Below are 93,465 nucleotides of genomic sequence, written 5' to 3'. Positions count from 1 at the left end.
CCATGCGCGCCGACTGGGCCGCCTGCACGGCGCCGACGGCAGCATCGACGGCCGCGACGGCGCTGTTCACGCCCATAGGCGCAGGCCGCGACGGCGCGGCGGGCGCCGGACGCACGCCGGCTTTGGGATCGAGGACGAACTGGACGTCGACGGGCGAATGCCAGAAATCGCGCGCAAGGTCGGTGATGCGGCCCGAAAACTGGCTCTTGACCCAATCCAGCTTGAAACGGTTCGGCGCGGCAATGCTCAGGGTATTCGCAGCGGCGTCGAAGGCGACCGGGGCCAACGGTTTGATCCACGTCACGTACTGCTGGGGCGTCAATTCACGCTCCAGCAGTGCGGAACAGTGTTGCCAGAATTCGTTCATCAAGTTGCTATCGTTATGGTTGCGACGCGATTCCGCCGGCGCTCTGGTCGCGGGATACGCGACGAGGCCCGAAGCTGCCAGGCGGAAAAGCCCCAGACGCTTGTGCCACAAGGGTTTGCGGGGTCAAGCGGGCCGGGGCGGCGTGCAGGATTCTTGGGAAGTAAGGCGAGATTCTAACGCCAAAACGTCGTGCAAAGTGAGTTATCCACAGGGCCTGATCAAACAAGGTTTACAAACGCCGCCTGTGGATCATTGCCCTAAACTATTGACGACTCAGAGAAAACCGGTTTAAATAGCGGGTTCCGCGAAAACCAATTTTCGAACCTCCGGCCATTGCACTTTCAGCGATGCTCGCGCGGTTATTTCTCAAACAAGTGAGAGCAACATGAAACGTACTTACCAACCTTCCGTGACGCGCCGTAAGCGCACCCATGGCTTCCGCGTTCGCATGAAGACCGCTGGCGGCCGCAAGGTCATCAACGCACGCCGCGCAAAGGGCCGCAAGCGCCTCGCCATCTAAGGCAGGCGACACGCGGTCTAGCCGAGTGCGCGCTGTGTCCGACACCCGCGACGGTGCGGGAACGGCAGACGCGCCGCATCAGAACTCTGTTCCGTTGCAGGCGTCCGCAGCCTTTCCCAAAGCCGCAAGGCTGCTAAAAACGGATGAATTTTCATCCGTTTTTCGTTTGCGCCCGTGGCGCCGTACCGCTCATTTCGTCGTGTACGCGCGGCCAACCGGCAACGAAGCGCGTCTCGGCCTCGTGATCGGCAAGAAATATGCGCCGCGCGCGGTGACGCGCAATCTGGTGAAACGCCTCGCACGCGATGCGTTTCGTTTGCGTCGCGCGGAGTTCGGCGGCTGGGACGTGCTGCTGCGGCTGCACACGAAATTCGACAGGAAGGCGATGCCCAGCGGATCGTCGCCACCGTTGAAGACGGTGTGCCGCGGTGAGATTGATGTGCTGCTGGACAAGGTGGCGCGCGAAATCGCGCGTCGCGAAACGCCGGCGGCATCGGCAGGACAGGCGGCGCAGACGCCGCCAGCCGCGTCATGAGATCCGCGCTACGTTCGGGCGCGGCCGTCTCGCGGCGCTGTTTATCGGGCGGCGAAGTCGCGCCGCACTAGTCATGCAAACGGTACTGTTCGCCTTGCTGCGTTTCTACAAGATTGCCGTGAGTCCCATGCTCGGCAATCGGTGCCGTTTTTATCCCTCCTGTTCGGATTACGCGCGCGAGGCAATCCAGTATCATGGCGCCGCGCGTGGTACTTATCTCGCAGCCAAGCGCCTGTGCCGCTGTCACCCGTTTTCGGCGGGTGGCATCGATCTTGTCCCGCCTCCAACTCCTAAGAAGCGCTGACGCGCTGTGCCATCGACACTGAGACAACGCATGGATATCAAACGCACCGTCCTATGGGTCATCTTCTTCATGTCAGCTGTCATGCTGTTCGACAACTGGCAGCGCGACCATGGACGCCCGTCGATGTTCTTCCCGAGCGCGACGCAGACCAAGACCGCGAGCCCCGCTGCGCCGGGTTCGTCGCCTGCAGGAAGCCAGCCGGCCGATTTGCCGCAGACGAACGCCGCGGCACCGGGCTCGACGACACCCGCCGCGCAACAGGCGCAGCTGGTTTCGTTCAGCACTGACGTCTATCGCGGCCAGATCGACACGCGTGGCGGCACGCTGTCGAAGCTCACGCTGGTCAAGCCGGGCGAGGGCAAGCAGCCCGATCAGGTGATCACGCTGTTCGACCATACGGCCGACCACACGTATCTCGCACGCACGGGCCTGCTCGGCGGCGATTTCCCGAACCACACCGACGTGTTCACGCCCGTTCCCGGTCAGGCGACCGACATGACGGGCAACACGCTCAAGCTGTCGTTCGAATCGCCGGACAAGGGCGGCCTGAAGGTCGTGAAGACCTACACGTTCACGCGTGGCAGCTACGTGATCGACGTCGACACGAAGATCCAGAACGTCGGCACGACGCCCGTCAAGCCGACCGCGTACATGGAACTCGTGCGTGACAGCCAGCCTGTAGAGACGCCGCGCTTCTCGCACACGTTCATCGGACCGGCTGTGTACACGGAGCAGCATCACTTCCAGAAGCTGACGTTCGGCGACATCGACAAGAACAAGCAGGACTACGCGACCTCGGCTGACAACGGCTGGATCGCGATGGTGCAGCACTATTTCGCGTCGGCGTGGATCCCGCAGCAGGGCGTCAAGCGCGACATCTACGTCGAGAAGATCGATCCGTCGCTGTATCGCGTGGGCGTCAAGCAGCCGCTGCAGACCATCAACCCGGGTCAAACCATCGACGTCTCCGCGCGTCTGTTCGCCGGTCCGGAAGAAGAGCGCATGCTCGAAGGCATCGCGCCGGGTCTGGAACTGGTGAAGGACTACGGCTGGGTGACGATCATCGCGAAGCCGCTGTTCTGGCTGCTCGAGAAGATCCACAGCTATGTCGGCAACTGGGGCTGGGCGATCGTGCTGCTGACGCTGCTGATCAAGGCAGTGTTCTTCCCGCTGTCGGCTGCGAGCTACAAGTCGATGGCGCGCATGAAGGAAATCACGCCGCGCATGCAAGCACTGCGTGAACGCTTCAAGGGCGATCCGCAGAAGATGAACGCGGCTCTGATGGAGCTGTACAAGACTGAGAAGGTGAATCCGTTCGGCGGCTGTCTGCCGGTCGTGATTCAGATTCCGGTGTTTATCTCGCTGTACTGGGTGCTGCTGTCGTCGGTAGAAATGCGCGGCGCACCGTGGATTCTCTGGATTCACGATCTGTCGCAACAAGATCCGTACTTCATCCTGCCGGTTCTGATGGCCGTCTCGATGTTCGTTCAGACGAAGCTCAACCCGACGCCGCCGGACCCCGTCCAGGCCAAGATGATGATGTTCATGCCGATCGCTTTCTCGGTCATGTTCTTCTTCTTCCCGGCCGGTCTCGTGCTGTACTACGTCGTGAACAACGTGCTGTCGATCGCACAGCAGTACTACATCACGCGCATGATGGGTCAGAAGAAAAAGGCTGCTACCTGATCGAGCGCCTGGATCGGACAGGTGATCGTCCGATCCGATCTGAACCAACAAAAAAGCCGCCCGGTTTCAGCCGGGCGGCTTTTTTTACGTCTGCAGTTTTTCTCAAGCGTTGTCGGCGTCGCCGTAGAACTGCGCGATCAGTTCCTGCACGAGGTATCGATGATGCGGGGTCAATGATTCGATCTTCGACGCCAGTTCGAGCGTTTCAGCGGAAAGCGGATATTTCTCGCCGCGCTCCAGTGGTTTCGGCACGTTACGTGTCGACCCGTTCGGCGAAGGTCCATAGTGCAGCCAATGGACATCCACTTCGAACCACATCGCCAGCGTGCGTAGTTTGTCGTCCGTAGGAATGGTGCGGCCGCTCAGCCACTTGTGCACGGTCTGCGGCGACACTGGCTGATCGCCGTGATGGCGCAGATTGAAATGCAATGCGAGATCGGTCCCGCCCTTAAGTCTTTCCGGGGCGCGTCTCATCGCGAACTTGAGTCGCTCGGCAAAAGCCGCTTTTTCTTCGACGGTTGGCATCCGCAGATTGTGCAGTCCGTCGCGTCGCAGGTAGACAACTGTACACGCTAGATTTTACGTGTCTGAGATTTGCCTATCTTGCTGCAGCAAACGATCGGAATCATTACATCGAAGGCTTCGATGTCCGCTCTGCCTTCATGTGTAGGGATCAGACTACACGAATCGTCCAAATTGCTCCAGTTACGCGGCAGAACGCCGTTAGCCCGAGCAAGATAAATCTTGGGGTAACTTTCGCCCGATGAGAAGCACGCCCGCGCTGGCATCGCAAAGCCCCGCGTTACAATGCCAGGCGTTCGGCGCACGCTTCGTGCGCGTCTCGTCCATCTCGTCTCCGCTCATTTCCGCCATGCTCGCCACAGATTCCGATCCGATCGTCGCCATTGCCACTGCGCCCGGCCGCGGCGGGATAGGCGTGGTGCGGATTTCATTCGGGCGCGCTGGTGAAGCGGCCGCGCAACCGATGATGCAGGCGCTCACCGGCCACCCATTGGCGCCTCGTCACGCGAGCTATGTGCCTTTCCTCGACGCTGAAGGAAATGCGCTCGATCGCGGTATCGCGTTGTATTTTCCGGCGCCGCATTCGTACACCGGCGAGCATGTGCTCGAGTTGCAGGGACATGGCGGCCCAATCGTGCTTCAGCTCGTGCTGCAACGCTGCATTGACGCGGGGCGCGCCTTCGGTCTGCGTCTCGCGGAACCGGGCGAATTCACGCGCAGGGCGTTCCTCAATGACAAGCTCGATCTCGCGCAAGCCGAAGCCGTCGCGGATCTGATCGAGGCCAGCACGGAGGCGGCTGCGCGATCGGCCGGCCGTTCGCTGGACGGCGCGTTCTCGCGCGATATCCACGCACTCGTCGAAGAGGTGATCACGCTGCGGATGCTGGTCGAGGCGACGCTCGACTTCCCGGAAGAAGAGATCGATTTCCTCGAAGCCGCCGACGCGCGCGGCAAGCTTGCGCGCATTCGTGAGCGTCTTGCACTCGTGCTGAGCGAGGCCCGGCAGGGCGCGCTGCTGCGCGAGGGTCTGTCGGTCGTGCTGGCAGGGCAACCGAACGTCGGTAAATCGTCGCTGCTCAATGCGCTCGCGGGCGCGGAACTCGCGATTGTCACGCCGATCGCCGGCACGACCCGCGACAAGGTCGCGCAGACGATCCAGATCGAAGGCATTCCGCTGCATGTGATCGACACAGCCGGCCTGCGTGAGACAGAGGACGAAGTCGAGAAAATCGGTATCGAGCGGACGTGGGGCGAAATCGAGCGCGCCGACGTCGTGCTGCATCTGCTCGACGCACGTTCCGGCATGACGGCCGACGACGACGCAATTGCCGGGCGTTTTCCGGCGGGCGTGCCCGTCGTGCGCGTGCTGAACAAGACCGATCTTACTGGCGTCGCGCCCGTCGTTGCCAGCTTGAACCAGAAAGGCGAGGGCGATTCTTGCGAAGTCCGGCTATCCGCCAAGACAGGCGACGGGATCAACCTGTTGCGCGGCGAACTGCTGCGCATTGCGGGCTGGCAGGCCGGCGCGGAAAGCGTTTATCTCGCGCGTGAACGCCATCTGATTGCGCTTCGGGCGGCGCAAGAACACCTGGGACTCGCGGCCGAACATGCCGATCAGAACGCGCAGGCTCTTGATCTGTTCGCTGAAGAGCTGCGTCTGGCTCAGGATCAACTGAACTCGATCACCGGTGAGTTCACGTCCGACGATCTGCTTGGTGTAATTTTCAGCAGGTTTTGTATCGGTAAGTAGAACACGCAGCCAGCCTCGTATTTCAGGCGCTATTTCAGTCGTAGACAGATCGGTTTTCGGTACACAACACTGTACACTTCGCATCTGAAGCACCCTGTGTACCGAAATCCGCCATATGCCGAAACTCGCGATACCGCTTAGCGAATCCCACATCCGCACCTTGCAGCCTCGCGCGACGCGCTACAGCGTTGCGGACGGCAAGGGTCTCATTCTTGAAGTGATGCCGACCGGAAAGAAGGTCTGGCGATTCCGCTACACACTCAACGGACAACGACAGCCGATGGTCACCATCGGCGACTATCAGCTAGTGTCGCTGCGCGTTGCCCGCGCTCGCGCGCAGAAATACGCGGAGATGGTCGCGCAAGGCTTGTCGCCCGTTTCGATCGCGAGACAGGATCGCGGCGCCGAAAAGCGTATCGACGTGTTGCGCGACGGCGCCGAGCTTTATCTGGCGTCGGCGATGGCCCGCAAGTCCGATGAGTACCGGCGCACGACGCAACGCGCACTCGACAAGGACATCCTCCCTGCCATCGGCCACAAGCCGATCGCGCAAGTCACGACGGACGACATCCAGTCGATCTGCGACGCGATCAAGCAGCGCGGCGCGCCGCAGATGGCACTGCATACGCGCAACGTCGCGAAACGCCTGTTCGCGTTCCTGATCGCGCGACAGCTCGCCACGGCCAATCCTGCCGATGCCATCGCCGCGCGTTCGGTCGCGACGCAAGACGGCCGCACGCGCGTGCTGACGGCAGACGAGATCGGCGGGTTGCTGCGTGCGATCCACACGTCGAGCATTCGACGCCCGCTGAAACTCGCGCTCAATCTGCTCGTCCTCACCATGGCAAACAAATCCGAGCTGATTGAAGCGACATGGCGCGAATTCGACCTCGACGCCGGCGTCTGGACGATTCCCGCCGCGCGCGCGGGGAATGGCCGCGAGCGCCGCGTCTATCTTTCAAAACAGGCGCTGGCAATGCTGCGTGAGCTGTTCGGTATCAGACACGGCCGCGGCTATGTGTTCCCGTCAACACGAGGCAGCGAGAATCGACCGATTGCGAAGGGCACCCTGAATCAGGCGGTTAAGACGCTAGCGCTGGAAGCCGAACATTTCGTGCTGAACGACTTCCGCCGAACAGGATTGAGTCATCTTGGCGAGCTGCGATCCGCGCAAGAATCAGAGGATGCCGGCAAGCAAGTCATCACTGCGCGCGAGATGCAGGTCTGGGCCGATTTCGTCGACGCGCAGTTTTTAGGTACACAGGTATAGGGACTTCCGTCGATTTCCCCGAATTTAAATGGAAGATGGCGAAATACTTGAGGTTTTACAGCAATCTGAGCGTGAGTGAATTTTAAGGTACACAGCGTTAGATGCATGCGCCCATAGCATCCGCAAATAAGTGGCTGAGCCTGAATAATGGAGGTTACAAGACCACAAACGTGACGCCGCGATCAACCATGCATGGCGATCCGCTCAGTGCCGTGGTCCGCACCAGCTTCTTCAGACACCTCGACAGCAGGCGTCGACCCGTTCGCACCATGTCGATCATGGTGATCGAGGCGAAGCAGCAGACCGTCGATCGCGCATAACTGCACTTTGGTGAGAGACGGAGCATCGAGCAGCGCGTGCAGACGCATGCGCCAGTACTCCGAAGAAAGAATTGGGCTGCTCATATCTCCGAGCAGCGATGGCCACATGACACGCGAAATGTGCGCGATTTCCTGATCGATCAAACGGTTCATGCTGTCCCCCGTGACGTCTCGACAAGGCCAAAGTTTGTTTACTTCTGATGATTCACTTTAGCCGCAATTTATCCAGTCGCTACCTATAAAAACAAATAGGTATCTCGCGATATCGAGCCGCAAAAACACGACATCGCATGGACTCAAGCGTACGCATGCGCGTCGCATGACAATCGGGCGAACAGACAGTTATTTGGGCGTCATTTTGATAACGGACACGACGCCCAGGAGACGGTGCCGATCCAACACGGCGTGCCGCGTGAACCAACACATCGAGGCGAGAAAGAAGCGCGGGAAAACGTCTAAGCGTCATCCTCCGGCGGCGGTTCTGGCGCGCGAGGCACCGAACCGCAAAGCGACGTCAGCGCGACGCTGATCAGAATCAGCGCGAGCATGAACAGCCAGTATTCCGTCCACGAGAAAGAGAAGGCCATCATGGCAGCCTCCCGGCGCTCACGAAGCGGTCAACCGCCTAGTGATGCAAGAGGCTGCGAATCGGATGTCGCCAGTCCATCCGCTTGTGGTGGTCGTCATCGTGCAAGGCCTGGCGATGTTCCTGCCAGAGTTCGTCGGAAAACAGAAACGCGACGATTAGAAGCGGCACGATCAGAAACGCGCCCAGAATCAGATGCTCGATCACAGTGACCTCCTGATCGATGGAACAACGACAATTTCATTGTAGGCGTGGTGGAAGATTCTGCGTGTGATCCACCGCGCACACCCGGTGCGCGGAGACTCATGCAAGTGGCGCGCCTGGTCTGTCGTGGTCCATCCAGGATGGATGGATTCAGGCTGCCGATTTCTTCCAGGCCGCAGCCAGCAGACCTGCACCGATCAACAAAGTCCCGCCCGTGCAGTTGACGCCGCGCTGCACGCGCGGACTGCGGATCGCGCGCCGCGCCGCGGTTGCCAGAATTGCGTAACCCAAGGCGTTCAGCGTGCCGAGCGCGACGAAGGTCGCTTCGAAAATCGCGATCTGCGAAAACGTGGCGACTTGCGTGTCGATGAACTGCGGCACGAAGGCCACGAAGAACACGAGGCTTTTCGGGTTGAGCGCCGTCACTGCGTAAGCGTGCGCGAAGATCCGGCTCGTGCGCCTTTCCTCTGAGGCGGGCGCGTCGCCCGTTGATGCAGGCGCGCGCCAGAGCTTGATGCCGAGGTAAATCAGATACGCTGCGCCAACCCACTTGAGCGCCGTGAAGAGGGTCGCGGACGCGGCGAGAATCACGCCCAGCCCGAGCATCGAAGCCGTCATCGACGTCAGGTCGCCTAGCGCGACGCCCGCCGTCGTGACCAGTGCATAGCGCCGGCCGTGGCCAAGCGCATAAGAAATTACAAGCAACACGGTAGGGCCGGGAATTGCAACAAGGATCGCGGAGGCGATGGCGAAGGGAAGCCACTGTGCGAGCGTCATGAAAGTCTCCAGGGGACCGGCGTCGGCGGTTCATCGCCTCGTTCCGGTGAATTCGAGCGGTTAGTTTTGGGCCGGTCGATTTATCCACGAACCTAGCGCGCGCGCAAGTGTGTCGCCGAAATTCAAAGCGGCCGCAGGACCCGGCATGCGATCAGGCATCCTTTTTACTCTGCAAACGCTTCAAATCGAGCCAGTCTTTTATGAGTCACACGAATGACTTTGTGTGCAACGCATCAACGCGATAAGTCGTTTATCGCAAAGGACTTAAAACTTATTAGGCGTAAACGCGAATCACGCCCGCAAAAGTTTATCCAGTAAGCCCGAATGCCTCGCATTGCGGTTTGGAATTCGCCTGATATCTGCCAGATTGCGTCGAGATGGATGCATCAAATCGCATCGCGACTCAGTGCGACAATCCGCCGCTGTTGCAAGCGCACACAAGATGTGCTTGCTCTTCAATACCGTTCTCCTAAATTTAAAAACGTGCTTGTTTTCCGGCAGTTAAACACATAGCTAACCAAGCAATGCCCCGCAAGGAGGTAACCATGAACAAGCGAGTCGCCATTCTCTTCGCATTCACGGGTCTGATCGCAGCAAGCGCGCAGGCGCAAGACGTCGTGATCAAGCCGCAGCAAACGGTGCAATTCAAGGCGAATGCATATGGGTGCCTGTCCAAGGACAAACTCGATGCCGTGACGCAGCACGCGCAGGCGGGTGAACAACAGCAAATGCAGGAATTCTTCTCGGGTTATCAGTGCATATCGACGCCGGAGAATTCGGATTTTCGCGTGGTCCGCGTAGTCGGACATGACGTCGAATTCGTCAATGCCGGCAATAGCGATACACAAGGCCTTTGGACTAACGACCGCTTTATCAAGCAATAAGCATTTAGCGTTGGATTGAACCCGACAGTTAATGTCGGGTGAATTCAAACAGCCGGCGACGAAGACTTCGCCGCGCATCGGTATGGCCGGGTTTTAAGCCCGGCCATTTTTCGTTTTTCCGTGCATTCCCGCGTGCGCTTCGATCTGTGAATCGACGCGCCACGACCCGCGCGCTCATTCCCTCAACTCATCAGCCCCGCCAGAGCGGCCTCATCAGGCTGTCATGCCGTCGCCGCATATTCGGTATCATCACGGTCCCACCTTGCAGCCAGGCGCGATAAGCGCGCGATGGTTCGATCGCACGAATCCGGCACATATGTTGCTGCTTTCCATTGCAAGCGAAAGCAGGAAGGTTGATGCGATAAGGGTTTCAGCACCCGGCGTCGCGGCAATCCGGCAAATGTGTATCAACGGCGAGACGCGCGACCGAGGCGTGACCGCTGCAAGGCAGGGGACGATCATGGCACGGTACGCCGATTCTCTATTCACTATCCGGTCCGCGTTTGCGGGACCAGGTTGCAGCATGGCTCTCAAATCGACAATTTATAAGGCTGAACTCCAGATCGCTGACATGGACCGCCATTACTACGCGGACCATTCGCTGACGATCGCTCTGCATCCGTCGGAAACCAACGAGCGGATGATGGTCCGCGTCGCCGCTTTCGCACTGTTCGCGCAGGAACGGCTGGAATTCTGCAAAGGCCTGTCGGACATCGACGAACCCGATCTGTGGGCGAAAGATCTGACGGGCGCAATCGACACCTGGATCGACGTGGGTCAGCCGGACGAACGCCGTATCGCAAAGGCGAGCGGGCGCGCGAACGAAGTGATCGTGATCGCTTACGGCGGCAAAACCTCGGACATCTGGTGGCAAGGCGTGCGCAGCAAGGTCGAGCGTCTGCGCAACGTGACGGTCTGGTCGCTAGGCGAAAATGTTGCACCGGCGCTCGCTGCGCTGGCCGAACGGACGATGCGCCTGCAATGCACGGTTCAGGACAACGCTGCGTATCTGGGCAGCGAAACCGCCGATGCTGTGCCTGTCGAATGGACGGTTCTCAAGGCGGCGGCGAATGCGCGCCCGGCGGCCCACGGCGGACGTTGACGCGTGGTGCCTGACGTTCTGTGTACCTAAAATTGAGCGTCAGGCGCGCGGCCCATCAGTCGGCGGACCTTTGAGTTCGACCATATTTCCCTCAGGATCGAACAGATACAGCGACGATCCATAACCATCCGCACCATAGCGCATGGCCTGCTCGCCAATGCGCACGTCGCGCGCGGTGAACCAGGTCTTCAGCGCGTCGGCGTCGAACGGTTCAATGCGCAGGCAGACGTGATCCATGTTTCGCCCCGCACCCGGCACACCGCTTTCGGGCCGGTCGATGGGTCCGCCCACCTGCAGCAGGTCGATCAGCGACCGTCCCGCCCGCATCTGCATCAGCCCGATATCGAGCCGCTCCCTCTCCACCGTACAGCCCAGCACGTCGCGATAGAAGCGCGTCATTCCGTCGAGGTTGGTCACGCGAATAACCACATGGTCGATATCGAGAATCTGGAAATTCATGGCGCGGCGTCCCTTCGTGAGGTTCGGTGATGAACCAGTTTAGAAGGAATCGAGCGTTTTGACGGAAGCAGCCAGGAGGCGAGGCGCAGACGGGGAAGACGAAGCGAAAAACCAAAAAAAAGCCCGCTCGATTGGAGCGGGCTGAATCCATATCAGGAGGAGACATGGAGGAGACAAGAACCACTATACACGCCACCTTGATGCGACGCAATAACTTTTTAAGGGAAAACCCCAACTTTTTTGAGGGGCAGATTCTCCCGATATCTGGGAAATTCAGGCCGCTTTTGCAGCCCAAATGACACAGCAAGAACCGGAGCGTAGTGTGTGGGCATGCCCGCTACAGTGGTAAGCATCAAAACCGTCCCTCGGGGCAAATGATGAACTCAGCCTTATCCCAAGCCACGCCCGCCGCTTTCATCGACGATAACGATCGCTGGACGGCCGTTTTGAAACGCGACATGTCGGCCGACGGCGCCTTCTTCTACGGCGTCCGCACGACAGGCGTGTTCTGCCGTCCGTCGTGCGCGTCCCGGTTGCCGCGCCGCGAGAACGTAGACTTCTTCGTTTCCGCCGATGAAGCGCGCGCCGCGGGCTATCGCGAATGCAAGCGCTGCCAGCCAGGCGGCCTGCCGCGAGAGCTCGAAATCGTGAACCGTGCATGCGCGGCACTCGACGCCGATCCGCAGCAGCGCCTCACGCTCGCGCAATTGAGCGACGCCGTGCACGTCAGCCCATTTCACCTGCAGCGGCTCTTCAAGCGCGTGGTCGGCGTATCGCCGCGGCAGTATCAGGCGGCCCAGCGCGGCGCGGCGTTGCGCGACGCGCTACAACGCGGTACCGATGTGACGCGTGCAACCGTCGACGCAGGTTTCGGCTCGCCGTCCCGGATGTACTGTTCGGCGGCCGCTGAACTCGGCATGGCGCCGTCCGAATACCGGCGCAAAGGGGCAGGGCTGCGCGTGCACTACGCGTGCGCGCAAACGTCGCTGGGTCTCGTGCTGGTCGCGACGACCGACAAGGGCATCTGCAAGATCGCATTCGGCGACGATGCCCCGACACTGCTCGACGATCTGCGCGGCGAATTCGCGAGCGCGGAACTGATCGGCGATCCGGAGCGGCTTGCTCCGTTCGTCGAGCAGATCGACGCTTATCTGCGTGGCCAGCGTCAGCGCTTCGATCTTCCGCTCGATATCGCCGCGACGGCGTTCCAGCAGCGTGTGTGGGAAGCGCTGCGCCGCATCCCTTACGGTGAGACGCGCAGCTATTCGCAGATCGCCGAAGCCGTCGGTTCGCCGCGCGCGGTGCGGGCCGTCGCCAACGCATGCGCATCGAACCCGGTCGCGCTCGCGATACCATGCCACCGCGTCGTGCATAAGGACGGCGCATTGACGGGCTACCGCTGGGGCACCGCGCGCAAGGCCGTGCTGCTCGACACCGAAGCGCACGGTGAAGCGCCGGAAACCGGCAAGCTCACACCATCCACCGCCGACATGGATCACGCCGCTTGAGCATCACGCCGACTGCCACACTCGAACTCCCGTTCAAAGCACCTTATGACTGGCCTCGCGTCCTGCGCTTCTTCGGCGGACGCGCGACACCCGGCGTCGAAGCCGTCGAAGACGGCGTCTGGCGTCGCGCGATAGGCTGGAATGGCGACAGCGGCACGCTCGCCGTCCGCAAGCATGCGCGCCGGCATTGCCTCGTCGCGACTGTCGAGGGCGGCGTCAGCCGTCATGCCGATGCGCTCGCTGCGCCCATCGCGCGCATGTTCGACCTGCACGCCGATCCGAAGACCATTGGCGCGAACCTCGCCGCGGATCCATGGCTTGCACCGCTCGTCGCCGCAGCGCCCGGCTTGCGCGTGCCGGGCGCGTGGTCCGGGTTCGAGCTGGTCGTGCGAGCGATCGTCGGCCAGCAGGTCAGCGTGAAAGCCGCGACGACGATCATCGGACGGATCGTGCAGCGCGCGGGCGAGCGCATCGACGGTCATCCGCACGAGAGCACCGCGTGGCGCTTCCCGACGCCCGCCGCGCTCGCCGCCGTCGATCTCGCGCAGATCGGCATGCCGGGCAAGCGTATCGCCGCGTTGCAAGGCTTCGCGCGTGCCGTGGCGGACGGTAAAGTGCCCATCGACAGCATAGGCAGCACGTCGTTCGATCTCGCGGCGTTGCGCGCGTCGCTGCTCGCGCTGCCCGGCATCGGACCATGGACGGTCGAATATGTCGCGATGCGCGCCTGGCGCGACGCCGACGCGTGGCCCGCATGGGATCTGGTGCTGATGCAGGCCATCGCGGCGCGTGATCCGGCGCTCGTGCGTCCCAACCAGCAACGCGCGCGCACCGACGCATGGCGACCGTGGCGCGCCTATGCGGCCATGCATCTGTGGAATGAAGTCGCCGATCGGGCGGGTGGGGCGCGCGGCGGCTAGCGGTCTTCCGCACACAGACGCGGGTACCGTCAATCGACTTCACAGGCCCGCGCGGCGTACAGTAAGAGGGTGCACAGCAGACGTCCCGAGCCCCGCCGCAAGCGGGCCTGGAGCGGCTCGAAGCAACGCCAAGCAGGGGTTCTGGCGAGATGTTAAAGTGCCCGCTACTGAAAATTCCGCCGAACGTTGTCGACCGCGCCTGAGCAGCACCGTGCGGCGCATGGCGGCCGACCATGTTCGACCCGCATCAATGCCAAACACGACATCCTCCCGCACGACCGACGCGCTGCTGCACCGCCTGTCCGTGCTGACATCCGGCCCGCAGCGTGATGCGCTGGCGGCCGGTTTGCGCGGCATCGAAAAGGAGAGCCTGCGCGTCATGGCCGACGGCCATCTGGCGATGACGCCGCATCCGCAATCGCTCGGCTCGGCGCTCACGCATCCGTCGCTGACTACCGACTATTCGGAAGCATTGCTCGAGCTGATCACGCCGGCGGAGCACGATGCCGCTACCACGCTGGAGCGTCTCGACACGCTGCATCGTTTCGTCTATTCGGTAATCGGCGATGAAGTGCTGTGGAACAACTCGATGCCGGGCCTGCTGCCCGAAGACGACGAGATTCCGATTGCGCACTACGGCACATCGAACATCGGCAAACTGAAGTACGTGTACCGTGTCGGCCTTGCGCTGCGCTATGGACGCACGATGCAATGCATCGCAGGCATCCACTACAACTATTCGTTGAACGAAGAAGTGTGGCGCCTGCTGCACGCCGACCAGCACTCCACGGCCAACGCCGTCGATTTCCAGTCCGACCGTTATCTCGCGCTGATCCGCAATTTCCGCCGCACGAACTGGCTCTTGATGTATCTGTTCGGCGCGTCGCCGGCACTCGACCGGCGCTTTTTGCGCGGCCGCCCGCACACGCTCGAAACTTTCGACGCCGACACGCTGTATCGCCCGTACGCAACCAGTCTGCGCATGAGCGATCTCGGCTATTCGAACACGACGGCGCAAGCCGCGCTGCATGCCGACTACGACACGCTGCCCGGCTATCTCGACGCGCTCGCCAAGGCGGTGAGCCAGCCGTATCCGCAGTACGAGGCGATCGGCACGCAACGCGACGGCGAGTGGGTGCAGATCAACACCAACGTGCTGCAGATCGAAAACGAGTTCTACTCGACGATCCGCCCGAAGCGCGTCACGTATCCGGGCGAGCGCCCGCTGCATGCGCTTGCCGCGCGCGGCGTGCAGTACGTCGAAGTGCGCTGCATGGATATCGACCCGTTCGAACCGACGGGCATTTCGCTCGAAACCGCGCGTTTTCTCGATGCCTATCTGCTCGTGTGCGCACTCGACGAAAGCGCGACGCTGCCGCCGCCCGCGTATTGCGAAGCGAACCAGAACTTCGGCCGCGTGACGATGGAAGGGCGCAAGCCCGGCCTGGAACTGATCCGCGACGGTCAGCCCGTCAAGATGCTCGACTGGGCGAACGAACTGCTTGCGAAGATCGATCACACAGCTGCCGTGCTCGATTCGATTCGTGGCGACGACAGTCATGCACGCTCAGTCGCGGCGCAGCGCGCCAAACTCGCGGACGCATCGCTGACGCCGTCGGCGCGCGTGCTGCAAATCATGCGCGACAAGCAGCAAAGTTTCCTCGACTTCGGTCTCGCGCAAAGCGTCGCGCATGCGGAGCATTTTCGCGCGCGTCCGCTCGACGCAGCACAAACGCAGGAGTTCGTCGCGCTCGCATCAAACTCGCTCAACGAGCAAACCAAGCTTGAACGCGAGGAAGTCGGCTCGTTTGACGCTTTCGTCGCTGCGTATCGCGCTTACACGTTGAACCGCTTCAGCGTATAGCGCTTGCGCAACCGCATTGCGGCATGAAAGAGGCAGCTTCGGGCTGCCTCTTTTTATTGCACGCTCAATTTCAGCGGGGCCAAAAATTGCTGATGGTTCATTGCGCTGGCTCAACGCCCGACCTGCAGCGTGCGTCATGCTCGACGTACGAAACATGCTAGAACCGTTTCGGTCCAATCCTGTATAACGCAGCGCGTCGCTGCTTGAACGCGCTCGACTGAAAAAGGGAGGATGTCCGGTGATGAACAGGAATCTGATAGCCGTGCTCTGCGTGCTGGCCGCCGGTTGCACGACGCAAGGGCAGGTCAATCCCGATGTGATGCAGATCGCCACCGCGCCGCTGACCTGCACCAGCAAGAGCCAATGCGACGCATGGTGGCAACGCGCGCGCACGTGGGTGACCAGCCATTCCCGTTACCCTGTTGCCACCGCGACCGATACGCTGATCCAGACGGCCGGCCCCGACGGCGGCAAGCGCGATCTGTCATTCGAAATCACGAAGACGTCGAACAACGACGGCACGTCGACAATCGGTTTCGCCGCGCATTGCGACAGCGGGCGAGGATGCAAACCGAACCCGTGGGAAGCGGGCGCCGACTTCAAACAGTTCGTTCGTGGAATGACGTCAGGCGCGCCGAACGCAGCCAGTCCGTCGGCATCCGGCCAGACACCGGGCGTGACAGGCCAATCGACAACTTCTCCGACAGGTGAGCCAGTCTCGCAATAACGCATCGCGAATTTTCGGACTTCTCCGATTGGTACGACCTGACAGACAGACCTATCGTCTCGTACCCTTTATTTCCGGTGAGAAGTCCTATGATCTTTCGTATGTTGACGGCGATCGCATGCGCTGTGGGTATCGCTGGTTGTACTACTTCGTCGGGCCCGGCTCATAACACCGACGTCGTCACGCTTGCCAATGGCGCGCAGGCGTATCGCGTGCAGTGTCTGGGTCTGCTCGAATCGTCGCAGGCTTGCATGAACGAAATCAGGCGCGTGTGCGGTGACCAGACGGCAGTGAGAATCGCGCTGCTCGATCGCAGCACGTCGGGCATGAAGCCGGAGAACGATCCGCGCGAAATCCTTTTCCAATGCGTCGCGCCCGTAGCGCAACAGCCTGTGCAGTCGCCGCCCGCGCCAGCCGTAGCGCCCGTTGCGACTCCCGCTCCCGTCCGCAAGGTGACGCTGCAAGGCGACGCGAACTTCGCGCTCGACAGCGCCGCGCTCACGCCCGCCGCAACCGCGAAACTCGGCGATTTCGTCGCGGCGAATCGCGACGTCCAGATCGATTCGCTGAAAATCTCGGGCTACACCGATTCGACCGGCTCGGCCACGTTGAACGAACGCCTGTCGGCCGCCCGTGCGCGTTCGGTGCAACGCTATCTGGCGGGCGCCGGTGTTCGAGCAGCAAAGTGGGATGTTCAGGGCTTCGGCAGCGTATCGCCGATCGCGCCTAATACGACGGCAATCGGCCGGGCGAAGAACCGCCGCGTTGAGATTCAGGCCGACGGACAATAAGCAGCAGTTCGTTCCCCAGCGGCGGCATTAGTGTCCCATTGATGCCGCCGCGCCTTTTTTCGGCTTCGTGATCCACACGAGGCACGCCAGCACCACGAAGGCCGCGCACGAAATGCGGAAGAAGTCGTTGGTCGCCATCATGTAGCCCTGTTGCGTGACGATCTCGTTCAGTTGCGCCGTCACCGCCTGTCCCTTGAAACCCAGCGACGTCAGCAGATCGCTATAAGACGTCGTGTTCGCCGAGTAGGTGCTCACCGACTCCGCCAACAGCGCGTGGTGATAAATCGCGTCGTTCTCCCAATACGTCGTGCTGATCGCTGTTCCGATCGCGCCTGACAGCGTGCGCAGGAAATTCGACAGGCCGGATGCGCTTGCCAGCCGTTCGTCGGAGATGCTCGACAGCGTGATCGTCGTCATCGGCACGAAGAAGCATGCAACGCCGATGCCCTGCACGAGGCGCGGCAGGATCACGTGGTTAAACGGCACATCGAGCGTGAACGTCGAGTTCCACAACGACACGATCGCGAACACGACAAACGCGAAGCTCGCAACGATCCGCAGATTCAACCGGTGCATGTTGCGGCCGATCATCGGCGACAGGACGAGCGCGAGCAGCCCGACGGGTGCCGTCGCGAGACCGGCTTTACCCGCGGTATAACCCATCACCGTTTGCAGCCAGAGCGGGAAGATCACCACGGAGCCGAAGAAGGCCATGAAGCCGAACGAGATGATCAGCGCGCCGAGCGCGAAGTTGCGATCCTTGAAGAGCGACAGATCGACGACGGGCTCTTTCTCCGTCATCTCCCACACGATCATGAAGGCAAGCGATGTCACCGCGATGATCGCGAGCGCGACGATGAACATCGAGTTGAACCAGTCTCGATCCTTGCCGAGGTCGAGCATCATCTGCAGACACGACACGCCGATCACCAGCAGTCCGAGACCGATGCCGTCGATGCGCTGTTTCGCCGTCGGCGTTTCGCGCCCGCGCAGCAGAAAATATGCGCATGCCGCCGAGAACACGCCGATGGGCAGATTGATATAGAAGATCCACGGCCAGGTGTAGTTGTCGGTGATCCAGCCGCCCATCACAGGACCGAAGATCGGCGCGACGATCACCGTCATCGCCCACAGGCCGAGCGCAAGGCCGCGTTTTTCGAGCGGATAGGAGCGCATCAGAATGGTCTGCGAAAGCGGCACCATCGGACCCGACACCAGACCCTGAATCAATCGAAACGCGATCAGCGACTCGAAATTGTGCGCGAAGCCGCAAGCCGCCGATGCCAGCGTGAAGAGCAGCACAGAAATCGTGAACAGCCGGACCTCGCCGACCCGCCGCGCGAGCCACCCCGTCAAAGGCACCGCGATCGCCGACGCTACCGAGTACGACGAAATCACCCACGTGCCTTCGCTGGTTGCCACGCCAAGACTGCCCGAGATCGTCGGCACGGCGACGTTGGCGATCGACGTGTCCAGCACTTCCATGAACGTGCCCAACGCGAGGCCGACGGTCAGCAGCGCGAGCCTGCCGCCGGCGAGCGGGGCAGGGGCTGCTGGTGAACTGGGCGTGCGGCCGCCGGATACGGGTAAATCGGCCGTCGTGTCGCCGGAAGCGGATGCCGAGGCGGTCATATGTGTCTCCATGTCACGCGGAAAAACTTGCCGTGACATGAAAATGCCCCACAACCGGGGTGTCACTTTCATGTCCCGACACTCTCTGCCCAGACAGATAAATGCATAAAGCAAAGCCGCGCCGGAGCGCGGCTACCTGGCGCTATTCGCTCGATGCTGGCGAATCGCGTTCCTCGTCGTCCGATGCCGTACGGGCACCACATCCGCCCGCCCGACTTCCGCCGTCGATGCCGTTCGCAATAAAGCGGCTCAGCAGATCGATCAGCGTCGCGAGGTCGGTGTCCGAGAAACCGCGCAACTGCTCATTGAGCACGGCCGCGCCAATCTGCGGAAGTTCGGACGCGGCGTGCTGGCCCTGCGGCGTCAATCCGAGCTTCACGATGCGCCGGTCCGTCTCGCTTCGCGACCGCGCGATCAGCCCTTTCTTTTCAAGGCGATCCAGCATTCGCGTCATCGAACCACTGTCGTAGGACATTGCGCGCGACAGTTCGAACGGCGTCGTCGCGCGACCGCACGACAGCAGCAGGATCACGCCAATCTGCTGCGTCGTCAGCCCGAGATGCTCGACCGCGCGATCCGTGCGCTCGACCAGTACGTTGCGCGCCTGAGTAAGGTAATAGCCGAGGCTCGACTCGAGATGAATCGACTCCGGCTGATAGGGACCGTCCGTCATAAACGCTCTTTTGAAAACCGCCCGTCGCCGCCAGCCCCAGCGACTAACGTGAATGTCGCGGATTTTATCTGCCCAAGCAGCGAAGTCAATCGCGCCGATTGTTGCCTAATAACTCATCCCAAAAAACAACAGAAGACCATGCTGCGATGCACAGTATCTTGAAAATTGATTGCATGGTCAATATTATGTCAGTCAACGAGTTACGCGACCCGCGTCAATCGAGACCAATGTTCTGACCGCACTTGCGTGCGCCTACTTTTGCCGGCGCACAGAGGATTCCCGCGATGCTGTACCTGAAAAACACCCTTGGCGGCTGGGGCCGCTCATTAACCGATTCTGCGCTGCAAACATTTCAAGGGGCCAACCGCTGGTGGAAAGTGGCTCTGTATGCAGTGATCTTCGTCCTGCCGGGCGGATCGATCGGGGTGCTGCTCTTCGCGTGGTTCGAACATCGGCGCTCGCGCAGCGCCAAGGCGCGTGGCGCAAAACCAGTTGCACTGCTCGCTGCGCCGCTCAAGGCCCGTTCATCGGGCAACCATCAGGCGATCGCGCCTGGCGCCACCGTCTGTCAGTCGCGTCCCGACGCCCCGCCGTGCCGGGCCGCCGCCGGCAAGCAGGCGCGCCAGACGACTTCCGATCCGCGCGTCTGAACGTCGTTTCAGAACCTGGAATGAAGGCCGCCTGCCAGGCGGCCTTTGCTTTTCCGGCCTTTGCCGCAGCGGCGTACACAGCGGCATACAAATGGCGCCGTAACAGCACGTAACCGACACCTCACCGTCGGTAACACACCTGAGGCGTCTGCGGCATTACTCTTTCGATTTCATTGCTGGTAACGCGTGCGCTACCATTCGAGCCATCGCGAACACGCGCCGGAAAGCGCCCGGGCGCGCGCTCCGCGCTTTGGCCTGGCGCACTGGCCAAACCCCGGCCGCCATCCGAATCGACAGGAATTCATTTGCATGCAGTTTGATCGAACTTCGCGCGCACGCGCTGCCGTCGCGAACGTCGCGGGGCAACGCGGTCTGAGCATCGCCGTATGCGCCGCGCTGGCCTTTGCGGTGGCCGGTTGCGCGGTCGGTCCCGACTACAAGCGGCCGACCGTCGACATCCCCGCCTCGTACAAGGAAGCCGCCGACGGCTGGAAAGTCGCGCAGCCCGCCGACCAGCAGGACCGCGGCGCGTGGTGGTCCATCTACAACGATGCGCAGCTGAACGCGCTCGAAGACAAGCTCAATACGTCGAACCAGACCGTCGCACAGTTCGCCGCCGCATACCGGCAGGCGCGCGCGCTGGTCGGCGAAGCGCGCGCGGCGTATTTCCCGGTGATCAGCGCAGGGGCGGATGCGTCGCGCTCGCGCACGCCTAGCCGCAGCTTCAGCGGTTCGGTGACAGGCGGAGGCGGGGGCACCACGTCGTCGCTCAGCAGTTCGGGCACGATCAGCAACAGCTACAGCCTGTCGCTCGACGCCACCTGGGAACCCGACCTCTGGGGCAAGGTGAGCCGCACCGTCGCGAGCCAGCAGGCCGGCCAACAGGCCGCAGCAGCCGATCTCGCGAACGCACGCCTGTCCGCGCAGGCCACGCTCGCACAAACCTACTTCAACATCCGTTCGCTCGACGCCCAGCAAAAACTGCTCGACGACACCGTCGCCGCGTACCAGCGTTCGCTCACGCTGACGCAGAACCGCTACGCGCAGGGCGTCGCGGCGCGCTCGGACGTGATCCAGGCGCAAACGCAGCTGCAATCGGCGCAGGCTTCCGCGATCGACAATGGCGTCGCGCGCGCACAGAACGAGCACGCGATTGCCGTGCTGGTCGGCGAGCCGGCTTCGACGTTCTCGCTGCCGCCCGTGCCGCTGGCTGCCGTGCCGCCTCCTGTGCCGTCGCAACTGCCGTCCGCGTTGCTCGAACGGCGCCCGGATATCGCGTCGGCTGAACGCAAGGCCGCGGCGGCCAACGAGCAGATCGGCGTCGCGATCGCAGCGTTCTTCCCGACGCTCACGCTATCCGCGAGCGGCGGCTTCGAAAGCTCGGTGTTCTCGCAGTTGCTGCAGATGCCGTCGCGTTTCTGGACGCTCGGCCCGTCGCTCGCGCAGACCATTTTCGATGCGGGCCTGCGCAAGGCACAGACGGACGCCGCGCGCGCGACGTACGATCAGGACGTCGCCACGTATCGGCAGGCAGTGCTGACGGCGTTTCAGGACGTCGAGGACAATCTGGCGTCGCTGCGCATTCTGGAGCAGGAAGTCACGGTGCAGGAGCAGGCCGTCCAGTCCGCGCAACAGGCGCTCGATATCGTCACGAACCAGTACAAGTCCGGCACGGTCGATTATCTGAACGTGCTGACCGCGCAGACGACCGCGTTCACCGCCGAGCAGAAACTCGCGAGCATCGCGGGCCAGCGGATGGTGTCGTCGGTGGGACTCGTCAAGGCGCTTGGCGGCGGCTGGGATGCATCGCAGATGAATCGCGAAACGGGCGACGTCGCAGCGCCCGCGCCGGCGTCCGCGCCCGTGGCGCCGATTGCGAAAACGTCGGCGGCAGCGGGCTGAGTTCACCACGCACGCAGCAACAAAAACGGCCGCCATGCGCAAACATGGCGGCCGTTGTGTTTTGACCTGCGCGTAAGAAGATCAGTGCGCGAAGGTCAGCGCGACCTGTCCGGGCCCTGTCGGCCGCCCGAGCAGATTCAGCAGCCCGGCGAGATTGTCGACGGAATCGGGCGTCGTGCTCGCGGTGCCCATGAACGACGTCGATGCTTCGCTGAGCGTGCCGTGGCCGTTCAGCAGCAGCGGCCCCTTTGTCGTCGACAGATCGAGCGTGCCCGCGGCGCCCTGCGCCTGAAACACCACGCGATACGACCCCAGCGGCTTCACCCGCGAGACGCGCGAACTCATGTCATTCAGCGTGACGATCAGCTGGCCAAACGCCTGACGATTGAAGCTGCGCCAGTCGGTCCAGGTGAGCCGCACGTCGCCTTGCAGATCGAGCGTATTGAACGGCGCGCCGAGACCCGCGAGCAACGACGCCGGCACGGCAATCGTGCCGCCCGACAGCGTCGCGGTACGCAAGGTTGCATCGACGGTGACGGGGTCGGGCATCGCCTGGCTTTGCAGCATCTGCATCCGCACGCGGCCGGTGAAAAGCGGCCAGAACGACGTGCGCCATTCGATGCGTCCCGGCAGCAGCGTCGCCGTTTCCGCACCGGGACCCGCCGCGAGCATCAGCGATGCCGAACCGTGCCACAACGAACCCGACGGTTCGACCAGATTGACATGCCCTTGCGTGGCCTTCGCGAACTGCGGCGTGACCCAGGCGGCGGGCGCCATCACCAGCAGCACAGCCAGATTCGCGACCAGCGCGACGACGATCCACGGCAGCGCGGCGCGCAATCGCCGCATCCAGAAACTCATGCGTAATCCTGTGGCTGCGCCGTCATTTGATCGATGCCGGCTGCAGCGCTGCCGTCAGGTCGACCTGTCCGTCCTGCTTCAACGCAGTGACGTGCGTCTCGGACACCTGCACCTTGAACTGCTTGCGCGCATCGTCGAGCCATTCGGTCCATGCGGGAAACGACGCGTTCTTCAACTGGATCTGCACCGCGTTGCCGAGCACCTGAACCTGGGTCGGCGCGAGACCGTGATCGTTGAGCGACGTCGTCAGCGCGTCCTTCAGGGCGCCGCCCGTCGGCGCCACGCCCTGCGCCGCCGCTGATAGCGTGCGCGCCTCGTTCGCCTGTGCCGTCATCTGCGACAGCTGGCGCTGCAGGCTCGGGATCGAGTCGCGCAGCCGCGCGCGGCCTTCCTGTGCGGGCGCCCACAGCACCGACCAGACGATCACCACCGCCAGCACGACACCGCCCCACGTCAGCAAGGCTTTCTCGCGCGGCGTGCGCGCTTCCCAGAATCCGGCCCAGGTGTTCAACAGTTCTGCTTTCATTGTCCGTTCCTGATCGTCCACTTGCCGGTATTGCTGTCGATCGCGCCGTTCAGGCCGTTACGGGTGAGGCGCTGCTGGAAATCCGCGTCGACCTTGACCTCGGGTTTGAACGTCACCGCGAGGCGCCGGTCCTGATAGTCGAGCGCGGCGAGACCGTTGACGGGAATCGGCCCGAGCGAGCGCGCAAGGCCGTCGGCCAGCGACAGGAAATCGTCCGGCGAAAGCTCGCCCGCGGCGACGCGCAGTTGCTGCAACTGGCGCGCCATCTGGTCGGGCGCATCGAGCACGACGGTTGTCTTCGGGAAGGTGTTCAGCAGCAACTCGGTCATCTGCGTGTTGATCGCATCGCGTTGACGCGACAGCATCAGCCATTGCACGTTCGCGCCGATGATCGCGACGACCACCGTGCCGGCCAGCAGCCACAGCGGCAGGCGCAGACGGCGCAGCGTCGCGCGATCGAGCCGCCACGGCTGCACGGCGAATTCGAACTGTGCAAGGTCGAAGCGGCATTGCAGCGCGTTGCGCGCGAGCGTTTCGAACGACAACGGCAGCGCACCCGCAATCGACACACGGCCCGGCTGCGCCGTCGACGCCATGCGCGGCTCGCTGCCGGGCAGATCGACGAGCGTATACAGCGTGACGGGCGCATGGCCCGCGAGCGCCACCACCGTCGCGCCGACGGCGGCTTCCGGCACAGCCAGCCCCTCGCCGAGCGGCCCGCGCGCAAGCGCGAGTTCGACACGCGGCGGAGCGCCATCGACGACACCTTCGCCCAGGACCGCAGCCGTCGACGGCACGACATGGCCCAACACGGCCGCCACCACGGGCGTGAGCGTCGCGAAATCCGGCTCGTCGCCCGGCGGCGCAGCATCGGCGCCGGCCGCAACGGCTTCTTCCGCATGTACCTGCGCGGTTGCGGTGGCCGCAACCGGCTGCGGCAAACAGCGCGCGACAGGCACAGCCTTCACATTGCGATGTCCCGCCGCCGCGAACGTCTCGACGATAAAACGGAACCAGCCGCGATCGACGACGGCCAGCACATGCCGGTTGCCGTCGATCGCTTGCGGATCGAGCGCGATATGGGTGGTCTGCGCATCCTGGATCAGCTGATCTTCGACCACGTTCGGCAGCGCCTGACGCAGGCGCGGACCTTTGAGCGGCGGCACGGTCGCGGCGAGCATCAGACAGTCGCGCGCGGCGAGCATCAGCACGGTCGACCCGGCGCGCGGCAGCAGGCCCGTCGCCGAGCGGCCGGCGCGCTGGACGCGCCCCGATTTGTCGAGCAGCAAAAACGGCAGCTCCGGCAGTTGCCATTCCTGCGACGGCACCGCCGGATCACGCGGCGGCAGAAGAACGATCAGCGTGCTCAAAGGCCACTCTCTCGGGAAATTGCGTTGTTCATAGTTGATCTCGTCCCCATACGATACGCGTCGTATGCGTCAGCGCGTCGCGATAGACGAGGGTGGTGCGATCGACTTCGGCACGCTCGTGCTCGACGCGTCCGTGCACGAGGAAATAGCTGGTGTTCACGTCGAGCTGGTTCGGATCGAACACGAGTTGCTGGACGCCTGCCCCGCGCAGTGCGTTCTGCACATCGCCGACATTGCGGAAGAACACCGTCTCGCGCCGCGCGACGAAGGCCTGCGCATTCGACAGATTCATTCCCGGCACCACGGCCGCGACCACTTCGGCAGGTGCGGTGTTCATGTTGACGGGCGTGTTCGTCGGCAGAACGGTGACGAACGGGCGCAGCCGCGCAACCATCTCCGGCGTGAAACCGGGCACGTCGAGCAACGAATCGACGCCCGTCATCTGCAGCGGCGCGACGGGTGCGTTGTCGTCGGTGTCGTCGATTCCTGGCTGATTGGTGTAATTGCCGCCGCCAGTTGCACCGCCTTGCATTTGCGTGGGGTCGACGGTGGCGCCGTTCCCGGACGTCTGAAAACGGGTTGCCGATTGCCGCAGTCCCGCGCGCAATTGCAGCGCCGTGGTTTTCGCGAGTTGTCCGTTGATGCCGAGCAGCTGCAGCAGACGCTGGAACGATTGAACCTGCTGGATGTTCGGCGTCAGCACACCCGGCACCGCTGTCGACACGAGATTACGCAGATTGAACTTCGCCTGCGCATCTTCGATGGAACCGGAGATGTACGTCGCCGCGCCTTCCTCCGCACGCACTTCGCCAATCTGCCCGAGAAAATCCGAAAGCCGCGTGCGCGCAATCGGCACGCCCCAGACGCCGCCGAGATACGTGATCCCCGCCGACGTATCGCCTTCCGAACGAAGAATCAGACGCGTCCAGTCGAGCGCGCCGCGCGACACCCAATGCGCCTGCGCCAGCAGCCGCTGGTTTTCGATGCGCCGGATCTGCACCTGCTCTCGCCAGATCATCCCGGACACGAGAATCGCCGACAGCGCGACCACCAGCAGCGCGCTGATGATGGCAGCGCCGCGCTCGCGTCGAGCCGGACGGTTCGCACGTTTCGGACGGGCAGGGCGAAAGCGCATGTTCAGAAACTCACTCCCCAACGAGAAAAACACGGGTGACCGGCCGCGCAAGCGAATTCGCGCCGATGCTCACCTCCAGCCCCGTCACCGACCTCGGCAGCGGCGCATTGCCGAGCTGAGGCACCTTCAGATTGTTGTCGTTCTCGGTAATCGCCGACTGCACGTCTTTCATCTGCGTCGTCCAGCCGACCTTGGGCACATACAGCCGCGCGGTAATCGCGCCGACGCCGCCCATCAACGGCACAGAATTCCAGTTCTCGTTCTCCGAGCCACCGAGCGCGCGACGCACCTCGCCGATGTTCGCAAGCGGCGGCGACGCATAGCGGATGATGCGCCCTTCGATAATCCGGTACCGCACGACGACGAGCCTCGGCGGCGAGCCCGGCGCCCGCAAATATCGAACGATCTGCAGCGCATTGCCGTTCACCGCGACGGCGGGTTCACCCGCTTCGTCGTCGGAAGCGGCGTTGCGCACGTCGATGCGCATCTGATCGAAGAACTGCGCGAATACGCGCTCGTCTTCCATCGCATTCGTGATCGTCTGCCGTCCGCGGATGATCTGGTCGAGTCCGCGCCAAGACAGCACGGCAATCACGGCCAGAATCGCAATCGCGACCAGCAGTTCGATCAGCGTGAAGCCGCCCGCTGTCTTCCTGAGCAGCGGTGAACGGCGCGCGCGCGACCGCGCAACCTCAGAGCGAGCGGTTCGTTTCATTCGCGATCACCGTCACCAACTGCGCGAGGTTGCCCGGCCTGCCGGGCGACGTCACCGAAACCTCGACGCGTCGAAACACCGGGTTCGGCGTTGCGCTCACGTTTTCCGTGCAAACCAGTTGCAGGTTGCCCTGCGAACAGTCGAAACTCTGCGAGCCAAGCTCTGGCCACGCGTGTGCCAGATGCAGCTGGGCGAGCGCGTTATCCGCGCTCCAACCCGCGAGCAGGCGGCGGTGCAAATCGGCTTCGCCCGTCGCCAGACTGCCGACCGCGCGCAGCGACGCCGCCAGCGCGACCGCGATGATCGTCAGCGCAACCAGCACTTCGATCATCGTGAAACCTCTGACGCGTTTGCGATTCACGTTATCCACAGCGCCGCGCACGCGGCGAAAAACAGGCGCGCATCGCATCAACGCACCTCGTAACGGCCATTGCCCGTGCCGATGATCGTCACGCGCCCGACAGCGGAAAAAAGCGTCACCTGCACGGGCGTATCGATACTTTCAGTGCCGAACACGATGCGGTCCGAATGCGTATCGGAGCCGGGATAATCGATTGCCACGCCCGTCACGCCGCCTTCCCAGCGACGCGGCCCAAGCAGGTCGTCGCGCAACGGACGCCAGCCGTCGTTCGTATGGATATCGAAACGAAAGCCGCCGTCTAGCGGCAACCATGAAATAGGGCGCGCGCGAACTTGAGCTTCATCGCCCGCCGATTCGAACAGCAGCGCGAGCCGCTGCGCTTCTTCGTTCAGGTCGGTGCGCGGATTGCGGGTCAGCGACAACGACGTCAGCGACACCAGCAAGCCCGCAATCACCAGCACGACCAGCATTTCGAGCAGCGTGAAACCGCGCTGGCGCTCACGCGCCCGGGCAGCTTCACGACGAACGCAGTAGTGCAATTGCATGGTGCCGGTGACGAACGTTATCGATCTGAATGCCGCTTATTGCCACGAGCCGACGTCGGCATCGTTGCCTTCGCCGCCCGCCTTGCCATCCGCGCCGTAGCTGAACACGTCGATCTCGCCGTGCACGCCCGGATTCAGATAGTTGTACGCGTTGCCCCACGGATCATTCGGCAGGCGCTCCAGATAGCCTCCGTCCTTCCAGTTGTTCGGCACCGGGTCGGTAGACGGCTTTTCGATCAGCGCACGCAGGCCTTGTTCCTGGGTCGGATAGCGGCCATTGTCGAGACGATAGAGTTTGAGCGACTGCATGATGGTGCCGATGTCCTGCTTCGCGGCGACACGACGCGCTTCGTCCGGACGGCTCATGATCTTCGGCACGATCAGCGCGGCCAGAATGCCGAGAATCGCGATCACGACCATGATTTCGATCAGCGTGAACCCGCGTTGACGACGGGTGCGCAGGCCCGCGCGCATAGCCGCGATCTCGGTGCGGCGACTGGTCCACATTTGCATAGCTTGCTACCTCGTTTGAATGAGTTGTCGATCGATCGGACGTCATGTAATGCATTGAGAATGCAGCACTCTGCACGTCCGGTCGGTCATTTTAATGTCATGCAGTTGAAGGCTTCCGAACTGCCGTTCTGTATGCCGCAAAACTCGCAATAATCCGTACAATCACAGCCATGAACGCACTCCAGATCCGCCTGATTTCGCTCGCCGTCTTCGCCGTGTTCTGCGCGACGCTCACTTACTGGGTCGTCACGCTCACGTCGCATTCCGGTGCGCCCGTGCCCGCCGCCGCCGTGCGCGCGCCCGTTTCGACGGACCAGGCGGCGACGCTGTTCGGCGGCCAGCTCACGCGCACTGCGAATCAGGACATCCATCTGTTCGGCATTCTCGCGCTCTCGCAAGGCGCCGCTGCCATCATCAGCACGGGCGGCGAACCGCCGCGCGCCGTGTCGCTGGGCAGCATGATCATGCAAGGCGCCAAGCTTTCCGAAGTGCGTCCCCGTTCGATCATCATCGACCGCAACGGCTCTCACTCCGAAGTTTTCCTTCCCGCCAACGCGCCCGGCCCGACCATCTACGTGCGCTGATTTCATTCTCTGCCGCGCCGATCTTGACGGAAAGCATCGGCCCGGCTTGCAAGTCTTTCGTGCGCTTACGCCGGCGTCATTGCACCAGGTTGTTCAACTCGATGATCGGCAGCATCACCGCGAGCACGATCACCAGCACCACGCCACCCATCGCCAGAATCAGCAGCGGCTCCAGCAGGCTCGTCAGGAACATCGTGCGCCGTTCGAGTTCGCGTGCTTCGCCTTCGGCTGCGCGATCGAGCATCGTCGTCACGTCGCCGGTTGCTTCGCCTGAACGGATCAGGTGCACGAGCACGGGCGGAAACGTCTTCGTATTGCCGAGCGCGCGTGACAGCGACGTGCCTTCGCGCACGCGCACGATCGCGTCTTCGATATTGCCGCGCATCGCCTTGTTGCTCAGCGTTTCGCTTGCAGCCTGCAAGGCGCGCAGGATCGGTACGCCCGCTGCCGTGAGAATGCCGAGCGTGCTGGCAAAACGAACCGTGTTGTAGCCGCGCACGAGCTTGCCGAAGAGCGGGGCGGTGAGCGTCCAGCGATCGAACGCGAGACGTGGTCCGGGCTGCGACAGTATTGCGCGCACTATGTAGATCACGATCACCAGCGCGATCAGCACCGCCCACCACCAGTTACGCACGAAACTGGAGAGCGCCATCATCATCACGGTGAGGATTGGCAGCTGTTGCTTCGTGCTCGCGAACACGTTGACGACCTGCGGCACGACATAACTCAACAGGAACGTGACGATGCCAAACGCGATGATCGTGACGATGGTCGGATACGTGAACGCCAGCACGATCTTCTGCTTGAGCGCGTTACGTTGCTCGATGTAATCGGCGAGGCGCGACAGCACGAGTCCGAGCTTGCCCGTATGTTCGCCTGCTGCGACGAGCGCGCGGTAAATCTCGGGAAAATCTTTCGGATGCTGCGACAGCGCATTCGCGAGCGAATGTCCGCCCAGCACTTCCGCGCGAATCGCAGCCATCAGTTCGCGAATGTAGTCGCGCTCCGATTGCTCGGTGAGAACCGAAAGCGCTTCGTCGAGCGGCAGACCGGCGATCAAAAGACTCGCGAGTTGTCGCGTGAGAATCGCCTGTTCGCGCTGCGACAACTTGCGTCCCAGCGACAGACGCTGACTGCGCTCACCGCGCGTTCGCGTCGCGGCCGGTTCGACGACGAGCGGCGTCAGACCTTGCGTGCGCAACTGCGTGCGCGCGCCGCGTGCGCTGTCCGCGTCGAGCACGCCTTTTTGCGCCTTGCCGGCAGCATCGATCGCTTCGAAACGGAATGCGGGCATTCGATCAGACCCCGCCCGTCACGCGGATTACTTCTTCGAGCGACGTCATGCCCGATGCGAGCCAGCGTTCGCCGTCCTCGCGCAACGTGCGCATGCCTTGCTCGCGACCGGCTTCGAGAATCTCGGCGTCGGCTGCATTGCGGTGGATCAGCGTGCGGATCGATTCGTCGACGTTCAGCAGCTCGTACACGCCGCGCCGTCCCGCATATCCCGAATGTCCGCATTTGTCGCAACCGACGGGATGCCAGAGCTTGCGGCCGTCTTCCTCTTCGCGCTCTTCCTTGCACACGGGGCACAAACGCCGCACCAGCCGTTGCGCGAGCACGCCGAGCAGCGACGACGCGAGCAGATACGGCTCGACGCCCATATCCGTGAGACGCGTGACGGCGGAAGCGGCGTCGTTGGTGTGCAAGGTTGCGAGCACGAGGTGGCCCGTCAGCGATGCCTGCACGGCAATCTGCGCCGTTTCCAGATCGCGGATTTCACCGATCATGATGATGTCCGGATCCTGACGCAGAATCGAACGCAGCGCGCGCGCGAAGGTCATGCCGATCCGCTCGTTGACCTGCGTCTGGCCGATGCCCGACAGGTCATATTCGATCGGATCTTCGACGGTCATGATGTTCGTCGTCGCCGTTTCGAGCCGCGACATCGACGCATACAGCGTCGTGGTCTTGCCCGAGCCCGTCGGGCCCGTGACGAGCACGATGCCGTGCGGGCGCGAGATCAGTTTGTCGAACTGCGCGAGCGTGTCGGACGCCATGCCGAGTGCTTCGAGATTCAGCCGCTGCGCATCCTTTTCCAGCAGACGCAGCACCGCGCGTTCGCCGTGACCTGTCGGCAGTGTCGACACGCGCACGTCGACAGGACGACCGCCTACGCGCAATGTAATACGGCCATCCTGCGGCAGACGCTTCTCGGCAATGTCGAGCTGCGCCATGATCTTGATCCGCGAAATCAGCGCGCCGTGCAGCGCTTTCTTCGGACGCACGACATCGCGCAACGTGCCGTCGACGCGAAAACGCACCACGGACGCATTCTCGAACGGCTCGATGTGAATATCCGACGCCTGTTCACGCGCCGCTTGCGTGAGCAGCGCGTTGATCATGCGGATGATCGGCGCGTCGTCTTCGGATTCCAGCAGGTCTTCCACTTCGGGAATGTCCTGCATCAGACGCGACAGATCGACTTCGCCTTCCACTTCACCGACCACTTGCGCCGCACTGCCGTCCTGGCGCGAATAGGCCTGATTGATTGCCTGCGAAAGTTCATCCGCTTCGAGCCGCACCACCGACACCGCGCCAAAATTGCGTGCGACTTCCGCGAGCGCGGCCTGGCTGGTGCGCTCGCTGATCCACACTTCCATCGAATCGGCGTGCTGATGCGCAACCAGAATCTGGCCGCTTTTCGCGAAGCCATACGGCACCAGTCGCGCGGCAAGCGCAGAGGGCGGCTCGCGATGCGCTCCGCCCATCGCCGCTGAATCGAGCGGCGCGCTGCCGGGCGCGTGTGGCGTGCTCACGGCTGCACCCCTTGTGTGCCCGTGGACGGTTGCGGTTGCATTTGCGGCTGCGGTTGCGGCGCGTTCGCCGGCGGCTGAACGCCGAGCGCCTGTTGACGCCGCATATTGTCGAGATCGAACAGATTCAACGGCGAGCCGCCCTGGCTCGGGCCAAGCGGCATAGGCGGCACGACCGGGTCATCCTTGTCCTTCATCAGGTTGTTGTCGGACTTGTACGCGCCCGTCACGCCCTGAATGTAGTCATAGCGATTCGACGTCACCGCTTGCGCCGTTTCGCGGTCAGCGATGATCACAGGACGCAGGAACACCAGCAGATTGGTCTTCGTACGCGTCTTGTTTTCCGAGCGGAACAGCTGACCGATCCACGGGATGTCGCCGAGCAGCGGCACCTTGCTGTTGCTGACCTGGTAGTTATCCTGCATCAGGCCGCCCAGCACGATGATCTCGCCGTTATCGGCGAGCACGGTCGACTGGATCGAGCGCTTCGTGAATTCGGGGCCGGCCGGATTCGTGTTGACGTTGGTCGTGCCCGTCACGATCGCCGAATCTTCCGTGTACAGCTGAAGCTTCAGGATGCCGCCGTCGGTGATCTGCGGCTTGATGTGCAGTGTCAGACCGATATCGATGCGGTCGAACGTGTTGAACGCCGTCGTCGCCGTGCTGCTCGTCAGGTTCGAATACGAGCCCGTCTGGATCGGCACGTTCGTCCCGACGACGATCTTCGCTTCCTGGTTGTCGAGCGTGATGAGGTTAGGCGTGGACAGCACATTCGCATCGGCCGTCTGCGACAACGCCTGCAGCAACGCGCCAAGCCCGCGCACGCCGAAGATGTTGCTCACGTAGCCGAGATTCAGACCCTGCTGGAGATTCGACGCTGCCAGCCCGGTAGCCAGGCCGCCCGTCGCGGCATTGGCGGCCGCCGCTGCCGTCAGATTGATAATACTGTTGCCATTGCCGGTTGCGAGATTGGTGCCCGCGAGCACATTGCCGCTCCCGATTTGCCACTGGATACCCAGGTTGGCGTTCGTGTTCGAGTTCAGCTCGACGATCAGCGCTTCGATATAGACCTGCGGGCGACGCACGTCGAGCTGGTCGATCACGGTGCGCAGGTTGCGATAGACAGGGTCGGACGCAGTGATGATCAGCGAGTTCGTCGCCGCGTCGGCCTGGATCATGCCGCCGGGCTGATTGTCTTCGTTGCTGTTTTCCTTCTCGCCGAGAAAGTCCGAGTTGCCGCTGTTGCCCTGGCCGCCATAGCCGCCACCGCCGGCGCCACCGCCCAGCGGATTGCCGCCCATCGACGAGGACGAGCCGCCCATTGAACCCGACGGCAGGGGCGGGCTGCCCGAGGTCCCTGTCGACGAAGGCGAGTTGTTCTGGTTGAACGAATTCGCAGCGTTGCTGCCACCCGACGAAGACGACGACGAGTCGTTACCGCCGCCACCCTTGCCGAGCATGCCGCGCAGCGTCTTCGCGAGACGCACGGCGTCGGCGTTGCGCAGCGACACGACGTGCATGTTGCCGGGCTGGGCGGTTGCCGCATCCAGTTGCTTCGCGAGCGACTTCGCCGCGGCGAGACGGCCCGCGTTCGACGCGCGCAGCAGCAGCGAGTTGGTGCGCGGGTCGGCCTGGACGGACACCTTGAGCGTCGCGTCGGTGTTGCCGATCGAGCCGGGATCGAGCATCTTCGCCATCTGTTGCGCGACGTCGATCGCATTCGCGTTCTTCAGCGGCACGACCTGCACCTGCTGGCCCGCCGCCGTATCGACACCCGCGATGATCTGCGCAATGCGGCGCACATTGTCCGCGTAGTCGGTAACGACGATCGTGTTGTTCGACGGATAGGCGGCAACCGTGTTGTTCGGCGAAATCAGCGGACGCAGCACGGGCAACAGATTGTTGGCCGATTCATTCCTCAGCTGGAACACCTGCGTGATGACCTGATCGCCGCGCGCCGCGGGCGCATTGCCGACATAGGTCGGCACGCCTTGCAGCTTCGCGTCCGCTTCAGGCACCACCTTCAGCACACCGTGATCCTGCACGAGCGAAAAGCCCTGCATCCTCAACGCGGATTGCAGCGTCTTCAGCGCCTGATCTTCCGGAACCGGGTTCTCGGAGACGAGGTTCAGCTGCCCTTTTACGCGCGGGTCAACGATGATCGTTTTACCCGTCGCCGCACCAATCGCCCTCGCCACCTGATCGATATCGGCGTTGACGAAATTGAGCGTCACCTGGGCGTGGGCGATCTGCGTAGTGATCATGCCAGCGACCAGCAACGCTGTCGCGACGCGACGCAATGCCATACGATTTCTTCTCATGGATGTGATTTCGAAGCCGACGTTGTGATCCGCCGACGGTCATGCACAGTGGACGACCGGCCGACACCCAGTCGTCCTCGGTCTGACAAGGCTCTCCGTGGCAGCCAGTGCCAAGAATGCCTTTCCTCCCTGTAACCGAAAACAACGAACAGTAACAGCTTTTCATGTCGGAAATGTCACAAAACCAGCTAGTCCCGTGAGATTCCTCTAACCTTTGCCGTCCAACGTTCGTCGAATTGCGTATTCTGTTAAGTTCTTGAAAGTTTTGCGTCCTACACCAAGGCGCAGCAGGCGACGCATTTGGCCGCAAGTTACTCGCTTATGTCGGCTGGCCAACTTTGAGGCGTCATGTCCTGCCGGTATCATACGGTCGGATCGAAGCTCAGAGTGTGATCAAAACAGCGGGTTTTCCCGAGTACTGTCCCGCCGGAAATGGGTTTCGTGTCGTCTTTACCGTTCTATTGTTTAGGAATCGAACATAGTTCGTCATCTTGACCGATGAAGCCGATCGCCGTCACTGTCGCCGTTGGGTTTGCCGCGCTGCTGGGCGCCGGGTCCGCACGCGCCGACTGCTTCGACGAAGCGGCGAATTATCAGAAGGTCAACCCGCTGATCCTGCGCGCCATTGCCTGGCAGGAATCGCATAACCGTCCCACGGCTGTCCACAAGAACGCCAACGGCTCGACCGACTACGGCGTCATGCAGATCAATTCCGTGCATCTGCCCGTGCTCGCGCAATACGGCATCTCGCAAGGCACGCTGATGGAGCCGTGCAAGAACGTGTACATCGCCGCCTGGCATCTGCGCCAGAAGATGAACAAGTACGGCAACACGTGGGCGGCTGTCGGTGCGTATCACTCGGAAACGCCAAACTTGCGCGACGAGTACGCGCGGCAGATCGTGGCGATCCTGCGTAAGTGGAATCTGATGCCCGGCAAGTAGCCGGTACCCGATAGTTGAGCACGTTGAGCACGCGCAGTCGTCCCGCTCACGTCGTCACCGCGCCAACCAAAGGCGTCGCTTCTCTCCAGTTGATGCACAATGCGGCTTCGTGCTGCCGCCGTCACGCGTCCGTTCGGGCGTTCGACGCGCGCATGCGTCATTCACTCTCAAGCTTTCCGTACCGCGATGAACCAGCCGCTTTTGCCCGTCACCGTGATCTCCGGTTTTGTGGGCGCTGGCAAGACCGCGCTCGTCGATCAGATTCTGTCGAACCGCGCCGGCCCGCGCGTTGCGGCGATCGTCACCGATCTCGCCGCCGTGCGTCTCGACATCGACAACGCTGCGCCCGCGTCTTCGTCCGCCTCGCAGATTGAACTGCCGAATGGTTGTCTTTGCGTGCAGGCAGGTGAAGATCTGCTCGAACAGCTTGCCGACCTGGCGTCGGCGAACCGCTTCGATGCCATCGTCATCGAAGCGGCCGCGACCGACGAGCCGATCAACCTCGTCGAGTCGATCCTCGAAGACGAATCGCTCGCCACACTTGTACGCGTCGATACCGCTGTGACGGTGATCGATGCAGCGGCCTTTCTGCAAGACTACGCATCGACGGCTGCGCTGTCCGAGCGCGGCATGGCCGCTTACGAAGACGATGATCGCACCGTCGTTGAAGTGCTCATCGAGCAGGTCGAGTTCTGCGATGTGTTCGTCATCAACAAGGCGGACCTCGTATCGTCCGACGACCTCGCGCATCTTCAGTCGATCCTCGCGGCGCTCAATCCGCGCGCTGCGCAGATCGTCGGCAGTTACGGCAATGTCTCTTTCGAAGAAGTGATCGGCACCGCGCGCTTCGATTACGACGCGACGTCGAATGCCGCGGGCTGGCTTGTGTTACTGCACGATCCTGCTAGCCATGAACACGAAAGCAGCGGGCAGGGCGTTGGGCATCTCGTGTATCGCGCGCGCCGGCCGTTTCATCCCGAGCGTCTATGGGCGTTGCTGCATGAGGAGTGGAAGGGCGTACTGCGCGGCAAAGGCTTCTTCTGGCTCGCGACGCGCAATGAGATCGGCGGCTCGCTCGCGCAAGCGGGCGGCGCATGCCGGCCGGCTCCGGCAGGAACGTGGTGGGCCGCGCAGGATCGCAGCGAATGGCCCGAAGGCGATGACGAACTGCTCGAAGAAATCGCCGCCGACTGGTACGGCGATGCCGACGACTTCACGATTGGCGACCGTCGTCAGGAACTGGTGTTGATTGGCGTCGACATCGATCCGGCGCAATGGCGCGCGAAGTTCGACGCATGTCTTCTGACGGATGACGAATACGCGTTGGGCGCGCAAGGCTGGCTCGAGCTGGCCGATCCGTTCCCTGCATGGGATCTCGAAGACGACGATCACGATCACGATCACGACCATCATCACGACCACGATGATGACGGCCATCATCATCACCATCATTGAACGCGATGGATACTTGAGTTGACCTGACTGACACCCGTCGTCGAAACGCAGACGAAAAAAAACCCGCCGACGGCGGGTGTCAACAACTCAGCGCTGATGCTTAGCGCTTGTTGACTGCGTCCTTGAACGCCTTGCCAGCCGTGAACTTAACGGTCTTTGCGGCCGGAATCTTGATGGTTTCGCCCGTCTTCGGGTTGCGGCCCGTACGTGCTGCGCGCTTGCCCGAACCGAAGCTGCCGAAGCCGATCAACTGGACTGCATCACCCTTCGCCACAGCCTTCTTGATAACTTCAAGCAGCGTGTCCAGCGTTTCGCCGGTTTGAGCCTTGCTGGCGCCCGTCTGACCTGCGACGGCGTCGATCAGTTCCTGTTTGTTCATTAAGGTTCCTTTCTGGTTTAGGTTGACACGAACAGCGCGAACGCGCCGATTATACGTGCGCGCGCCGCGCCGTCGAGCAGCGACGGCTCGGGAATACCCCCGACTCCCGCGGCGCGCCTGGCACCGCGCAGTGCACCGTGCTGCCGCTTCCCTCGCGGCGCTTGCTATGATAGCGCAGCGCAAACCCAATCTGGATAAGGGTTTCGAAGAATTACACGCTGCAACGCCTGATACAGCATGGAAAACAGCATTTTTGCCATGCAGAGCATCCAATAGATGCTATCCGAGTCGCCCAAAGCCCCGTCAGCGTTGGTTTTTGCCAACGTTCAACATGGCTCCGACGGGCTGACAACCCCGTCTGGAGGGGCTGTGACGGGTGTCGGCAAGGGGCGCCGGCCGCAAATTCGCGTCTCGCGTCAGCGCGTAATCGTCGCCCCCGTTCTCTTCCTTGCACAGCATTTCATCGCGCATGACCGACCCGCTCGTTCCCGCCATCCTCGCGTTTCGCGACAACGGCACGCCGTATTCGCCGCTCCATGACGACATCTATCACAGCGCTGTCGGTGGACTTGCGCAGGCGGAATATGTCTTCCTGAAAGGCAATCAACTGCCTGAGCGCTGGCAAAAACGGCGCGTGTTCACCGTGCTGGAAACGGGCTTCGGCATGGGAATCAACTTCCTCGTGACATGGGCCGCGTGGCGCGCGGATCCCGATCGTTGCGAGCGCCTGCACTTCGTATCGACCGAAAAGCATCCGTTCTCGCGCGACGATCTGGTTGCAGTAAGCGCAGTAGCCGTTGCGGACACATCGATCTCGCAGCTCGCCCAACAGCTCGCCGATGCATGGCCCACACTCGTGCCTGGCACGCACCGGCTCGAGTTCGACGAAGGGCGCGTGACGCTTACGTTGGTATTCGGCGATGCCGCTCAAATGCTGCACACGCTCTGGCTGCGCGCCGACGCTTTCTATCTGGATGGCTTCTCGCCGTCGAAAAATCCCGAGCTGTGGACGCCTGCGATCTTCAAGTCGCTCGCACGTCTTGCTGGCGATGAAGCCACCTTCTCGACTTACACAAGTGCTGGCGATGTGAAACGCGGCATGCAGCAAGCAGGATTCGAATACAAAAAGATCGACGGCTTTGGATGGAAACGCGCGATGCTCGTCGGACGTTTTGCCCCGCGCTATCGCGTGCGCCGTCACGAACCGCCGTTGCCGCTCGCTATCGATGAACGCCATGCAATCGTGATCGGAACCGGGCTCGCCGGATGCGCGGCGATCGAGCGTCTCACGGCGCGCGGCTGGCGCGTCACGTCGCTCGAACGGCATGCGGGCGTCGCGCGCGATGCATCGGGCAACCCCGCCGGGGTGTTTCATCCGATGATGTCGCGCGACGACAGCGTCGGTTCTCGCATCACGCGCGCAGGCTTTCTTTATGCATTGCGGCAATGGTCGGCGCTCGAGCAACGTGGATATCGTCCGTTGCGCGGGCCGGAAGGCCTGTTGCAAATCGCCGCCGATGACGAAGAAGCGGCCGCGATGGCGCAGGCGTTCGCATCGTTTGCGTATCCGTCGGACTACGTGACAGCCGTTTCCCGCGACGATGCGCAGCGCATTGCGAACCAGCGCGTTGCGCGAGGCGGCTGGTTCTTTCCCCATGGCGGCTGGATCGATCCTGCGTCGCTGTGCGCGGCGCAATGCGAAGCGGCGGGCGGCTTGCTGGAACGCCGCTTCAATGTGGAGGTTGCGCGTATCGAACGCATTGAAAATCAATGGATTGTGTTCGATATGCAGGGCGTTGCAATTGCCAGCGCGCCTGTCGTGATCTTTGCGAACGCACATGAAGCGGCGCGTGTCGCGGGCTTGCGCCATGCGTCGACGCGCAGCGTGCGCGGTCAATTGACTCTGCTGCCCAACGATGCGGCGAGCGCATTGCATGTGCCCGTGATCGGCGAGGGATACGCCGTACCGCTGCCCAATGGCGTGACGCTGACGGGCGCGACCTATGACATCGACGACCCTGACACCCGCATACGCAACGAAGCACACGTGGAAAACATCGAGCGACTCGCACAGATGCTGCCCGACATGCGCGACGCGCTCGATGCGCACGCGCCTTCATCGCTGACAGGACGCGTCGCGTTTCGCTGCGTGACAAGCGACCGTCTGCCGATGATCGGCGCCTTCGCCGACGAAGCGGCCGCGATCTCTGAAGCAGGCAAGTTGCGCGGCGCATGGCCGCTGGATCTGCCACGCACGCAAGGTCTGTTTGGCGCGTTTGCGTTCGGATCGCGTGGGCTGGTGTGGGCGTCGCTGGGTGCGGAGTTGATCGCTTCGCAGATCGAAGGCGAACCGTGGCCGATCGAGCGCGATCTCGCCGAAGCGCTCGACCCGGCGCGTTTTCTGTTGCGCGTGTTACGCCAGGGCACCGCGAGCTGACTCCGATCTGTGGAAAAGTTATCCACGGCAGTCTGTGGATAACCGGGAAAAATGCGGGCGAAACTCGTGTGGAATCGATGTGGACGTAAACGGGGTAACTCGACAAACGTTAACCCAGGCCCAAAAGTTATCCAGCGAACACAATCGTGCATGCACATCTGGCGCATCCGGTTATGCGTTCGGCAAGATGCTGATTTGTTTCGGTAAACACGGGTTATCCACAGAAAGTGGGTGCCTTTGTTAACTTCTACTACGTATACATACAGTAAACCTATTGATGAAAAGCCCGTGGTGCGTCAACCGCGTAGCTTTTTCCTTCGTCGCGCCGGAGGAACGTCAACGCGCGAAGACACTCAAACGCGAACCACCTGCGAAGATGCGCAGCACGCTCGATCCACGCGCACATGTATCGCTCGCAAGGCCGATCTTCTCTGAAATGCCTGCGTTTGCCGGTCGGTTTTTCCTGTTGTCACTAAGTTAGCGTACGTTTTACCGCTTTGAGCGCTTGTTCGACGCTTTTCCGTCAAGTGTAAAAAAGCTATGGCACAATCGCCGTTCTTCCGCGTCGCGTTTTGCCCCTGCAACCGACGCGCCAATGGAACGGTTGCCAGACCCAAAGAATCTGATTCAAAAGTCGACGGCGCTCTTTTCACTCACGTCGGGCCGCCTGTAGTCATGCGGCATCGGCGTGGTCGTTTCAGTTTTTCATCCGATCGTTGACAACCCGCAACGCCGGCAGACGCGAACCGATCGCGGCAACGGATGCGGCGCGCGCCTTGCGTGCCGACGGCGTCCGTCCGCGCGCGTTGCCTGACGTTGCTGCAAAGGAGAAGCCACCACGATGAAGTCGGCGTTTTCATTTTTTCCGGCCTGGCCGCTCACGCCCGATGCGATTTTCTGGGCCGGCCTCGCACTGCTCGCGGCAGGTCTGGTCGGTGAGCTGTGCTATCGCGCGTGGCACTTGCCGCGCATTACCGGCTACGCGGTGATCGGGCTGATCGCGGGCGCAGCGGGATCCGGCGTGATCGATGCGGAATCGGCGAGCACGGCGCGCCCATTGCTCGATGTCGCGCTCGGCCTGCTGCTGTTCGAACTCGGCAGCCGGCTGGATCTGCGCTGGATTCGTCGTAACACATGGCTGATCGTGTCGAGCATCGCGGAGTCCACGCTCACGTTCGTGCTGGTGCTGCTGGTGCTGCTGTTTTTGAATGTTTCGACCGTGACGGCGCTGGTGCTGGCGTCGATCGCGATGGCAACGTCGCCCGCGATGGTGATCCAGCTCAAAACCGAACTGCGCGCAGAAGGGCAGGTCACCCAGCGCCTGATGACGCTGACGGCGCTCAACAGCATGTATGCCGTGGTCATCGAAAAGCTCGCGTCGGGCTGGCTGCATCAGGAAGCGTACGGCAACCTGCTCGCGACGATCGTTCAGCCGCTGTATCTGCTGATCGGTTCGCTGATCCTTGCATATCTGCTCGCGCGCACCATCACGTTCTTTTACAAGCGTGTGAACCTGCAGGACGAGCACTCGTTCGTCGCGCTGTTCGGCCTCGTGCTGCTCGCGATCGCGATCGCGCACATCTTCAAGCTGTCGACGATCCTCGCGCTGCTCGCGGCGGGCATCATCGTGAAGAATCTGGAAGCGCGTCCGCAGCTGTGGCCTGAACATTTCGGCACGGCGGGCTGGCTGCTGACGGTGATTCTGTTCGTGCTGACGCTGACCACGTTCGAATGGCGCGATGTCGCGATGGGCGGTGTCGCCGCGATCGGTCTGATCGTTGCGCGGCTGGTCGCCAAGCTGATCGGCGTGCTCGCGTTCGCCAAGCCCAGCGGGCTGAACATGAAGCAGGGCATGGCACTCGGGCTGTCGCTGTCGCCGATGTCGGCGCTCGCGTATCTGCTCGTCGACGACACCTACGAGCTCTATCCGAATTCCGACCCGATGCTGCGCGCGGTCATCATGTGCTCGATCGTCGTGCTGCAACTGGTCGGCCCGTGGCTCGTGTACCGCTCACTTGCGCTCGTGGGCGAACGCCGCGAGTAAGCCCAACGGGCACTCCGTATTTCGCATGCAGCGCTCCAGCGTCTAGCTGCAGCGCTCGACAGTCAATCCGGCCGGCGCCGCCCGCAGCGGGCGCCCACGCCGACATGAATCAGGAAACGCCATGTCACTCGAAGCCTTCATCGATTCGAAACCGTTCACCTTCGGTGTCGAACTCGAGATGCAGATCGTCAATACCCATGACTATGATCTGACCAAAGCGGGGACAGACCTGCTCCGGCTCATCAAGGACGAAAAGATCCCGGGCAACATCACGCCCGAAATCACCGAGAGCATGATCGAGCTGTCGACGGGCATCTGCACGACGCACGAACAGGCGGTTGCCGATCTGCGCACGATCCGCGACGTGCTCGTCGCCGCGGCCGACCGGCTGAATGTGGGCCTGTGCGGCGGCGGCACGCACGCGTTCCAGCAATGGAGCGAACGCAAGATCGTCGACACGCCGCGCTTTCAATACCTTTCGGAACTCTACGGATACCTTGCCAAGCAGTTCACCGTGTTCGGCCAGCACGTGCATATCGGCTGCCCGGATGCCGACAGCGCGCTGTTTCTGCTGCATTCGATGTCGCGCTACATTCCGCACTTCATCGCGCTGTCGGCGTCGTCGCCGTTCGTGCAGGGCGTCGACACCGGTTTTCACTCGGCACGCCTGAATTCCGTGTTCGCATTTCCGCTGTCGGGCCGCGCGCCGTTCGTTCTCACGTGGGACAGCTTCGAAGAATACTTTTCGAAGATGGTGCACACGGGCGTGGTCAACAGCATGAAGGACTTCTATTGGGATATCCGTCCGAAGCCCGGCTTCGGCACCATTGAAGTGCGCGTGATGGATACGCCGCTATCCGTCGATCGCGCGGCCGCGATTGCGTGCTACATCCAGACGCTCGCGCGTCATCTTTTGCTCGACAAGCCGTTGATGCCGAAGGAAGACGACTATCTCGTCTACACGTTCAACCGGTTCGAGGCCTGCCGTTTCGGTCTGGCGGGAACCTGCATCGATCCGCAGACGGGCGAGCGCCGCACGATTTCGGAAGACATCATTCACACGCTCGAGCGCATCGCGCCGCATGCGGACGCGCTCGGCTCGGGCAAGGCGCTGGAGGAAATCGGCACGATCGCGCGCGGTCAGGTGAACGACGCAACGTGGCTGCGCAATGTGGTCGAACAGGAAAAGTCGCTGCACGAAGCAGTCCGCCAGCAGTGCCTGCAATGGCGCGCCTGAGCCACGCGGCGAAGTGACATGACGCAGTTCGAAGCTTTTTGCTCGCGACGGCAACTGCCTCGCGAATGAGCGACACGTGAAGAAACCCGCTTTTTGCGGGTTTTTTTATTTTTTCGAATGCCGGTAGCGCACCCTTAAGGTTTTCTCAAAGTTTACGTATACAAACGTAGTAGTAGTTAACAAGCATTGCGTTTGCCTGTGGACAACCGAATAATTTCCAGCAAACTCAAGGGGCTGCGTAAACGATAACTGCGCGGATCGGGCGTGCATCCCGGCCGGGAACCCGGGAGAACGTTTCTCAGGTGTGACGCTGTTGTGGCAGTTATCAAGAATCGGCGCACATGTCGTCCCCCGTCTTATCCCGTGGTTATCCACAGATTGCATTGGATAACTTAGCTGTACGATTTGCCGCTCTCGCATAGAATGTCGTTTTTCGTCGTTGCGGCCTGCCAGGGATCACGTCGATGCGTGGCCAAATGAGCAGGGTTCGCAGCACGGCACTGGGTGTTTGCAATGCCTGTGTAAGCGGCCGGTACAAGGCCTGTATCACAGGAAATTTTTGAGATAGTAGGAATCGGCGAGCCGGGTTGACCGGCTTAGCTTCCCCCCACAGACTGTCGGCGCGCCGGCATCGGAAAATCGGATGTCGACGGGCAACGGCACGCTGTCAACAACGAACGAAAGACTATGAGCGAAGGCGTATACGGAGAGCAGGCAACCGGGCGGGTGACCCACAGCCTGCTGCGACTCAGCACGGCCATGCGGAGCCAGGCATGGGAATGGGCGGAAGGCGCGGGTCTGACGCCGACCCAGGGCGAAATCCTGGTGCTGCTGATGCAGCGCAAGGGACCGATGCGTCTCGGCGAAATTGCGCGTGAAACGGCGCTGACGGCGGCCACCACCAGCGATGCCGTGAGCACGCTGGAAAGCAAGGGTCTGGTGGAAAAGCGCCGCGCGCTCGACGACGGCCGCGCGCTGGCCGTGCGTCTGACGGCTCGCGGGCGCACCGCGGCCAAGCGGGCTGCGCAATGGCCTGACTTCCTCGCGAAAGCAGTTGGCACGCTGCGCGACGAAGAGCAGTCCATTTTCTATCGCACGCTGCTGAAAACGGTGCGCCAGCTCGAAGTGCAAGGTCATATTCCGCCGCACCGGATGTGCGTGACCTGCTCGCATTTCGAGCCGAGCAAGAACCCGAAGAAGACGCCGCATCGCTGCATGCTGCTCGATCTGTCGATGTCGGATACCGATCTGCGTCTGGATTGCTCGGTGCACGAAACGGCCGACGCAGCCACGCAGAAAAAGACCTGGAAGATCTTCGCGCAGCAAGCCTGAGTCGGCTAAACTGCGGAGCCGGCCGCCGCTCGCGGGTATCACGCGAGCGCGGCGGGTGAGCTTGCGCCGTCTTGCGCTCGGGCAGACGGCGTGTCTTCCACGCGCTTTGTGGCGCGTTCAGTCAACCTGATGGTGGGATTTGCCGATGCATCACGAAGTTCTGGCCATACGCCATGTGCACTTCGAGGATCTGGGCAGTCTCGAACGGGTGCTCGGCGAACGGGGACGTCCCGTGCGCTATCTGGATGTCGGTTTCGCGCGCATCGAGGCGCCGGATCCCGTCATTCCGTCGCTGATGGTCATTCTCGGCGGCCCCATCAGCGCATACGACGACGACAACTACCCAACCATCGCGCCGCTCGTCGCGATGATCGAAAAGCGTATTGCAGCCGGTCTGCCGACACTCGGTATCTGTCTTGGCGCGCAACTGATCGCGCGTGTACTCGGCGCGCGAGTCTATCCGTCCGGACAGACGGAAATCGGCTGGACGCCGCTGACGCTCACCGAAGCGGGCAAGCAGTCGCCGCTGCACCATCTGGATGCCGCGCATACGTCGATGCTTCATTGGCACGGCGATACATTCGATCTTCCGCAAGGCGCCGTGCATCTCGCGTCGACGCCCGCCTGTCAGAACCAGGCGTTCGCGTGGGGCAAGCATGTGCTCGGCCTGCAATGTCACCCTGAAATCCGCACCGACCGTTTCGAACCCTGGCTGATCGGCAACGCCGGTGAAATCGCGGGTCACGGGATCGACGTGCGCGCACTGCGCGCCGATACCGCGAAGCACGGTCCGAAGCTGGAAATAGCGGCGACCAGCATGTTCGGCGAGTGGCTCGATCAACTGGCCGCGCGGCCCTGAACGAACGGCACGCCTGTGGATCATCGCGTTTTAACTGTCGATGCCGTGCTGACGGGCACGATTGCGCCATTCGGCGACGACCTTTTCGGCAAGACGAGCGCGATCGGCAAAACGCCTGTTGATGGCCGCGTATGGCTCGGCGAAACAGGACTCGAAGGTGATCAGCAAGCCGAACTCAAGCATCACGGCGGCCCGGAAAAGGCGCTGCATCACTATCCGTTCGATCACTACGCAACGTGGCGCAGCGAATGGCAAGCAGGCGCGCTTGGTCTCGCGACGCTCGACGGACGCGGCGCATTCGGTGAAAACATCAGCGTGTGCGGGCTGACGGAAGCAGATGTCTGTGTCGGCGATGTGTACCGGATCGGAGGCGCGATCGTACAGGTATCGCAGCCGCGTCAACCTTGCTGGAAACTGAATCTGCGTTTCGCGCGCGCCGACATGTCGCGCGCCGTGCAGAACACGCGTCGCACGGGCTGGTACTACCGTGTGCTCGAAGCGGGTGAAATCGGTGCCGGCGACACGATCGAGCGGCTCGCGCGTCCTCACGCACAGTGGAGTATCGAACGCCTGTTGCGGGTGTTCTATGTCGATCGCGACGACCGGCATGCGCTTGAACAGATGGCACAACTCGACACGCTCTCGCCATCGTGGCGCAAGACGGCGGCAAAGCGTCTCGAGAGCGGTGAAGTCGAATCGTGGTCGAAGCGCCTCGATACGCCGCACAACCCTGACTGATCCGCCATCTGGTAAAGCCCGCGCGACGGCTCTCTGCAGCATTTCAGACCCGGTGCTATTCTCGATCGCTCTTGAGTTTCGATGGGTGATCCCACCACCATGAGCGCACTTTTCACACCGCTCACGCTGCGTAGCGTGACGCTGCCAAACCGCATCGTCGTATCACCGATGTGTCAGTACTCCGCCGAACGCGGCGAAGCGACGGCATGGCACATGATCCATCTCGGCTCGCTCGCGTTGTCCGGCGCGGGCATGCTGTGCATCGAGGCAACTGCTGTCGAACCCGATGGCCGCATCACGCCCGCCGATCTCGGCCTGTGGGACGACGTCACGGAAGAAGCGCTGAAACCCGTGCTCGCTGCAATCCGCAAGCACTCTAAAGTGCATGTCGCAATGCAGCTGTCGCACGCGGGACGCAAGGCATCCAGCAACGTGCCATGGGAAGGCGGCCAGCTGATTACCGTCGCCGACGGCGGCTGGCTGCCGCATGCGCCGTCCGCGCTGCCGCACAAGGCCGGCGAAGAGCCGCCGCTCGCGCTCGACAACGCGGGTCTCAATCGCATCCGCGAAGCGTTCGCGGCAACGGCGCGGCGTGCTGCGCGCCTCGGCATCGATGCACTCGAAGTGCACGCTGCGCACGGCTATCTGCTGCATCAGTTCCTGTCGCCGCTCGCGAACCAGCGTAGCGACGAGTACGGCGGCTCGCTTGAAAACCGCATGCGTTTTCCGCTCGAAATCTTCGACATCGTGCGCGCCGCATTTCCCGCCGATAAACCCGTCGGCGCACGCGTGTCGGCGGTCGACTGGGTCGACGGCGGCATCACGATCGAAGACACGATCGCGTTCGCGCAGGAACTGAAGAAGCGCGGCTGCGACTGGATCGACGTGTCGTCGGGCGGCGTATCGCCGTTGCAGAAGATACCGCTCGAGCCGGGCTATCAGGTGCCGTTCGCGAAAGCGGTGAAGGAAGCAACTGGGATGACGACGATGGCCGTCGGTCTGATCACGGACCCCGATCACGCGAACGAGCTGATCGAAGAGGGCGACGCGGATCTGATCGCGATGGCGCGCGCGATGCTCTACGATCCGCGTTGGCCGTGGCACGCAGCCGCGAAACTCGGCGCGACAGTCGACGCTCCGCCGCAATACTGGCGCTCGCAACCGCGCGATCAGAAGGCGTTGTTCGGCGACATTTCGTTCGGGCAGCGCTGAGCGCAACGTGCGATCTTCAGCAAAAGAATCCTCATGTCGTGCGCATGCAATGTGGATCTGCACTTAAGACGGTTGAACGAAGTCACATCATCCGTGTAGGATTTCGGTTGTGACGCCGTGTGCGTCGCATGTCGACGCGGCGCCAGCAAGGCGCCGCGTTTGCTATCTGCGTCAGAAAAGCCGCGTATCTGTCATAGCGCGTCAAACGCAGGGGCATCGGCGAACAAGAGTTTGCTCATCCACCGTTCTACAAGGATTGATTCAATGAGTTCACGCAGGATCGCTGTGCGTCAATCGGGCGTGCACGGCAAAGGCGTGTTTGCACTCGAAGCGATCGCAGCCGGCGAGCGGTTGATCGAATACAAGGGCGAACGGATTTCGTGGAAGGAAGCGCTGCGGCGGCATCCCCATAATCCCGACGAACCCAATCACACGTTCTACTTCGCGCTCGACAGCGGCGACGTGATCGACGGCAAGATCAAGGGCAACAGTGCGCGCTGGATCAACCACTCGTGCGCGCCGAACTGCGAAGCGGAAGAGATCGACGGCCACGTGTATATCGACGCGCTGCGCAACATCGAAGCGGGCGAAGAGCTGTTCTACGACTACGGTCTCGTGATCGACGCGCGTCAGACGAAGAAGCTGAAGAAGGAATACGAGTGCCGCTGCGGCGCGCGCAAGTGCCGCGGCACGATGCTCGCTGCGCCGGACAAGAAGGACGAAAAGAAAGACGACAAGAAAGCGAAGAAGAAAAAGTGATCAGAGTGCGCTGCTTTCTGACTGGAAGCAGCGCACGCGTCACGCAGTTCTTCAGGGATCGACCGGCGCATGATGCGCCGGTTTTTTTGTCTCGCGCACGGGTTCGCGCTCGCGCAGCACGGCGCCCGTCGCGACAGGTACACGCACGATAAAGCGTGCACCGCCCTCGGCAGCATCTTCGTAATGCACGCTGCCGCGATGCAGCGCCATGATGTCATGCACGATGGCGAGGCCGAGACCTGCACCGCCATCGACGCTGCCGTCGCTCAAGCCCTGTCCGTCGCCGCGGAAGAAGCGTTTGAACAGATCGGGTTGCTGCTTTTGCGGCACGCCGGGGCCGTTGTCCTCGACGGTGACTTCCGCCATCGCGACGCCGTCCACGACCGTCTGCGCGACCGTCATCGTGATACGCGCGCCGTTCATGCGCGACGGCGGCACGTATTTCAATGCGTTATCGAGCAGGTTCGCGATCACTTCGCGCAGCAGCACGGGGTTGCCGCGCGCAATCAGCGGATGATCGTTCGACGGATCGTCGAGCCGCTGAAAACCCAGGTCGACATGCACGGCAAGCGCGCGCGGCACCCATTCGGCGCCGGTATCGAACGCGAGCGATGCGACATCGAGATTCACGAAGCGCGCGGCCTGTTCACCCGGCTCGGCGCGTGCAAGTGACAGCAACTGATTCGACAGACGTACCGCGCGATCTGCGGCCGCGCGCAGCTCTTTTACGGCAGCGAGTGTCTGATGCGGATCGCGCGCAATGGCGGCCTGTTCCGCATGCAGCTTGATGGCCGTGAGCGGCGTGCGCAACTGATGCGCAGCGTCGGCGATGAATTTGCGCTGCGCATCGAGCGCGGCTTTCAGGCGGTCGAGCAGACCGTTCAGCGCGCCCGTCAGCGGACGGATCTCGACGGGAACAAAGGTTTCGTCGACGGGTTCCAGCGACGTGTGCGTCTGCCGGTTCAGCGAATCGGCGAGATCGGTCAGCGGGTTCAATTGCTGGTTCACGACGCGCCAGACGATCACCCAGCCTGCGAGCAGCAACAGCAGCAGCGGCATCATGATCGCGACCAGAAATTCAGCAGCGATCCGAAAGCGATGATGCACAGGCTGGCCGACTTCGATGACGACGGGATTGCCCGTCGGCTGATCGACGCGAACCTGCGCGACGCGCACGGCGGTGCCTTCGTGCTGCGTTTCGAACACGTACGCATAGTGCATGCGGCGCACGTTGGTGCCTTGCAGCGGCAGTTTCGGATCGCCTGCTATTTCTGTTTCGCCATTGCTGATGCGATACACCAGTTGTTCGACGGGATCGGAGAACATTGCCTGCGCGAGCGGCGGCACGGTGATCGGCGCGTCGGGGCCGGCAATCTGGATCTGCTTCGAAATGGCAGTGGCGAGATCGGCAAGCGAACGGTCGACCACATGCTGCGTGTATTGCCACGCGAGCCAGTACGCGATGAGGCCGCTCATCAGCGCGAGCAGCGAAAGGGGAGCGGCGAGCCGGCGCAGCAACTGGCGACGCAGGCTATTCGCGGCGGGATAAGTCATGATCGAACCCGCGGTAAAAGGCCGACGCCATCCACGGCGCCCGGCATACCTACAAACTTCGCTTCAAATGCGGACTATCTGGCGACTGCCGCCGGGCTGAATGACACAGGCGGCCGCCGCGCATACATACATGCGCTTGCGGCCGCCCGTCGTACGACCCGGACGCCGTCAGACCACAACGGTCTCAACGACCATTATGACGTCTGGCGGATTTCCTGGAGCAGATAGCCGAAACCGCGCACCGTGACGATTTCGACGCGGCAGTTTTCGAGCTTTTTGCGCACGCGGTGCACATAGACTTCGATTGCCGTATCGCCGAGGTCGCCGCCGAAGTGCGTCAGGTGATCCTGCAGTTGCGCCTTGCTGACGACGCGGCCATGACGCAGCAGCAGCATTTCGAGCACCGCGAATTCGCGCGGCGACAGTTCGAGCGGCTTGTCGTCGTTGAAGATACGGCGATCGACACCCGACAGGCGCACGCCGCCGAGCGACACTTCCGGACGCGGCATGTCGCCGTGCGGTCCGCTGCGGCGCATCACGGCGCGGATGCGCGCTTCGAGCTCAGCGGGTTCGAACGGCTTGAGCATGTAGTCGTCGGCGCCGGAATTGAGGCCTTGCACGCGGTCGTTCAGTTCGTCGCGTGCGGTCAGCACGATCACGGGCGTGTGACGGTTGCTCTGGCGGAAACGCGAGAGCAGCGTCATGCCGTCGATACCGGGCAGGCCCAGATCGAGGATCACCAGCTCATGGCGGTTTTGTGTGAGGGCCTGTTCGGCGAAGATGCCGTCGTGGACCATGTCGACCGTGAAGCCGGCTTGTTCGAGACTGCTTTGGATGCCGCGCGCAATAGGGCGGTCGTCTTCGATCAGAAGGAGTCGCATGGGTTTCGCTCAAGTACAATGGGTTGGGCAAGAGGCACGCGGTTCGCCGGGGCGCCTGCTGCACAGAATGCCGTGCGAAGTTCCGTTCGATGCGGCCTTCGAAAGATCAGCCAGCCATGTCCGATATTACGATCTACGAACTGGAAGCCGCGATCAATTTCTGGCGATCCCGCTCGCCGTCGAGCGGTGACGAACTCGTTCTGTGCAAGGAGGCAAGCGCGCTCTCCAAGCCGTATGCGCTGATGATTGTACAGCGACAGACCACGCTGTCGCAGGAAGCATTGGACGAGATTGCCCGCGCCGCGTGGGATTCTTACGTGTCCCTTAAAAATGGCCTAACGAAGTGAAGGTTTGGTGGCCTGATTACCTGCAAAACGCTTTCATATGCGGGTTTTCTAAGGGTTTTGGAGCGGGAAAGTGCCCGTTTTACCGTTTATTTCCCAGCCGCAATTCCATCGATAAAACGGGCGAGCTGGATATCCCGTTCTGTGATTCCATTTGCATCGTGCGTCGCTAGCGTGATCTCGACATTGCTATAGACGTTGAACCATTCCGGGTGATGGTCCATCTCCTGCGCCTTGATCGCGACGCGCGTCATGAAGCCGAATGCTTCGTTGAAATCGGCGAATTTGAGCTGGCGTTTGATTGCGTCGCGGCCTTCGACGTTTTGCCAGCCATCGAGTTGAGCGACCTGTGTCGCGCGTTCTTCGGAAGAAAGTTTCTGGTTCATTGCCTCACCTTTTAAATGCCGTGCGCATTAACGCTGCGAGCGCAGCGCTTCTATTTTTTCACGGTTGATCGTGCGTTGCAGCGCGTCGCTTCAGACGTCGCCGTCGGTGGCCCAGCCTTCGCCGGTGCCGCGTGTGATGACGGTGTCGGTTGCGCGCACTTCGCCTGCGGGGAATGGCGTCGCGTGCGCAAGCTTTGCGAGCAGCGGCGCGAAATCGGTGTTCGCGACGTCGAACAGTTGCGCGAAATCATCAATCACGAAATAGGTCTTCTGGAACGTGTCGATCCGGTATTGCGTCTGCATCACGCGCTCGAGATCGAACGCGATGCGATTGGGCGCGTCGCTGAGCTGGCTGTAGAGCGTTTCACCTTTGCTCGACACGATGCCCGCGCCATAGATTTTCACGCCGTTCGGACTCGCGGCATCGCGGATCAGGCCGAACTCGGTGGTGTACCAGTAGAGACGCGCAAGCAACGGCAGTGCATTCGCGTCGTGCGCTGCGAGCGCCGCGCGGCCGTATGCGTGAACGTAGTCGGCGAAAACCGGGTTGATCAGCAGCGGAACGTGGCCGTACAGATCGTGAAAGCAGTCCGGCTCCTGCAGATAGTCGAGCTGATCCGGGCGTCGCATCCACCAGGTCACAGGAAAGCGCCGGTTCGCCAGATGCTCGAAGAACACCTGATCGGGCACGAGGCCGGGCACCGCGACGATGCGCCAGCCGGTGGCGGGCATCAGTTGCTCGTTGATCGCGTCGAATGACGGCACGCTTTCCGGCGACAGATTCAGCCGCTCCACGCCTTGCAGAAACTCGTCGCACACACGCCCCTTGAGCAGCGCTGTCTGCCGCGTATAGAGCTGTTTCCATACCGCGTGATCGACCGCGCCGTAGCGATGCATCGGCTGATCGATGGTGAAGTCGGCACGGGTTTCGAGGCCGGCGTCGAATTGCTCCTTGAGCTTCGCGGTGTTCGGGACTGACATGACTTGCCGATATGGTTGTAATCATGCAAGTCTAGAGCGGGTAACGTACGGAAAGGGCGCAAGTTTTCCGAATCACACGGCGAAAATGCGATAATCGTGCATCGAAAGGCTATTTGGTGCGGAGAATTCACATGCTGGAACTCGATCACTTCGATCTGGCGCTGTTGGACGTGTTGCAGCGCTTCGGGCGCGCGACGCATCAGCAACTGGGCGAACAGGTGCCGCTGTCGCCGTCGCAGATCGGGCGGCGCCTGCAGCGGTTGGAGTCGATCGGCGTGGTCGACGGCTATCGCGTCGTGCTGCGGCCTGAAAAGCTGGGACTCGGCGTGACGGCTTTCACGAGCCTGAAACTGAAACACCACGGCGATTCGATCATCGAGCAGTTCCAGCAGCAGATCGACGTGCTGCCCGAAGTGCTGGAATGCCACGCTGTGGTCGGCGATGCGGATTATCTGCTGCGCATCGTGGCGCCGGATCTGAACGCGCTGTCGTCGTTCGTGATGAAAAAGCTGATGCGCGTGCCGGGCGTCGACAGCGTGCGCTCGAACATCGTGCTGACGACGTTCAAGCGCAATGGCCCGCTGCCGCTTGGTCATCTGACGCCGGGCGCGGCCGACGTCTGATTTCACTGCTTGAGGAGCATCACGCTGCCTTCAGCGGCTCCTGATTCAGCATATCCACATACGCGACCGCAACGAGGTCCGATTCCGGCACGCCGAGCTTCGCGAACACGGCGTGCGCTTCCTTTTCGCCGCCTTCTTCGTCGTCATCCTGCGCGAGCACGACTTCGAGTTCGATGAAGTCGCCAAGACCGTCGACGCGATCCAGATGAATCCGCGTGCGTCCGACGATATACACGTGCCGTTCCTTCGAGACGATGCCGCGCGTGGTCAGCGCAGTGGCGAGCAACGAGTGCATCGCTTCTGGGTTCGTCACCGGGCTGCGCGTGTAGTACGACGCCTTCGGGCCGTCGCGGTCGTCGCGCTGATAGAAGATCAGTTCGGCGGGCGTGCCGTCGTCGAACTGGCGCAGCTTCAGGCGGCCGCGCGGCACGTCGTAGAAAAAGTCCTGCTGACGAAAGATCAACGGAGCGTCAGGCGAAAGGGCAGCGGCGCGCTCGCGAAGCTGCTCGAACTGCTGGGCGCGGGCCTTGATTTCGATGTTGCGTGCCATGTGAAGCTCCTGTCGGAAGGTGAACGTGGATGGCTTCTGACGACGACGGGTTCGCCCCGGTTGCCTGAGTGCGCAAGCCGGCCGGCAGAAACCAGAATGGATACGGAACAGCGGAAAACGGAACAGCGGGCTGAATCGGGCAAAGCGTCAATCTAGCAAAAAGCTCATGACGATGTGGTTAAAGGCCACGGCGGGCGCATGGAACAAAAGCATCGCTGTGTCATGAGGCCGGCTCATATCGCACGACGTTGCATTCCGCTTACGTCGACCATTGCTGCTCGATCAGCTTCAGCGCCGCGGAGATGGCCGGCTCGTCCTTGTGCGCGGCGAGCGTGATGAACGTCAGCTCGGTCGGCACGGTGATGCCTTCGACGATCGTCAGCGCGTGCGCGTGCGCTTCGGCAAGTGCGGTCGCGTCGCGCGCGAGCGTGAGCCCAACGCCCGATTTGACGAGATCGAGCATCGACGGTTCCTGATCCACCTCCGCGACCTTGATCGGCTTGACGCCGGCCTCGGCGAAGCGACGCGTCAGCAGGCGGTTGTGCGCGGACGCGGGCGGCGTCCAGATCCACGGCAACGCGGCGAGCGCGCGCCAGTCACGCGCCCCTTTCACGCGATCCTTCCAGCCGGGCGGCGCCAGCACCCGGTACTGGAAATGCGTCAGCGTGACGGCGTGGAAGATCGCGGCGTCGCGCGTGTCGTCTTCGTCGGGCTGGCCGATGTAGTAACCGACGTCGAGTTCCCCCGCGCGCACCTGATCGCGCACCCAGCCGGACATGCCGTGGCGCAATTGCGTTTCGATATGCGGCCAGGTTTCGACGAGTTGCTTGAGAAAGCCGCCCAGGCGCAGAAACGCCGGATCGAGAATCGTGCCGATACGCAGACGCCCGCGCACTTCCTGACGCAACGTGGCCGCTGCGCGCTCCACATCGCTGGCGGCCGCGAGCGCGCGCTCCGCGTGCGGCAACAGCGCCTGACCGTCGCGCGTGAGCGAGAGACCGTGCGACGTGCGCGTGAACAGCGTCACGCCGAGCATGGTTTGCAGATTCTTGATCTGCAAACTGACGGCGGGCTGGGTCAGATGCAATTGCGTGGCCGCGCGCGTCAGATTGCCTTCGCGCGCCACGGTCGCAAAGGCGCGGAGCAGGGTGAGGTCCATCCGCTGATATTAACGCGCCTTATATCGCATTTGAGCATTACTTATTGGATTCGCGAGGCACTTGCCGATTACGCTTGCCAACATCATGCAAAGGCGCGACGCATTGCGCTGCAGCATCGACCATCAAAAATCCCTGTTCAGGAGACACCATGAGCGAGACGGATCAAACGAAGCTGCGTGCATTGACGCACGTGATCAACGGCCATCCTGTCGATGGCACGAGCCAGCGTTTCGGCGATGTATTCAACCCGGCCACAGGCGAAGTGAGTTCGCGTGTGCCGCTCGCGAGCGTCGCTGAAGTCGATGCCGCTGTTGCTGCCGCAAAGGCCGCGTTTCCTGCATGGAGCGAAACCGCGCCGATCAAACGCGCACGCGTGCTGTTCAAGTTCAAGGAACTGCTCGACCGTCACCACGACGAACTCGCCGAACTGATTACGCGCGAGCACGGCAAGGTGTTCTCGGATGCGAAGGGCGAAGTGATGCGCGGCATCGAGATCGTCGAATTTGCATGCGGCATTCCGAATCTGTTGAAGACGGATTTCACCGATCAGATCGGCGGCGGGATCGACAACTGGAATCTGCGTCAGCCGCTTGGTGTAGTCGCAGGCATCACGCCGTTCAACTTCCCGATGATGGTGCCGTGCTGGATGTTCCCGGTTGCGATCGCGTGCGGCAACACGTTCGTGTTGAAGCCATCGGAGCGCGATCCGTCGGCATCCATTCGTCTCGCTGAATTGCTGAAGGAAGCGGGCTTGCCGGATGGTGTGTTCAATGTCGTGCACGGCGACAAGGTTGCCGTTGATGCATTGCTTGCGCATCCCGATGTCACGGCGCTGTCGTTCGTCGGCTCGACGCCGATTGCCGAATACATCTACACGGAAGGCACGAAACGCGGCAAGCGCGTACAAGCGCTCGGCGGTGCGAAGAACCATCTAGTCGTGATGCCGGATGCTGATCTGGATCAGGCCGTCGATGCGTTGATCGGCGCAGCGTACGGTTCGGCGGGCGAGCGCTGCATGGCGATTTCGGTTGCGGTTGCAGTGGGTCATATCGCCGACGAACTGATCGATCGACTCACGCCGCGCGTGAAGGCGTTGAAGATCATGAACGGCATGGAAGGCGAAGCGGAGATGGGGCCGCTGGTAACGGCCGTTCATCGCGACAAGGTGTCGGGTTATATCGATGCGGGTGTCGATGCAGGCGCGAAGCTCGTCGTCGATGGACGCGGACACAAGGTGCCGGGACACGAGAAAGGCTTCTTCCTTGGCGGCACCTTGTTCGACGACGTGAAGACCGACATGAAGATCTATCGCGAAGAGATCTTCGGGCCCGTGCTGTGCGTAGTGCGCGTGCCTGACTTTGCGTCGGCCGTCGAACTGATCAACAAGAATGAGTTTGCGAACGGCGTGTCGCTTTTTACATCCGATGGCGGTGTGGCACGCGCATTCTCGCGTCAGATCCAGATCGGCATGGTCGGTATCAATGTGCCAATTCCTGTGCCGATGGCGTGGCACTCATTCGGCGGCTGGAAGAAGTCACTGTTCGGCGATCATCATGCGTATGGTGAAGAAGGCGTGCGTTTTTATACGCACTACAAGAGCATCATGCAGCGCTGGCCCGATAGCATCGCAAAAGGCGCGGAGTTCACGATGCCGGTTGCGAAGTAACGCACGTTGATGCATTGAAATGGCAGCGGCATTGCGCTTGAAATAGCGCAGTGCCGCACGCCGGGAAGAAGCCGTGTCGATAAGCAAATAAAAGCAGCGACACAAACGCCCAATGCGCGATGCACGCATGGCCATGCGAAGGAGACAAGGGTGAGCACGACCGCAAGAAAACTCGAAGGTGAATTCGACTACATCATCATTGGTGCGGGCACGGCGGGTTGCGTGCTGGCGAATCGCCTGACTGAAGATTCCGACGTCAGCGTGCTGCTGCTCGAAGCAGGCGGCAAGGACGATTACCACTGGATTCACGTGCCCGTCGGCTACCTCTATTGCATCGGCAATCCGCGCACGGATTGGCTCTATAAAACGCAGGCAGAAGCAGGGCTCAACGGACGCTCGCTATCGTATCCGCGTGGCCGCGTGCTGGGCGGCTGCTCGTCGATCAACGGCATGATCTATATGCGCGGCCAACGCGAAGACTACGACGAGTGGGCGCGCGTGACGAACGATTCATCATGGTCGTGGGATTCCGTGCTGCCTGTCTTCAAACGCAGCGAAGATCATCACAATGGCGCGAATGAGTTTCATGGTGCGGGCGGTCAATGGCGCGTCGAAAAGCAGCGCCTCAAATGGAAGATCCTGGAGAAATTCTCCGAAGCCGCACAGGAAGCCGGCATTCCCGCCACCGACGATTTCAATCGCGGCGACAACACAGGTGTCGGCTATTTCGATGTGAACCAGAAGCGTGGCATTCGCTGGAATGCGTCGAAGGCATTTTTACGGCCTGCCATGCAGCGTCCGAATCTCACAGTCATCACGGGCGCGCACACGCAGCGCGTCGTGTTTGAAGGCAAACGCTGCGTCGGTGTCGAATATCGCGGCGGCGATGTCGAGTACATTGCGAAGGCACGCATCGAAGTCATCATGAGTTCGGGCGCGGTGAATTCTCCGCAATTGCTGGAACTGTCGGGCATCGGTAATGGCGCGCGTTTGCAGGATGTCGGCATTGAAGTCGTGAAGGATCTGCGCGGCGTCGGCGAAAATCTGCAGGACCATCTGCAGCTGCGCATGGCGTATAAAGTGCACGGCGTACGCACGTTGAACACGGCCTCGGCGCATTGGTGGGGCAAGATGATGATCGGCCTGCAATATCTGTTGACACAGAGTGGACCGATGTCGATGTCGCCATCGCAGCTCGGTGCATTCGCGAAGTCCGATGTGAACGACAGCGCGCTGACGCGTCCCGATCTCGAGTATCACGTGCAGCCGCTTTCGCTCGAGAAATTCGGTGAGCCGCTGCATCGCTTCAATGCGTTCACGGCATCCGTCTGTCATTTGCGTCCGACCTCGCGCGGCAGCGTGCATATCGAATCGCGCAACCCGCACGCAGCGCCGCTGATTGCGCCGAATTATTTGTCGACCGATTATGACCGTCACGTGGCGGCGAATGCGTTGCGTCTCACGCGCCGCATTGCGGCGGCGCCTGCGTTGAAACAGTATCGTCCGGAGGAGATTTTGCCGGGCATCCAGTTTCAGACCGAGGAAGAATTGCAGATCGCGGCGGGGCAGGTTGGCACGACTATCTTCCATCCCGTCGGTACGTGCCGCATGGGTATGGCGGATGATCCCCAGGCTGTGGTCGACAGCCGCTTGCGCGTGATCGGTGTGGAAGGGCTGCGTGTTGTCGATGCCTCTGTGATGCCCAACATCACATCGGGCAACACGAACTCGCCGACGCTGATGATCGCGGAACGCGCGAGCGACATGATTCGCGCTGACCGTCGTGCGAAAAAAGAAAATCTCAAGATCGAGACACAGTCTGTGTCACCAATGTCGGTTGCATGACGCGCAACGTTTAACGTTTCCAGCGTTAAAGGTCGCATTAAACACTAAGTGCAAATCCCAATGATTGCGCTGCATCATTGGCGCGACAATGGCATCCATGCTGCGTGGTGCGGCATGGATTACCGTCCGCATTGGTGCACCACGCCACGATTGGCTCGGGGGTTTCATCGCCAATAACAGTCGCGCCGAACCAGCGCGGAATAAAACGCGGTAGTGCTTCGCCTTACTTCGCATGGAAGGGAACATGATTCTCGGCGATACGATACTCGAAACGCGCGGGCTCACTCGTGAGTTCAAGGGTTTTACCGCAGTCAATGGCGTGAACCTGCGCGTGAAGCGCGGTTCGATCCATGCGCTCATCGGGCCGAACGGCGCGGGCAAGACCACCTGCTTCAATCTGCTCACCAAGTTTCTCGTGCCCACTGCGGGTCAGATCGTCTTTAACGGCATCGACATCACGGGTGAACGTCCCGCGCAGATCGCGCGTCGCGGCATCATTCGCTCATTCCAGATTTCCGCTGTATTTCCGCATCTGACGGCATTGCAGAACGTGCGTATCGGTTTGCAGCGTCAGCTCGGCACGGCGTTTCATTTCTGGCGCAGCGAGCGCACGTTGCGTCAGCTCGATGACCGCGCAATCGATCTGCTCACGCAAGTCGGCCTCACCGATTTCGCCGATGTCCCCGCCGTCGAGCTTTCATATGGCCGCAAGCGCGCGCTCGAAATCGCGACGACGCTCGGCATGGAACCCGAACTTATGCTGCTCGACGAACCGACGCAAGGCATGGGTCACGAAGACGTCGACCGCGTGACTGCGCTGATCAAGAAAGTATCGGCGGGTCGCACGATCCTGATGGTCGAACACAACATGAATGTGATTGCCGGCATCTCCGACACGATTACCGTCCTGCAACGCGGCGAGGTGCTCGCCGAAGGCACGTACGCGGAAGTCTCGAAGAATCCGCTCGTCATGCAAGCCTATATGGGCAGTGCGGACGCAGCGCTTGCCGGAGCGCATGCATGAGCACAGTGAGCGAACAGGAAAACGCGGCAGTCAGTGTGGTGAGCGGCGATCCGGCGCTGGAAATCGCCGGGCTGCAGGCGTGGTACGGCGAATCGCACATTCTGCATGGCGTCGATCTCACGGTGAGCCGCGGCGAAGTCGTCACGCTGCTCGGCCGCAATGGTGCGGGCCGCACCACGACGCTGCGCGCAATCATGGGCCTGACGGGCCGGCGCACGGGATCGATCCGCGTCGGTGGTCGCGAGACCATTTCGATGCCGACGCATCGAATCGCGCACTGCGGCGTCGGTTATTGCCCGGAAGAGCGGGGTATCTTTTCGAGCCTCTCCTGCGAGGAAAATCTGCTGCTGCCGCCGCCCGTCGGCGACAAGTCGTTGATGATGTCGATCGACGAGATCTACCAGATGTTTCCCAATCTCCAGGAACGGCGCATGAGCCAGGGCACGCGCCTGTCGGGCGGCGAGCAACAGATGCTGGCCGTCGCGCGCATTCTCCGCACAGGTGCAAACCTGCTGCTGCTCGATGAAATCTCCGAAGGCCTTGCGCCCGTGATCGTGCAGGCGCTCGCGCGCATGATCGTCACCCTGAAAGCACGCGGCTACACGATCGTCATGGTCGAACAGAACTTCCGCTTTGCCGCGCCGCTCGCCGATCGTTTCTATGTGATGGAGCACGGGCGCATCGTCGAGCACTTCGGTGCAAAGGAACTCGAAAGCAAAATGCCGGTGCTGCACGATCTGCTCGGCGTCTAAGTGGGGTGGACGCATCCCGACCAGCGGGGTCGTCATGGGAACAGCGACGCACGACACACCCAGATGCCTCTGATAACCACAAGCATGAAAACAGGAGACACGCATGAAACTGAAGACTTTCGCCAGATTGTCAGCCGTCTGCTTCGCGGCTGCCGGCGCGATGTTCGCTGCGGGCAGTGCGCAGGCGGCGGATGGCCAGACCGTCAAGATTGGCTATATCACTGATCTGTCCGGTCTGTATGCGGATATCGACGGCCAGGGCGGCCTCGAGGCAATCCGCATGGCGATTGCCGATTTTGGCGGCAAGGTGAATGGCAAGCCGGTCGAACTGGTCTATGCCGACCACCAGAACAAGGCGGATATTGCGGCTTCGCGCGCGCGTGAATGGATCGACCGCGATGGCGTCAATGTGATCATCGGCGGCACGAATTCGGCCACTGCGCTGTCGACCAATCAGGTCGCGGGCGAAAAGAAGGTTCCGTACATCAACATTGGCGCGGGTGCGGATAACCTCACCAACGAGCAATGCACGCCGTACACGGTGCACTACGCGTACGACACGATGGCGCTCGCCAAAGGTACGGGTTCGGCCGTGACGAAGCAGGGCGGCAAGACGTGGTACTTCCTGACGGCTGACTACGCGTTCGGCAAGGCGCTCGAAAAGAACACCTCTGACGTGGTCAAGGCGAATGGCGGCCAGGTGCTCGGCCAGGTACGTCACCCGCTGTCGGCATCTGACTTCTCGTCGTTCCTGTTGCAGGCGCAAGGATCGAAGGCACAGGTGCTCGGTCTCGCGAATGCGGGCGGCGACACGATCAACGCGATCAAGGCCGCCAAGGAATTCGGCATCACGAAGTCGATGAAGATCGCTGCGCTGCTGATCTTCCTGACGGACATCCACAGCCTTGGACTCGAGACGACGCAAGGCCTTGTCGCTACCGACAGCTGGTACTGGAACAAGGACGCCAATACCCGCAAGTGGGCGCAGCGTTACTTCGACAAGATGAAGAAGATGCCGACCAGTCTGCAGGCAGCGGACTATTCGGCCGTCACGACGTATCTGAAGGCTGTGCAAGCGGCGGGCACGACCGACAGCGACAAGGTGATGGCGCAACTTCATCAGGCGAAGATCGACGATTTCTACGCGAAGGGCTACATCCGTCAGGACGGCAGCATGATCCACGACATGTACCTGATGGAAGTGAAGAAGCCGTCGGAATCGAAAGAGCCGTGGGATTACTACAAGATCACGGCAACGATTCCGGGCGATCAGGCATTCGGCACCAAGGCGGAATCGCGCTGCGCGCTGTGGAAGTAAGCGGTTTGCAAATGGGACTGACGGGCGGCGTTGGTGCCGCCCGTTATGTGTCGTGAGCGAACAGCGTCGACATTATTCTGACGGCGGATTCAATGGATATCTTTGGCATTCCGCTACCGGCGATGCTCAGCCAGTTGCTGCTCGGTCTCGTGAACGGTTCGTTCTACGCGATCCTGAGTCTGGGGCTGGCTGTGATCTTCGGTCTGCTCAACGTGATCAACTTCGCGCACGGCGCGTTGTTCATGCTGGGCGCGATGCTCACGTGGATGGGGCTGTCGTATTTCAATCTGCCGTACTGGGTGATGCTGGTGCTTGCGCCCGTGCTCGTCGGCCTGTTCGGCATCGTGATCGAACGATCGATGCTGCGCTGGCTGTACAAGCTCGATCACCTGTATGGTCTGCTGCTCACCTTTGGTCTGACGCTCGTCGTCGAAGGCGTGTTCCATTCGATCTACGGTTCGTCGGGCCAGCCGTATGACGTGCCGTCCGCGCTTTCGGGCGCAACCAATCTCGGCTTCATGTTCCTGCCGAACTATCGCGCATGGGTCGTGGTCGCGTCGCTGGCCGTGTGTTTCGCGACGTGGTTCGTGATCGAGAAAACGCGGCTTGGCGCGTATCTGCGCGCGGGCACGGAGAACCCGAAGCTGGTCGAAGCATTCGGCGTGAACGTGCCGATGATGGTCACGCTCACGTATGGTTTCGGCGTCGCATTGGCCGCATTTGCAGGCGTACTAGCCGCGCCCGTGATTCAGGTCTCGCCGCTGATGGGCCAGCCGATGATCATCACCGTGTTTGCCGTTGTCGTGATCGGCGGGATGGGTTCGATCATGGGCTCGATTCTCACGGGCCTGCTGCTCGGTGTGATCGAAGGGTTCACGCGCGTGTTCTATCCGGAGGCGTCGGCGACCGTGGTCTTCGTGATCATGGCGCTCGTGTTGCTCGTGCGTCCGGCGGGTCTTTTCGGCAAGGAAAAATGATGCAGAGAAAAGCGCTCTACGTTCTGCTGCTGATCGGGCTGATCATCGCGCCGTTTGTCGGCGCGTACCCTGTGTTCGTGATGAAGGTGCTGTGCTTTGCGCTGTTCGCGGCCGCATTCAATCTGTTGATCGGTTATACGGGTCTGCTGTCTTTCGGTCATGCGATGTTTCTCGCGATGGCCGGCTACATATGCGGTTACGCGATCCAGACGCTCGGACTGTCGCCCGAACTGGGCGTGATTGCTGGCGTGGCGGCGGCCACGGTGCTGGGTTTGGTCGTCGGACTGTTCGCGATTCGCAGACAGGGCATCTACTTCGCGATGGTGACGCTGGCGCTCGCGCAGATGGTCTACTTCGTGTTTCTGCAGGCACCGTTCACGCATGGCGAAGATGGTCTGCAAGGCGTGCCGCGCGGCAAGCTGTTCGGCTCGCTGAGTCTCTCGTCGGATCTGACGCTCTACTTTGTCGTGCTTGCCGTGATGGTGCTTGCGTTCCTGCTGATCGTACGCATCGTGCATTCGCCGTTCGGGCAGGTGCTGATCGCGATCAAGGAGAACGAGCCCCGCGCGATCTCGCTCGGTTATGATACGAACCGCTTCAAGCTGCTGGCGTTTATTTTGTCGGCGGGTCTTGCAGGGCTGGCGGGTGCGCTCAAGGTGGTCGTGCTGGGCTTCGAAACACTCGGCGATGCCTACTGGACTATGTCCGGCCTCGTCGTGCTGATGACGCTGGTAGGCGGCATGGGCACGCTGTTCGGGCCGCTGGTCGGCGCCGCGCTGATCGTCTCGCTCGAAGACCGGCTCGGCGATATCGGCAGCGGGCTCGCTTCCGTGACGGGCGTGGAGTGGTTCCGCTCGCTCGGTGAATCGGCGACGATCGTCACGGGGCTGATTTTCATCGCGTGCGTGCTGGCGTTCCGGCGTGGGATCGTCGGAGAGATCGTGCAGAGGGTCAAACCACTGCGAGCCTGAGCGGCGGGCTGCCAATTTGATTGGCCATCCGAAATAACCGTGTGCTGCTGCTAATTGACGCGAATATGGAGCAAAACTACAAGAATGCGCCCCAATTTTGTGCGGCACTGCACCACTAGGGTAAATGCTAGTTGCTCGTGAAGCGGACCCCGTTTAATCTTCACACAGTTCTGATGCACCGAATTTTGCAGGTGGAGAACGAGGAGACATGAGGCGCATAAGTGCCCATACAAAAGCGCTGTTGGACGGAATCCAACAGCGCTTTTTACTTTTTCCGCTCTGAATTTCATCTTTCCCAGCACGCGTTCGCGCGTCGCGCCGCGTTGTAAATCTGGCTGTTTCCTGCCCGCCGCGTTCGGCATTTTTCCCCAAAGATTCAAAGCCTTCAAAGCGCTTGCCGCGTGCGCTATGCGTCCGCTACACTCGCCATTCGCCGACCATCGGGTCGGCCTTTGGAACAACATTCGAATCAATTCGAACATCGGGGCGTAGAGGAGCGGAATGAAGTCGGCATTGCGGTGGATCAGCGCGGCACTCGTCGCAGCAGGCGTGTGCGCAACCTATAGCGGCGCGGCATGCGCGGACGTGAAAATCGGCATGACGGTGTCGGCAACGGGGCCAGCCGCCTCGCTCGGCATTCCGGAGAAGAACACCAGCGCGCTCCTGCCGAAGGAAATCGCGGGCCAGAAGATCGACTACATCGTGCTCGACGACGCGACGGATTCCACGCAAGCCGTCAAGAACGCACGCAAGCTCACCAGTGAAGATCACGTCGACGCCTTGATCGGCTCGACCGTCGTGCCGAATTCGCTCGCGATGATCGACATCGCCAATGAAACGCAAACGCCGATGATCTCGATGGCCGCAGCGGCCTCGATCGTCGAGCCGATGGATCCGAAGCGCTCGTGGGTCTTCAAGACGCCGCAGAACGACATTCTGATGGCCACGGCAATTGCGCAGCACATGTCGAATCATGGCGTGAAGTCGGTGGCCTTCATCGGCTTCTCGGACGCGTACGGCGAGAGCTGGTTCAAGGAATTCACCAAGGCCGCTGATCTGAAGAAGATCAAGATCGTCGCGAATGAACGTTTCGCACGCAACGATGCGTCGGTGACAGGCCAGGTCCTCAAGATGATGTCGCAGAACCCGGATGCCGTGCTGATCGCCGGTGCGGGCACGCCGGCCGCATTGCCGGAAAAGACGCTGCGTGAACGCGGTTACAAGGGCAAGTACTACCAGACGCACGGCGTCGCAAATAACGACTTCCTGCGCGTGTGCGGGAAGGATTGCGAAGGCACGTATCTGCCCGCTGGTCCGCTGCTCGTCGCCGATCAACTGCCCGATTCGAACCCTGTGAAGAAGGCATCGCTCGCCTATAAGCGCGCGTATGAGGGCGCCAACGGCACGGGTTCGATCTCGACCTTCGGCGGTCACGCGTGGGACGCTGGTCTGCTTCTGCAACACGCCATTCCCATCGCATTGAAGAAGGGCGCGCCCGGCACGCCGCAATTCCGCGAAGCACTGCGCGCAGCGCTCGAAGACACGAAGGATCTGCCCGGTTCGCACGGCATCTTCAACATGAGCGCGAACGATCACGCGGGCCTCGATCAGCGGGCGCGCGTGATGGTGCAGATCGTCGATGGCAAATGGAAGCTTGCTTCCGATTAAGCGAGGCGAATTAACGAACTCGAATTAACAAAAAAGACGCGTGCAGTTGACGCGTCTTTTTTATTGCACGCGAGATGTCTGAATAAAGAAAGCGGGCATTGAAGAGGGGAGAAAACTAAAGCGGTAAAGCCTGCGTTTCACGTTTGACGCAATTGCAACGAGCAGGGAAAACCATGCTTGGCAGGCTTATACCCGATAACTAGATTCAGTTACCCGGTTCTCGAACTGGATTACGACACGCATTTAAAGCGTTTGGAGACAAGCAATGAAAACGACAAAGCAGTGGGTCCGTACCGCGATCGCGATGGCGCTCGTTTGCGGTGCGAGTGCGGCGATGGCGCAGGTGAAGATTGGGGTCACGCTGTCCACGACGGGTCCGGCCGCCTCGCTCGGCATCCCTGAGAAAAACACGATTGCGCTGCTGCCCAAGGAGATTGCCGGCAAGAGCGTGCAATACATCGTGCTCGACGACGCATCCGATACGAGCCGCGCCGTGCAGAACACACGCAAGCTGATCGACGAAGATCACGTCGATGCGATCATCGGTTCGACGGTCACGCCGAATTCGCTCGCAATGCTCGATCCGGTTTCCGAAGGCAAGACGCCGATGATTTCGCTCGCGGCATCGGCGGCCATCATCGGGCCGATGGACGCGAAGCGTTCATGGGCCTTCAAGACGCCGCAGAACGACAGCCTGATGGCCGATGCGATCGCCGAGTACATGGAGAAGCACGGCGTGAAGACGGTGGCGTTCATCGGCTTCGCGGATGCGTATGGCGAGGGCTGGTACAACGTGTTCAGCAAGGCGGCCGAAGCGCATCATCTGAAGCTCGTGGTGAACGAGCGCTATGCCCGCACGGATGCATCGGTGACGGGGCAGGTGCTGAAGATTGCCGCAGCAAACCCGGATGCCGTGCTGATTGCCGGCGCGGGCACGCCTTCCGCGCTGCCTGCGAAGGCGCTCAAGGAGCGCGGCTACAAGGGCAAGATCTATCAGACGCACGGCGTCGCGAACAACGACTTCCTGCGCGTGTGCGGCAAGGACTGCGAAGGGGAATTGCTGCCTGCAGGCCCGATTCTCGTCGCCGATCAACTGCCGGATTCGAACCCGGTGAAGAAGTCGTCGCTCGCGTACAAGAACGCGTACGAGAAGGCCTATGGCGTCGGCACGGTGGCGACGTTCGGCGGTCATGCATGGGATGCAGGCCAGATGCTCCAGCGTGCCATTCCCGAGGCGCTGAAGAAGGGCCAGCCGGGTACGGAAGCTTTCCGCGTTGCGTTGCGTGAAGCACTCGAGAACGTCAAGGACTTGCCACTCTCGCACGGCATCATGAACACGACTGCCACTGACCATAATGGTCTCGACAAACGCGCACGCGTGATCGTCGAGATCTCCGATGGCAAGTGGAAACTCCAGAACGATTAAGACGGTACGCGCCTCTCGCGCAGAGCGTGGTGGCGAGCATATGCGAATGCTCTTAAGCCACGCAGCTATTTTCTGATCGATAACAATGGCAAGCTCTGCCGCGCCGTGTCTCAGGCGCGGCAGTTGTCTTATGTGTATCGGCTTTGCTTGGCGGCTGGTAGTCGTTTAGCAAACTCTCATTGTTTCTTAGTTTCGATTTCGACGTTCCAGGACGAGGAAGTATGGATCTATCAATTGCGGCGATCCTCGCGCAGGACGGCATCACGACGGGCGCGATCTACGCATTGCTCGCGCTCGCGTTGGTGCTGGTGTTCTCTGTGACGCGCGCCATTTTCATCCCGCAAGGGGAGTTCGTTTCGTATGGCGCGCTGACGCTCGCCGCATTGCAGACGCAGAAGTTTCCAGCGACATGCTGGCTGCTGATGGCGATGGGGCTGGCGTGCTTCGTCGTCGAGGTGATCGGCATGGTGCGGCATGCGGAGCGGCGGCGTCACGGCGCGCGCACGCTGGTGATGCTGGTCGGCAAGTACCTGCTGTTCCCGATTGCCGTGTATGCCGTCACGCGCGGCGTATTCATGCAGCCGCTGCCGATGCTCGCGCAAATCGCGCTGACACTGCTGATCGTGGTGCCGATGGGGCCGTTCGTGTATCGCCTCGCGTACGAGCCGGTAGCGGAGGGGACGACGCTGTTGCTGCTGATCGTCTCCGTCGCCGTGCACTTTGCGATGGTCGGCCTCGGGCTCGTGATGTTCGGTGCGGAAGGATCGCGTACCAACGCCTTCACCGATTCCACGTTCAACATCGGCAGCATGTCGATCTCGGGACAGAGCTTGTGGGTGATCGGCGTGGCCGTGGTGATGATCGGCGTGCTGTACGTGTATTTCGATCGCTCGATTTCCGGCAAGGCGCTGCGTGCGACGTCGGTGAACCGGCTGGGCGCGCGGCTCGTCGGCATCGGCACGACGCAGGCGGGACGCCTTGCGTTCACGCTGGCCGCGGGGCTCGGTGTGCTGTGCGGCATTCTTGTCGCGCCGCTGACCACGATCTACTACGACTCGGGCTTCCTGATCGGTCTGAAGGGCTTTGTCGGGGCGATTATCGGCGGGCTGGTCAGTTATCCGCTGGCGGCCGCGGGTTCAATTCTCGTCGGCCTGCTGGAGTCGTATTCGTCCTTCTGGGCCAGTTCATATAAGGAAGTGATCGTGTTCACGCTGATTATTCCGGTGCTGCTCTGGCGGAGTTTCGCCAGCCCGCACGCGGAAGAAGAGGAGGAGTGACGCGATGAAACGCATCATGCAAAACAGGTTCTTCTGGCTGTTTCTTATCGTCATGTTCGCGCTGCCGGTGCTGCCGCAGCCGATTCGCGTGCCCGAGTACTGGGTGACGCTGCTGAACTACATCGGGCTGTATTCGATCGTCGCGATCGGGCTGGTGCTGCTGACGGGTATCGGTGGGATGACGAGCTTCGGGCAGGCGGCGTTCGTCGGCGTTGGTGCCTATGCGACGGCGTATCTGACGACGCAGTTCGGCGTGTCGCCGTGGCTTGCGTTGATCGTTGGCGTCGTGCTGACGGCTTTGATCGCGTTGCTGCTGGGCGCTGTCACGATGCGACTGTCGGGCCACTTCCTGCCGCTCGGGACGATCGCGTGGGGTCTCGCGCTGTTCTTCCTGTTCGGCAACATGGAAATGCTGGGCAAGTACGATGGCATCAACGGCATTCCCGTGCTGAATGTGTTCGGCATCAACCTCGAATCGGGCCGCCACATCTACTACCTGATCTGGGTCGTCGTGCTGCTTGCGGTGGTGTCTGTTCAGAATCTGCTTAATAGCCGGCCGGGCCGCGCGATTCGTGCGCTGCGCGGTGGCGGCCTGATGGCCGAAGCAATGGGCGTGAACACCGCGTGGATGCGTGTGGTCATCTTCGTCTACGCGGCGGTTCTGGCGTCGATCTCGGGCTTTCTATACGCACATTTGCAGCGCGCAGTGAACCCGACGCCATTCGGGTTGAATCACGGCATCGAGTTTCTGTTCATGGCCGTAGTGGGCGGCGTCGCGCACGTGTGGGGTGCGGTGCTCGGCGCGGCGATTCTGACGATCCTGCAGGACTATCTACAAACGCTGCTGCCGAAACTGCTCGGCGAGAACGGCAACTTCGAGATCATCGTCTTCGGCATTCTGATGGTGCTGCTGCTGCAGTACGCGCGCCAGGGCGTGTGGCCGTTCGTCGCGCGAATCTTTCCGCGCGGTCCGCGTGCTCACGTTCCGGATCATGCCGATGGGTTGCCGCAGCGCAGCAAGCCGACGGCTGGTGAATCATTGCTCGTCGTCGACAAGGCGCGCAAGCAGTTTGGCGGTCTGGTCGCCGTGAACGATGTGAGTTTCGAGGTGAAAGCAGGGCAGATCATCGGGCTGATCGGTCCGAACGGTGCCGGCAAGTCGACGACGTTCAATCTCGTCACGGGCGTCCTGCAACCGACTAGCGGTGCAATCACTTTCCAGGGCGAGCGGATCGATGCGCTCAATTCACGTGAAATTGTTAAACGCGGAATTGGGCGCACGTTCCAGCACGTCAAGCTGCTGCCGGGCATGACCGTGCTGGAGAACGTCGCGATCGGTGCGCACCTGCGTGGACATGCGGGCGTCTGGCGCAGCGTGGCGCGCCTGAATGCGGTGGAAGAAGCGCGTCTGATGGCGGAGGCTGCGCGCCAGATCCGTCGCGTGGGCCTCGAAGAGCATATGTACGACGAAGCGGGCAGTCTCGCACTCGGCAAGCAGCGGATTCTGGAGATTGCGCGGGCTCTGTGCTGCGATCCGACGCTGTTGCTACTGGATGAACCGGCAGCGGGCCTGCGTTATCAGGAAAAGCAGCAGCTCGCGACATTGCTCCGCAAGCTTCGGGAGGAGGGTATGAGCGTGCTGCTGGTCGAGCACGACATGGACTTCGTGATGAACCTCACCGATCGGCTGGTGGTGATGGAGTTTGGGACGCGAATTGCGGAAGGCTTGCCGCAGGATGTGCAAAACGATCCGGCCGTGCTGGAAGCCTATCTGGGCGGGGTGGAATGATGGTGAATCAGACAACGGCGTCGCCGATTCTTGAAGTCAACAGCCTTTCCGTGCGCTATGGGAAGGTCGAGGCATTGCACGGCGCCAAAATCGCCGTTCGTCCCGGTCAGATCGTTTCTGTGATCGGTCCGAACGGTGCAGGTAAGTCGACGCTGCTCAATGCGATCATGGGCGCGTTGCCAGTAACGGGCCATGCAAAAGGCGCAGTCATGTATCGCGACGAGGACGTGAGCCACGTTCCGGTCGAAAAGCGCGTTGCGCGCGGCATGTGTCTCGTGCCAGAAAAACGGGAGCTGTTCGCGTCGATGACGGTCGAGGACAACCTGATCTTGGGCGCGTATCGACGCAAGCGTGCCGGCGATCGGAATTATCTGGATCAGTTGGAACCCGTCTTCCAGCTTTTCCCGCGATTGAAGGAACGGCGGAAGCAGGCCGCGGGGACGCTATCAGGCGGCGAACGGCAAATGCTGGCAGTCGGCCGCGCGCTGATGGGCAAGCCGGATCTCTTGATGCTGGATGAGCCGAGTCTCGGTTTGGCGCCACTAATCGTGAAGGAGATTTTTCATATCATTAGCGCGCTGCGCCAGACGGGGGTGGCGACGCTACTGATCGAGCAGAACGCGCGCGCGGCTTTGCAGATCTCCGACTACGGCTACGTTCTTGAAACGGGGGAGCTTGCTTTGGAAGGGGAGGCAATTGCGCTGGCGCAGAACCCACGTGTGATCGAAACTTATCTGGGTCTGACGAAGAAAGTCGCGTAGCTAAAGGAATTTTCGGCGGATTCGCTGTCAAACGAGCGGTGTGTTTCACGTGAAACACACCGTTTTTTTTGTCCTATGCCGATCGGACGGAATTCGGGACAAAAGCGAACCCGCTATAATTTCGCCCATACTTTCTTTTTAGGCTCACGCCGGGTCCCGCGTGAGATCCGCGATGCTTTATCCCACAGAGTTTGACGTAATCGTCGTTGGCGGCGGTCATGCCGGCACGGAAGCCGCGTTGGCGTCCGCGCGCATGGGCAACAAGACTCTCTTGTTGACCCATAACATTGAAACCCTCGGCCAGATGAGCTGCAATCCGTCGATCGGCGGCATTGGCAAGGGCCATCTGGTTAAGGAAGTTGACGCGCTAGGCGGCGCGATGGCGGCTGCAACCGACGAGGGCGGCATTCAATTCCGCATTCTCAATTCGTCGAAAGGCCCGGCTGTTCGGGCGACCCGTGCACAGGCTGATCGTATTCTGTACAAGGCTGCGATCCGGCATCGTCTCGAAAACCAGCCGAATCTTTGGCTTTTCCAACAGTCAGTCGACGATCTGATGGTCGAAGGAGACCGCGTTGTGGGCGCCGTGACTCAGGTTGGCGTCCGTTTCCGCTCGCGGGCCGTGGTTTTGACGGCGGGCACATTCCTCGATGGCAAGATCCACGTCGGTCTCAATAACTACACGGGCGGTCGGGCAGGCGATCCGGCGGCGGTGTCGTTGTCGGCGCGACTGAAGGAGCTGAAGCTGCCGCAGGGCCGGCTGAAGACGGGTACGCCGCCGCGTATCGACGGCCGTACGATCGACTTTTCGAAGCTGGAAGAGCAGCCGGGCGATCTCGATCCGATCCCGGTCTTCTCGTTCCTCGGACGCGTAGAACAGCACCCGCGCCAGGTGCCTTGCTGGGTCACGCACACCAATTCGCAGACCCACGACATCATCCGCAGCGGGCTGGATCGTTCACCGATGTACACGGGTGTTATTGAGGGTGTTGGCCCGCGCTACTGCCCGTCGATCGAGGACAAGATTCATCGGTTTGCGTCGAAAGAGTCGCATCAGATATTCCTCGAGCCGGAAGGGCTGACCACGAACGAGTTCTACCCGAACGGAATCTCCACGAGCCTGCCATTTGACGTCCAGCTTGAGCTGGTCCGCTCGATGGTAGGCCTTGAGCACGCGCACATTCTGCGTCCGGGCTATGCAATCGAGTACGACTACTTCGATCCGCGGGGGCTGAAGGCGTCGCTTGAGACGAAGGTGATCAACGGCTTGTTCTTTGCCGGCCAGATCAACGGGACGACGGGCTACGAAGAGGCTGCGGCACAAGGGCTGCTGGCCGGTATTAATGCTGGCCTGTACGTGCAAGGCAAGGAAGCTTGGTGTCCGCGCCGCGATCAGGCGTACCTTGGCGTGCTGGTGGATGATCTGGTGACGCGCGGCGTCTCGGAGCCGTATCGGATGTTCACGAGCCGCGCGGAATATCGCCTGAGCCTGCGTGAAGACAACGCAGACATGCGCCTGACCGAGATTGGCCGTGAACTGGGCGTTGTAGATGACGTCCGTTGGGACGCATTCAGCCGCAAGCGTGACGCTGTTTCACGTGAAACAGAGCGACTTCGCACGACGTGGGTCAATCCGAAGACGCTTTCGTCTGAGGAAGCGACTGCATTGCTCGGCAAGCCGATCGATCACGAATACAGTCTCGCCGATCTGCTGCGACGTCCGGGCGTTTCGTACGACGGCGTTTGCGAGCTTCGCGAAGGCGCGTGTGGTCCGGCTGAAGCGTTGGCCGACGATGAAGTCCTACTCGCGCAAATCAAGGAGCAGATCGAGATTGGCATCAAATATCAGGGCTACATTGATCGCCAGGCGGGTGAGATCGAGCGGAACGAAGCGCACGAGAACACGCGACTCCCTGAGAACCTTGATTACGCAGAAGTTCGAGGCTTGTCGTTCGAGGCACGTCAAAAGTTGACGCAATTCCGCCCGGAAACGATCGGTCAGGCGTCGCGTATCTCCGGCATCACGCCGGCGGCAATCTCGTTGCTCATGGTTCACCTGAAGCGCGGCCTTGGCCGGCGTGCGCAGAAGCCCGCCAATGCTGGCGGCACCGACAATTCGCCGGTGGCTCAATGACGGCGCGTTCCAACACGATGGCCGGGCGCGAGGTGCTCGCTGATTTGCTGGAAGAGGGCGTCCGCGAATTGGGCATCGACCTGAGCGCGGACCAAAAGGGCAAACTGCTGGACTACGTCGCGCTGCTCGCCAAGTGGAACAACGTCTACAACCTGACGGCAATCCGCGATCCGCGCCAAATGCTGATTCAGCACATCCTCGATTCTTTGTCGATCATCCCGCATCTGGCCGCACTGGGCCCGGCTACAGCGCTGGACGTCGGTTCGGGCGGCGGGCTGCCCGGCATCGTGCTGGCAATCGTCTTCCCCGACTGGTCGATCACCGTCAACGACATCGTGCATAAGAAGTCCGCATTCCAGTCACAGGCCAAGGCGGAACTGGGCTTGGGAAATCTGTCGGTGGTGACGGGGCGCGTCGAAAATCTGCGGCCGGGCGTCGAAGTGTCAGGAAAATTCGATGTGATCGTCTCGCGCGCATTCGCAGAGCTCGCGGATTTCGTTACACTGGCCCGTCACCTCGTTGCGGACAACGGCGCGATCTGGGCGATGAAAGGCGTGCGGCCAGATGGCGAGATCGAGCGTTTGCCGGAGGGCGCACACGCGAAGCAGGTGATTCGTCTCAAAGTGCCAGCGCTGGACGCCGAACGGCATCTGGTCGAAGTCACGGTAGGCTGAATTTCACGTTGAAATTTCATTAAACAGGCTGCAAAGGGACACCTAAAAGATGGCAAAAATCTTCTGCGTTGCGAACCAGAAGGGTGGAGTCGGCAAAACGACGACCGCGGTCAATCTCGCCGCGAGCCTCGCATCGCAGGGACAGCGGGTCCTCCTCATCGATCTTGATCCCCAGGGTAATGCCACGATGGGCAGCGGCATCGACAAGGCCGCTTGCGAGAACACGGTTTACGAAGTGCTGGTCGACGGTGTGTCGGTGGCCGACGCGCGCGTAAAGCCGGAAGCTGTTTCATATGACGTATTGCCGGCTAACCGCGAGCTCGCGGGCGCCGAAGTCGAGCTCGTGAGCATGGAGAATCGCGAGCGCCAGCTCAAGGAAGCGCTCGCACAAGTCGTGCACGACTACGACTTCGTATTGATCGACTGTCCTCCCGCACTGTCGCTGCTGACGCTGAATGGCCTGTGTGCGGCGCACGGCGTCGTCATTCCGATGCAATGCGAATACTTCGCGCTCGAGGGCCTGTCGGATCTCGTCAACACCATCAAGCAGGTACACGCGAACCTGAACCGCGACCTCAAGGTGATCGGCCTGTTGCGTGTGATGTTCGATCCGCGTATCACGTTGCAGCAGCAGGTCTCGGAACAACTGAAAGAGCACTTTGGCGACAAGGTGTTCGACGTCGTCATTCCACGGAACGTGCGGCTCGCCGAAGCACCGAGTTACGGCTTGCCGGGCGTCGTGTTCGATAGCGCATCGCGCGGTGCGCAGGCTTATGTGCAGTTCGGTGCGGAAATGATCGAACGGGTGCGAGCGCTATGACGCAACGCCAATCATCCAAAGCGGATCGAGGAACCACGATGAACGCAGTAGCACGGAAGAAAGGGTTGGGCAGGGGGCTGGAAGCGCTGCTCGGCGGAAGCGCGGACATCGCGGAAGCGGTGAAGATCGACACCGCAACGCACACGTTGCCGCTCGACAAGATGCAGGCGGGCAAGTATCAGCCGCGTACGCGCATGGACGAGGGCGCGCTGCAGGAACTCGCCGCTAGCATCCGTGCGCAGGGTTTGATGCAGCCGATCCTGGTGCGCCCCATTTCGCCGGAGAAGTTCGAAATCATCGCTGGCGAGCGACGTTTTCGCGCGGCGCGTCTGGCCGGCCTCGATGAGGTGCCCGTTCTGGTCCGCGACGTTCCCGATCAGGCCGCCGCCGCGATGGCGCTCATCGAGAATATCCAGCGTGAGGATCTGAATCCGCTGGAAGAGGCGCAAGGTATCCAGCGGCTGCTCGACGAGTTCAACTTCACGCACGAGCAGGCGGCCGAATCGGTTGGTCGTTCGCGCAGCGCGGTGTCGAATCTGCTGCGCCTGCTGAACCTGGCTTCGCCCGTGCAAACGATGCTGCTCGCCGGCGATCTCGATATGGGTCACGCGCGCGCGCTGCTCGCAGTCGACGCGGCCACGCAGATCACGCTCGCCAACCAGGTTATCAACAGGCGCATGTCGGTGCGTGAAACCGAAAAGCTGGTCACGACAACGACGAAGGCTGCGCCTGCCGTGAAGGCGAAAGCGAACAACGACGGCGGACGCGATACGCGCCGACTCGAAGAAGAACTGTCGGACCTGCTCGCTGCAACGGTGAAGATCAAGCTGGGGCGTCGTGGACGAGGGCAGGTGCTGGTCGATTTCGGCGACCTTGATGCACTTGAAGGGATTCTCGTTCGCTTACGTGGCAATACGGCGGCTGCATAAAGAACCCCAATGCCGGCTGCCGAGCAAGCGCTAAAACCACATCGCAACCTGCTACGCACGATCATCCACTATGTAGCGAAGGAGCCCGTCCTTACGGTGCTCGTCGCTGCGTTGATCGTGCTGCAGGTGTTTCATCCGAGTCCCTGGACGACGCTACCGGGACTGGTCGACTGGCAGACGGTGATGACGCTGGCCGGACTTCTGATTTTGACGAAGGCTGTCGAATATTCAGGATTCCTGATGTGGCTTGCGCACCGCGTCGTGCATCGCATACGGTCGCAGCGTGCACTAGCCTATCTGTTGATTGCGCTTGCGGCTGCACTGTCGACTTTGCTCACCAACGATGTTGCGCTGTTCGTGGTCGTGCCGCTTGCGCTGTCGCTAAATGAACTGACGCCGTTGCCACTCAAGCGGCTCGTCATTTTTATTGCGATAGCGGTAAACGCGGGCTCGATTCTTACGCCTTTAGGCAATCCGCAAAATCTGTTTCTCTGGCAAACGAGCGGCGTGTCGTTTGGCGGATTCGTGCTCGCGCTTGCGCCGCTGTGCGTCGTGTTGATGGCAATGTTGTACGCGTTGGCCACGTTTTCTTTCGAGCGCACCGAACTGGATCTGTCGAAAGACACGGAGCCGCATCCCGTCGATCGCCCCTTGCTTGGCGTCGCCATCGTATTGTTTGCGGCATTCGTACTACTCGCCGATGCGCATAGGGCAGGGATCGGACTAATTGGCGTCGGCCTCGGATTTATCTTCTGGCGTCCGAAAATCGTGCTGAAGATCGACTGGCTTTTGCTGCTGATCTTCGTGTTCATGTTCATCGTATTGAGAAGCGTCGCGGCGTTGCCTTGGGTGCATCACGCAGTCGGGCAACTGCATCTCGCGACGCCGTTGCGTGCCTACGCAGCGGGCGCCGTGCTTTCGCAGTTCATCAGCAATGTGCCGGCCGCCATCATGCTCGCCGAGTTCTCGAAGGATTGGCGCGCGCTGGCATTCGGCGTGAGCGTCGGTGGCTTCGGATTCGCGATCGGATCGCTCGCGAATCTGATTGCAATGAGGCTTTCAGGACAGCGCGGCATGTGGACGCAATTCCACCTCTTTTCGATCCCGTTCTGGGTGGTCAGCGGCGCTATCGGCGGCTGGCTTCTGTTGCATTTTTGACACTGCTGCACGCGGCAAAATGACACTTCCAAACCCGCTGCTTTAGCACACTTCGACCCGCATTTCCCGTTCTCCCGCGACCGCCTTACATTTGCAGTCCGACACCGTGAAAATCGGAGTTTTCCCGTATCGTGAAGCACCGTTTCATGCGGGTTATTGGTCGGGCTAAAGTCTTGAATTGCCTGCAACTATCGCTTACAATCGCCCGGATTTATTTGCTAGGCAACCCCGTAAGCGGTGCGAAAGCTCGCGGGCTGAACAGGACTTTGCGGAACACTGCGATGGCGGTCAAAGCGTCGAACCAAACGCCGCAACAACGGCACGACGAACACCGCGAAAATGGCAGTGGTTCGCAAGCAACCGATGGTCAGCACGCAATGCATGACGAAGCGTGGGATGCCGAGCAGCAAGATAACAATATCGTTCCGCTCACGCGGGCTGAAGCCGAGAAGCTCTTCGGTCCAAACGTGAGTCGTCCATCGCGTGTCACACCGTTCAAGGTCGTGATTGCGCAAATGGTTTTGTCCCTGGGTGCGACGCTGTTGTGGTGGCTGTTCTACAAGCCGCCGGGCGATGCTGCGCTGTCAGCCTTCCTGGGAGGAGCGATTTGCTGGGTGCCGAGCGCGTTGTTCGCGGCACGTCTTAAGAAATTGAGCGGCGCCCAGACAGCGATGAGCTGGATGATCGGCGAAGCGCTCAAGATGGGGACAACGATCGCGATGTTTATTGCCATCGCGTTCTGGTATCACGACGTACGGTGGATTCCGCTACTCGTCACGTACCTCATCGCTCTCAAGACGTACTGGATCGCGCTCGCCTGGCGCTGAAGCAAGCGAGACACTGGCTGTTGCCCGGCGTGAATAACGCGGCATCAGCAACGAGGCGCGCGGGTTCGACAAAGACCCGCGCTGGCGTGTTCCCGCAATACAGTATTGCGGCGGGAGCGGCCCGGAAAGATTTTCGACAATTTGGGTGGCATTAACGATATGGCAGCTAGCGAAGGAACGCGCGCTCTGGATCCGTCCGAGTACATTGCGCACCACTTGCAGAATTTTTCCACCGCTCATCAGACGTCGATTTTCGACATCCACGTCTGGAATCTCGATACGCTCTTCTGGTCGATCGTGTGCGGTCTCGTCACCATCCTGATCCTGCGTCTCGCAGCGCGTAAGGCAACGCCGGGCGTACCGGGCCGTTTCCAGTGCGCGATCGAAATGCTGGTCGAAATGGTCGAGGATCAATCGAAGTCGATGATCCACGGCAACCGTACCTTCATCGCGCCGCTCGCGCTGACCGTGTTCGTCTGGGTCGCGCTGATGAACTCGCTCGACTTTCTCCCCGTCGACCTGCCGGGCCGCGTGATCGGCTGGCTGGGTCTGTCCGAAGTCATCCCGCACCACCGCATCGTTCCGACGGCCGACCTCAACGGCACGCTCGGCATCGCGCTGGGTGTGTTCGCGCTGATGATTTACTACAACTTCAAGATCAAGGGCGCAGGCGGTTTCGTTCACGAACTGCTGTCCGCTCCGTTCGGCTCGCATCCGCTGCTGTGGATCCCGAACCTTGCACTGAACATCATCGAGTTCGTCGCGAAGACGGTTTCCCTCGGCATGCGGCTGTTCGGCAACATGTACGCGGGCGAACTGCTGTTCCTGCTGATTGCCCTGCTCGGCAGCATCTGGAGCTTCGGCGCGGACACGACGGTGCTTGGCTTCATCGGCCACGTGATCGCTGGCAGCGTGTGGGCAATCTTCCACATCCTGATCGTTCTGCTGCAAGCGTTCATTTTCATGATGCTGACGCTGGTGTACATCGGCCAGGCACACGACACCCACTAACGTGGCGTCGTAGAGAAAGAATCAGAGTTTCAAGAATCGTAGTTTTTTAAATCCCAGTTCCAAAAAGACTTTTCACAAGGAGTGATCATGCAAGCTTTCATCGCCAACATCCAGGGTCTGACCGCCATCGGTATCGGCATCATCATCGGCCTGGGTGCTATCGGCGCCTGTATCGGTATCGGTCTGATGGGCGGCAAGTACATCGAAGCATGCGCTCGCCAGCCGGAACTGATGAACCCGCTGCAAACCAAGATGTTCCTGCTGGCTGGTCTGATCGACGCGGCGTTCCTGATTGGCGTTGGTGTGGCAATGCTGTTTGCGTTCGCGAACCCGCTGCTGTCGAAGCTGGCAGGCTGAGGTTCCTCGGAAGTGCGCGCCTGACCTATAACTGGTAAGGGCGCAAAGCGGAACGGGCACTAAGGCGCTGATCGACTGAATCGATGAGCGCCTTGCCGTTTCCCCCTCCGATCAAGCAACGTTTAAGGAAACACCGTGAATCTCAACGCAACCCTGTTTGCGCAAATGGTCGTGTTCCTGATCCTCGCGTGGTTCACGATGAAGTTCGTGTGGCCGCCGCTGATCAACGCCCTCGACGAGCGCGCAAAGAAGATCGCCGACGGTCTCTCGGCCGCTGAAAAGGGCAAAGCGGAACTCGAAGCCGCGCACAAGCGCGTCGACCAGGAACTCTCCTCGGCACGTAACGAAGGCCAGCAGCGCATCGCTGACGCCGAAAAGCGTGCAGTCGCGGTCGCCGACGAAATCAAGGCACAGGCGCAAGCTGAAGCGGCACGCATCATCGCTCAGGCGAAGGCAGACGCTGACCAGCAGATCGTCAAGGCGCGTGAAACGCTGCGTGGCGAAGTCGCTGCCCTTGCTGTGAAGGGTGCCGAACAGATCCTGAAGCGCGAAGTCGACCAGGCGGCTCACGCCGACCTGCTGAATCAACTCAAAGCCGAGCTCTGATCATGGCCGAACTTGCAACCATCGCCCGTCCGTACGCAGAAGCGCTGTTTGGCGTGGCCGAAGCTGGTGACATCGCCGCCTGGTCCACGCTCGTGCAGGAGCTGGCACAGGTTGCGCGTCTGCCCGAAGTGCTGTCGATTGCCTCGAGCCCGAAAGTCAGCCGTGCACAGATCAGCGACCTGCTGCTCGCCGCGGTGAAATCGCCGCTCAAGGACAATGCGCAAGCGAAGAATCTGGTTCAGATGCTGGTCGACAATCATCGTCTGCCGCTTCTGCCGGAAATCGCCGCGCAGTTCGAAGAGTTGAAGAACGCCCGCGAAGGTGCGGCCGATGCGCTGATCGTCAGTGCATTCCCCCTCGAAGGTGCGCAGCTGGACGACCTCGTCGCAAGTCTCGAACGCAAATTCAAACGCAAGCTGAAGCCGACGGTCCAGGTGGACTCGTCGCTGATCGGCGGCGTTCGCGTGACGGTCGGCGACGAAGTGCTCGATACCTCGGTCCGCGCGCGGCTCGCCAGCATGCAGACGGCTCTGACCGCCTGAAGCCCTTACGTGGCTGTGGCGGCTGGCACGCAACAGAATTGACTATCAGGAGCGAATAATGCAACTCAATCCCTCTGAGATCAGCGAGCTGATCAAGAGCCGGATCCAGGGCCTTGAAGCGAGCGCAGACGTTCGCAACCAGGGCACCGTGATCTCCGTGACCGACGGTATCGTGCGTATCCACGGCCTGTCGGAAGTGATGCAGGGCGAAATGCTCGAATTCCCGGGCAACGTGTACGGCCTCGCGCTGAACCTCGAGCGTGACTCGGTTGGCGCGGTGATTCTGGGTGAATACGAAAGCATCTCGGAAGGCGACATCGTCAAGACGACGGGCCGCATTCTCGAAGTGCCGGTGGGTCCGGAACTGATCGGCCGTGTGGTCGACGCACTGGGCAACCCGATCGACGGCAAGGGTCCGATCAACGCGAAGCTGACGGACGCAATCGAAAAGATCGCCCCGGGCGTGATCTGGCGTAAGTCGGTGTCGCAGCCGGTGCAAACGGGTCTGAAGTCGATCGACTCGATGGTGCCGATCGGCCGTGGCCAGCGTGAGCTGATCATCGGCGACCGCCAGTGCGGCAAGACCGCAGTTGCAGTCGACACGATCATCAACCAGAAGGGCAAGGACCTGATCTGTATCTACGTCGCGATCGGCCAGAAGGCTTCGTCGATCATGAACGTGGTTCGCAAGCTCGAAGAAACGGGCGCGATGGCATACACGATCGTCGTCGCCGCTTCGGCTTCGGAATCGGCAGCGATGCAATACCTCGCGCCGTACGCCGGTTGCACGATGGGCGAATACTTCCGCGACCGCGGTCAGGACGCACTGATCGTTTATGACGATTTGACCAAGCAGGCTTGGGCATACCGTCAGATCTCGCTGCTGCTGCGCCGTCCGCCGGGCCGCGAAGCTTACCCGGGTGACGTGTTCTACCTGCACTCGCGCCTGCTCGAACGTGCTGCTCGCGTCTCGGAAGAGTACGTCGAGAAGTTCACGAACGGCGAAGTGAAGGGCAAGAGTGGCTCGCTGACGGCACTGCCGGTCATCGAAACGCAGGCAGGCGACGTGACGGCGTTCGTTCCGACGAACGTGATCTCGATTACCGACGGCCAGATCTTCCTGGAAACCGACCTCTTCAACGCAGGTATCCGCCCGGCAATTAACGCCGGCGTGTCGGTGTCGCGCGTTGGTGGTGCGGCTCAGACGAAGGTCGTGAAGAAGCTGTCGGGCGGTATCCGTACCGACCTCGCACAGTACCGTGAACTGGCAGCGTTCGCGCAGTTCGCATCGGACCTGGACGAAGCCACCCGCAAGCAGCTGGAGCGCGGCCGCCGCGTGACGGAACTGCTGAAGCAGCCGCAGTATCAGCCGCTGCAGGTGTGGGAACTGTCGGTGTCGCTGTTCGCAGCGAACAACGGCTACCTCGACGATCTGGACGTTGCGCAAGTGCTGCCTTTCGAAAAGGGCCTGCGCGAATTCCTGAAGTCGAAGCATGCTGACCTGGTCAAGCGCATCGAAGATAACAAGGACTTGTCGAAGGACGACGAAGGCGCGCTGCATGCCGCACTCAAGGACTTCAAGAAGTCGGGCGCTTATTGATTCGCGAGTGATCCGCAAGGCATAAACGGACCTTGAAGCAGCGTGGACGCGTGAAAACATGTCCGCACTGCTTCGATCCGCTGTGCATGGGGACCGAGTAAGCGCTAAAGCGCTAACTCGGGCCGACAAGGAGCAAGCAATGGCTGGAATGAAGGAAATTCGCGGCAAGATCAAGAGCGTGCAAAACACGCGCAAGATCACGAAAGCGATGGAGATGGTGGCCGCATCGAAAATGCGCCGCGCTCAGGAGCGCATGCGCGCTGCTCGCCCGTACGCCGACAAGGTTCGCGATATCGCTGCGCACATGAGCAGTGCGACGCCTGAGTACCGTCACCCGTTCATGGTGTCGAACGAAGGCGCGAAGTCGACGGGCTTCATCCTCGTCACGACTGACAAAGGTCTGTGCGGCGGTATGAACACGAACGTGCTGCGCGCTTCGCTCCAGAAGTTCAAGGAGCTCGAAGGCCAGGGCAAGACGGTCGAAGCGACGGCAATCGGCGGCAAGGGTCTGGGTTTCCTGAACCGTCTGCGCGCTAAAGTCGTGTCGAATGTCGTGCAACTGGGCGACACGCCGCACCTCGAGAAGCTGATCGGCGCAGTGAAGGTTCAGCTCGACCTGTACTCGGAAGGCAAGGTCTCGGCCGTGTATCTCGCGTACACCCGCTTCGTCAACACGATGAAGCAGGAGCCGGTGATCGAGCAGCTGCTGCCGCTGTCGACGGAACAGTTCGAGAGCAAGGCCGACAAGAATAGCCCGACGCCGACTACGTCGTGGGACTACATCTACGAGCCGGACGCGCAAACCGTCGTCGACGAACTGCTGGTGCGTTATGTCGAAGCGCTGGTCTATCAGGCCGTCGCGGAAAACATGGCGTCGGAACAGTCGGCACGGATGGTCGCAATGAAGGCCGCTTCGGACAACGCGAAGACGGTCATCAACGAACTGCAGCTCGTGTACAACAAGAGCCGCCAGGCAGCGATCACGAAGGAACTGTCGGAAATCGTCGGTGGCGCCGCGGCAGTCTGACGCTAACGTCGACACGCGGGAGCGCCTTTAAGGCGATTCCACCGAAATGCGCCGTTGCGCGAGTGAAGAATTGAGTATCTAAAGGAAAAGCGATGAGTACTACTGCTTTGGTAGAAGGCAAGATCGTACAGTGCATCGGCGCGGTGATCGACGTGGAATTCCCGCGTGAAACCATGCCGAAGGTTTACGACGCGCTCATTCTCGAAGGTTCGGAACTGACGCTCGAAGTCCAGCAGCAGCTGGGCGACGGCGTTGTCCGTACCATCTGTCTGGGTTCGTCGGATGGTCTGCGCCGCGGCGTGATCGTCAAGAACACGGCCAAGCCGATCAGCGTGCCCGTCGGCAAGCCGACGCTCGGCCGCATCATGGACGTGCTGGGCCGTCCGATCGACGAAGCTGGCCCGATCTCGAGCGAGACGACGCGCTCGATCCACCAGAAGGCTCCGGCGTTCGACGAACTGTCGCCGTCGACGGAACTGCTCGAAACGGGTATCAAGGTTATCGACCTGATCTGCCCGTTCGCGAAGGGCGGTAAGGTTGGCCTGTTCGGCGGTGCTGGCGTGGGCAAGACCGTCAACATGATGGAACTGATCAACAACATCGCTAAGGAACACGGTGGTTACTCCGTGTTCGCCGGTGTTGGCGAGCGTACCCGCGAAGGGAACGACTTCTATCACGAAATGAAGGACTCGAACGTTCTGGACAAGGTCGCGCTGGTGTACGGCCAGATGAACGAGCCGCCGGGCAACCGTCTGCGCGTCGCGCTGACGGGTCTGACGATGGCTGAGCACTTCCGTGACGAAGGCCTCGACGTGCTGTTCTTCGTCGACAACATCTACCGTTTCACGCTGGCTGGCACGGAAGTGTCGGCACTGCTGGGCCGTATGCCTTCCGCAGTGGGCTATCAGCCTACTCTCGCTGAAGAAATGGGCAAGCTGCAAGAGCGTATTACGTCGACGAAGACGGGCTCGATTACGTCGGTTCAGGCCGTGTACGTCCCTGCGGATGACTTGACCGACCCGTCGCCGGCTACGACCTTCGGCCACCTGGACGCAACCGTCGTTCTGTCGCGTGACATCGCTTCGCTGGGTATCTACCCGGCAGTCGACCCGCTCGATTCGACCTCGCGCCAGATCGACCCGCACGTGATCGGTGAAGAGCACTACAACATCACGCGTGGCGTTCAGCAAACGCTGCAGCGCTACAAGGAACTGCGCGACATTATCGCGATTCTGGGCATGGACGAACTGTCGCCGGAAGACAAGCTGTCGGTCGCGCGCGCTCGTAAGATCCAGCGCTTCCTGTCGCAGCCGTTCCACGTTGCTGAAGTGTTCACGGGCTCGCCGGGCAAGTACGTGCCGCTGAAGGAAACGATCCGTGGCTTCAAGATGATCGTCGACGGCGAGTGCGATCACCTGCCGGAGCAGGCGTTCTACATGGTCGGCACGATCGACGAAGCCTTCGAAAAGGCCAAGAAGATCCAGTAAAGGCTGGGTGTAACGAAGCGGGCGCCGGCTCGCGTGCGGTAGTCGTCGCGAGACGGTTACCAGGCGAAGCGGGTGCCTCGACCTACGCTCAACCACGGGACCAGAGCAGCGCGTTGAAGCGCCGACTCTGGTCGACAGGAGTCGACATAAATGGCAACCATCAAGGTAGACGTCGTCAGCGCGGAAGAGGAAATCTTCTCGGGCCAGGCGAAGTTCGTTGCGCTCCCGGGCGAAGCGGGCGAGCTCGGCATTCTGCCGGGCCACACGCCGCTCATCACGCGGATCCGTCCGGGTGCGGTGCGTATCGAATCTGAAAATGGCGACGAAGAGTTCGTGTTCGTCGCTGGCGGCATTCTCGAAGTTCAGCCAGGTGCGGTGACGGTTTTGGCCGACACGGCAATCCGCGGCAAGGATCTCGACGAAGCAAAGGCAGAGCAGGCACGCAAGCGCGCGGAAGAAGCGCTGCAAAATACCGGCTCGAACCTCGAATACGCTACCGCGCAAGCGGAGCTGGCGTACGCGACGGCGCAGCTGGCCGCGATCCAGCGTCTGCGCAAGCTGCGCGGACAGCAGTAAGCAGCACACTCGAAAGCAGCCCTCGTGGCTGCTTTTTTTCGTCTTGTACTTGACGTTTACGGAAAGGTCAGCAAAATCATACCGACGCCCGAAACAGCTAGAAAGCTGCGGGTAAGACTTGATGCCGGGCGGATCGCCGCAGAGGCACAATCGGTCGCAAACTCATTTCAATACTGGATTCACCTCTGGAGACAACACCATGGCAACGCAAGCTGCAGGAGAGAGTGCACTCATCGAGCCTAAAGACGGGCTGTCCTACGTGCGTGGTTCGACAGAAGTGCCGCTAAGCGAATCGACGGTCGGACAGTTTCTGGTCGACACGGCGCGACGCTTCCCCGAGCGGCCGGCCGTGGTGTTTCGCGAGCAGGAAATTCGCTGGAATTGGGCGGAGTTTCAGCAAGAAGTCGACGTATTGGCGTCCGGTTTGCTGCAGCTTGGAATCCAGAAGGGCGATCGCGTCGGCATCTGGTCGCCGAACCGCGTCGAATGGCTGATGACGCAGTTTGCGACGGCGCGTATCGGTGCCGTACTGGTCAACATCAATCCCGCCTATCGTCTCGCCGAACTCGAATACGCATTGAACAAGGTGAGCTGCAAGGCGATCATCTCGGCAGAGAAGTTCAAGACGTCGATGTATCTGCAGATGCTGCAGGAACTGGCGCCGGAACTCGCAACGGCTACACCCGGCGATCTCCACGCGGCCCGTTTGCCGGATCTGCGAATCGTGATCCGCATGTGCGACACCGAAACGCCGGGCATGCTGACCTTCTCGGACGTGATTGAGAGCGGGCGAGAAGCATTCGATCCCGCAAGACTCGACGCGATCGGCGCGACGCTCGATGCGAATGATCCCATCAACATCCAGTTCACGAGCGGCACGACCGGGAATCCGAAGGGCGCCACGCTGACGCACCGGAACGTGGTGAACAACGCGCGCTACATCGCGATGGCAATGCGGCTCACCGAACAGGATTCGCTGTGTATTCCGGTGCCGCTGTATCACTGTTTCGGAATGGTTCTGGCCGTGTTGGCGTGCGTTTCAGTGGGTGCCGCGATGGTGTTCCCGGGCGAAGCGTTCGAGCCGGGTGCAACGCTAAAAGCGGTCGCAGAGGAAAAATGCACGGCGTTGCACGGCGTTCCCACCATGTTCATCGCCGAACTGGATCACCCGGATTTCGCGACCTTCGATCTGACACGGCTGCGCACGGGCATCATGGCGGGCTCGCCGTGCCCGATCGAGACGATGAAACGTGTCGTCTCGCAGATGCATCTCGCTGAAATCACGATCGCTTACGGGATGACTGAGACGAGTCCTGTGTCGTTCCAGAGTTCGACCACAGATCCGCTAGATAAGCGGACAACGACGGTCGGTCGGATTCAGCCGCATCTGGAAGTGAAAGTGGTCGATCCGCTCGGCAATATCGTGCCGGTCGGCGAAACGGGCGAGTTGTGCACGCGCGGCTACTCGGTGATGAAGGGCTACTGGGGCGACGAGGCGAAGACGCGCGAAAGCATCGTCGACGGCTGGATGCATACCGGCGACCTCGCGACGATTGACGCGGACGGCTATTGCAATATCGTGGGCCGGCTGAAGGACATGTTGATCCGCGGTGGCGAGAACATCTATCCGCGCGAAATCGAGGAGTTTCTGTTCCGCCATCCGAAGATTCAGAGTGTCCAGGTATTCGGCGTGCCGGACTCGAAGTACGGCGAGGAAGTTTGTGCGTGGGTCGTCCTGCGCGCCGGCGAGCATCTGAACGCCGAAGACGTGCAGGAGTTTTGCCGCGGCCAGATCGCGCACTACAAGATTCCGAAATACATCCGCTTCGTCGACGAACTGCCGATGACGGTGACAGGCAAGGTTCAGAAGTTCGTGATGCGCGAGCGAATGATCGACGAACTTCACCTCAAGGAAGATAAGACCGCGTGACGTGGAGAACTCTCGAGGCCTGAAAGCAAAAAACGCCGTGTGCAAGTCACACGGCGTTCTGCTTTTGGGGAGCCAGTTCACGCTGAGAACAAACAGTGCGCAAACGTTTGGCGAGGCAAAAAAAAAGCGGGCCTGGAGCCCGCTAAAAACCACACGCTACGGGGTTAGCGCGAGGAGACCATTGGAGGAACCGACTATTCGACGCGATCGACGTCGACCACGATTCCAGCAGAGATGCCCCTTTGAAGAGCTTCGGCGCTTTTTTTTGCCGACCGCCGGGAGAGATATGTCTAAAGACACTACTACCCGGCCGCATCCTTGCTGAACCCGTGAAAGGCATTGTGGGCGAATTACCTGCCTTGCGCGGTAACAAAGTGTTTCAGGTTGTAACGCCCGCCAGATAAGGCGCTGCGGGATTTTTTGCGAGTCTGAAACGCATATTGCGCAAATATTACCGATACCTTTTGAGTCAATTGTGGCTGTTTTGGTGCGACCGTTCGCATAGTCTATTGCGCTGCGTTATCGCAGATTCGAGGACACGCGGAGTGCCGCGGCCAATCAGTCCAATTCCCTCAACCCTAATGCTCATACGGATTACACAGCCGTCCGTTTCAAACTGCCGTTCGTCATCTCCTCAAATTGATGCTGCGTCGCCGCATTAACCGACCGTCCGGAACGGACTCATGAGCGACCTGGCGGGTATATAACATCAGATGATTAGTCCCCAAGCAGTCGCGCGAACCGATCGGTAAGTGCGACTGCTTCGGCCGTCACAAAGTCGGCGTTACTTCAGCCACTTGTCGGATATCGCCTGATATTCGCCCGACGCACGCGCCAGATGTAACCACTGATCGACATATTGCTGGAAGACGACGTCGCCTCGCGGCACCAACCATGCCTTTTCGCCGTACTGAAACGGCTTGTCTGGATGCACCGCGCATAGTCCCGGGTTGAGCTTTTGCTGCAAGAGCGTTTCCGACGCGTCCGTCACCATCACATCAGCCTTGCCCGCGAGAATCTGCTTGAAGATAGTGACGTTATCCGGGTAGACGGTGAGGGTCGCATGCGGAAAAAATTGCCTCGCAAACCGTTCATTCGTGCCGCCCGGGTTGAAGATCACGCGCGTCGACGACTGGTCGATCTGCGCAACCGTCTGATACTTCTCGACTTCGTCGCAACGCACGATAGGCGACTTCCCATCCACCTGATACGCGACCGTGAAGAAAGCCCGTTTCTGCCGATCCAGCGTGGTCGAAACGCCACCGACAGCGACATCGCATTTCGCCACGAAGTCGTTCATCAAGTTCGACCATGACGTTTTGACGAACTCCGCTTTCACGCCGAGCGACTTCGCCAGCGATTCCGCCATGTCGATGTCGATGCCTTCGAACTGCTCATCCTGCTTGTAGAACGAATACGGCTTGTAGTCGCCTGTCGTGCAGGCCCGCAGCGAACCGCGCGACAGCACTTCGTCGAGCCGCGATCCCGCCGCAGGTGCGACACTTTGCGCATGGGCCGCGCCCGTACAACACAGGGCGCTCGCCAGCACCAGAATGGCTTTCTTCATCGAGTCTCCGTTATCGTTGTTTATCGTGGTGCAACGGGATCGATAATAGTCCGGGCAACTATCGGTGACTATCGACTGGAAGGTATAGGACAAACAGCAATTGCCAGGATTACGGAGGCGTCGTCGGGCGCTCAACGGTTAAAATATCCCTTTGCCTTCAGTTGCGAGCAACGTGGCCTACAACCTCCTCAACGACACCTTCCTGCGCGCGTTACTGCGCCAGCCGACCGAGTACACGCCGATCTGGCTGATGCGCCAGGCGGGACGTTATCTGCCGGAGTACAACGCGACGCGCAGCCGCGCGGGCAGCTTTCTCGGCCTCGCGAAGAATCCCGATTACGCGACGGAAGTCACATTGCAGCCGCTCGAGCGCTATCCGCTCGACGCCGCCATTCTCTTCTCCGACATCCTCACCATTCCCGACGCGATGGGGCTCGGCCTCGATTTCCAGGTCGGCGAAGGGCCGAAGTTCGCGCACCCGGTGCGCACGGAGGAAGATGTCGCGCGTCTGGCAGTGCCCGATATCGACAGCACGCTGCGCTACGTCACCGACGCCGTGCGCCAGATCCGCACCGCGCTCACCGACGCGCAAGGCCGCCAGCGCGTGCCGCTAATCGGCTTTTCTGGCAGCCCGTGGACGCTTGCGTGCTACATGGTCGAAGGCGGCGGTTCGGACGACTTCCGCACCGTGAAGTCGATGCTCTATAGCCGGCCGGATCTGATGCACCGCATTCTCGACGTCAACGCGAAGGCGGTCGCGGCTTATCTGAACGCGCAGATCGAAGCGGGCGCCCAGGCCGTGATGATTTTCGATACATGGGGCGGCGCACTCGCCGACGGCATCTATCAGCGCTTCTCGCTGCACTACATCCAGCAGGTCGTGAACCAGTTGAAGCGCGAGCATGACGGTAATCGCGTGCCCGTCATCACCTTCACGAAGGGCGGCGGTCTGTGGCTCGACGAGATTGCCGCGACGGGCGTCGATGCCGTTGGGCTCGACTGGACGGTGAATCTGAGCAAGGCGCGCGAGCGCGTCGGCGGCAAGGTCGCGCTTCAGGGCAACATCGATCCGTCCGTGCTGTTTGCGCCGCCGTCGACCATCCGCATCGAAGCGCGCGCGGTGCTCGACAGCTTCGGCAATCACCCGGGGCACGTGTTCAATCTGGGACACGGCATCTCGCAATTCACGCCGCCTGAACACGTCGCTGAACTGGTCGACGAAGTGCACCGGCACAGCCGCGCCATCCGGGCGGCGAGCAGTGCTCCAAAGGCGTGAAACGATCCCCAGGATTGTGACGTTTTTGTTGCGATGCAGCGACGTGGGCTCTCGGCCTAAGGGGAAAATAGCGTTCCAAAGGCCGTCCTGCCGTCGTCCTGGCGTTGTCAAGACTTGACTTATGCACATTTGTCTCGTTGCGGCGCGGTAGAGGGATGAATCGTCGCAGCCACCTTGAAAAGTCGGGAGAAATCTGGTCAAGCCCTTGAGCGACAAGGGTTTCCGGGTTCTTAAGACAAATGTGCGCTATCCCACAAAGAGGCCGGTGCGACGGCCCTCGCGGGCTATCCGGGGCAAGTTCTCAACAAAGTTATCCACAGGCCAGCGGGATCGATCGTAATTGTCGATGCAAAATCAAAACTTAGCGCCGAAATTGAAGTTTTACTTTAAGTGTGTCGGCGGCGGGTTCCAGCCTGTGAATAACTTTCTCCGCGAAGGGCGTCCATGCGAGTCGACGATCTGACTGGCATCTACGTTCGCGTCGCGCTCGATCATCCTCTGCCGACGCTTTTCGACTACCGCTGCGACGCCGCTTTCGCGCCTGCGCCGGGCATGCTCGTCAGCGTGCCGTTTGGCAAGCGCCACGTGGTGGGCCTCGTCATGGAAGTGACTGCTCACAGTGACGTGCCCTCAGATCGCCTGAAATCGGTCCACAGCGTATGCGCCGCCTGTCCGCCTGTTTCGGAACCCTGGCTCCAACTCACGCAATTCGCTGCTGAGTATTACCAGCGCGGTATTGGCGAAGTCGCGCTGCCCGCGCTTCCGCAAGCACTGCGCGATCCAGCGCGCTGGGCACGGCTTTTCGCGCCGGAAGAACATTACCGCTTGCTGCCTGCCGGTCGCGCGGCGCTGCCCGATGCGCTTCCGGCACGCGCCACGGCGCTGCGTCGCCTGGCTGCTGCGCTCGCGGACACTGATTCGCTGCCCGCCGCCGATGCCCGCGCATTGCACGCAAAAGCAACCGCCACACTCGAAGCGTGGCAAGCGGAAGGCTGGGTCGCGCTCGACGTCATCGATCCCGCCGCGCCCCGCGCCGCGCAGGACCACACGCCGCAAAGCGCGTCACTCCCGACGCTTACCGACGAGCAATCGGCCGCTGTCGAAGCCATCAGCAACGCGCACGCTTTCGCGCCGTTTCTGCTACACGGCGTGACGGGCAGCGGCAAGACGGAGGTCTATCTGCGTGCGCTCGCCGGTCTGCTGGCGAGCAATCCGCAGGCGCAGGCGCTGGTGCTCGTGCCCGAGATCAACCTCACGCCGCAATTCGAAGCCGCATTTCGCGCGCGTTTTGCGTCGATGGACGATACCGAAATCGTCACGCTGCACAGTGGGCTTGCCGAAGGCGAGCGCGCCCGCAACTGGTTCGCCGCGCACACGGGGCGCGCGCGCATCGTGCTCGGTACGCGGCTGGCTGTGCTGGCGTCGCTGCCGCATCTGGCGATCATCGTCGTCGATGAGGAACACGATCCGGCCTACAAGCAGCAGGAAGGTCTGCGCTACTCGGCGCGTGATCTGGCCGTGTGGCGCGCGAAGCAGCTCGGCATTCCTGTCGTGCTCGGTTCGGCGACGCCGTCGCTGGAAAGCTGGTGGCAGGTCGAGCAGGGCCGCTACAAGCGGCTCACGTTATCGCGCCGTGCCGTCGCCGACGCGGTGCTGCCGACCGTCAGGCTTATCGATCTTGAGGATGAGCGCAGGCGTGGGCGTGCGTCGGTGGAAGGTCTGTCGGGTCCGTTGATCGCCGCACTGAAGATACGCCTTGAACGCGGCGAGCAAAGTCTCGTGTTCCTGAACCGTCGCGGCTATGCGCCGCAACTGGCATGTGACGCATGCGGCTGGGTCGCGGGCTGCCCGCGCTGCAGCGCCTACGTCGTGCTCCACAAGCCCGAACGCGCGCTGCGCTGCCACCATTGCGGCTGGGAATCGCGCATTCCGCGTTCGTGCCCGGAGTGCGGCAACGTCGATATCGCGCCGATGGGACGCGGCACGCAGCGCATCGAAGAGGCGCTTGCGGGCGCGGTGCCGGGTGCGCGCGTGCTGCGTATCGATGCCGACAGCACGCGCCGCAAGGGCAGCGCGCAGGCGTTGTTTTCGGATGTGCACGCGGGCGAAGTGGATATTCTCGTCGGCACGCAGATGATCGCGAAAGGCCACGATTTCCGGCGGGTATCGCTGGTGGGCGTGCTGAACGCAGACACGGCGCTCTTTTCCCACGATTTCCGCGCCAGCGAGCGTCTTTTCGCGCAACTGATGCAGGTGAGCGGCCGCGCAGGCCGCGCCGGTTTGCCGGGCGAAGTACTCGTGCAGACGCGCTATCCGACGCACGCGCTGTATCACGCGCTGGGTCGGCAGGATTACGTCGGCTTTGCCAATTCGACGCTCGCCGAGCGCCGCGACGCGCATCTGCCGCCGTTCGTCTATCAGGCGATGCTGCGCGCCGAAGGCCGCACGCTCGACGCCGCGCTGACCTTCCTGCAACAGGCCGCCGCGGCGCTCACCGACATTCCCGCTGCCAGCCGCGTGACTGTCTATGACGCCGTGCCGCTCACCATCGTCAAGGTGATGCACGTGCATCGCGCGCAATTGCTGGTCGAAAGCGCGTCGCGCGCCGCGTTGCAGGCCACGCTGCGCGCCTGGCAACCGGCGTTGCGCACGCTCAAGGGCGTGCTGCGCTGGAGCATCGAAGTCGATCCGCTCGATATCTAAGGCGCGGCCCGCTGTTTTCGGTCAACCCACGCGTATTTGCTCGCAAATCCCTTTAAGTCATATCGATAAAACGAAAGGTCGTTTCGTTTCGCGACATCGCTCGACTATATTTCGCCGAATCGGCGCATGAATCACAACAATCGATAGCGCGTGCGCCGCAACCTCGACCGGGGCACACAATGAGCGATACAAGACATACCTTGCCGGCGGGCGCACAGCCTTCGCGACGGGCAAGCACGACAGGCGGCGGTGGACTTTTTTCGACGGAAGACTGGTGGGCCGTGTGGGTCGGCCTGCTGGTGATCGTCGTTGCGTGGGCGCTATTCGCGTCGGGTAGCAGTATCAAGTGGCTCGCGACGGCACCCGCGAAATGGACCGATCCCGGCGTGGCCGCGCGGGATCTGGTCAAACATCTGCCGAACTACGTTGCGCTGTTCGTCGTGTTTGCCGTGCTGTTCGGCGTCAGCCTGAGCGTGCTGAGGCAGCGGATCGGGCACTTTCTGGCGTCGTTTGCGATCCTGTTTGCCGTATCGGTGCTGATATTCGAAGTCGGCGCGTGGGCCAACGCGTCGAAGTACAACCTCGAACCGCCGCTCGTCGCGCTCGCGCTCGGGCTGCTGATCTCGAACGTGTTCCGCTTGCCCGAGTGGTTTTCGGCGGGACTGCGTGTCGAGTTTTACATCAAGGTCGGGATCGTGCTGCTCGGCGCGACGCTGCCGTTCACGCTGCTCGTATGGGCGGGCCCGGTTGCTGTCGGGCAGGCGACGATCGTCTCGCTCGTCACCTTCTTCGTGATTTTCTTCGCGGCGAAGTCGCTTGGACTCGACAAACGCTTTGCCGCGGTGCTCGGCGTCGGTGGCGCGGTGTGTGGCGTGTCGGCGGCAATCGCAATTGCGGGCGCGGTTCGCGCGAAGCGCGAACAGGCGTCAGTCGCGATTACGCTCGTGATCTTGTGGGCAATCGTGATGATCTTCGTGCTGCCGTTCGCGTCGCGCTCGCTCGGGCTCTCGACGGCCGTCGCGGGCGCATGGATCGGCACATCCGAATTCGCCGACGCCGCCGGCATCGCCGCGGCGCAAGCCTACGGTGATTTCGCGAAGCACGCGGGCGGCGCAATCGCCGGATCGCCCGAAGCGTCGCTTCAGGCGTTCACGTTGATGAAGGTGGTCGGCCGGGACATCTGGATCGGCATCTGGGCCTTCCTGCTCGCGATCGTCGCGACGACGCGCTGGGAATCCAGCGAAAGCGGCGTCACGGCGAAAGCCGACGCGCGCGAAATCTGGGCGCGCTTTCCCAAATTCGTGATCGGCTTCGTGATCGCGTCGGCGCTCGTCACGTGGATCGCGAGCCACTACTCGCTCGCGGATTACCGCAAGGTCGTCACGCCCGAGTTCGTCGCGCCGATCACCGCGCTGCGCACGTGGGCGTTCATCTTCTGCTTCTTCAGCATCGGACTGACGACGCGCGTGCGTTCACTCGCGGCGACCGGCATCAAGCCGTTCATCGCGTTCACGGCCGGCGTGGTGATCAATATCGCCATCGGCTACGCGCTGTCCGCGCACGTGTTCGCACCGTATTGGAATAGCTTGGGGCAGGGCTCGTGAACGCGCCTGCCGTTCTCGACGACAACGCCACGCCCGACGAGCGTCGGCCGTGCTGCGCCGATTGCCGGTTTCGCGCCGACGACCGGCATTCGCTTGAGCAGAGCATTCCTGGCCTCGCTGTATTCAGTTCGGGCTTTGGCGCAAGTGTCGCCGATAGCCGTTTGTGTCTGATCCACGACCAGCTCGTCGCGCCACGCGACAGCTGCGGTCGTTTCTCGCCGATGCATTGATTGCATCCGCTTCACCGAAACGCGCGCGAGAGGCGCGCGTTTCGTCTCGCAGCGCGTTCAGCCGCGCATCGACTCCGCGTTCGCATCGCGTTCGCCGTCGCGTACTTCGACGGGAATCAGCTCACGCCGCGACACGCCCGTCGCACCGCGAATGAACAGCACCATGCACGTCGCGAACATCATCCAGACACCCGCTACAACCAGCCATTTTTCCATTTTGGTCACCCCGTAAAGCAAGACATCGAACCCCGTACCGTGCGTCATTGCGCATCTCATGACCGGTATATCGGCGGGATTTCGATTTCGATAAGGGTTGCCAAAAAATAAACCGATCCAGGGAAAACACCGAGCGCAACCGCGCGCCTCCGGAAGGTGCATGCTGGCCGCAAACCCTTATGTGACAAGCCTTTCCAAAGGGTGCAACCGTTTCACGCCACAGGTTGCACCTTTTTATTGAGAGGGGTACGATTCGCCCAACTTTTTAGTCTTTGGCCGGCGTCCGTCCGGCGCATAAAGAAGGAACCATGGCGAGCACCACCCTTGGCGTCAAAGTCGACGATCTGCTGCGTACCCGGCTGAAAGATGCCGCCACGCGTCTCGAACGCACCCCGCACTGGCTGATCAAGCAGGCGATCTTCGCTTACCTGGAAAAGATCGAGCACGGCCAGCTTCCCGCTGAGTTGTCCGGCCATCACGGCGCAACCGAGCTGGCCGACGGCGCCGATCACGACGAAAACGACGGTCTGCATCCGTTCCTCGAATTCGCGCAGAACGTGCAGCCGCAATCGGTGCTGCGCGCGGCGATCACGGCGGCGTATCGACGCCCCGAGCCGGAGTGCGTGCCGTTCCTGCTCGGCCAGGCGCGTCTGCCCGCGAACATCGCGAGCGACGTGCAGACGCTGGCGGGCAAGCTGGTCGAAACGCTGCGCGGCAAGAGCACGGGCGGCGGCGTCGAAGGGCTGATTCACGAGTTTTCGCTGTCGAGCCAGGAAGGCGTCGCGCTGATGTGTCTGGCCGAAGCGCTGTTGCGCATTCCCGACCGCGCGACCCGCGACGCGCTGATCCGCGACAAGATCAGCAAGGGCGACTGGCGCTCGCACGTCGGCCATGCGCCGTCGCTGTTCGTGAACGCGGCGACGTGGGGCCTGATGATCACCGGCAAGCTGGTGACGACGAATAGCGAAACGGGTCTGTCGTCGGCGCTGACGCGCATGATCGGCAAGGGCGGCGAGCCGCTGATCCGCAAGGGTGTCGACATGGCGATGCGCCTGATGGGCGAGCAGTTCGTCACGGGCGAAACGATTTCCGAAGCGCTGGCCAACAGCCGCAAGTTCGAAGCGCGCGGTTTCCGCTACTCGTACGA

General features: G+C 61.4%; 89 protein-coding genes (1 of these 89 cut by a window edge). 60 read left to right on the top strand and 29 right to left on the bottom strand.

Annotated elements, in window-relative coordinates:
• Nucleotides 1–367 (bottom strand): DnaA N-terminal domain-containing protein (locus G3O01_RS30705; RefSeq protein ID WP_277403062.1); only part of this gene is annotated, 367 nt, incomplete at its 3' end.
• Between the two features lie 385 nt (nucleotides 368–752).
• Between G3O01_RS30705 and rpmH the strand changes: the two genes are divergently transcribed.
• From rpmH to yidC, 4 genes are all read left to right on the top strand, one after another.
• Nucleotides 753–887 (top strand): 50S ribosomal protein L34, encoded by a 135-nt coding sequence (gene rpmH, locus G3O01_RS30700; RefSeq protein WP_004198824.1) that lies wholly within the window; start codon nucleotides 753–755, stop codon nucleotides 885–887.
• 25 nt (nucleotides 888–912) lie between these two features.
• Entirely contained in the window at nucleotides 913–1,422 is a 510-nt protein-coding gene (gene rnpA / locus G3O01_RS30695) for a ribonuclease P protein component (RefSeq protein WP_205810591.1), read from the top strand.
• Between the two features lie 73 nt (nucleotides 1,423–1,495).
• On the top strand, nucleotides 1,496–1,726 hold the full coding sequence (yidD, locus tag G3O01_RS30690) for a membrane protein insertion efficiency factor YidD (protein ID WP_205810589.1): 231 nt from the start codon (nucleotides 1,496–1,498) through the stop codon (nucleotides 1,724–1,726).
• Nucleotides 1,727–1,756: 30 nt separating this feature from the next.
• A complete protein-coding gene (gene yidC / locus G3O01_RS30685) occupies nucleotides 1,757–3,412 on the top strand; it encodes a membrane protein insertase YidC (RefSeq protein WP_205810587.1) in 1,656 nt (551 codons plus the stop codon).
• A gap of 102 nt (nucleotides 3,413–3,514) precedes the next feature.
• Here yidC and G3O01_RS30680 read toward each other — a convergent pair whose 3' ends face one another.
• Nucleotides 3,515–3,937, bottom strand: coding sequence for a transcriptional regulator (locus G3O01_RS30680; protein ID WP_205810580.1), 423 nt, complete (start codon nucleotides 3,935–3,937; stop codon nucleotides 3,515–3,517).
• A 346-nt stretch (nucleotides 3,938–4,283) separates the two neighbouring features.
• On the opposite strand from G3O01_RS30680, the gene mnmE reads away from it, so the two are divergent.
• Nucleotides 4,284–5,684, top strand: coding sequence for a tRNA uridine-5-carboxymethylaminomethyl(34) synthesis GTPase MnmE (gene mnmE / locus G3O01_RS30675; RefSeq protein ID WP_205810606.1), 1,401 nt, complete (start codon nucleotides 4,284–4,286; stop codon nucleotides 5,682–5,684).
• 115 nt (nucleotides 5,685–5,799) lie between these two features.
• Nucleotides 5,800–6,954, top strand: coding sequence for an integrase arm-type DNA-binding domain-containing protein (locus G3O01_RS30670; protein ID WP_205810578.1), 1,155 nt, complete (start codon nucleotides 5,800–5,802; stop codon nucleotides 6,952–6,954).
• A 182-nt stretch (nucleotides 6,955–7,136) separates the two neighbouring features.
• On the opposite strand, the gene G3O01_RS30665 is transcribed toward G3O01_RS30670, so the two are convergent.
• The 4 genes from G3O01_RS30665 to G3O01_RS30655 form a co-directional block, all read right to left on the bottom strand.
• Nucleotides 7,137–7,427, bottom strand: a complete 291-nt coding sequence (locus G3O01_RS30665; protein ID WP_205810577.1) for a hypothetical protein — start codon at nucleotides 7,425–7,427, stop codon at nucleotides 7,137–7,139.
• A gap of 302 nt (nucleotides 7,428–7,729) precedes the next feature.
• A complete protein-coding gene (locus G3O01_RS45600; RefSeq protein WP_277403061.1) occupies nucleotides 7,730–7,864 on the bottom strand; it encodes a hypothetical protein in 135 nt (44 codons plus the stop codon).
• Nucleotides 7,865–7,899: 35 nt separating this feature from the next.
• Nucleotides 7,900–8,067, bottom strand: a complete 168-nt coding sequence (locus G3O01_RS30660; protein ID WP_205810575.1) for a hypothetical protein — start codon at nucleotides 8,065–8,067, stop codon at nucleotides 7,900–7,902.
• Nucleotides 8,068–8,214: 147 nt separating this feature from the next.
• Nucleotides 8,215–8,841: a LysE family translocator gene (locus tag G3O01_RS30655; RefSeq protein ID WP_205810573.1), complete on the bottom strand. Its 627-nt coding sequence runs from the start codon at nucleotides 8,839–8,841 to the stop codon at nucleotides 8,215–8,217.
• A 545-nt stretch (nucleotides 8,842–9,386) separates the two neighbouring features.
• Here G3O01_RS30655 and G3O01_RS30650 point away from each other — a divergent pair.
• Together G3O01_RS30650 and G3O01_RS30645 are read left to right on the top strand one after the other, a co-directional pair.
• On the top strand, nucleotides 9,387–9,725 hold the full coding sequence (locus G3O01_RS30650) for a hypothetical protein (protein WP_205810572.1): 339 nt from the start codon (nucleotides 9,387–9,389) through the stop codon (nucleotides 9,723–9,725).
• Nucleotides 9,726–10,248: 523 nt separating this feature from the next.
• Complete coding sequence (locus tag G3O01_RS30645; protein ID WP_205810563.1) at nucleotides 10,249–10,827, top strand: YaeQ family protein; 579 nt, start codon at nucleotides 10,249–10,251, stop codon at nucleotides 10,825–10,827.
• Between the two features lie 39 nt (nucleotides 10,828–10,866).
• Here G3O01_RS30645 and G3O01_RS30640 read toward each other — a convergent pair whose 3' ends face one another.
• A complete protein-coding gene (locus G3O01_RS30640; RefSeq protein ID WP_205810556.1) occupies nucleotides 10,867–11,286 on the bottom strand; it encodes a VOC family protein in 420 nt (139 codons plus the stop codon).
• A gap of 377 nt (nucleotides 11,287–11,663) precedes the next feature.
• Between G3O01_RS30640 and ada the strand changes: the two genes are divergently transcribed.
• The 5 genes from ada (at nucleotide 11,664) to G3O01_RS30615 (ending at nucleotide 17,096) form a co-directional block, all read left to right on the top strand.
• A complete protein-coding gene (gene ada / locus G3O01_RS30635; protein ID WP_205810604.1) occupies nucleotides 11,664–12,794 on the top strand; it encodes a bifunctional DNA-binding transcriptional regulator/O6-methylguanine-DNA methyltransferase Ada in 1,131 nt (376 codons plus the stop codon).
• A complete protein-coding gene (locus G3O01_RS30630; RefSeq protein WP_205810548.1) occupies nucleotides 12,791–13,714 on the top strand; it encodes an AlkA N-terminal domain-containing protein in 924 nt (307 codons plus the stop codon). Before ada ends, G3O01_RS30630 begins: the two co-directional genes overlap by 4 nt.
• A 250-nt stretch (nucleotides 13,715–13,964) precedes the next feature.
• Entirely contained in the window at nucleotides 13,965–15,578 is a 1,614-nt protein-coding gene (gene gshA / locus G3O01_RS30625; RefSeq protein WP_205810546.1) for a glutamate--cysteine ligase, read from the top strand.
• A gap of 241 nt (nucleotides 15,579–15,819) precedes the next feature.
• A complete protein-coding gene (locus G3O01_RS30620) occupies nucleotides 15,820–16,305 on the top strand; it encodes a hypothetical protein (RefSeq protein ID WP_205810544.1) in 486 nt (161 codons plus the stop codon).
• 89 nt (nucleotides 16,306–16,394) lie between these two features.
• A complete protein-coding gene (locus tag G3O01_RS30615; protein ID WP_205810542.1) occupies nucleotides 16,395–17,096 on the top strand; it encodes an OmpA family protein in 702 nt (233 codons plus the stop codon).
• A 27-nt stretch (nucleotides 17,097–17,123) separates the two neighbouring features.
• Here the strand turns inward: G3O01_RS30615 and G3O01_RS30610 are convergent, their stop codons facing one another.
• Nucleotides 17,124–18,728 carry a DHA2 family efflux MFS transporter permease subunit gene (locus G3O01_RS30610; RefSeq protein WP_205810540.1) on the bottom strand — a complete coding sequence of 535 codons (1,605 nt, stop codon included), beginning with the start codon at nucleotides 18,726–18,728 and terminating at the stop codon, nucleotides 17,124–17,126.
• A gap of 142 nt (nucleotides 18,729–18,870) precedes the next feature.
• On the bottom strand, nucleotides 18,871–19,401 hold the full coding sequence (locus G3O01_RS30605) for a MarR family transcriptional regulator (protein WP_205810529.1): 531 nt from the start codon (nucleotides 19,399–19,401) through the stop codon (nucleotides 18,871–18,873).
• Between the two features lie 284 nt (nucleotides 19,402–19,685).
• Between G3O01_RS30605 and G3O01_RS30600 the strand changes: the two genes are divergently transcribed.
• Nucleotides 19,686–20,051 carry a hypothetical protein gene (locus tag G3O01_RS30600; protein WP_205810526.1) on the top strand — a complete coding sequence of 122 codons (366 nt, stop codon included), beginning with the start codon at nucleotides 19,686–19,688 and terminating at the stop codon, nucleotides 20,049–20,051.
• A 309-nt stretch (nucleotides 20,052–20,360) separates the two neighbouring features.
• Complete coding sequence (locus G3O01_RS30595) at nucleotides 20,361–21,953, top strand: efflux transporter outer membrane subunit (RefSeq protein ID WP_241024381.1); 1,593 nt, start codon at nucleotides 20,361–20,363, stop codon at nucleotides 21,951–21,953.
• Nucleotides 21,954–22,034: 81 nt separating this feature from the next.
• On the opposite strand, the gene G3O01_RS30590 is transcribed toward G3O01_RS30595, so the two are convergent.
• The 8 genes from G3O01_RS30590 to gspG are packed head-to-tail and all read right to left on the bottom strand — an operon-like array spanning nucleotide 22,035 to nucleotide 27,979.
• Nucleotides 22,035–22,814 (bottom strand): type II secretion system protein N, encoded by a 780-nt coding sequence (locus tag G3O01_RS30590; RefSeq protein WP_205810524.1) that lies wholly within the window; start codon nucleotides 22,812–22,814, stop codon nucleotides 22,035–22,037.
• 22 nt (nucleotides 22,815–22,836) lie between these two features.
• Complete coding sequence (locus G3O01_RS30585; RefSeq protein ID WP_205810521.1) at nucleotides 22,837–23,340, bottom strand: type II secretion system protein M; 504 nt, start codon at nucleotides 23,338–23,340, stop codon at nucleotides 22,837–22,839.
• Nucleotides 23,337–24,710 (bottom strand): type II secretion system protein GspL, encoded by a 1,374-nt coding sequence (gene gspL / locus G3O01_RS30580; RefSeq protein WP_205810519.1) that lies wholly within the window; start codon nucleotides 24,708–24,710, stop codon nucleotides 23,337–23,339. The genes G3O01_RS30585 and gspL overlap by 4 nt, the downstream gene beginning before the upstream one ends.
• Nucleotides 24,711–24,738: 28 nt before the next feature.
• The gene (gspK, locus tag G3O01_RS30575; protein WP_241024379.1) at nucleotides 24,739–25,845 is read right to left on the bottom strand and encodes a type II secretion system minor pseudopilin GspK; all 1,107 of its coding nucleotides are present in this window, start codon (nucleotides 25,843–25,845) and stop codon (nucleotides 24,739–24,741) included.
• A 10-nt stretch (nucleotides 25,846–25,855) separates the two neighbouring features.
• Nucleotides 25,856–26,560 carry a prepilin-type N-terminal cleavage/methylation domain-containing protein gene (locus G3O01_RS30570; RefSeq protein ID WP_205810518.1) on the bottom strand — a complete coding sequence of 235 codons (705 nt, stop codon included), beginning with the start codon at nucleotides 26,558–26,560 and terminating at the stop codon, nucleotides 25,856–25,858.
• Nucleotides 26,538–26,969 carry a type II secretion system minor pseudopilin GspI gene (gene gspI, locus G3O01_RS30565; RefSeq protein ID WP_277403060.1) on the bottom strand — a complete coding sequence of 144 codons (432 nt, stop codon included), beginning with the start codon at nucleotides 26,967–26,969 and terminating at the stop codon, nucleotides 26,538–26,540. Before gspI ends, G3O01_RS30570 begins: the two co-directional genes overlap by 23 nt.
• The gene (locus G3O01_RS30560; RefSeq protein WP_205810516.1) at nucleotides 26,969–27,466 is read right to left on the bottom strand and encodes a GspH/FimT family pseudopilin; all 498 of its coding nucleotides are present in this window, start codon (nucleotides 27,464–27,466) and stop codon (nucleotides 26,969–26,971) included. The genes gspI and G3O01_RS30560 overlap by 1 nt, the downstream gene beginning before the upstream one ends.
• Nucleotides 27,467–27,502: 36 nt before the next feature.
• The gene (gspG, locus tag G3O01_RS30555) at nucleotides 27,503–27,979 is read right to left on the bottom strand and encodes a type II secretion system major pseudopilin GspG (RefSeq protein WP_205810505.1); all 477 of its coding nucleotides are present in this window, start codon (nucleotides 27,977–27,979) and stop codon (nucleotides 27,503–27,505) included.
• A 170-nt stretch (nucleotides 27,980–28,149) separates the two neighbouring features.
• On the opposite strand from gspG, the gene G3O01_RS30550 reads away from it, so the two are divergent.
• The gene (locus G3O01_RS30550; protein ID WP_205810502.1) at nucleotides 28,150–28,563 is read left to right on the top strand and encodes a type II secretion system protein N; all 414 of its coding nucleotides are present in this window, start codon (nucleotides 28,150–28,152) and stop codon (nucleotides 28,561–28,563) included.
• Between the two features lie 76 nt (nucleotides 28,564–28,639).
• Here the strand turns inward: G3O01_RS30550 and gspF are convergent, their stop codons facing one another.
• From gspF to gspD, 3 genes are read right to left on the bottom strand one after another with little or no spacing between them, the layout of a single operon-like run.
• A complete protein-coding gene (gene gspF / locus G3O01_RS30545) occupies nucleotides 28,640–29,857 on the bottom strand; it encodes a type II secretion system inner membrane protein GspF (RefSeq protein WP_205810499.1) in 1,218 nt (405 codons plus the stop codon).
• Between the two features lie 4 nt (nucleotides 29,858–29,861).
• Entirely contained in the window at nucleotides 29,862–31,331 is a 1,470-nt protein-coding gene (gspE, locus tag G3O01_RS30540; RefSeq protein ID WP_205810596.1) for a type II secretion system ATPase GspE, read from the bottom strand.
• Nucleotides 31,332–31,375: 44 nt separating this feature from the next.
• Complete coding sequence (gene gspD, locus G3O01_RS30535) at nucleotides 31,376–33,682, bottom strand: type II secretion system secretin GspD (protein ID WP_205810486.1); 2,307 nt, start codon at nucleotides 33,680–33,682, stop codon at nucleotides 31,376–31,378.
• 513 nt (nucleotides 33,683–34,195) lie between these two features.
• Between gspD and G3O01_RS30530 the strand changes: the two genes are divergently transcribed.
• Both G3O01_RS30530 and G3O01_RS30525 read left to right on the top strand, forming a co-directional pair.
• The gene (locus tag G3O01_RS30530) at nucleotides 34,196–34,639 is read left to right on the top strand and encodes a lytic transglycosylase domain-containing protein (RefSeq protein ID WP_205810473.1); all 444 of its coding nucleotides are present in this window, start codon (nucleotides 34,196–34,198) and stop codon (nucleotides 34,637–34,639) included.
• A 186-nt stretch (nucleotides 34,640–34,825) separates the two neighbouring features.
• On the top strand, nucleotides 34,826–36,094 hold the full coding sequence (locus tag G3O01_RS30525; protein ID WP_205810470.1) for a GTP-binding protein: 1,269 nt from the start codon (nucleotides 34,826–34,828) through the stop codon (nucleotides 36,092–36,094).
• 100 nt (nucleotides 36,095–36,194) lie between these two features.
• Here G3O01_RS30525 and G3O01_RS30520 read toward each other — a convergent pair whose 3' ends face one another.
• Nucleotides 36,195–36,473: an HU family DNA-binding protein gene (locus G3O01_RS30520; protein ID WP_007581741.1), complete on the bottom strand. Its 279-nt coding sequence runs from the start codon at nucleotides 36,471–36,473 to the stop codon at nucleotides 36,195–36,197.
• 469 nt (nucleotides 36,474–36,942) lie between these two features.
• Here G3O01_RS30520 and mnmC point away from each other — a divergent pair, with 469 nt between their 5' ends.
• The 8 genes from mnmC (at nucleotide 36,943) to G3O01_RS30480 (ending at nucleotide 47,091) form a co-directional block, all read left to right on the top strand.
• Nucleotides 36,943–38,910: a bifunctional tRNA (5-methylaminomethyl-2-thiouridine)(34)-methyltransferase MnmD/FAD-dependent 5-carboxymethylaminomethyl-2-thiouridine(34) oxidoreductase MnmC gene (gene mnmC, locus G3O01_RS30515; protein WP_205810467.1), complete on the top strand. Its 1,968-nt coding sequence runs from the start codon at nucleotides 36,943–36,945 to the stop codon at nucleotides 38,908–38,910.
• Nucleotides 38,911–39,751: 841 nt separating this feature from the next.
• Nucleotides 39,752–40,954: a cation:proton antiporter gene (locus tag G3O01_RS30510; protein ID WP_205810464.1), complete on the top strand. Its 1,203-nt coding sequence runs from the start codon at nucleotides 39,752–39,754 to the stop codon at nucleotides 40,952–40,954.
• Nucleotides 40,955–41,075: 121 nt separating this feature from the next.
• Nucleotides 41,076–42,191 (top strand): YbdK family carboxylate-amine ligase, encoded by a 1,116-nt coding sequence (locus G3O01_RS30505; RefSeq protein ID WP_205810443.1) that lies wholly within the window; start codon nucleotides 41,076–41,078, stop codon nucleotides 42,189–42,191.
• 687 nt (nucleotides 42,192–42,878) lie between these two features.
• On the top strand, nucleotides 42,879–43,523 hold the full coding sequence (locus tag G3O01_RS30500) for a MarR family winged helix-turn-helix transcriptional regulator (protein ID WP_205810441.1): 645 nt from the start codon (nucleotides 42,879–42,881) through the stop codon (nucleotides 43,521–43,523).
• Nucleotides 43,524–43,668: 145 nt separating this feature from the next.
• On the top strand, nucleotides 43,669–44,382 hold the full coding sequence (locus G3O01_RS30495) for a glutamine amidotransferase (protein ID WP_205810438.1): 714 nt from the start codon (nucleotides 43,669–43,671) through the stop codon (nucleotides 44,380–44,382).
• A 15-nt stretch (nucleotides 44,383–44,397) separates the two neighbouring features.
• On the top strand, nucleotides 44,398–45,120 hold the full coding sequence (locus G3O01_RS30490) for an MOSC domain-containing protein (RefSeq protein WP_205810435.1): 723 nt from the start codon (nucleotides 44,398–44,400) through the stop codon (nucleotides 45,118–45,120).
• A 99-nt stretch (nucleotides 45,121–45,219) separates the two neighbouring features.
• The gene (locus G3O01_RS30485; RefSeq protein ID WP_205810432.1) at nucleotides 45,220–46,332 is read left to right on the top strand and encodes an NADH:flavin oxidoreductase/NADH oxidase; all 1,113 of its coding nucleotides are present in this window, start codon (nucleotides 45,220–45,222) and stop codon (nucleotides 46,330–46,332) included.
• 264 nt (nucleotides 46,333–46,596) lie between these two features.
• Nucleotides 46,597–47,091, top strand: coding sequence for an SET domain-containing protein-lysine N-methyltransferase (locus tag G3O01_RS30480; protein ID WP_205810420.1), 495 nt, complete (start codon nucleotides 46,597–46,599; stop codon nucleotides 47,089–47,091).
• A 51-nt stretch (nucleotides 47,092–47,142) separates the two neighbouring features.
• Here the strand turns inward: G3O01_RS30480 and G3O01_RS30475 are convergent, their stop codons facing one another.
• Nucleotides 47,143–48,645, bottom strand: a complete 1,503-nt coding sequence (locus tag G3O01_RS30475; RefSeq protein ID WP_205810417.1) for a sensor histidine kinase — start codon at nucleotides 48,643–48,645, stop codon at nucleotides 47,143–47,145.
• Between the two features lie 194 nt (nucleotides 48,646–48,839).
• Nucleotides 48,840–49,526 carry a response regulator transcription factor gene (locus G3O01_RS30470; RefSeq protein ID WP_205810415.1) on the bottom strand — a complete coding sequence of 229 codons (687 nt, stop codon included), beginning with the start codon at nucleotides 49,524–49,526 and terminating at the stop codon, nucleotides 48,840–48,842.
• Between the two features lie 116 nt (nucleotides 49,527–49,642).
• On the opposite strand from G3O01_RS30470, the gene G3O01_RS30465 reads away from it, so the two are divergent.
• Nucleotides 49,643–49,873 (top strand): DUF3717 domain-containing protein, encoded by a 231-nt coding sequence (locus tag G3O01_RS30465; protein ID WP_205810413.1) that lies wholly within the window; start codon nucleotides 49,643–49,645, stop codon nucleotides 49,871–49,873.
• 86 nt (nucleotides 49,874–49,959) lie between these two features.
• Here G3O01_RS30465 and G3O01_RS30460 read toward each other — a convergent pair whose 3' ends face one another.
• Together G3O01_RS30460 and phhA are read right to left on the bottom strand one after the other, a co-directional pair.
• Nucleotides 49,960–50,256: a 4a-hydroxytetrahydrobiopterin dehydratase gene (locus tag G3O01_RS30460; RefSeq protein ID WP_205810401.1), complete on the bottom strand. Its 297-nt coding sequence runs from the start codon at nucleotides 50,254–50,256 to the stop codon at nucleotides 49,960–49,962.
• A 90-nt stretch (nucleotides 50,257–50,346) separates the two neighbouring features.
• Nucleotides 50,347–51,237 carry a phenylalanine 4-monooxygenase gene (phhA, locus tag G3O01_RS30455; protein ID WP_205810398.1) on the bottom strand — a complete coding sequence of 297 codons (891 nt, stop codon included), beginning with the start codon at nucleotides 51,235–51,237 and terminating at the stop codon, nucleotides 50,347–50,349.
• Between the two features lie 131 nt (nucleotides 51,238–51,368).
• Here phhA and G3O01_RS30450 point away from each other — a divergent pair, with 131 nt between their 5' ends.
• Nucleotides 51,369–51,860, top strand: a complete 492-nt coding sequence (locus G3O01_RS30450) for an Lrp/AsnC family transcriptional regulator (RefSeq protein ID WP_205810395.1) — start codon at nucleotides 51,369–51,371, stop codon at nucleotides 51,858–51,860.
• 19 nt (nucleotides 51,861–51,879) lie between these two features.
• Here the strand turns inward: G3O01_RS30450 and G3O01_RS30445 are convergent, their stop codons facing one another.
• Nucleotides 51,880–52,410 (bottom strand): class IV adenylate cyclase, encoded by a 531-nt coding sequence (locus tag G3O01_RS30445; protein ID WP_205810392.1) that lies wholly within the window; start codon nucleotides 52,408–52,410, stop codon nucleotides 51,880–51,882.
• Nucleotides 52,411–52,669: 259 nt separating this feature from the next.
• Nucleotides 52,670–53,569: a LysR family transcriptional regulator gene (locus G3O01_RS30440; protein WP_205810390.1), complete on the bottom strand. Its 900-nt coding sequence runs from the start codon at nucleotides 53,567–53,569 to the stop codon at nucleotides 52,670–52,672.
• Nucleotides 53,570–53,718: 149 nt separating this feature from the next.
• Between G3O01_RS30440 and G3O01_RS30435 the strand changes: the two genes are divergently transcribed.
• The 27 genes from G3O01_RS30435 to G3O01_RS30305 all read left to right on the top strand — a co-directional run bounded on the left by G3O01_RS30435 (nucleotide 53,719) and on the right by G3O01_RS30305 (nucleotide 84,722).
• Nucleotides 53,719–55,236: a CoA-acylating methylmalonate-semialdehyde dehydrogenase gene (locus G3O01_RS30435; RefSeq protein WP_205810387.1), complete on the top strand. Its 1,518-nt coding sequence runs from the start codon at nucleotides 53,719–53,721 to the stop codon at nucleotides 55,234–55,236.
• Nucleotides 55,237–55,386: 150 nt separating this feature from the next.
• Nucleotides 55,387–57,081 carry a choline dehydrogenase gene (locus G3O01_RS30430; RefSeq protein ID WP_205810384.1) on the top strand — a complete coding sequence of 565 codons (1,695 nt, stop codon included), beginning with the start codon at nucleotides 55,387–55,389 and terminating at the stop codon, nucleotides 57,079–57,081.
• Between the two features lie 244 nt (nucleotides 57,082–57,325).
• Nucleotides 57,326–58,105, top strand: coding sequence for an ABC transporter ATP-binding protein (locus G3O01_RS30425; RefSeq protein WP_205810370.1), 780 nt, complete (start codon nucleotides 57,326–57,328; stop codon nucleotides 58,103–58,105).
• Nucleotides 58,102–58,857, top strand: a complete 756-nt coding sequence (locus G3O01_RS30420) for an ABC transporter ATP-binding protein (protein WP_205810368.1) — start codon at nucleotides 58,102–58,104, stop codon at nucleotides 58,855–58,857. The genes G3O01_RS30425 and G3O01_RS30420 overlap by 4 nt, the downstream gene beginning before the upstream one ends.
• 103 nt (nucleotides 58,858–58,960) lie before the next feature.
• Complete coding sequence (locus G3O01_RS30415) at nucleotides 58,961–60,175, top strand: ABC transporter substrate-binding protein (protein WP_205810367.1); 1,215 nt, start codon at nucleotides 58,961–58,963, stop codon at nucleotides 60,173–60,175.
• A gap of 92 nt (nucleotides 60,176–60,267) precedes the next feature.
• The gene (locus G3O01_RS30410; protein ID WP_205810365.1) at nucleotides 60,268–61,152 is read left to right on the top strand and encodes a branched-chain amino acid ABC transporter permease; all 885 of its coding nucleotides are present in this window, start codon (nucleotides 60,268–60,270) and stop codon (nucleotides 61,150–61,152) included.
• The gene (locus tag G3O01_RS30405; protein ID WP_205810594.1) at nucleotides 61,152–62,123 is read left to right on the top strand and encodes a branched-chain amino acid ABC transporter permease; all 972 of its coding nucleotides are present in this window, start codon (nucleotides 61,152–61,154) and stop codon (nucleotides 62,121–62,123) included. Before G3O01_RS30410 ends, G3O01_RS30405 begins: the two co-directional genes overlap by 1 nt.
• A 501-nt stretch (nucleotides 62,124–62,624) precedes the next feature.
• Nucleotides 62,625–63,791, top strand: coding sequence for an ABC transporter substrate-binding protein (locus G3O01_RS30400; protein WP_205810364.1), 1,167 nt, complete (start codon nucleotides 62,625–62,627; stop codon nucleotides 63,789–63,791).
• 265 nt (nucleotides 63,792–64,056) lie between these two features.
• Nucleotides 64,057–65,217: an ABC transporter substrate-binding protein gene (locus G3O01_RS30395; RefSeq protein ID WP_205810362.1), complete on the top strand. Its 1,161-nt coding sequence runs from the start codon at nucleotides 64,057–64,059 to the stop codon at nucleotides 65,215–65,217.
• A 221-nt stretch (nucleotides 65,218–65,438) separates the two neighbouring features.
• On the top strand, nucleotides 65,439–66,494 hold the full coding sequence (locus tag G3O01_RS30390; protein ID WP_205810360.1) for a branched-chain amino acid ABC transporter permease: 1,056 nt from the start codon (nucleotides 65,439–65,441) through the stop codon (nucleotides 66,492–66,494).
• A 4-nt stretch (nucleotides 66,495–66,498) separates the two neighbouring features.
• Nucleotides 66,499–68,283 carry a branched-chain amino acid ABC transporter ATP-binding protein/permease gene (locus tag G3O01_RS30385; protein WP_205810358.1) on the top strand — a complete coding sequence of 595 codons (1,785 nt, stop codon included), beginning with the start codon at nucleotides 66,499–66,501 and terminating at the stop codon, nucleotides 68,281–68,283.
• Nucleotides 68,283–69,044 carry an ABC transporter ATP-binding protein gene (locus tag G3O01_RS30380; RefSeq protein WP_205810592.1) on the top strand — a complete coding sequence of 254 codons (762 nt, stop codon included), beginning with the start codon at nucleotides 68,283–68,285 and terminating at the stop codon, nucleotides 69,042–69,044. Before G3O01_RS30385 ends, G3O01_RS30380 begins: the two co-directional genes overlap by 1 nt.
• A 172-nt stretch (nucleotides 69,045–69,216) precedes the next feature.
• Nucleotides 69,217–71,178, top strand: coding sequence for a tRNA uridine-5-carboxymethylaminomethyl(34) synthesis enzyme MnmG (mnmG, locus tag G3O01_RS30375; protein WP_205810356.1), 1,962 nt, complete (start codon nucleotides 69,217–69,219; stop codon nucleotides 71,176–71,178).
• The gene (rsmG, locus tag G3O01_RS30370; RefSeq protein ID WP_205810347.1) at nucleotides 71,175–71,852 is read left to right on the top strand and encodes a 16S rRNA (guanine(527)-N(7))-methyltransferase RsmG; all 678 of its coding nucleotides are present in this window, start codon (nucleotides 71,175–71,177) and stop codon (nucleotides 71,850–71,852) included. Before mnmG ends, rsmG begins: the two co-directional genes overlap by 4 nt.
• A 49-nt stretch (nucleotides 71,853–71,901) precedes the next feature.
• Nucleotides 71,902–72,672: a ParA family protein gene (locus tag G3O01_RS30365; protein ID WP_205810345.1), complete on the top strand. Its 771-nt coding sequence runs from the start codon at nucleotides 71,902–71,904 to the stop codon at nucleotides 72,670–72,672.
• A gap of 38 nt (nucleotides 72,673–72,710) precedes the next feature.
• Nucleotides 72,711–73,601 carry a ParB/RepB/Spo0J family partition protein gene (locus G3O01_RS30360; protein ID WP_205810343.1) on the top strand — a complete coding sequence of 297 codons (891 nt, stop codon included), beginning with the start codon at nucleotides 72,711–72,713 and terminating at the stop codon, nucleotides 73,599–73,601.
• Between the two features lie 9 nt (nucleotides 73,602–73,610).
• Nucleotides 73,611–74,759, top strand: coding sequence for an SLC13 family permease (locus G3O01_RS30355; RefSeq protein ID WP_205810340.1), 1,149 nt, complete (start codon nucleotides 73,611–73,613; stop codon nucleotides 74,757–74,759).
• Between the two features lie 281 nt (nucleotides 74,760–75,040).
• Nucleotides 75,041–75,586 (top strand): ATP synthase subunit I, encoded by a 546-nt coding sequence (locus G3O01_RS30350; RefSeq protein ID WP_205810338.1) that lies wholly within the window; start codon nucleotides 75,041–75,043, stop codon nucleotides 75,584–75,586.
• A 159-nt stretch (nucleotides 75,587–75,745) separates the two neighbouring features.
• Nucleotides 75,746–76,597: a F0F1 ATP synthase subunit A gene (gene atpB, locus G3O01_RS30345; RefSeq protein WP_205810336.1), complete on the top strand. Its 852-nt coding sequence runs from the start codon at nucleotides 75,746–75,748 to the stop codon at nucleotides 76,595–76,597.
• Between the two features lie 87 nt (nucleotides 76,598–76,684).
• Entirely contained in the window at nucleotides 76,685–76,954 is a 270-nt protein-coding gene (gene atpE / locus G3O01_RS30340) for a F0F1 ATP synthase subunit C (protein ID WP_007180033.1), read from the top strand.
• Nucleotides 76,955–77,089: 135 nt separating this feature from the next.
• Nucleotides 77,090–77,560: a F0F1 ATP synthase subunit B gene (locus G3O01_RS30335; RefSeq protein WP_109476756.1), complete on the top strand. Its 471-nt coding sequence runs from the start codon at nucleotides 77,090–77,092 to the stop codon at nucleotides 77,558–77,560.
• Nucleotides 77,561–77,562: 2 nt separating this feature from the next.
• On the top strand, nucleotides 77,563–78,102 hold the full coding sequence (locus G3O01_RS30330; protein WP_205810333.1) for a F0F1 ATP synthase subunit delta: 540 nt from the start codon (nucleotides 77,563–77,565) through the stop codon (nucleotides 78,100–78,102).
• Nucleotides 78,103–78,160: 58 nt separating this feature from the next.
• Nucleotides 78,161–79,702: a F0F1 ATP synthase subunit alpha gene (gene atpA, locus G3O01_RS30325; RefSeq protein WP_205810330.1), complete on the top strand. Its 1,542-nt coding sequence runs from the start codon at nucleotides 78,161–78,163 to the stop codon at nucleotides 79,700–79,702.
• A gap of 139 nt (nucleotides 79,703–79,841) precedes the next feature.
• Nucleotides 79,842–80,729 (top strand): F0F1 ATP synthase subunit gamma, encoded by an 888-nt coding sequence (gene atpG / locus G3O01_RS30320; protein WP_205810328.1) that lies wholly within the window; start codon nucleotides 79,842–79,844, stop codon nucleotides 80,727–80,729.
• Between the two features lie 92 nt (nucleotides 80,730–80,821).
• Entirely contained in the window at nucleotides 80,822–82,216 is a 1,395-nt protein-coding gene (gene atpD, locus G3O01_RS30315; protein ID WP_205810326.1) for a F0F1 ATP synthase subunit beta, read from the top strand.
• Nucleotides 82,217–82,366: 150 nt separating this feature from the next.
• Nucleotides 82,367–82,792: a F0F1 ATP synthase subunit epsilon gene (locus G3O01_RS30310; RefSeq protein WP_205810316.1), complete on the top strand. Its 426-nt coding sequence runs from the start codon at nucleotides 82,367–82,369 to the stop codon at nucleotides 82,790–82,792.
• A 199-nt stretch (nucleotides 82,793–82,991) separates the two neighbouring features.
• Nucleotides 82,992–84,722: an AMP-binding protein gene (locus G3O01_RS30305; RefSeq protein ID WP_205810314.1), complete on the top strand. Its 1,731-nt coding sequence runs from the start codon at nucleotides 82,992–82,994 to the stop codon at nucleotides 84,720–84,722.
• Nucleotides 84,723–85,506: 784 nt separating this feature from the next.
• On the opposite strand, the gene G3O01_RS30300 is transcribed toward G3O01_RS30305, so the two are convergent.
• Nucleotides 85,507–86,289, bottom strand: coding sequence for a transporter substrate-binding domain-containing protein (locus G3O01_RS30300; RefSeq protein ID WP_205810303.1), 783 nt, complete (start codon nucleotides 86,287–86,289; stop codon nucleotides 85,507–85,509).
• Between the two features lie 172 nt (nucleotides 86,290–86,461).
• On the opposite strand from G3O01_RS30300, the gene hemE reads away from it, so the two are divergent.
• The 4 genes from hemE (at nucleotide 86,462) to G3O01_RS30280 (ending at nucleotide 92,102) form a co-directional block, all read left to right on the top strand.
• The gene (gene hemE / locus G3O01_RS30295) at nucleotides 86,462–87,565 is read left to right on the top strand and encodes a uroporphyrinogen decarboxylase (protein ID WP_205810301.1); all 1,104 of its coding nucleotides are present in this window, start codon (nucleotides 86,462–86,464) and stop codon (nucleotides 87,563–87,565) included.
• A 444-nt stretch (nucleotides 87,566–88,009) separates the two neighbouring features.
• Entirely contained in the window at nucleotides 88,010–90,268 is a 2,259-nt protein-coding gene (locus tag G3O01_RS30290; protein WP_205810298.1) for a primosomal protein N', read from the top strand.
• 179 nt (nucleotides 90,269–90,447) lie between these two features.
• On the top strand, nucleotides 90,448–91,872 hold the full coding sequence (locus tag G3O01_RS30285) for a putative sulfate exporter family transporter (protein ID WP_205810296.1): 1,425 nt from the start codon (nucleotides 90,448–90,450) through the stop codon (nucleotides 91,870–91,872).
• Nucleotides 91,869–92,102, top strand: coding sequence for a hypothetical protein (locus G3O01_RS30280; RefSeq protein WP_205810293.1), 234 nt, complete (start codon nucleotides 91,869–91,871; stop codon nucleotides 92,100–92,102). Before G3O01_RS30285 ends, G3O01_RS30280 begins: the two co-directional genes overlap by 4 nt.
• A 57-nt stretch (nucleotides 92,103–92,159) precedes the next feature.
• Here the strand turns inward: G3O01_RS30280 and G3O01_RS30275 are convergent, their stop codons facing one another.
• Nucleotides 92,160–92,318 (bottom strand): hypothetical protein, encoded by a 159-nt coding sequence (locus G3O01_RS30275; protein ID WP_205810290.1) that lies wholly within the window; start codon nucleotides 92,316–92,318, stop codon nucleotides 92,160–92,162.
• A 308-nt stretch (nucleotides 92,319–92,626) separates the two neighbouring features.
• On the opposite strand from G3O01_RS30275, the gene putA reads away from it, so the two are divergent.
• A protein-coding gene (gene putA / locus G3O01_RS30270; RefSeq protein ID WP_205810287.1) for a trifunctional transcriptional regulator/proline dehydrogenase/L-glutamate gamma-semialdehyde dehydrogenase crosses the window boundary here: on the top strand, nucleotides 92,627–93,465 show its 5' portion. It continues 3,109 nt past the right edge of the window; only the first 839 of its 3,948 coding nucleotides appear in the window; its start codon is at nucleotides 92,627–92,629; its stop codon lies beyond the right edge, outside the window.

This window comes from Burkholderia sp. Ac-20365 (genome assembly GCF_017104715.1).
Classification (GTDB): domain Bacteria; phylum Pseudomonadota; class Gammaproteobacteria; order Burkholderiales; family Burkholderiaceae; genus Paraburkholderia.
This window is presented reverse-complemented; position numbering and strand designations above follow the sequence as displayed.

Coding starts and splice junctions, on each gene's coding strand:
- G3O01_RS30500 (WP_205810441.1), top strand. CDS start 42,879: ATGAGCGAAGGCGTATACGGAGAGCAGGCAACCGGGCGGGTGACCCAC.
- G3O01_RS30605 (WP_205810529.1), bottom strand. CDS start 19,401: ATGACGGACGGTCCCTATCAGCCGGAGTCGATTCATCTCGAGTCGAGC.
- G3O01_RS30670 (WP_205810578.1), top strand. CDS start 5,800: ATGCCGAAACTCGCGATACCGCTTAGCGAATCCCACATCCGCACCTTG.
- G3O01_RS30410 (WP_205810365.1), top strand. CDS start 60,268: ATGGATATCTTTGGCATTCCGCTACCGGCGATGCTCAGCCAGTTGCTG.
- gspG (WP_205810505.1), bottom strand. CDS start 27,979: ATGCAAATGTGGACCAGTCGCCGCACCGAGATCGCGGCTATGCGCGCG.
- atpE (WP_007180033.1), top strand. CDS start 76,685: ATGCAAGCTTTCATCGCCAACATCCAGGGTCTGACCGCCATCGGTATC.
- G3O01_RS30520 (WP_007581741.1), bottom strand. CDS start 36,473: ATGAACAAACAGGAACTGATCGACGCCGTCGCAGGTCAGACGGGCGCC.
- G3O01_RS30495 (WP_205810438.1), top strand. CDS start 43,669: ATGCATCACGAAGTTCTGGCCATACGCCATGTGCACTTCGAGGATCTG.
- G3O01_RS30385 (WP_205810358.1), top strand. CDS start 66,499: ATGAAACGCATCATGCAAAACAGGTTCTTCTGGCTGTTTCTTATCGTC.
- mnmE (WP_205810606.1), top strand. CDS start 4,284: ATGCTCGCCACAGATTCCGATCCGATCGTCGCCATTGCCACTGCGCCC.
- gspE (WP_205810596.1), bottom strand. CDS start 31,331: ATGGGCGGAGCGCATCGCGAGCCGCCCTCTGCGCTTGCCGCGCGACTG.
- G3O01_RS30425 (WP_205810370.1), top strand. CDS start 57,326: ATGATTCTCGGCGATACGATACTCGAAACGCGCGGGCTCACTCGTGAG.
- rsmG (WP_205810347.1), top strand. CDS start 71,175: ATGACGGCGCGTTCCAACACGATGGCCGGGCGCGAGGTGCTCGCTGAT.
- gshA (WP_205810546.1), top strand. CDS start 13,965: ATGCCAAACACGACATCCTCCCGCACGACCGACGCGCTGCTGCACCGC.
- G3O01_RS30600 (WP_205810526.1), top strand. CDS start 19,686: ATGCTGTACCTGAAAAACACCCTTGGCGGCTGGGGCCGCTCATTAACC.
- G3O01_RS30305 (WP_205810314.1), top strand. CDS start 82,992: ATGGCAACGCAAGCTGCAGGAGAGAGTGCACTCATCGAGCCTAAAGAC.
- G3O01_RS30285 (WP_205810296.1), top strand. CDS start 90,448: ATGAGCGATACAAGACATACCTTGCCGGCGGGCGCACAGCCTTCGCGA.
- ada (WP_205810604.1), top strand. CDS start 11,664: ATGAACTCAGCCTTATCCCAAGCCACGCCCGCCGCTTTCATCGACGAT.
- G3O01_RS30415 (WP_205810367.1), top strand. CDS start 58,961: ATGAAACTGAAGACTTTCGCCAGATTGTCAGCCGTCTGCTTCGCGGCT.
- G3O01_RS30505 (WP_205810443.1), top strand. CDS start 41,076: ATGTCACTCGAAGCCTTCATCGATTCGAAACCGTTCACCTTCGGTGTC.
- G3O01_RS30645 (WP_205810563.1), top strand. CDS start 10,249: ATGGCTCTCAAATCGACAATTTATAAGGCTGAACTCCAGATCGCTGAC.
- rpmH (WP_004198824.1), top strand. CDS start 753: ATGAAACGTACTTACCAACCTTCCGTGACGCGCCGTAAGCGCACCCAT.
- atpB (WP_205810336.1), top strand. CDS start 75,746: ATGGCAGCTAGCGAAGGAACGCGCGCTCTGGATCCGTCCGAGTACATT.
- G3O01_RS30620 (WP_205810544.1), top strand. CDS start 15,820: ATGAACAGGAATCTGATAGCCGTGCTCTGCGTGCTGGCCGCCGGTTGC.
- G3O01_RS30590 (WP_205810524.1), bottom strand. CDS start 22,814: ATGAGTTTCTGGATGCGGCGATTGCGCGCCGCGCTGCCGTGGATCGTC.
- G3O01_RS30395 (WP_205810362.1), top strand. CDS start 64,057: ATGAAAACGACAAAGCAGTGGGTCCGTACCGCGATCGCGATGGCGCTC.
- G3O01_RS30465 (WP_205810413.1), top strand. CDS start 49,643: ATGTCCGATATTACGATCTACGAACTGGAAGCCGCGATCAATTTCTGG.
- mnmG (WP_205810356.1), top strand. CDS start 69,217: ATGCTTTATCCCACAGAGTTTGACGTAATCGTCGTTGGCGGCGGTCAT.
- G3O01_RS30560 (WP_205810516.1), bottom strand. CDS start 27,466: ATGCAATTGCACTACTGCGTTCGTCGTGAAGCTGCCCGGGCGCGTGAG.
- gspK (WP_241024379.1), bottom strand. CDS start 25,845: ATGCGCTTTCGCCCTGCCCGTCCGAAACGTGCGAACCGTCCGGCTCGA.
- gspI (WP_277403060.1), bottom strand. CDS start 26,969: ATGCGATGCGCGCCTGTTTTTCGCCGCGTGCGCGGCGCTGTGGATAAC.
- G3O01_RS30445 (WP_205810392.1), bottom strand. CDS start 52,410: ATGGCACGCAACATCGAAATCAAGGCCCGCGCCCAGCAGTTCGAGCAG.
- G3O01_RS30390 (WP_205810360.1), top strand. CDS start 65,439: ATGGATCTATCAATTGCGGCGATCCTCGCGCAGGACGGCATCACGACG.
- G3O01_RS30525 (WP_205810470.1), top strand. CDS start 34,826: ATGAACCAGCCGCTTTTGCCCGTCACCGTGATCTCCGGTTTTGTGGGC.
- G3O01_RS30460 (WP_205810401.1), bottom strand. CDS start 50,256: ATGAACCAGAAACTTTCTTCCGAAGAACGCGCGACACAGGTCGCTCAA.
- G3O01_RS30550 (WP_205810502.1), top strand. CDS start 28,150: ATGAACGCACTCCAGATCCGCCTGATTTCGCTCGCCGTCTTCGCCGTG.
- G3O01_RS30405 (WP_205810594.1), top strand. CDS start 61,152: ATGCAGAGAAAAGCGCTCTACGTTCTGCTGCTGATCGGGCTGATCATC.
- G3O01_RS30440 (WP_205810390.1), bottom strand. CDS start 53,569: ATGGACCTCACCCTGCTCCGCGCCTTTGCGACCGTGGCGCGCGAAGGC.
- atpD (WP_205810326.1), top strand. CDS start 80,822: ATGAGTACTACTGCTTTGGTAGAAGGCAAGATCGTACAGTGCATCGGC.
- gspD (WP_205810486.1), bottom strand. CDS start 33,682: ATGGCATTGCGTCGCGTCGCGACAGCGTTGCTGGTCGCTGGCATGATC.
- G3O01_RS30650 (WP_205810572.1), top strand. CDS start 9,387: ATGAACAAGCGAGTCGCCATTCTCTTCGCATTCACGGGTCTGATCGCA.
- G3O01_RS30360 (WP_205810343.1), top strand. CDS start 72,711: ATGAACGCAGTAGCACGGAAGAAAGGGTTGGGCAGGGGGCTGGAAGCG.
- G3O01_RS30680 (WP_205810580.1), bottom strand. CDS start 3,937: ATGCCAACCGTCGAAGAAAAAGCGGCTTTTGCCGAGCGACTCAAGTTC.
- G3O01_RS30640 (WP_205810556.1), bottom strand. CDS start 11,286: ATGAATTTCCAGATTCTCGATATCGACCATGTGGTTATTCGCGTGACC.
- G3O01_RS30610 (WP_205810540.1), bottom strand. CDS start 18,728: ATGACCGCCTCGGCATCCGCTTCCGGCGACACGACGGCCGATTTACCC.
- yidC (WP_205810587.1), top strand. CDS start 1,757: ATGGATATCAAACGCACCGTCCTATGGGTCATCTTCTTCATGTCAGCT.
- G3O01_RS45600 (WP_277403061.1), bottom strand. CDS start 7,864: ATGATGGCCTTCTCTTTCTCGTGGACGGAATACTGGCTGTTCATGCTC.
- mnmC (WP_205810467.1), top strand. CDS start 36,943: ATGACCGACCCGCTCGTTCCCGCCATCCTCGCGTTTCGCGACAACGGC.
- G3O01_RS30615 (WP_205810542.1), top strand. CDS start 16,395: ATGATCTTTCGTATGTTGACGGCGATCGCATGCGCTGTGGGTATCGCT.
- G3O01_RS30480 (WP_205810420.1), top strand. CDS start 46,597: ATGAGTTCACGCAGGATCGCTGTGCGTCAATCGGGCGTGCACGGCAAA.
- G3O01_RS30585 (WP_205810521.1), bottom strand. CDS start 23,340: ATGAAAGCAGAACTGTTGAACACCTGGGCCGGATTCTGGGAAGCGCGC.
- G3O01_RS30355 (WP_205810340.1), top strand. CDS start 73,611: ATGCCGGCTGCCGAGCAAGCGCTAAAACCACATCGCAACCTGCTACGC.
- G3O01_RS30570 (WP_205810518.1), bottom strand. CDS start 26,560: ATGAAACGAACCGCTCGCTCTGAGGTTGCGCGGTCGCGCGCGCGCCGT.
- G3O01_RS30665 (WP_205810577.1), bottom strand. CDS start 7,427: ATGAACCGTTTGATCGATCAGGAAATCGCGCACATTTCGCGTGTCATG.
- G3O01_RS30510 (WP_205810464.1), top strand. CDS start 39,752: ATGAAGTCGGCGTTTTCATTTTTTCCGGCCTGGCCGCTCACGCCCGAT.
- atpA (WP_205810330.1), top strand. CDS start 78,161: ATGCAACTCAATCCCTCTGAGATCAGCGAGCTGATCAAGAGCCGGATC.
- G3O01_RS30530 (WP_205810473.1), top strand. CDS start 34,196: ATGAAGCCGATCGCCGTCACTGTCGCCGTTGGGTTTGCCGCGCTGCTG.
- G3O01_RS30350 (WP_205810338.1), top strand. CDS start 75,041: ATGGCGGTCAAAGCGTCGAACCAAACGCCGCAACAACGGCACGACGAA.
- G3O01_RS30595 (WP_241024381.1), top strand. CDS start 20,361: ATGCAGTTTGATCGAACTTCGCGCGCACGCGCTGCCGTCGCGAACGTC.
- gspF (WP_205810499.1), bottom strand. CDS start 29,857: ATGCCCGCATTCCGTTTCGAAGCGATCGATGCTGCCGGCAAGGCGCAA.
- G3O01_RS30365 (WP_205810345.1), top strand. CDS start 71,902: ATGGCAAAAATCTTCTGCGTTGCGAACCAGAAGGGTGGAGTCGGCAAA.
- G3O01_RS30300 (WP_205810303.1), bottom strand. CDS start 86,289: ATGAAGAAAGCCATTCTGGTGCTGGCGAGCGCCCTGTGTTGTACGGGC.
- G3O01_RS30450 (WP_205810395.1), top strand. CDS start 51,369: ATGCTGGAACTCGATCACTTCGATCTGGCGCTGTTGGACGTGTTGCAG.
- yidD (WP_205810589.1), top strand. CDS start 1,496: ATGCAAACGGTACTGTTCGCCTTGCTGCGTTTCTACAAGATTGCCGTG.
- G3O01_RS30380 (WP_205810592.1), top strand. CDS start 68,283: ATGGTGAATCAGACAACGGCGTCGCCGATTCTTGAAGTCAACAGCCTT.
- G3O01_RS30330 (WP_205810333.1), top strand. CDS start 77,563: ATGGCCGAACTTGCAACCATCGCCCGTCCGTACGCAGAAGCGCTGTTT.
- phhA (WP_205810398.1), bottom strand. CDS start 51,237: ATGTCAGTCCCGAACACCGCGAAGCTCAAGGAGCAATTCGACGCCGGC.
- G3O01_RS30290 (WP_205810298.1), top strand. CDS start 88,010: ATGCGAGTCGACGATCTGACTGGCATCTACGTTCGCGTCGCGCTCGAT.
- atpG (WP_205810328.1), top strand. CDS start 79,842: ATGGCTGGAATGAAGGAAATTCGCGGCAAGATCAAGAGCGTGCAAAAC.
- G3O01_RS30310 (WP_205810316.1), top strand. CDS start 82,367: ATGGCAACCATCAAGGTAGACGTCGTCAGCGCGGAAGAGGAAATCTTC.
- G3O01_RS30400 (WP_205810364.1), top strand. CDS start 62,625: ATGAAGTCGGCATTGCGGTGGATCAGCGCGGCACTCGTCGCAGCAGGC.
- G3O01_RS30420 (WP_205810368.1), top strand. CDS start 58,102: ATGAGCACAGTGAGCGAACAGGAAAACGCGGCAGTCAGTGTGGTGAGC.
- G3O01_RS30485 (WP_205810432.1), top strand. CDS start 45,220: ATGAGCGCACTTTTCACACCGCTCACGCTGCGTAGCGTGACGCTGCCA.
- G3O01_RS30655 (WP_205810573.1), bottom strand. CDS start 8,841: ATGACGCTCGCACAGTGGCTTCCCTTCGCCATCGCCTCCGCGATCCTT.
- G3O01_RS30275 (WP_205810290.1), bottom strand. CDS start 92,318: ATGGAAAAATGGCTGGTTGTAGCGGGTGTCTGGATGATGTTCGCGACG.
- G3O01_RS30435 (WP_205810387.1), top strand. CDS start 53,719: ATGAGCGAGACGGATCAAACGAAGCTGCGTGCATTGACGCACGTGATC.
- G3O01_RS30470 (WP_205810415.1), bottom strand. CDS start 49,526: ATGCGACTCCTTCTGATCGAAGACGACCGCCCTATTGCGCGCGGCATC.
- G3O01_RS30475 (WP_205810417.1), bottom strand. CDS start 48,645: ATGACTTATCCCGCCGCGAATAGCCTGCGTCGCCAGTTGCTGCGCCGG.